The organism is Streptomyces altiplanensis, assembly GCF_053591575.1.
This window is the reverse complement of sequence record NZ_JBSFUB010000008.1, coordinates 55488-152353: the sequence shown is the minus strand read 5'-3', so window position 1 is coordinate 152353 and position 96866 is coordinate 55488. Positions and strand designations below refer to the sequence as shown.

At 71.4% G+C, this 96866-nt stretch carries 89 protein-coding genes (1 of these 89 only partly in view); 57 read left to right on the top strand and 32 right to left on the bottom strand.

Going from position 1 to position 96866, the window contains the following annotated elements:
• Window positions 1-140: 140 nt before the first annotated feature.
• The 4 genes from ACWD0Y_RS06280 to ACWD0Y_RS06265 form a co-directional block, all read right to left on the bottom strand.
• The gene (locus ACWD0Y_RS06280; protein ID WP_450259276.1) at window positions 141-1751 is read right to left on the bottom strand and encodes an FAD-dependent oxidoreductase; all 1611 of its coding nucleotides are present in this window, start codon (window positions 1749-1751) and stop codon (window positions 141-143) included.
• A 16-nt stretch (window positions 1752-1767) separates the two neighbouring features.
• Complete coding sequence (gene glpK, locus ACWD0Y_RS06275; RefSeq protein ID WP_093803649.1) at window positions 1768-3294, bottom strand: glycerol kinase GlpK; 1527 nt, start codon at window positions 3292-3294, stop codon at window positions 1768-1770.
• Window positions 3295-3348: 54 nt separating this feature from the next.
• Window positions 3349-4140 carry an MIP/aquaporin family protein gene (locus ACWD0Y_RS06270; protein WP_450259275.1) on the bottom strand — a complete coding sequence of 264 codons (792 nt, stop codon included), beginning with the start codon at window positions 4138-4140 and terminating at the stop codon, window positions 3349-3351.
• A gap of 242 nt (window positions 4141-4382) precedes the next feature.
• Window positions 4383-5147 (bottom strand): IclR family transcriptional regulator, encoded by a 765-nt coding sequence (locus tag ACWD0Y_RS06265; RefSeq protein ID WP_450259274.1) that lies wholly within the window; start codon window positions 5145-5147, stop codon window positions 4383-4385.
• Between the two features lie 229 nt (window positions 5148-5376).
• Between ACWD0Y_RS06265 and metH the strand changes: the two genes are divergently transcribed.
• From metH to ACWD0Y_RS06245, 4 genes are all read left to right on the top strand, one after another.
• Entirely contained in the window at window positions 5377-8892 is a 3516-nt protein-coding gene (gene metH, locus ACWD0Y_RS06260; protein WP_450259273.1) for a methionine synthase, read from the top strand.
• Window positions 8893-8992: 100 nt separating this feature from the next.
• A complete protein-coding gene (locus ACWD0Y_RS06255; protein ID WP_450259272.1) occupies window positions 8993-9694 on the top strand; it encodes an HAD family hydrolase in 702 nt (233 codons plus the stop codon).
• 499 nt (window positions 9695-10193) lie between these two features.
• Window positions 10194-11795, top strand: coding sequence for an ABC transporter substrate-binding protein (locus tag ACWD0Y_RS06250; protein WP_450259271.1), 1602 nt, complete (start codon window positions 10194-10196; stop codon window positions 11793-11795).
• Between the two features lie 71 nt (window positions 11796-11866).
• Entirely contained in the window at window positions 11867-13456 is a 1590-nt protein-coding gene (locus tag ACWD0Y_RS06245) for an ABC transporter substrate-binding protein (protein WP_450259270.1), read from the top strand.
• A gap of 68 nt (window positions 13457-13524) precedes the next feature.
• On the opposite strand, the gene ACWD0Y_RS06240 is transcribed toward ACWD0Y_RS06245, so the two are convergent.
• On the bottom strand, window positions 13525-14196 hold the full coding sequence (locus ACWD0Y_RS06240; RefSeq protein WP_093801637.1) for a response regulator: 672 nt from the start codon (window positions 14194-14196) through the stop codon (window positions 13525-13527).
• A gap of 13 nt (window positions 14197-14209) precedes the next feature.
• The gene (locus ACWD0Y_RS06235; RefSeq protein ID WP_450259269.1) at window positions 14210-15103 is read right to left on the bottom strand and encodes a RecB family exonuclease; all 894 of its coding nucleotides are present in this window, start codon (window positions 15101-15103) and stop codon (window positions 14210-14212) included.
• Window positions 15104-15229: 126 nt separating this feature from the next.
• Here ACWD0Y_RS06235 and ACWD0Y_RS06230 point away from each other — a divergent pair, with 126 nt between their 5' ends.
• The 3 genes from ACWD0Y_RS06230 (at window position 15230) to ACWD0Y_RS06220 (ending at window position 18157) form a co-directional block, all read left to right on the top strand.
• Window positions 15230-16453 (top strand): site-2 protease family protein, encoded by a 1224-nt coding sequence (locus ACWD0Y_RS06230; protein WP_093801639.1) that lies wholly within the window; start codon window positions 15230-15232, stop codon window positions 16451-16453.
• A 68-nt stretch (window positions 16454-16521) separates the two neighbouring features.
• Window positions 16522-17430, top strand: a complete 909-nt coding sequence (locus ACWD0Y_RS06225) for a tRNA (adenine-N1)-methyltransferase (protein WP_093801640.1) — start codon at window positions 16522-16524, stop codon at window positions 17428-17430.
• Window positions 17431-17590: 160 nt separating this feature from the next.
• Complete coding sequence (locus ACWD0Y_RS06220; protein ID WP_450259268.1) at window positions 17591-18157, top strand: hypothetical protein; 567 nt, start codon at window positions 17591-17593, stop codon at window positions 18155-18157.
• Window positions 18158-18161: 4 nt separating this feature from the next.
• On the opposite strand, the gene ACWD0Y_RS06215 is transcribed toward ACWD0Y_RS06220, so the two are convergent.
• Complete coding sequence (locus ACWD0Y_RS06215; RefSeq protein ID WP_093801642.1) at window positions 18162-18482, bottom strand: ferredoxin; 321 nt, start codon at window positions 18480-18482, stop codon at window positions 18162-18164.
• A 241-nt stretch (window positions 18483-18723) separates the two neighbouring features.
• Between ACWD0Y_RS06215 and arc the strand changes: the two genes are divergently transcribed.
• The 5 genes from arc to prcA all read left to right on the top strand — a co-directional run bounded on the left by arc (window position 18724) and on the right by prcA (window position 24423).
• Window positions 18724-20490: a proteasome ATPase gene (arc, locus tag ACWD0Y_RS06210; protein ID WP_093801643.1), complete on the top strand. Its 1767-nt coding sequence runs from the start codon at window positions 18724-18726 to the stop codon at window positions 20488-20490.
• 260 nt (window positions 20491-20750) lie between these two features.
• Window positions 20751-22262 (top strand): depupylase/deamidase Dop, encoded by a 1512-nt coding sequence (gene dop / locus ACWD0Y_RS06205; protein WP_450259267.1) that lies wholly within the window; start codon window positions 20751-20753, stop codon window positions 22260-22262.
• Between the two features lie 125 nt (window positions 22263-22387).
• On the top strand, window positions 22388-22606 hold the full coding sequence (locus tag ACWD0Y_RS06200) for a ubiquitin-like protein Pup (RefSeq protein ID WP_093801645.1): 219 nt from the start codon (window positions 22388-22390) through the stop codon (window positions 22604-22606).
• Between the two features lie 153 nt (window positions 22607-22759).
• Window positions 22760-23605 (top strand): proteasome subunit beta, encoded by an 846-nt coding sequence (gene prcB / locus ACWD0Y_RS06195; RefSeq protein ID WP_093801646.1) that lies wholly within the window; start codon window positions 22760-22762, stop codon window positions 23603-23605.
• Window positions 23606-23658: 53 nt separating this feature from the next.
• Window positions 23659-24423: a proteasome subunit alpha gene (prcA, locus tag ACWD0Y_RS06190; protein ID WP_450259266.1), complete on the top strand. Its 765-nt coding sequence runs from the start codon at window positions 23659-23661 to the stop codon at window positions 24421-24423.
• Between the two features lie 69 nt (window positions 24424-24492).
• On the opposite strand, the gene ACWD0Y_RS06185 is transcribed toward prcA, so the two are convergent.
• Window positions 24493-25536: a LacI family DNA-binding transcriptional regulator gene (locus ACWD0Y_RS06185; RefSeq protein ID WP_450259265.1), complete on the bottom strand. Its 1044-nt coding sequence runs from the start codon at window positions 25534-25536 to the stop codon at window positions 24493-24495.
• A 121-nt stretch (window positions 25537-25657) separates the two neighbouring features.
• Here ACWD0Y_RS06185 and ACWD0Y_RS06180 point away from each other — a divergent pair, with 121 nt between their 5' ends.
• The 12 genes from ACWD0Y_RS06180 to ACWD0Y_RS06125 all read left to right on the top strand — a co-directional run bounded on the left by ACWD0Y_RS06180 (window position 25658) and on the right by ACWD0Y_RS06125 (window position 38390).
• Window positions 25658-26929, top strand: a complete 1272-nt coding sequence (locus ACWD0Y_RS06180; protein WP_450259264.1) for an MFS transporter — start codon at window positions 25658-25660, stop codon at window positions 26927-26929.
• A 9-nt stretch (window positions 26930-26938) separates the two neighbouring features.
• The gene (gene pafA, locus ACWD0Y_RS06175; RefSeq protein ID WP_069929580.1) at window positions 26939-28300 is read left to right on the top strand and encodes a Pup--protein ligase; all 1362 of its coding nucleotides are present in this window, start codon (window positions 26939-26941) and stop codon (window positions 28298-28300) included.
• A gap of 117 nt (window positions 28301-28417) precedes the next feature.
• Complete coding sequence (locus ACWD0Y_RS06170) at window positions 28418-29371, top strand: FKBP-type peptidyl-prolyl cis-trans isomerase (RefSeq protein ID WP_450259263.1); 954 nt, start codon at window positions 28418-28420, stop codon at window positions 29369-29371.
• A gap of 44 nt (window positions 29372-29415) precedes the next feature.
• Window positions 29416-29787 carry an FKBP-type peptidyl-prolyl cis-trans isomerase gene (locus ACWD0Y_RS06165; protein WP_093801651.1) on the top strand — a complete coding sequence of 124 codons (372 nt, stop codon included), beginning with the start codon at window positions 29416-29418 and terminating at the stop codon, window positions 29785-29787.
• Between the two features lie 118 nt (window positions 29788-29905).
• Entirely contained in the window at window positions 29906-30862 is a 957-nt protein-coding gene (locus ACWD0Y_RS06160; protein WP_450259262.1) for a helix-turn-helix transcriptional regulator, read from the top strand.
• A 14-nt stretch (window positions 30863-30876) separates the two neighbouring features.
• Window positions 30877-31839: a helix-turn-helix transcriptional regulator gene (locus ACWD0Y_RS06155; protein ID WP_450259261.1), complete on the top strand. Its 963-nt coding sequence runs from the start codon at window positions 30877-30879 to the stop codon at window positions 31837-31839.
• 14 nt (window positions 31840-31853) lie between these two features.
• Window positions 31854-32108 carry a hypothetical protein gene (locus ACWD0Y_RS06150; RefSeq protein WP_176710134.1) on the top strand — a complete coding sequence of 85 codons (255 nt, stop codon included), beginning with the start codon at window positions 31854-31856 and terminating at the stop codon, window positions 32106-32108.
• 17 nt (window positions 32109-32125) lie between these two features.
• Window positions 32126-32323: a hypothetical protein gene (locus tag ACWD0Y_RS06145; RefSeq protein WP_450259260.1), complete on the top strand. Its 198-nt coding sequence runs from the start codon at window positions 32126-32128 to the stop codon at window positions 32321-32323.
• A 209-nt stretch (window positions 32324-32532) separates the two neighbouring features.
• Window positions 32533-32829 carry a Sec-independent protein translocase subunit TatA gene (gene tatA / locus ACWD0Y_RS06140; RefSeq protein WP_450259259.1) on the top strand — a complete coding sequence of 99 codons (297 nt, stop codon included), beginning with the start codon at window positions 32533-32535 and terminating at the stop codon, window positions 32827-32829.
• A 110-nt stretch (window positions 32830-32939) separates the two neighbouring features.
• Window positions 32940-33842 carry a twin-arginine translocase subunit TatC gene (gene tatC / locus ACWD0Y_RS06135; protein ID WP_450259281.1) on the top strand — a complete coding sequence of 301 codons (903 nt, stop codon included), beginning with the start codon at window positions 32940-32942 and terminating at the stop codon, window positions 33840-33842.
• Between the two features lie 112 nt (window positions 33843-33954).
• The gene (locus ACWD0Y_RS06130; RefSeq protein ID WP_450259258.1) at window positions 33955-36774 is read left to right on the top strand and encodes a DEAD/DEAH box helicase; all 2820 of its coding nucleotides are present in this window, start codon (window positions 33955-33957) and stop codon (window positions 36772-36774) included.
• Window positions 36775-36980: 206 nt separating this feature from the next.
• A complete protein-coding gene (locus ACWD0Y_RS06125; RefSeq protein WP_450259257.1) occupies window positions 36981-38390 on the top strand; it encodes a cytochrome P450 in 1410 nt (469 codons plus the stop codon).
• Between the two features lie 171 nt (window positions 38391-38561).
• Here ACWD0Y_RS06125 and ACWD0Y_RS06120 read toward each other — a convergent pair whose 3' ends face one another.
• The 6 genes from ACWD0Y_RS06120 to ACWD0Y_RS06095 form a co-directional block, all read right to left on the bottom strand.
• Window positions 38562-39215 carry a fasciclin domain-containing protein gene (locus tag ACWD0Y_RS06120; protein ID WP_450259256.1) on the bottom strand — a complete coding sequence of 218 codons (654 nt, stop codon included), beginning with the start codon at window positions 39213-39215 and terminating at the stop codon, window positions 38562-38564.
• 260 nt (window positions 39216-39475) lie between these two features.
• Window positions 39476-40843: a cryptochrome/photolyase family protein gene (locus tag ACWD0Y_RS06115; protein ID WP_450259255.1), complete on the bottom strand. Its 1368-nt coding sequence runs from the start codon at window positions 40841-40843 to the stop codon at window positions 39476-39478.
• A gap of 91 nt (window positions 40844-40934) precedes the next feature.
• Window positions 40935-41696, bottom strand: coding sequence for an anti-sigma factor (locus ACWD0Y_RS06110; RefSeq protein ID WP_450259254.1), 762 nt, complete (start codon window positions 41694-41696; stop codon window positions 40935-40937).
• Complete coding sequence (locus tag ACWD0Y_RS06105; protein WP_450259253.1) at window positions 41693-42277, bottom strand: sigma-70 family RNA polymerase sigma factor; 585 nt, start codon at window positions 42275-42277, stop codon at window positions 41693-41695. The genes ACWD0Y_RS06110 and ACWD0Y_RS06105 overlap by 4 nt, the downstream gene beginning before the upstream one ends.
• Before the next feature lie 259 nt (window positions 42278-42536).
• Complete coding sequence (locus ACWD0Y_RS06100) at window positions 42537-43379, bottom strand: siderophore-interacting protein (RefSeq protein WP_450259252.1); 843 nt, start codon at window positions 43377-43379, stop codon at window positions 42537-42539.
• A gap of 47 nt (window positions 43380-43426) precedes the next feature.
• A complete protein-coding gene (locus ACWD0Y_RS06095) occupies window positions 43427-44332 on the bottom strand; it encodes a 5'-3' exonuclease (RefSeq protein WP_450259280.1) in 906 nt (301 codons plus the stop codon).
• Between the two features lie 230 nt (window positions 44333-44562).
• On the opposite strand from ACWD0Y_RS06095, the gene ACWD0Y_RS06090 reads away from it, so the two are divergent.
• The 4 genes from ACWD0Y_RS06090 to ACWD0Y_RS06075 all read left to right on the top strand — a co-directional run bounded on the left by ACWD0Y_RS06090 (window position 44563) and on the right by ACWD0Y_RS06075 (window position 49807).
• Window positions 44563-45708 (top strand): quaternary amine ABC transporter ATP-binding protein, encoded by a 1146-nt coding sequence (locus ACWD0Y_RS06090; RefSeq protein ID WP_450259251.1) that lies wholly within the window; start codon window positions 44563-44565, stop codon window positions 45706-45708.
• Window positions 45709-45715: 7 nt separating this feature from the next.
• On the top strand, window positions 45716-48331 hold the full coding sequence (locus ACWD0Y_RS06085) for an ABC transporter permease/substrate binding protein (RefSeq protein ID WP_450259279.1): 2616 nt from the start codon (window positions 45716-45718) through the stop codon (window positions 48329-48331).
• 170 nt (window positions 48332-48501) lie between these two features.
• The gene (locus ACWD0Y_RS06080) at window positions 48502-49080 is read left to right on the top strand and encodes a helix-turn-helix domain-containing protein (RefSeq protein WP_450259250.1); all 579 of its coding nucleotides are present in this window, start codon (window positions 48502-48504) and stop codon (window positions 49078-49080) included.
• Window positions 49081-49096: 16 nt separating this feature from the next.
• Window positions 49097-49807, top strand: a complete 711-nt coding sequence (locus ACWD0Y_RS06075; RefSeq protein WP_450259249.1) for a helical backbone metal receptor — start codon at window positions 49097-49099, stop codon at window positions 49805-49807.
• Here ACWD0Y_RS06075 and ACWD0Y_RS06070 read toward each other — a convergent pair.
• Complete coding sequence (locus tag ACWD0Y_RS06070; protein WP_450259248.1) at window positions 49746-50885, bottom strand: TDT family transporter; 1140 nt, start codon at window positions 50883-50885, stop codon at window positions 49746-49748. The genes ACWD0Y_RS06075 and ACWD0Y_RS06070 overlap by 62 nt on opposite strands.
• 70 nt (window positions 50886-50955) lie before the next feature.
• Between ACWD0Y_RS06070 and ACWD0Y_RS06065 the strand changes: the two genes are divergently transcribed.
• Both ACWD0Y_RS06065 and ACWD0Y_RS06060 read left to right on the top strand, forming a co-directional pair.
• Window positions 50956-51903, top strand: a complete 948-nt coding sequence (locus ACWD0Y_RS06065) for a LysR family transcriptional regulator (protein ID WP_450259247.1) — start codon at window positions 50956-50958, stop codon at window positions 51901-51903.
• A gap of 36 nt (window positions 51904-51939) precedes the next feature.
• Window positions 51940-52377: a hypothetical protein gene (locus tag ACWD0Y_RS06060; protein ID WP_450259246.1), complete on the top strand. Its 438-nt coding sequence runs from the start codon at window positions 51940-51942 to the stop codon at window positions 52375-52377.
• A 161-nt stretch (window positions 52378-52538) separates the two neighbouring features.
• Here ACWD0Y_RS06060 and ACWD0Y_RS06055 read toward each other — a convergent pair whose 3' ends face one another.
• The 3 genes from ACWD0Y_RS06055 to ACWD0Y_RS06045 form a co-directional block, all read right to left on the bottom strand.
• Window positions 52539-53255, bottom strand: coding sequence for a gamma-glutamyl-gamma-aminobutyrate hydrolase family protein (locus ACWD0Y_RS06055; protein WP_450259245.1), 717 nt, complete (start codon window positions 53253-53255; stop codon window positions 52539-52541).
• 69 nt (window positions 53256-53324) lie between these two features.
• Window positions 53325-54794: an ethanolamine permease gene (gene eat, locus ACWD0Y_RS06050; RefSeq protein WP_450259244.1), complete on the bottom strand. Its 1470-nt coding sequence runs from the start codon at window positions 54792-54794 to the stop codon at window positions 53325-53327.
• Between the two features lie 111 nt (window positions 54795-54905).
• Window positions 54906-55634 carry a FadR/GntR family transcriptional regulator gene (locus ACWD0Y_RS06045; RefSeq protein ID WP_450259243.1) on the bottom strand — a complete coding sequence of 243 codons (729 nt, stop codon included), beginning with the start codon at window positions 55632-55634 and terminating at the stop codon, window positions 54906-54908.
• Window positions 55635-55711: 77 nt separating this feature from the next.
• On the opposite strand from ACWD0Y_RS06045, the gene ACWD0Y_RS06040 reads away from it, so the two are divergent.
• From ACWD0Y_RS06040 to ACWD0Y_RS06030, 3 genes are read left to right on the top strand one after another with little or no spacing between them, the layout of a single operon-like run.
• On the top strand, window positions 55712-57079 hold the full coding sequence (locus tag ACWD0Y_RS06040; RefSeq protein WP_450259242.1) for a glutamine synthetase family protein: 1368 nt from the start codon (window positions 55712-55714) through the stop codon (window positions 57077-57079).
• Window positions 57080-57105: 26 nt separating this feature from the next.
• Window positions 57106-58479 (top strand): aldehyde dehydrogenase family protein, encoded by a 1374-nt coding sequence (locus tag ACWD0Y_RS06035; protein ID WP_450259241.1) that lies wholly within the window; start codon window positions 57106-57108, stop codon window positions 58477-58479.
• Between the two features lie 4 nt (window positions 58480-58483).
• Window positions 58484-59302 (top strand): 3-oxoacyl-ACP reductase, encoded by an 819-nt coding sequence (locus ACWD0Y_RS06030; protein WP_450259240.1) that lies wholly within the window; start codon window positions 58484-58486, stop codon window positions 59300-59302.
• A gap of 56 nt (window positions 59303-59358) precedes the next feature.
• Here ACWD0Y_RS06030 and ACWD0Y_RS06025 read toward each other — a convergent pair whose 3' ends face one another.
• Entirely contained in the window at window positions 59359-60561 is a 1203-nt protein-coding gene (locus tag ACWD0Y_RS06025) for an amino acid deaminase/aldolase (RefSeq protein ID WP_450259239.1), read from the bottom strand.
• A gap of 648 nt (window positions 60562-61209) precedes the next feature.
• On the opposite strand from ACWD0Y_RS06025, the gene ACWD0Y_RS06020 reads away from it, so the two are divergent.
• Both ACWD0Y_RS06020 and mycP read left to right on the top strand, forming a co-directional pair.
• Window positions 61210-62175 (top strand): hypothetical protein, encoded by a 966-nt coding sequence (locus tag ACWD0Y_RS06020; RefSeq protein ID WP_450259238.1) that lies wholly within the window; start codon window positions 61210-61212, stop codon window positions 62173-62175.
• Window positions 62172-63374: a type VII secretion-associated serine protease mycosin gene (gene mycP, locus ACWD0Y_RS06015; protein ID WP_450259237.1), complete on the top strand. Its 1203-nt coding sequence runs from the start codon at window positions 62172-62174 to the stop codon at window positions 63372-63374. The genes ACWD0Y_RS06020 and mycP overlap by 4 nt, the downstream gene beginning before the upstream one ends.
• On the opposite strand, the gene ACWD0Y_RS06010 is transcribed toward mycP, so the two are convergent.
• On the bottom strand, window positions 63349-64017 hold the full coding sequence (locus tag ACWD0Y_RS06010) for a serine hydrolase (protein ID WP_450259236.1): 669 nt from the start codon (window positions 64015-64017) through the stop codon (window positions 63349-63351). The two genes, mycP and ACWD0Y_RS06010, sit on opposite strands and share 26 nt — an antisense overlap.
• 64 nt (window positions 64018-64081) lie before the next feature.
• Here ACWD0Y_RS06010 and ACWD0Y_RS06005 point away from each other — a divergent pair, with 64 nt between their 5' ends.
• Window positions 64082-64810: an SseB family protein gene (locus tag ACWD0Y_RS06005; protein WP_450259235.1), complete on the top strand. Its 729-nt coding sequence runs from the start codon at window positions 64082-64084 to the stop codon at window positions 64808-64810.
• 77 nt (window positions 64811-64887) lie between these two features.
• On the opposite strand, the gene ACWD0Y_RS06000 is transcribed toward ACWD0Y_RS06005, so the two are convergent.
• The gene (locus tag ACWD0Y_RS06000; RefSeq protein WP_093801675.1) at window positions 64888-65250 is read right to left on the bottom strand and encodes a DUF1844 domain-containing protein; all 363 of its coding nucleotides are present in this window, start codon (window positions 65248-65250) and stop codon (window positions 64888-64890) included.
• Between the two features lie 383 nt (window positions 65251-65633).
• Between ACWD0Y_RS06000 and infC the strand changes: the two genes are divergently transcribed.
• The 10 genes from infC (at window position 65634) to ACWD0Y_RS05950 (ending at window position 76661) form a co-directional block, all read left to right on the top strand.
• Window positions 65634-66278, top strand: a complete 645-nt coding sequence (gene infC / locus ACWD0Y_RS05995; RefSeq protein WP_255306457.1) for a translation initiation factor IF-3 — start codon at window positions 65634-65636, stop codon at window positions 66276-66278.
• Window positions 66279-66401: 123 nt separating this feature from the next.
• A complete protein-coding gene (gene rpmI, locus ACWD0Y_RS05990; protein WP_093801676.1) occupies window positions 66402-66596 on the top strand; it encodes a 50S ribosomal protein L35 in 195 nt (64 codons plus the stop codon).
• Between the two features lie 104 nt (window positions 66597-66700).
• Window positions 66701-67087: a 50S ribosomal protein L20 gene (gene rplT / locus ACWD0Y_RS05985; RefSeq protein ID WP_028815427.1), complete on the top strand. Its 387-nt coding sequence runs from the start codon at window positions 66701-66703 to the stop codon at window positions 67085-67087.
• 154 nt (window positions 67088-67241) lie between these two features.
• Window positions 67242-68099, top strand: a complete 858-nt coding sequence (locus tag ACWD0Y_RS05980) for a TrmH family RNA methyltransferase (protein ID WP_450259234.1) — start codon at window positions 67242-67244, stop codon at window positions 68097-68099.
• 132 nt (window positions 68100-68231) lie between these two features.
• The gene (locus ACWD0Y_RS05975; RefSeq protein WP_450259233.1) at window positions 68232-69362 is read left to right on the top strand and encodes an ATP-binding protein; all 1131 of its coding nucleotides are present in this window, start codon (window positions 68232-68234) and stop codon (window positions 69360-69362) included.
• Window positions 69363-69531: 169 nt separating this feature from the next.
• The gene (gene pheS / locus ACWD0Y_RS05970; protein WP_450259232.1) at window positions 69532-70659 is read left to right on the top strand and encodes a phenylalanine--tRNA ligase subunit alpha; all 1128 of its coding nucleotides are present in this window, start codon (window positions 69532-69534) and stop codon (window positions 70657-70659) included.
• On the top strand, window positions 70659-73187 hold the full coding sequence (pheT, locus tag ACWD0Y_RS05965; RefSeq protein ID WP_450259231.1) for a phenylalanine--tRNA ligase subunit beta: 2529 nt from the start codon (window positions 70659-70661) through the stop codon (window positions 73185-73187). The genes pheS and pheT overlap by 1 nt, the downstream gene beginning before the upstream one ends.
• A 170-nt stretch (window positions 73188-73357) precedes the next feature.
• Window positions 73358-74443, top strand: coding sequence for a PP2C family protein-serine/threonine phosphatase (locus ACWD0Y_RS05960; protein WP_450259230.1), 1086 nt, complete (start codon window positions 73358-73360; stop codon window positions 74441-74443).
• A 292-nt stretch (window positions 74444-74735) separates the two neighbouring features.
• Complete coding sequence (locus ACWD0Y_RS05955) at window positions 74736-76079, top strand: tetratricopeptide repeat protein (RefSeq protein ID WP_450259229.1); 1344 nt, start codon at window positions 74736-74738, stop codon at window positions 76077-76079.
• Window positions 76080-76130: 51 nt separating this feature from the next.
• Window positions 76131-76661, top strand: a complete 531-nt coding sequence (locus ACWD0Y_RS05950) for an NUDIX hydrolase (RefSeq protein ID WP_344496372.1) — start codon at window positions 76131-76133, stop codon at window positions 76659-76661.
• A gap of 31 nt (window positions 76662-76692) precedes the next feature.
• Here ACWD0Y_RS05950 and ACWD0Y_RS05945 read toward each other — a convergent pair whose 3' ends face one another.
• Both ACWD0Y_RS05945 and ACWD0Y_RS05940 read right to left on the bottom strand, forming a co-directional pair.
• Entirely contained in the window at window positions 76693-76950 is a 258-nt protein-coding gene (locus ACWD0Y_RS05945) for a hypothetical protein (RefSeq protein ID WP_093801684.1), read from the bottom strand.
• Between the two features lie 154 nt (window positions 76951-77104).
• The gene (locus ACWD0Y_RS05940; protein WP_450259228.1) at window positions 77105-77965 is read right to left on the bottom strand and encodes a 3-hydroxybutyryl-CoA dehydrogenase; all 861 of its coding nucleotides are present in this window, start codon (window positions 77963-77965) and stop codon (window positions 77105-77107) included.
• A gap of 179 nt (window positions 77966-78144) precedes the next feature.
• Here ACWD0Y_RS05940 and ACWD0Y_RS05935 point away from each other — a divergent pair, with 179 nt between their 5' ends.
• On the top strand, window positions 78145-79395 hold the full coding sequence (locus ACWD0Y_RS05935; protein WP_450259227.1) for a glycoside hydrolase family 10 protein: 1251 nt from the start codon (window positions 78145-78147) through the stop codon (window positions 79393-79395).
• 88 nt (window positions 79396-79483) lie between these two features.
• On the opposite strand, the gene ACWD0Y_RS05930 is transcribed toward ACWD0Y_RS05935, so the two are convergent.
• Window positions 79484-79684, bottom strand: a complete 201-nt coding sequence (locus tag ACWD0Y_RS05930; protein WP_093801779.1) for a DUF1918 domain-containing protein — start codon at window positions 79682-79684, stop codon at window positions 79484-79486.
• Window positions 79685-79767: 83 nt separating this feature from the next.
• Window positions 79768-80721: a DMT family transporter gene (locus ACWD0Y_RS05925; RefSeq protein WP_450259226.1), complete on the bottom strand. Its 954-nt coding sequence runs from the start codon at window positions 80719-80721 to the stop codon at window positions 79768-79770.
• Between ACWD0Y_RS05925 and ACWD0Y_RS05920 the strand changes: the two genes are divergently transcribed.
• A complete protein-coding gene (locus ACWD0Y_RS05920) occupies window positions 80720-82162 on the top strand; it encodes an aminotransferase-like domain-containing protein (protein WP_450259225.1) in 1443 nt (480 codons plus the stop codon). The two genes, ACWD0Y_RS05925 and ACWD0Y_RS05920, sit on opposite strands and share 2 nt — an antisense overlap.
• A gap of 37 nt (window positions 82163-82199) precedes the next feature.
• Here the strand turns inward: ACWD0Y_RS05920 and ACWD0Y_RS05915 are convergent, their stop codons facing one another.
• The 4 genes from ACWD0Y_RS05915 to ACWD0Y_RS05900 form a co-directional block, all read right to left on the bottom strand.
• Entirely contained in the window at window positions 82200-83357 is a 1158-nt protein-coding gene (locus tag ACWD0Y_RS05915; protein WP_450259224.1) for a methyltransferase, read from the bottom strand.
• 58 nt (window positions 83358-83415) lie between these two features.
• Window positions 83416-84198: a VOC family protein gene (locus ACWD0Y_RS05910; RefSeq protein ID WP_450259223.1), complete on the bottom strand. Its 783-nt coding sequence runs from the start codon at window positions 84196-84198 to the stop codon at window positions 83416-83418.
• A 103-nt stretch (window positions 84199-84301) separates the two neighbouring features.
• A complete protein-coding gene (locus tag ACWD0Y_RS05905; protein ID WP_450259222.1) occupies window positions 84302-84454 on the bottom strand; it encodes a hypothetical protein in 153 nt (50 codons plus the stop codon).
• Window positions 84455-84719: 265 nt separating this feature from the next.
• On the bottom strand, window positions 84720-85568 hold the full coding sequence (locus tag ACWD0Y_RS05900) for an alpha/beta fold hydrolase (RefSeq protein WP_450259221.1): 849 nt from the start codon (window positions 85566-85568) through the stop codon (window positions 84720-84722).
• Window positions 85569-85625: 57 nt separating this feature from the next.
• Here ACWD0Y_RS05900 and ACWD0Y_RS05895 point away from each other — a divergent pair, with 57 nt between their 5' ends.
• Window positions 85626-86111: a MarR family winged helix-turn-helix transcriptional regulator gene (locus ACWD0Y_RS05895; protein WP_450259220.1), complete on the top strand. Its 486-nt coding sequence runs from the start codon at window positions 85626-85628 to the stop codon at window positions 86109-86111.
• Between the two features lie 302 nt (window positions 86112-86413).
• Here ACWD0Y_RS05895 and ACWD0Y_RS05890 read toward each other — a convergent pair whose 3' ends face one another.
• Window positions 86414-86914, bottom strand: coding sequence for a hypothetical protein (locus ACWD0Y_RS05890; protein WP_450259219.1), 501 nt, complete (start codon window positions 86912-86914; stop codon window positions 86414-86416).
• Window positions 86915-87036: 122 nt separating this feature from the next.
• On the opposite strand from ACWD0Y_RS05890, the gene argC reads away from it, so the two are divergent.
• The 5 genes from argC to ACWD0Y_RS05865 are packed head-to-tail and all read left to right on the top strand — an operon-like array spanning window position 87037 to window position 91862.
• The gene (gene argC, locus ACWD0Y_RS05885; RefSeq protein ID WP_450259218.1) at window positions 87037-88065 is read left to right on the top strand and encodes an N-acetyl-gamma-glutamyl-phosphate reductase; all 1029 of its coding nucleotides are present in this window, start codon (window positions 87037-87039) and stop codon (window positions 88063-88065) included.
• Window positions 88062-89216, top strand: coding sequence for a bifunctional glutamate N-acetyltransferase/amino-acid acetyltransferase ArgJ (argJ, locus tag ACWD0Y_RS05880; RefSeq protein ID WP_450259217.1), 1155 nt, complete (start codon window positions 88062-88064; stop codon window positions 89214-89216). Before argC ends, argJ begins: the two co-directional genes overlap by 4 nt.
• A complete protein-coding gene (gene argB, locus ACWD0Y_RS05875; protein WP_093801790.1) occupies window positions 89213-90118 on the top strand; it encodes an acetylglutamate kinase in 906 nt (301 codons plus the stop codon). The genes argJ and argB overlap by 4 nt, the downstream gene beginning before the upstream one ends.
• A 38-nt stretch (window positions 90119-90156) precedes the next feature.
• The gene (locus ACWD0Y_RS05870; RefSeq protein ID WP_450259278.1) at window positions 90157-91314 is read left to right on the top strand and encodes an acetylornithine transaminase; all 1158 of its coding nucleotides are present in this window, start codon (window positions 90157-90159) and stop codon (window positions 91312-91314) included.
• A gap of 5 nt (window positions 91315-91319) precedes the next feature.
• Window positions 91320-91862: an arginine repressor gene (locus tag ACWD0Y_RS05865; RefSeq protein ID WP_069929634.1), complete on the top strand. Its 543-nt coding sequence runs from the start codon at window positions 91320-91322 to the stop codon at window positions 91860-91862.
• Between the two features lie 17 nt (window positions 91863-91879).
• On the opposite strand, the gene ACWD0Y_RS05860 is transcribed toward ACWD0Y_RS05865, so the two are convergent.
• Window positions 91880-92461, bottom strand: a complete 582-nt coding sequence (locus ACWD0Y_RS05860; protein ID WP_450259216.1) for a pyridoxamine 5'-phosphate oxidase family protein — start codon at window positions 92459-92461, stop codon at window positions 91880-91882.
• A 59-nt stretch (window positions 92462-92520) separates the two neighbouring features.
• Entirely contained in the window at window positions 92521-93879 is a 1359-nt protein-coding gene (locus ACWD0Y_RS05855; RefSeq protein ID WP_450259215.1) for an NAD(P)/FAD-dependent oxidoreductase, read from the bottom strand.
• Window positions 93880-94355: 476 nt separating this feature from the next.
• On the opposite strand from ACWD0Y_RS05855, the gene argH reads away from it, so the two are divergent.
• The 3 genes from argH to ACWD0Y_RS05840 form a co-directional block, all read left to right on the top strand.
• Window positions 94356-95783, top strand: coding sequence for an argininosuccinate lyase (argH, locus tag ACWD0Y_RS05850; protein ID WP_450259214.1), 1428 nt, complete (start codon window positions 94356-94358; stop codon window positions 95781-95783).
• Between the two features lie 162 nt (window positions 95784-95945).
• Complete coding sequence (locus tag ACWD0Y_RS05845; protein ID WP_450259213.1) at window positions 95946-96497, top strand: TetR/AcrR family transcriptional regulator; 552 nt, start codon at window positions 95946-95948, stop codon at window positions 96495-96497.
• Window positions 96494-96866 carry the 5' portion of an MFS transporter gene (locus ACWD0Y_RS05840; RefSeq protein ID WP_450259212.1) on the top strand. The gene runs 1178 nt beyond the window's last position, so the window shows 373 of its 1551 coding nt (coding positions 1-373); its start codon is at window positions 96494-96496; the stop codon falls past the right edge of the window. The genes ACWD0Y_RS05845 and ACWD0Y_RS05840 overlap by 4 nt, the downstream gene beginning before the upstream one ends.

Below are 96866 nucleotides of genomic sequence, written 5' to 3'. Positions count from 1 at the left end.
ACGACAAGCGCACGATCGGGATGCACTGGCAGATCCACAAGGACAGCCGGAACCACTACCAGGTGGCGGCCCGGCGGGGCGAGCGGCTGCCGCCGTCCATGACGGCCGCCCCTCGCCGCCCATCGCGGAAGAGAGCGCGGTCAGGCCTTCTTGCCCAGCACGTCCTCGACCTTGGCGCGGACCTCGTCCGTGGCCAGGCCGCGGATCGTCAGCGTCGTACGGCGGCGCAGCACGTCGTCCGCCGTCTCGGCCCACTCGTGGTCGCGGGCGTACACGACCTGCGCCCAGATCTCCGGCGCGTCCGGGTGGATGCGCTCGGCCAGCGCCTTGTCCTCGTTGGCCAGGCGCGCGATGTCGAAGGACAGCGAGCCGTAGTGGGTGGCCAGGTGACGGGCGGTGTCGGCGGACATCCGGGGGCCCGGCGTACCGCCGTCGACGAGCAGCCGGTGGGCGACCGCGTTCGGGTTGGAGATGCCCGGCAGCGGCAGCTTCCTGGGCAGGCGCGAGACCGGCTCCATGTCCTCGCCCAGCGGGTGGCCGGGCAGGGCGGCGAGCTTGTTCATGACGGTGCGGCCTATGTGGCGGAACGTCGTCCACTTGCCGCCCGCCACCGACAGCATGCCGCCGCGGCCCTCGGTGACGACCGTCTCGCGCTTGGCCTTGGAGGTGTCGCCGGGACCGCCGGGCAGGACCCGCAGGCCCGCGAAGGAGTACGTGATGAGGTCGCGGGAGAGCTGCTGGTCGCGGATCGAGAAGGCGGCCTCGTCCAGGATCTGGGCGATGTCCTTCTCGTTGACGGAGACGTCCCCGGGGTCGCCCTCGTACTCCTCGTCGGTCGTGCCGAGCAGGAGCTGGTCCTCCCACGGCAGCGCGAAGGTGATGCGGTACTTGTCGATCGGAGTGGCCAGCGCCGCCCGCCAGGGGGCGGTGCGCTTGAGGACCAGGTGAGCGCCCTTGGAGAGCCGGATGGAGGGGGCCGCATCCGGGTTCTCCAGCTTGCGCAGGTGATCGACCCACGGACCGGTGGCGTTGAGCACCAGGCGGGCGTCGACGCCGAACTCCGAACCGTCCAGCCGGTCCTTGAGCTCGGCGCCCGTGACGCGGCCCCGGGTGAAGCGCAGGCCGGTGACCTCGGCGTGGTTGAGGACGGTCGCGCCCGACTGGGCGGCGGCGCGGACCGTCATCAGCGCCATGCGCGAGTCGTTCATCTGGTCGTCGCCGTACACGGCGACGGCCTTGAGGTTGTCCGTACGGAGTTCCGGAACGTCACGCGCCGCCCTCGACGGGCTGATGACGTGACCGACCCCGTCCCCGAAGGCGGACAGCGCCGAGTAGGCGAAGACGCCCGCGCCGAGCTTGGCCGCGCCGTGCGGACCGCCCTTGTAGACGGGGAGGTAGAAGGTCAGCGGATTGGCCAGGTGCGGCGCCACGTCGCGCGAGACGGCCCGGCGCTCGAAGTGGTTCTCCGCGACCAGCCTGACCGCGCCCGTCTGGAGGTAGCGCAGTCCGCCGTGGAGCAGCTTGGAGGAGGCGGAGGAGGTGGCGCCGGCGAAGTCGCCGGCGTCCACCAGGGCCACCCGCAGCCCGGACTGCGCGGCGTGCCAGGCGGTGGAGATGCCCAGGATGCCGCCGCCGATCACCAGGAGGTCGTACGCCGCCTTGGAAAGCTGGTCCCGGGTCTCGGCGCGGCTCGCCGTGGAACCGTCGGCCGGGTGCGTCCCGAGGGCCGGAACGCTCTGCAGGATGGTCATGGTGGGTAACTCCTCGTCAGCTCTCGTCGTCGAGCCAGCCCATGGACCGCTCCACGGCCTTGAGCCAGTTCTTGTACTCGCGGTCCCGCGTGGCCGCGTCCATGCGGGGGGTCCACTCGGCGGCCCGGCGCCAGTTGGCGCGCAGCTCGTCGGTGCTGGACCAGAAGCCGACGGCCAGGCCGGCGGCGTAGGCGGCGCCGAGGCAGGTGGTCTCGGCGACCATCGGGCGCACGACCGGTGCGTCCAGGAAGTCGGAGAGCGTCTGCATCAGCAGGTTGTTGGAGGTCATGCCGCCGTCGACCTTGAGGGCGGTCAGCTCGACGCCGGAGTCCTTGGTCATGGCGTCGCTGATCTCGCGGGTCTGCCAGGCGGTGGCCTCCAGGACGGCACGGGCGATGTGCGCCTTGGTGACGTACCGGGTGAGGCCGGCGATCACACCGCGGGCGTCGGGGCGCCAGTACGGGGCGAACAGGCCGGAGAAGGCCGGCACGAAGTACGCGCCGCCGTTGTCCTCGACCGAGGAGGCCAGCGTCTCGATCTCGGCGGCCGACTTGATCAGGCCCATCTGGTCGCGCATCCACTGGACGAGCGCGCCGGTGACGGCGATCGAGCCTTCGAGGGCGTAGACGGGCTTCTGCTCGCCGATCTGGTAACCGACGGTCGTCAGCAGGCCGTTGTAGGAGTTGACGGGCTTGTCACCGGTGTTCAGCAGCATGAAGGTGCCGGTGCCGTACGTCGACTTGGCCTCGCCCTCGGAGAAGCACGTCTGGCCGAACAGCGCCGCCTGCTGGTCGCCGAGCGCGGAGGCGACGGGCACACCCGCCAGCGGCCCCGCCTTGGCGACGCCGTACACCTCGGCGGAGGAACGGATCTCCGGCAGCACGGCGGCCGGGATCTCCATCGACTGGAGGATCTTCTCGTCCCACCGCATCTCGTGCAGGTTCATGAGCAGGGTGCGCGACGCGTTCGTGACGTCGGTGACGTGTACGCCGCCGTCGGTGCCGCCCGTCAGGTTCCAGATGACCCAGGAGTCCATGGTGCCGAAGAGGATGTCACCGGCCTCGGCGCGCTCGCGCAGGCCCTCGACGTTGTCGAGCAGCCAGCGCACCTTGGGGCCCGCGAAGTACGACGCGAGGGGCAGGCCGGTCTGGCGGCGGAAGCGGTCCTGGCCGACGTTGCGGCCGAGCTCCTTGCAGAGCGCGTCGGTGCGGGTGTCCTGCCACACGATGGCGTTGTGGACGGGCTCACCGGTGTTCTTGTCCCACAGCAGCGTGGTCTCGCGCTGGTTGGTGATGCCGATCGCCTTGACGTCGGCGGGCGTGATGCCCGCCTTCTCGATGGCGCCGGCGACGACCTCCTGGACGTTGGTCCAGATCTCGGCCGCGTCGTGCTCGACCCAGCCCGGCTTCGGGAAGATCTGCTCGTGCTCCTTCTGGTCGACCGAGACGATCCGGCCGTCCTTGTCGAAGACGATGCAGCGGCTGGACGTGGTGCCCTGGTCGATGGCCGCGATGAAGGGGCCGGTGGTGTGTGCGTCGGTCACGGTGTGCTCCATGAGGTCTGTACGGCTCGGTACGGGCTCTGTCCGGCAGGGGGCTCAGGCGAAGGCGATCCGGTAGATGCCGCCGGCGACGGCGCCGCCGATCAGCGGACCCACGATCGGGACCCACGCGTAGCCCCAGTCCGAACCGCCCTTGTTGGGCAGCGGAAGCAGAGCGTGCACGATCCGGGGGCCGAGGTCACGCACCGGGTTGATCGCGTAACCGGTCGGGCCGCCGAGCGAGAGGCCGATTCCGACCACGAGGAGGGCGGTGACCAGCGCGCCCAGCGTGCCGAGGCCGTTGCCCTCGTTGTTGAGGCCCTGCGTGAGGATCGCCAGGACCAGTACGACGGTCGCGATGACCTCGGTCATGACGTTCTGCACGGCGTTGCGGATCTCGGGGCCCGTGGAGAAGATCCCGAGCACGGGGCCGGCCTTGGGCGCGGTCTTCTGGTCGACCAGGCCCTCCTCCACGGGCTGCGCCGCGATGACCTCGGGGTCGGTGAGGTGGGCATGGAACTGGCCGTAGTACGTCAGCCAGACGAGCACCGCGCCGATCATGGCGCCGAACAGCTGGGAGGCGAAGTAGAGCGGTACGTCGCTCCACTCGGTCCCGCCCTCGATCGCGAGGCCGACGGTGACCGCGGGGTTGAGGTGCGCGCCGGAGACGCCGCCGGCCAGGTAGGCGCCGGTCAGCACGGCGAAACCCCACCCGAAGGTGATGGCGAGCCAGCCCGCGTTCTGGGCCTTCGAGCGCTTCAGCGTGACGGCGGCGCAGACGCCGCCACCCAGCAGGATGAGCACGGCGGTACCGATGGTCTCGCCGATGAAGATGTCGGAGCTGGACACCCGCGACTCCTTTGTCCTTCGTCCAGGGGAAAGGCGAACTCCGGGTCCCTCCGGTGGTTCGCGCCCTCATCGAGGGCCTAGCCGGTCCCTTGGCGTTGCCACACTCTAACGCGTATTGCCGGTAGGTGTTCGACAATGCCGACCGATGAACGGCAGTTTTGTCCCCGGCATCACACACGTCAAGGGTTCTGCGGCCGGTATCGCGATCGTTACCGGCGTGACAGGAGGAGGTGGTACGCGCCTCAGAAGCGCCCGGCGCCCAGATCCCGGGACACCGCGCGCGCGCAGTCCCGTACGGCGGCCACGAGGTCGGGGCGGAGCTCTCCGCCCGCGCAGATCCGCTCGACGGCGCCGGTGACACCGACCGCGCCGACGGGCATCCGCCGCCGGTCGTGGATGGGGGCGGCGATCGAGGCCACTCCGTCCCAGGTCTCCTCCACGTCGGCGGCCCAGCCGCGCGCCCGGGTCAGGTCGAGCACCGCCTCGAAGCCCTCCGGGTCCGTGGTCGTGCGCGGGGTGAAGGCCTCGCGCTCGTTCTCGAGGGCCTCGTTGTGGGCCACCGGGTCGTACGCCGAGAGGACCTTGCCCAGGGCGGCGGAGTGCAGCGGCTGCATCGCGCCCACCTCCAGCACCTGCCGGCTGTCGTCCGGGCGGAAGACGTGGTGGACGATCAGTACGCCCTTGTGGTGCAGGACGCCGAGGTAGACGCTCTCTCCGCTGGAGCGGGCCAGGTCGTCGGTCCACACCAGCGCGCGGGCGCGCAGCTCGTGCACGTCCAGATAGGTGCTGCCGAGGCGCAGCAGTTCGGCGCCCAGCTGGTAACGGCCGGAGGCGGGGTCCTGCTCGACGAAACCCTCCGCCTGGAGGGTGCGCAGGATGCCGTGCGCCGTACCCTTGGCGAGGCCGAGGGACGAGGCCACTTCGGTCAGTCCGAGCCTGCGCTCGCCACCGGCGAGCAGGCGCAGCATCGCCGCCGCCCGCTCGAGCGACTGGATGTTCTTCGCCACGATCGGGCACCTCCACCTCGGTTCGACAATGCTGAACACTATCGGCTCATGTCGACCTGACGTCACCGTCCGCGGCCGCCCCCGTGGCCGGGAGCCATCAGAACACGGCGCCCGTCCGCCCCGTGGGACGCCTTCACACCGCGGGCGGGGGCACGGTTAGGCTGGCCGCGTGCCCCTTCCGCCGGGAAGGGGCAAAGCCGACAGCCGTCGCACCCCAGGGAGCAGACCCATGGCCTCGTTGCCGACCCCCACGCCTGCCAGCCGCAGCAGCCGCGCAGACGCCCTCCGCGAAGCGCTCGCCAGCCGAGTCGTCGTCGCCGACGGAGCGATGGGCACCATGCTCCAGGCGCAGGACCCCAGCCTCGAGGACTTCGAGAACCTCGAAGGCTGCAACGAGATCCTCAACATCACCCGCCCGGACATCGTGCGCTCCGTCCACGAGGAGTACTTCGCGGTCGGCGTGGACTGCGTCGAGACCAACACCTTCGGCGCGAACCACTCGGCGGCGAACGAGTACGAGATCGCCGACCGGATCTTCGAGCTGTCCGAGTCGGGTGCGCGCATCGCGCGTGAGGTCGCCGACGAGTTCGCCGCCAAGGACGGCCGCCAGCGCTGGGTGCTGGGATCGATCGGCCCCGGCACCAAGCTGCCCTCGCTCGGCCACATCGGGTACGACGTGCTGCGGGACGGCTACCAGCAGAACGCCGAAGGGCTGCTCGCCGGCGGTGCGGACGCCCTGATCGTGGAGACCACCCAGGACCTGCTCCAGACCAAGTCGAGCCTGATCGGCGCGCGCCGCGCGATGGACGCCCTGGGCACCGAGGTGCCGCTGATCTGTTCACTCGCCTTCGAGACGACCGGCGTCATGCTGCTCGGCTCGGAGATCGGCGCCGCGCTGACGGCCCTGGAGCCGCTGGGCATCGACCTGATCGGCCTGAACTGCTCGACGGGCCCGGACGAGATGAGCGAGCACCTGCGCTATCTGGCCCGTCATTCCCGTACGCCGCTGATGTGCATGCCCAACGCGGGCCTTCCCGTGCTCACCAAGGACGGTGCGCACTTCCCGCTCGGCCCCGACGGCCTGGCCGATGCCCAGGAGACGTTCGTACGCGACTACGGGCTGTCCCTGATCGGTGGCTGCTGCGGTACGACGCCGGAGCACCTGCGCGCCGTCGTCGAGCGGGCCCGCGGGCTTGCCCCGGCGCCGCGCGAGCCGCGCCCCGAGCCGGGCGCGGCCTCCCTCTACCAGTCGGTTCCCTTCCGTCAGGACACCGCCTACCTGGCGATCGGCGAGCGCACGAACGCCAACGGGTCGAAGAAGTTCCGCGAGGCGATGCTGGAGGCCCGCTGGGACGACTGTGTGGAGATGGCGCGCGACCAGATCCGTGAGGGCGCGCACATGCTCGACCTGTGTGTCGACTACGTGGGCCGGGACGGCGTGGCCGACATGGCGGAACTGGCCGGCCGGTTCGCCACCGCATCCACCCTGCCCATCGTGCTGGACTCCACCGAACTGCCCGTCATCCGGGCGGGCCTGGAGAAGCTCGGCGGGCGGGCGGTCATCAACTCGGTCAACTACGAGGACGGCGACGGGCCGGAGTCGCGTTTCGCCCAGGTGACCGCGCTCGCCAAGGAGCACGGCGCCGCGCTGATCGCGCTGACCATCGACGAGGAGGGCCAGGCCCGCTCGGTCGAGCACAAGGTCGCCGTGGCCGAGCGGCTGATCGCCGATCTGACCGGGAACTGGGGCATCGAGGAGTCGGACATCCTCATCGACTGCCTCACCTTCACCATCTGCACCGGGCAGGAGGAGTCCCGCAAGGACGGCATCGCCACGATCGAGGCGATCCGTGAGCTCAAGCGCCGCCACCCGGACGTCCAGACCACCCTGGGCCTGTCGAACATCTCCTTCGGCCTGAACCCGGCCGCCCGCGTGGTGCTGAACTCCGTCTTCCTCGACGAGTGCGTCAAGGCCGGACTGGACTCGGCGATCGTGCACGCGAGCAAGATCCTGCCCATCGCTCGTCTGGAAGAGGAGCAGGTCAAGGTCGCCCTCGACCTGATCTACGACCGCCGCGCCGAGGGCTACGACCCGCTCCAGAAGCTGATGGCCCTCTTCGAGGGCGTCAACATGAAGTCGATGAAGGCCGGCCGCGCCGAGGAGCTGATGGCCCTGCCGCTCGACGAGCGGCTGCAGCGCCGCATCATCGACGGGGAGAAGAACGGCCTGGAGGCCGACCTCGACGAGGCCCTTCAGTCCCGTCCGGCCCTGGACATCGTCAACGACACGCTGCTGGAGGGCATGAAGGTCGTCGGTGAGCTGTTCGGCTCCGGGCAGATGCAGCTGCCGTTCGTACTCCAGTCGGCCGAGGTGATGAAGACCGCGGTGGCGCATCTGGAACCGCACATGGAGAAGACCGACGACGAGGGCAAGGGCACGATCGTGCTGGCCACCGTCCGCGGGGACGTGCACGACATCGGCAAGAACCTCGTCGACATCATCCTGTCCAACAACGGCTACACGGTCGTCAACCTCGGTATCAAGCAGCCGGTCTCCGCGATCCTGGAGGCGGCCGAGGAGCACAGGGCCGACGTCATCGGCATGTCGGGCCTGCTGGTGAAGTCCACGGTGATCATGAAGGAGAACCTCCAGGAGCTCAACCAGCGCAAGATGGCCGCGGACTTCCCGGTCATCCTCGGCGGCGCCGCCCTGACCCGGGCCTACGTCGAGCAGGACCTGCACGAGATCTACGAGGGCGAAGTCCGCTACGCCCGCGACGCCTTCGAGGGACTGCGCCTGATGGACGCCCTGATCGGCGTCAAGCGCGGCGTTCCCGGCGCCAAACTCCCCGAACTCAAGCAGCGCCGCGTGGCCAGGCGGGACACCCCCCTCCTCGAGGTCCAGGAGCCCGAGGGCCCGTCCCGCTCCGACGTCTCCACCACCAACCCGGTCCCCGAGCCGCCGTTCTGGGGCACCCGCGTGGTCAAGGGCATCGGCCTCAAGGAGTACGCCTCCTGGCTGGACGAGGGCGCGCTGTTCAAGGGCCAGTGGGGCCTCAAGCAGGCCAGGGCCGGCGACGGGCCGACGTACGAGGAGCTCGTCGAGACCGAGGGACGTCCCCGGCTGCGCGGCTGGCTGGAGCAGCTCCACACCAAGAACATGCTGGAAGCCGCCGTCGTCTACGGCTACTTCCCCTGCGTGTCCAAGGGCGACGACCTGATCCTCCTGGGCGAGGACGGCAGCGAGCGCACCCGCTTCACCTTCCCGCGCCAGCGCCGCGGCCGCCGCCTGTGCCTGGCCGACTTCTTCCGCCCCGAGGAGTCCGGCGAGACGGACGTGGTCGGCCTCCAGGTCGTCACCGTCGGATCGAAGATCGGCGAGGCCACGGCCGAGCTGTTCGAATCGAACTCCTACCGCGACTACCTCGAACTCCACGGCCTCTCCGTCCAGCTGGCCGAGGCGCTCGCCGAGTACTGGCACGCCCGGGTCCGTTCCGAGCTCGGCTTCGCGGCCGAGGACCCGGCCGACGTCGAGGACATGTTCGCCCTCAAGTACCGCGGCGCGCGCTTCTCGCTCGGCTACGGCGCCTGCCCGGACCTGGAGGACCGCGCGAAGATCGCCGACCTGCTCCAGCCCGAGCGGATCGGGGTGCACCTCTCCGAGGAGTTCCAGCTCCACCCGGAGCAGTCCACCGACGCGATCGTCATCCACCACCCCGAGGCGAAGTACTTCAACGCGCGCTAGAGAGCCCGACGGGTCGTACACTGGTCGGTCCAGTGCAGGCCGGTCGCCTTCCCCCTGGGGAGGCGGCCGGCCTTCTCGTCCCTCCAGGAGGTGTGCCCGGATGACCAGTACCGTCCCCGCGCCCAGTACCCGTACGGCCGAAGGCTCCGCCCTGCAGGCCGTTTTCCTCGACATGGACGGCACCCTGGTGGACACCGAAGGGTTCTGGTGGGACGTCGAGGCGGAGGTCTTCGCGGACCTCGGGCATGTGCTGGACGAGGCGTGGCGCGACGTGGTGGTCGGCGGGCCCATGACACGCAGTGCCGGCTACCTCATCGAGGTGACCGGCGCGGACATCACCCTGCCCGAGCTCACGGTGCTGCTCAACGACCGCTTCGAGAAGCGCATCGGGCGCGGCGTGCCGCTGATGCCGGGCGCGGCGCGGCTGCTCGCCGAACTGGCGGCGCACGAGGTGCCCACCGCCCTGGTCTCCGCCTCGCACCGGCGCATCATCGACCGGGTGCTGGAGACGCTCGGCCCGGAGAAGTTCACGCTCACGGTCGCGGGCGACGAGGTGGCCCGTACGAAGCCGCACCCCGACCCGTACCTGCTCGCGGCGGCCCGGCTCGGCGCCGACCCCCTGAGATGCGCGGTCGTCGAGGACACGGCGACCGGTGTGGCGGCCGCCGAGGCGGCAGGCTGCCGGGTGGTGGCCGTGCCGTCCGTCGCGCCGATCGCGCCCGCGCGCGGCCGGGTCGTCGTGGGATCGCTCGAAGAAGTCGATCTCGCCTTTCTCCGGACCTTGATCACGCGAATGAACTGATCCGTGCACCGAGCGTACTTTCGCTAATGGCTGGAAACTCTCGGCATTGGGCCGTGCATTTTCCGTGACGCGCGGAACGGAAAATGCGCAGTCGATCAAATGGTTCGAACGGGTGACGTTTGTCACCACCCGGGCCGTCGCGGGGGTCGTCCGGGAGTGCCAAAGCGCCTCCGAGGGACTGTATTTGACGCCCTTGTGTCCGCATTGGTGGGGTGGTGTACGAATCATTCCCACCCCGCGGTGCCGAGGCTCCGGGTTTCATGATCACCGGCCGATAACGGGCCGGCATGCCTCCGGTCCAGGATTCCCGGCGTTTCCCACTAATCTCAACGCGAGAACTTCGCCGCATCATCACGTGCCTCAGCGCCCAACCAGTTGCTGGGACCACGTACCCGATCGCTCTGATCCCGGCCCGATCGCTCCGCCCCGACCGGGCGGCCGCGGCGGAGTGTCCAGTACACCGCTGAAACTCAGTGCCGGATGAGGGAGAACGTCCAGGATGAACCGCAAGACTTTGGTGCTGCCGGCCATGATTGGCCTGCTCGCGCCCGTGCTCGCCGCGTGCGGCGGGTCGGACGGCGGCGGCAAGGGCGGTGAGGCCATAGTCGTGGGCACCACGGACCAGTTCGTTGCCACGAAGGAGGCCCCCGCGCCCTTCGACCCGGCGTTCGCCTACGACGCGGGCGCCTGGAACGTCCTCCGGCAGACCCTCCAGACGCTGATGCACGTCCCGCGCGGCGGCGGCGAGCCGGTGCCGGACGCGGCCTCCAAGTGCGGCTTCACGGACACCCAGAACGAGAGCTACCGCTGCACCCTGCGCAGCGGGCTGAAGTTCTCCGACGGCGACGCGATCACCGCCGAGGACGTCAAGTTCTCGATCGAGCGCGTGCTGAGGATCAACGACGACAACGGTCCGGTCGCACTGCTGTCGAACATCGACACGATCGAGACCAACGGCGACAGCGGAGTCGTCTTCCACCTCAAGGCGCCGGACGCCACGTTCCCGTACAAGCTCGCGACGCCCGCCGCGGCCATCGTCGACCCCGACGCGTACAAGGCGGACAAGCTCCGGGCCGGAGTCGACGCCGACGGATCGGGCCCGTACACGCTGGAGACCGAGACCGAGGGCGACCGGGTCGTCAAGGCGGTCTTCAGCAGGAACCCCGAGTACAAGGGCGACCTGAACCTCCAGAACGACAAGGTCGAACTGCGGTCCTTCAAGGACACAGCGTCCATGGAGAAGGCGCTCAGGGACGGCGACATCAGCATGATGACGCGCACCCTGCAGCCCGGCCAGATCAAGGACCTGCTGGAGAACCCGCCCGAGGGCATCGACCTCGTCGAGATGCCCGGCCTGGAGATCCGCTACCTCGGCTTCGACATCGAGGACTCCACCGTGAAGAGCAAGGCGGTGCGCCAGGCCCTGGCCTCCGTCGTCGACCGCGGGCAGCTCGCGAGCACGGTCTACCCGGCCACGGCCGAACCGCTCTACTCGCTCATTCCGAACACCATCCCCGGGCACCAGAACGCGTTCTTCAACAAGTACGGCGAGCCGAACGCGCGCAAGGCGGCCGGAATCCTGAGCGCGGCGGGCATCAGCACACCGGTGAAGCTGACGCTGAACTACACGACCGACCACTACGGCTCGGCGACGAAGAAGGAGTTCGAGGTGCTCCAGGAGCAGCTCAACGCCACGAAACTCTTCGACGTCGGCATCAAGGGCACCGAGTGGTCGAAGTTCCGTGACAACCAGAAGCGCGGCGAGTACGCCGTCTACGGCATGGGCTGGTTCCCCGACTTCCCGGACGCCGACAACTACGTCGCGCCGTTCCTGGGCAAGGACAACTTCCTCAACACCCCGTACGCGAACAGCGAGATCAGGAACAAGCTCATCCCCGAGTCGCGCCGTGCCGCCGACCGGAGCGTGGCCGCGGAGACGTTCGAGCGGATCCAGGAGATCGTCGCCAACGACGTGCCGGTGCTGCCGCTGTGGCAGGGCAAGCAGTACGTCGCCGCGCGCGACGACATCACCGGCGTCGAATGGGCCATCAACTCCTCGGCGGACCTGCAGCTGTGGGAGTTGGGCCGCGGCGTCTCCTGACGCCGGCAGTACCCGGCCGCGAAGACCGCGTCGCCGGTGGTTAATTCATCGAATCTGTGAGGCAAGGATCCGTGAAAAGGCGTAACCAGTGGCTGACGGCCCCGCTCGCGGCGGGACTCGCGGCGGGTCTGCTCAGTGGTTGTGGCACCGAGGAGGGCGGCTCGGGGGGCACGGGTGACGCGGTGGTCATGGGTATGTCGGACGAGGTGCTGGCCACCGATCCGGCGTCGGGCTACGACCCGGGCTCCTGGCTGCTGTTCAACAACGTCTTCCAGTCGCTGCTGGCCTTCCCGAAGGGCAGCTCGGTGCCGGAGCCCGAGGCCGCGAAGGAGTGCGGCTTCGACGACGGCGCCAGCAAGGTCTTCCGCTGCACGCTGCGCGACGGCCTGAAGTTCAGCAATGGCAACAGCCTGACCTCCAAGGACGTCAAGTACTCCTTCGAGCGCTCGCTGAAGATCAACGACAAGGCCGGCCCGGCGGCGGTCATGCTCTCCTCCATCGACACGATCGAGACGCCGGACGACCAGAGCGTCGTCTTCCGCCTCAAGGTCCCGGACGCCACCTTCCCGAGCAAGATCGCCTCGGGCGCCGGCTCCATCGTCGACCACCGCGAGTACGCCTTCGACAAGCTCCGCACCGACCAGCAGGCGGTCGGCTCGGGGCCGTACAAGCTGGAATCCTTCGACCAGGACGAAGCGGTCTTCTCCGTCAACGGCGAGTACAAGGGCACCGCCGAGGTGAAGAACTCCGGCGTCACCGTGAAGTTCTTCCACGGCGACCAGAAGGCGCTGGCCGAGTCCCTCAAGGCGCGCGACGTGGACATCGCCTACCGCGGCCTCACGATCGGCGACATCACCGAGCTGGAGAACGCGACGGACGGCGGCACCGACGGCGTCGAGGTCGTCGAGGGCTCCAGCGCCGAGGTCCAGCACCTGGTCTTCAACATGAAGGACCCGGTCGCCGGCAAGCCCGGCGTCCGCAAGGCCATGGCGTACCTCATCGACCGCGACGCCCTGGTGCGGGACATCTACCAGTCCACCGCGACCCCGCTGTACTCGATCGTCCCGGCTGGTATCGGCGCCCACAACACGGCGTTCTTCGACACCTACGGGGGCAGCCCGCAGCCCGGCAAGGCCGAGGCGGCCCTGCGCGACGCGGGCATCACCGGCAAGGTGAAGCTGACCCTCTGGGCCACGCCCAGCCGCTACGGACCCGCCACGGTCCAGGAGTTCGAGGCGATAGCCGAGCAGCTCAACAAGAGCGGCCTCTTCGAGGCCAAGGTCAAGTCCGTCGAGATCGAGCAGTACGAGAAGGACATCGCGGCCGGCAAGTACGGCGTGTACGTGAAGGGCTGGGTCCCCGACTACCCGGACCCGGACAACTTCACCCAGCCGTTCTTCGGCAAGGACAACGTCCTGGGCAACAACTACGAGAACAGCCAGATCACCGGCCGGATCATCCCGGACACCGCCGCCTCGGCCGACCGCACCAAGGTCGACAAGGACTTCGGCAAGCTCCAGGACATCGTCGCCGACGAGCTGCCGGTCATTCCGCTGTGGCAGGGCAAGCAGTACGCCGTCGCCCACGACGACATCTCGGGCCTGGAGTGGACCCTGGACGCGTCGACCGTCTTCCGTTTCTGGGAGATCGGCAAGGGCTGAGGGCTGAGGGCCGAAGGCGGGGGCCGGCCGGTGACGGCCGATCCCCGCCGGGCCGGGTCCGGCGTCCGCTACTGGGCGCCGGGCCTGACCAGGCCGCTCTCGTACGCGTACACCGCGGCCTGCACGCGGTCGCGCAGCCCGAGCTTCGTCAGCACGTGCCCCACATGCGTCTTCACCGTCGTCTCGCTCACGAAGAGGTCGGCGGCGATCTCCGCGTTGGACAGCCCCCGGGCCACCAGCTTCAGCACCTCGACCTCGCGCTCGGTCAGCGTGTGCAGCGTGTCCGGAACCTGCTCCTCGCCGGACGGCAGGTGATCCGCGTACTTGTCGAGCAGCCGGCGCGTGATGCTCGGCGCCAGCATCGCCTCGCCCGCCGCGACCACCCGGATCGCCTGCACGAGCTCGGTGGCGGGCGCGTCCTTCAGCAGGAAGCCGCTGGCCCCGGCGCGCAGCGCCTCCACGACGTACTCGTCGAGGTCGAACGTGGTCAGCACGAGCACCTTCGCCGGACCGTCCTTGCCGGGACCGGTGATCTGACGGGTCGCCTCCACGCCGTCCATCCGCGGCATCCGGATGTCCATCAGGACCACGTCGGGCTGCATCGCCCGGACCTGGTCGATCGCCTGCAGACCGTCTCCGGCCTCACCGACGACCGCGAGATCCTGCTCGGCCTCCAGAATCATCCGGAAGCCGGTGCGCAGCAGCGGCTGGTCGTCGACCAGTAGGACGCGGATAGCCACAGAGTCTCCTTCGCTAGACCGGGCCCATTCTGCCCTGGTCCTCCGGGGGCGGATCGGCCGGGCGCACGGTGAGGGCGACGGGCAGCGGGTACGCCGGGGGAGTGCCGCCGAATTCCGGACAGACCGCACGGTGGTCGCACCATCCGCAGAGCTTGGTCGGGCGCGGCCGCCAGTCACCCGTCTCGGTGGCTTCCTTGATCGCGTCCCACAGCGCGAGCAGCTTGCGCTCCACCCGCTCCAGATCCGCCTCGACCGGGTCGTACGTCAGCACGTCACCGCTGCCGAGGTACACCAGTTGCAGCCGGCGCGGAACGACGCCCTTCCACCGCCAGATCACCAGGGCGTAGAACTTCATCTGGAACAGCGCGCCCTCGGCGTACTCCGGCCGCGGTGCCTTGCCCGTCTTGTAGTCCACGATCCGCACGTCGCCGGACGGAGTCACGTCCACCCGGTCGATGATGCCGCGCAGCCGCAGGCCCGACTCCAGCTCCGTCTCGACGAAGAGCTCCCGCTCGGCGGGCTCGAGACGGGTCGGATCCTCCAGCGTGAACCACCGCTCGACCAGCTTCTCGGCCTCCGCCAGCCAGCGCGACAGCCGCTCACCCTCCGGGTCCTCGGCGAACAACTCCACGAGGTGGGGCTTCGACTCCAGGAGCCGCTCCCACTGGCCGGGCACCATCGCCCTGGCCCGCCCTGCGGTGCGCTCCGTCGCCGGATCGTCGAAGAGGCGCTCCAGCACCGCGTGCACCAGCGTGCCCCGGGTCGCCGCCTCGCTCGGCTTCTCGGGCAGCTTGTCGATCACCCGGAACCGGTAGAGCAGCGGACACTGCATGAAGTCGCTCGCCCGTGAGGGGGACAGCGACGTGGGGCGCTGGGCAGTGTCGTCCCGACCGGAACTCGTAGTCATGTCCAAGACCCTACGACCCGCCACTGACAGCTGTCCGCATACCATCGACGGCAGACCCTCTCGCGCTGCCCGGCCGGCGGACCGCCCGGTGCAGCGGCGAGTGACGCCTGCGGACGAAGGGCCCCTGTGAACGAGAGCGGCGAGCGCGACAAGCGCGGCGGGAGCGACGGGCACGGCGACAAGCCGCAGCGCCCGCGCGAGCCGGGCGGCGGCCTCCTCATGGGCCGCCCGTTCGGTGTGCCGGTCTACGTCGCCCCCAGCTGGTTCCTCGTCGCGGCGCTCATCACCTGGGTCTTCGGCGGCCAGCTCGACCGCGTACTCCCCGAGCTGGGCAACATCCGCTACCTGGTCTCGCTCTTCTTCGCCGTCGCCTTCTACGCCTCCGTACTGGTCCACGAACTGGCCCACACCGTGGCGGCGCTGCGCTTCAAGCTGCCGGTGCGCCGCATCCAGCTCCAGTTCTTCGGCGGCGTGTCCGAGATCGAGAAGGAGTCGGAGACACCGGGGCGCGAGTTCGTCCTCGCCTTCGTCGGCCCGCTGCTCTCGCTCGTACTGAGCGGCGTCTTCTACGCGGGCATGCGGGCCGTGGAGCCCGGCACCGTGCCCGGCGTCCTGCTGGCCGGTCTGATGATCTCCAACCTCATCGTGGCCGCCTTCAACCTCCTGCCCGGCCTGCCGCTGGACGGCGGCCGGATGCTCCGCGCCGTCGTCTGGAAGATCACCGGCAAGCCGATGAGCGGCACGATCGCCGCGGCCTGGGTCGGCCGGGCGCTCGCCGTCGCCGTCCTCATCGGCCTCCCGCTGCTCACCCACACCGGCGCCCTCGGCAACTCCACCGAGGACATCGGCGGCATGGAGACCGTCACCGACGCCCTGCTTGCCGCCATCCTCGCCGCGATCATCTGGACCGGCGCCGGCAACAGCCTCCGCATGGCCCGGCTGCGCGAGCACCTCCCCGGACTGCACGCCCGTACGCTCACCCGGCGCGCCGTCCCCGTCGAGCCGGAGACCCCGCTCTCCGAGGCCCTGCGACGCGCCAACGCGGCGGGCGCCCGCGCCCTGGTCGTCGTCGACGGGCAGGGGGAGCCCACCGGCGTCGTCCGCGAGGCGGCCATCGTCGCCGTACCGGAACACCGCAGGCCCTGGGTGGCGGTGAGCGGCCTCGCGCAGGACCTCACCGAGGACATGAAGATCGCGGCCGAGCTGGCGGGCGAGGCCCTGCTGGAGCACCTGCGGGCCGCCCCGGCCACGGAGTACCTGGTGCTCGAGGAGACGGGCGAGATCTACGGCGTCCTGTCCACCGCCGACGTGGAGCGCGCCTTCGTGTCGGCCATGGCCCGCCCGCAGTAGACGGCTTCGGTCCCTCCGTCGCCGTACCGCGGCGAGGCCGGCCCCGAAAAGACCGGTAGGCTGGTCACATGTCCGAACCGACCGGTGCCGCCCGCCGTCGCGGCCCCTTCCAGGTCGGGGACCAGGTCCAGCTCACCGACCCCAAGGGACGCCACTACACGTTCACGCTCGAGGCCGGGAAGAATTTCCACACCCACAAGGGTTCCTTCCCCCACGACGAGCTGATCGGTGCTCCCGAGGGCAGTGTTGTCCGTACCACGGGAAACGTCGCCTACCTCGCGCTGCGCCCCCTGCTCCCCGACTATGTCCTGTCCATGCCCCGCGGTGCCGCCGTGGTCTACCCCAAGGACGCGGGGCAGATCCTGGCCTTCGCCGACATCTTCGCCGGCGCCCGCGTCGTCGAGGCGGGGGTCGGCTCCGGCTCGCTGAGCAGTTTCCTGCTGCGCGCCATCGGCGACCAGGGCATGCTGCACTCCTACGAGCGCCGCGAGGACTTCGCCGAGATCGCCACGCAGAACGTGGAGCGCTACTTCGGCGGTCCGCACCCCGCCTGGCAGCTCACCGTCGGCGACCTTCAGGACAACCTGAACGACACCGACGTCGACCGCGTGATCCTCGACATGCTCGCCCCGTGGGAGTGCCTGGACGTCGTCCGCAAGGCGCTCGTCCCCGGCGGCATCCTCTGCTGCTACGTGGCCACCACCACGCAGCTCGCGCGCACCGTCGAGTCCATCCGCGAGATCGGCTGCTTCGCGGAGCCGACCGCCTGGGAGTCGATGATCCGCAACTGGCACGTCGAGGGCCTGGCCGTCCGCCCCGACCACCGGATGATCGGCCACACCGGCTTCCTGCTCACCGCCCGCCGCCTCGCGGACGGCGTGGAGCCCCCGCTGCGCCGCCGCCGCCCCGCCAAGGGCGCGTACGGCGAGGACTACACGGGTCCCGGAAGCGAGAGCGGGTCCGCCTCCCGAGGCTGACCCGGCAACGAGCGGGCGCCGCCGTCGAGTTCCCCGACCGACCGGGGAACTCGACGGCGGCGCTTTTCCGTTCCCGGCACGGACCCCGGCGTTCCGCTGGGCTGTGACGTGTGGCACGATGCTCGCCACCCCACCGGCACAGCCCCAGGAGACACCCCGCGTGCAGACCTCCGCCCTGGACCTCGCGCACACCCGCCCCCGCCCGGTGCACTGGCTCGCCACCGCCGCCGCCATGGCCGCGGTCGTGGCCGGGGCGGCCCTGCTCCAGCCGGAAGCCGCCACCGCCACCCAGTCCGCCCCCGGTGCCGGACCCGCCGCGCCCGCCGCCAGGACCGCCGCCGCGCCCGACGCGTCGAGCGCGGTGTACCCCCTGGAGTGCCGTGGCGGGAAGCCCTCCGTGGTCGAGAAGGGCTCCGACGACCTCGACGGCGACGGCCGGCCCGAGACCGTGGCGGTCGTACGCTGCGCGTCGGGAATCGGCACCCCGCCCAGTGGCGTCTTCGTGCTCACCGGCCCCTCCCGCGTCGTGGCGACCCTGGTGGACCCGGCGGACGGGATGGGCGTCAGCGATTTCGCGGTACGGACCGGCGCCGTCTCGGCGACCCTGCTCGGCTACTCGTCGCCGGACGTGGCCCGCTGCTGCCCGGACGTGACGGAGAAGGTCAAGTGGCGGTGGCGGGGCGGCAAATTCGCCCGGACCGCCCTGCCGGACGCGCGCGGTATGTGATCCGTCACTCCGCGTCAGGCCCGTAGACCTCGACCCTGTCCGAAACCCGACGTACGTGAATGCAGTCGCCCGGGCACTCCTTCGCGGAGTCGACGACGTCCCGGAGAAGCGGCAGCGGTACGGGCGTTGTGGCCCCCGGGCTCTGCAGCAGTTCGTCGTCGGAGCTCTTCACGTACGCCAGGCCGTCGATGTCGAGCTCGAAGACCTCGGGGGCGTACTGCACGCAGATGCCGTCGCCGGTGCAGAGGTCCTGGTCGATCCACACCTCGAGCGGGTCGCCCGTCTGCGCACCGTCGGCGGTGGGAGCCTTCTCCTGCACGGTCATATCTCCTGCCGTTTCCTGCGCGGTTGTAGCAATTGAAGCCAGCCCTGACGGGTGTTGAACGCTTCGACGATACAACCGCCCGCTTTCCGATGTTGATGGGTGGGTATTCCCCTGGTGTGAGGGAGTACGCAAGGGTGAAGATCGGACACACCCCGCAGTCTTTGTGATCTAGGGGTTTCAACCCGCACCCGCCCAGGTAGGGTCAGGAAGCGTCCAGCTCCCCTTGGAGGAGGTGAGGACCGTGGCAGCCCACGACGACGACATCAACCGCGGCATCCGGCCGGGGCGAGGGTCTGAGGACCCCGCCGGCCAGGTTGCCTATCTCGAGCAGGAAATCGCCGTCCTGCGCCGCAAGCTCGCCGACTCTCCGCGTCATACGAGGATTCTCGAAGAGCGGATCGTCGAGCTGCAGACCAACTTGGCAGGCGTGTCCGCGCAGAACGAGCGGCTCGCCAATACGCTCCGTGAGGCCCGCGATCAGATCGTGGCCCTCAAGGAAGAAGTCGACCGGCTCGCGCAGCCGCCGGCCGGCTTCGGTGTCTTCCTCATGGCGAACGAGGACGGCACGGCCGACATCTTCACCGGTGGCCGCAAGCTACGGGTGAACGTCAGCCCCAGCGTGGAGCTCGAAGAGCTCAGGCGCGGCCAGGAAGTCATGCTCAACGAAGCGCTCAACGTGGTCGAGGCCATGGAATTCGAGCGCGCCGGGGAAATCGTCACCCTCAAGGAGATCCTCGAGGACGGCGAGCGCGCCCTGGTGCTCGGGCACACCGACGAGGAGCGGGTGGTGCGGCTCGCCGAGCCGCTGATGGACGTGACCATCCGCCCCGGCGACGCCCTGCTGCTGGAACCCAGGTCCGGCTACGTCTACGAAGTCATTCCCAAGAGCGAGGTCGAGGAGCTCGTCCTCGAAGAGGTCCCGGACGTCGACTACGACAAGATCGGCGGCCTGGGCAACCAGATCGAGCTGATCCGCGACGCGGTCGAGCTTCCGTACCTCTACCCCGACCTCTTCAAGGAGCACGAACTGCGGCCGCCGAAGGGCATCCTGCTCTACGGCCCGCCCGGCTGCGGCAAGACGCTGATCGCGAAAGCCGTCGCCAATTCCCTCGCCAAGAAGGTCGCCGAGGTGACCGGCCAGCCCGCGGGGAAGAGCTACTTCCTCAACATCAAGGGCCCCGAGCTCCTCAACAAGTACGTCGGTGAGACCGAGCGGCACATCCGCCTCGTCTTCCAGCGTGCCCGGGAGAAGGCGAGCGAGGGCACCCCCGTCATCGTCTTCTTCGACGAGATGGAATCGCTCTTCCGCACCCGTGGCTCGGGTGTCAGCTCGGACGTGGAGAACACCATCGTTCCGCAGCTGCTCGCCGAGATCGACGGCGTGGAGGGCCTGGAGAACGTCATCGTCATCGGCGCCTCCAACCGCGAAGACATGATCGACCCCGCGATCCTGCGGCCCGGCCGGCTCGACGTCAAGATCAAGATCGAGCGTCCGGACGCCGAAGCGGCGAAGGACATCTTCGCGAAGTACCTCCGGTCCACGCTGCCGCTGCACGCGGACGACCTGGCCGAGCACACCGGCTCCAAAGAAGCCGCGGTGCACGGCATGATCCAGTCGGTCGTCGAGCAGATGTACGCCGAGTCCGAGGAGAACCGATTCCTCGAGGTCACGTACGCGAACGGCGACAAGGAAGTCCTGTACTTCAAGGACTTCAACTCCGGCGCGATGATCCAGAACATCGTCGACCGGGCCAAAAAGATGGCCATCAAGGCATTCCTCGACCACAACCAGAAAGGCCTTCGGGTCTCCCACCTCCTCCAGGCCTGCGTGGACGAGTTCAAGGAGAACGAGGACCTGCCGAACACTACGAACCCGGACGACTGGGCCCGTATCTCCGGAAAGAAGGGCGAGCGGATTGTATTCATCCGCACGCTCGTCACCGGAAAGCAGGGCGCGGACACCGGACGCTCCATCGATACGGTGGCGAACACCGGTCAGTACCTGTAGACAGCGGACTGGCTGCGGGTGCCCGCGCGGGCATCCGCAGCCGGTTGCTTTCTCCACCGCGGCCGCCGCCGCGACGGCCGTCACTTCGACCACACCAGAGCAATGACGGAATTGATCTCCCCACCAGCGCAGAGGCGTTCTAGGCTCTTCGGTACCGCCGAGTCGCGCAGTGCGGGATCGGGCACCGCACACGCACCGGAGAACCAGCGGTACTTGAGTGCCGCCCCCGTCCGGGGGCGACGCCGGGCAAGGAGGGCCGCATGACCGTACGGCGAGTAATGGGCATCGAGACGGAGTACGGCATCTCCGTCCCCGGCCATCCCAACGCCAATGCCATGCTCACCTCGTCCCAGATCGTCAACGCCTACGCGGCGGCGATGCACCGGGCGCGGCGGGCCCGCTGGGACTTCGAGGAGGAGAACCCGCTGCGGGACGCGCGAGGCTTCGACCTCGCGAGGGAAGCAGCCGACAACAGCCAGCTCACCGACGAGGACATCGGCCTGGCCAATGTCATCCTCACCAACGGCGCGCGGCTGTACGTGGACCACGCGCACCCCGAGTACAGCTCGCCGGAGATCACCAACCCGCTGGACGCGGTGCTCTGGGACAAGGCCGGCGAGCGGATCATGGCGGAGGCGGCGCTCCGCGCCGCCCAGCTGCCGGGCGCCCAGCCGATCCACCTCTACAAGAACAACACCGACAACAAGGGCGCGTCGTACGGCACGCACGAGAACTACCTGATGAAGCGGGAAACCCCCTTCTCGGACATCGTGCGCCACCTGACGCCGTTCTTCGTGTCCCGGCAGGTCGTCACCGGCGCCGGCCGCGTCGGCATCGGCCAGGACGGCCACGAGCACGGTTTCCAGATCAGTCAGCGTGCCGACTACTTCGAGGTCGAGGTCGGCCTGGAGACGACTCTCAAGCGCCCCATCATCAACACCCGCGACGAGCCGCACTCCGACGCCGAGAAGTACCGCAGGCTGCACGTGATCATCGGCGACGCGAACCTCTCCGAGATCTCGACGTACCTGAAGCTGGGTACGACGGCCCTGGTGCTTTCGATGATCGAGGACGGCTTCATCAACGTGGACCTGGCCGTCGACCAGCCGGTGCGCACCCTGCACCAGGTCTCGCACGACCCGGCGCTCCAGCGGCTGATCACGCTGCGCAGCGGCCGGACACTGACCGCTGTCCAGCTTCAGATGGAGTACTTCGAGCTGGCGCGCAAGTACGTCGAGGAGCGGTTCGGCGCCGACGCGGACGAGCAGACCAAGGACGTCCTGGGGCGCTGGGAGGACGTGCTGAACCGGCTGGAGAACGACCCGATGAGCCTGTCGGGCGAGCTGGACTGGATCGCCAAGCGGGAGCTCCTGGAGGGCTACCGCAGGCGTGACAGCCTGGACTGGGACGCTCCCAGGCTCCACCTGGTCGACCTCCAGTACGCCGACGTGCGCCCCGAGAAGGGCCTGTACAACCGTCTGGCGGCCCGCGGCAAGATGAAGCGGCTCCTGGACGAGACCGCGGTGCAGCAGGCCCGCACGCAGCCTCCTGAGGACACGCGCGCGTACTTCCGCGGCCGCTGCCTGGAGCAGTACGCGGACGACGTAGCGGCGGCCTCCTGGGACTCGGTCATCTTCGACCTGCCGGGCCGGGACTCGCTCCAGCGGGTCCCCACGCTGGAACCGTTGCGCGGTACACGCAACCATGTCAAGGAGCTCCTGGACCGCTGCCGCACGGCGGAGGAGCTGGTCCGGGTGCTTTCCGGGGGCTGAAAGGGGCGGCGGGTGGGAATCATCGAGGTGATCCCCATGCGTTGTGAAAGTACGGCGCGGATGTCAGACCCCGCTTGTAGGGTCTGATCAAGGACATCGAACCGAGCGAGCGGGGTGAGGCAGAGATGGCGACCAAGGACACCGACGGCGGACAGCAGAAGGCCACGCGTTCCACCGAGGGGACCGAGGAGACGGCGCAGGAAGCGCAGGGATCCGAGGACCTCAAGGAGCGGCAGGAGAAACTGTCCGACGACGTCGACTCCGTACTCGACGAAATCGACGACGTGCTCGAGGAGAACGCAGAGGACTTCGTGCGCTCCTTCGTCCAAAAGGGCGGGGAGTAGCGCCCGTTGCCCTCGTCGTCCGCCCCGGCGCCGTGATCCAGATCCGGCACACCGGGGCGGGTGACCGGCGACCGCACGGGTATGGTCCCTGCACAGTTCGAAAGATCGGCCCGGCCCCCAGGGGCGGGCCGCCGCCTATCCGGAAGGAAACGCGTGGAAGCCAACCCTCGTAGCACCGGGCGTCTGCCGGCAGCCTTCCTGACGCCGGGCTCGTCGTCGTTCATGGACTTCCTGGGCGACCACGCCCCCGAGATGCTGCCGGGAAGGCGTGTCCTGCCGCCCACACAGGGTGTCGTGGAGGCGCCGCACGGCACGACGATCGTCGCTGCCGCGTTCCCCGGCGGTGTGGTGCTCGCCGGTGACCGGCGGGCCACCATGGGCAACATGATCGCGCAGCGCGACATCGAGAAGGTCTTCCCGGCCGACGAGTACTCGGCGGTGGGCATCGCCGGCACCGCCGGTCTGGCCGTGGAGATGGTCAAGCTCTTCCAGCTGGAGCTCGAGCACTTCGAGAAGGTCGAGGGCGCCCAGCTCTCTCTGGAGGGCAAGGCGAACCGGCTCTCCACCATGATCCGCAGCAATCTGGGCATGGCGATGCAGGGGCTGGCCGTCGTCCCGCTCTTCGCGGGCTGGGACGTCGACCGCGACAAGGGCCGCATCTTCTCGTACGACGTGACGGGCGGCCGCTCCGAGGAGCACGGCTTCGCGGCCACGGGCTCCGGGTCCATCTTCGCCCGCGGGTCGATGAAAAAGCTCTACCGCGACGACCTGACGGAGCAGCAGACGACCACCCTGGTCGTCCAGGCGCTGTACGACGCAGCCGACGACGACTCGGCGACCGGCGGCCCGGACATGGCCCGCCGTATCTACCCGATCGTCACCGTGATCACCGAAGAGGGGTTCCGGCGGCTCAACGAGGCGGAGTCCTCCGAGCTCGCCCGCTCGATCCTCGAGCGGCGGATGGAACAGCCCGACGGTCCCCGGGCCGCGCTCCTCTGACGGCCCCTGTCTTCCGAACCCACGTGCCACTGACAGAAAGGGACGGATAACCGGTGTCGACGCCGTTCTATGTCTCACCCCAGCAGGCCATGGCCGACCGGGCGGAATACGCCCGGAAGGGCATCGCCCGCGGTCGCAGCCTTGTCGTGCTGCAGTACGCCGACGGCATCGTATTCGTCGGCGAGAACCCGTCCCGTGCGCTGCACAAGTTCAGCGAGATCTACGACCGGATCGGTTTCGCGGCCGCCGGCAAGTACAACGAGTACGAGAACCTCAGAATCGGCGGCGTCCGGTACGCCGATCTGCGCGGATACACCTACGACCGTGAAGATGTGACGGCCCGTGGCCTCGCCAACGTCTACGCGCAGACGCTGGGCACGATCTTCTCCAGCAACGGGGAGAAGCCGTACGAGGTGGAGCTGGTCGTCGCCGAGGTCGGCGCCCGGCCCGAGGGCGACCAGATCTACCGGCTGCCGCACGACGGGTCGATCGTGGACGAGCACGGCTCGGTCGCGGTCGGCGGCAACGCGGAGCAGATCAGCAGCTTCCTCGACCAGCGCCACCGGGACGGGATGACGCTGGCGGAGGCGCTCAAGCTCGCCGTGCAGGCGCTCTCGCGGGACACCAACGGAAGCGAGCGGGAGATCCCCGCCGAGCGGCTCGAGGTCGCGGTCCTGGACCGTACGCGACCGCAGAAGCGGAAGTTCAAGCGCATCGTCGGCCGTCAGCTGGCCCGCCTGCTGGAGGCGGACGGCGACGCGGCCGCGCCCACCGACACCCCTTCGGACACCGAGGACACCGAGGGCGCCGGGGAGTAACCGCTCCGGCTGTCCCGCCTGTGCCCCGGACCGCCCAGCGGCCCGGGGCACAGGCGTGCCGGAGACCTGTCAGGCGCGTGCGGTGGAGCCGCGGACCATCAGTTCCACCGGGAGGTCGCCGCCCTCGGGCCTGCGGCCGTCCAGGACGGCCAGCAGCGCGGCCATGCCCCGCTCCCCGACCTGCTCGGCGGGCAGCCGCACGGTGGTGAGCTCGGGCTCCACGGCGGTCGCGAGGGCCAGGTCGTCGAAACCGGTGACCGAGACGTCCTCGGGCACCCGCAGTCCCAGCCGCCGCAGTGCCTTGCAGGCGCCCGCCGCGAGGATGTCGTCGTCGCAGACGAGCGCCGTCGGCCGGGGCCCGGGGCCGGTGAGCGCCAGCTCGGCGGCGCGCCGGGCGCCGTGTACGTCCAGGGGCGCCGGCACCGTGCGTACGACGGCGTCGGGGGCCCGGCGCAGCGCGTCGTGGAGCGCTCCGCGACGCACGTCGAAGGTCCAGGAGTCCACGGCCGACGCGAGGTGGACGAACCGGCGGTGGCCGAGGGCGAGCAGATGCTCTGTCACCTGGCGCATCCCGTCGGCGATGTCGAGGTTCACGTGCGCGGCGGCGCCGGGGTCCGCCGGATCGCTGTCGAGCATCACGAGCGGCAGCCCCGCGCCCCGGATCGCCCCCAGGGCGCCGGTCGCCATGGAGGACGCGATGACGCCGTCCAGCGCGGCCCGAGCCGAGGCGAAGGGGTCGCGGGCGGGCCCCGTCCCGTCGGGGGAGGGGTAGAGGACGACGCCGAAGTCGTGCTCGGCGGCCATGCGGGCGGCGCCCGCGTAGACCCGGGCGAAGAACTCGTTGGTGAGCGCGGGCACGACGAGCAGGGCGGTCCTGGTCCTGCCGAGCCGCAGGTTCCGGGCGGCGAGGTTGGGCCGGTACCCGAGCTCCCGCGCCGCCTCGCGCACCAGGCCCGCGGTGCGCTCCGAGACCCGCCCGCGCCATTTGTCGCCGAGCACGAGCGACACGGTGGCCTGCGAGACCCCGGCGGCGCGGGCGACGTCCCTGCTGGTCGGCGTCGTGGCGGGCGCCGCCGGGCGGGCGTCGTCGTGGGTGTCGTCCGGGCTGGTCACTCGTGCCTCCGCAGCAACGGCTTTCCGCCGCGAGGTGGACCCGCGGCCTGGCTCATGGTACGTATGACACAGGACGTTATACGTAAAACTTCGGTGTGTGCCGGAGCGGAGAGGGGCAGACATGGCCGCGGGATACGCGGAACTTCTCAGGACGCGGCACGCCGCGCGCCTGCTGGCGGGCACCCTGGTGGGCCGGCTCCCCAACGCCACCGCGCCCATCGCGATCGTGCTCTTCACCCGCGCCGAGGGCGGCAGCTACTCGCTGGCCGGCGGTCTCGCCGCGGTGTACGGGCTCGGCAACGCCGTCGGGCAGCCGCTGCTCGGCCGCGCCGTGGACCTCCACGGGCAGCCGCGTGTGCAGCTCCCCGCCGCCGTCCTGTCGGCCCTCGGCATGGTCCTGCTCACCTTCGCCGGCATCGACCCGCTGCCGCTCGCGTACGCCGCCGTGGCGTTCGCCGGGCTCCTCACCCCGCCCCTCGAAGGGGGCCTGCGGGCCCTGTGGCCGAACGTGCTCGGCCGTGAGGACCGGGTGCACCGGGCGTACGCCATGGACGCGGTGGCGCAGGAGATCATGTTCACCGTCGGTCCCCTGCTCGTCACGCTGCTCGTGGCGCTCCGGTCGCCGGCGGCCGCACTCCTGGTCATCAACGCGGTGGGCGTGCTGGGCGCGCTCTCGGTCGTCCTCTCCGAGCCTTCGCGTGCCTGGCGTTCGGCGCCCCGCGAGGCCCACTGGCTGGGCGCCCTGCGCTCGCCGGGCCTGCTGGCCCTCCTCGGTTCGTTCTTCTTCGTCGGTCTCGCGCTCGGCTCGATCACCGTCGCGGGTGTCGCGTACGCCGACGACCACGGCCGGGAGGCGGTGTACGGCTGGCTGATGGCGGCGCTCGGCCTCGGCGCGCTCGCGGGCGGCATGGTGTACGGCGCCCGGCAGTGGACCGGAGCCCCCGAGCGGCGGCTGCGGTTCCTCGTCGCGCTGCTGGCGGCCGGTTACCTGCCGCTGATGCTCACCCCCGGCATTCCCGTGATGGTCGTACTGGCCGCGGTCTCCGGAGTCTTCCTCGCACCCGCGCTCGCCTGTGCCTTCATCGTCGTCGACCGGCACGCCCCCCGCGGCACCGTCACCGAGGCTTTCTCCTGGCTGGTCACCACCTTCGGCGTAGGCGCGGCGGTCGGAACCGGCGCCGCGGGACCGGCCGTCGAGCACGGCGGCACCGCCGCGAGCTTCGCCGTCGCGGCGGCCGGCGGAGTCGCCGCGCTGCTGGTCCTGCTGGCCACCCGGCGGGTTCTCACGATTACCCCTGCCGGGCCTCTTCCCACGGACTCCGTCGTAATGCCTTCCGAAAATGATCGAATCGGTGCGGCCGAACCCGGTTTCAGGACAGGCCATCAGGCGTAATGTTCAGTCATGGACCGCCGCATTTTCGGGCTGGAGAACGAGTACGGCGTCACGTGCACGTTCAGGGGACAGCGCCGACTGTCTCCTGACGAAGTGGCGCGCTACCTCTTCCGCCGTGTTGTGTCATGGGGCCGCAGCAGCAATGTCTTCCTGCGGAACGGCGCCCGCCTCTACCTCGACGTGGGATCGCATCCGGAATACGCAACTCCCGAATGCGACAACGTGACCGAACTCGTCACCCACGACAAGGCCGGCGAGCGCATTCTCGAAGGTCTGCTCGTCGACGCCGAACGCCGCCTGCACGAGGAGGGAATCGCGGGCGACGTCTATCTCTTCAAGAACAACACCGACTCTGCGGGAAACTCCTACGGCTGCCACGAGAATTACCTGGTGGCACGCCATGGAGAGTTCTCCAGGCTCGCGGACATCCTCATCCCGTTCCTCGTCACCCGGCAGCTGATCTGCGGAGCCGGCAAGGTGCTGCAGACCCCGCGTGGCGCGGTCTTCTGCGTCAGCCAGCGTGCCGAGCACATCTGGGAGGGCGTCAGCTCCGCGACGACCCGCTCCCGACCGATCATCAACACCCGCGACGAGCCGCACGCGGACGCCGAGCGCTACCGCAGGCTCCACGTCATCGTCGGCGACTCGAACATGTCCGAGACGACCATGCTGCTCAAGGTCGGTGCCACCGACCTCGTCCTGCGCATGATCGAGGCGGGCACGGTGATGCGCGACCTCACCCTGGAGAACCCGATCCGGGCCATCCGCGAGGTCAGCCACGACACCACCGGACAGCGCAAGGTGCGTCTGGCGAGCGGACGTGAGGCGTCCGCCATAGAGGTGCAGCGCGAGTACTACGAGAAGGCCGTGGACTTCGTGGACCGCCGCGGCATCCGCACGGGCACGGTCGAGCAGGTCCTCGAACTGTGGGGCCGCGCGCTCGACGCGATCGAGGCGGAGGACCTCGACCGGATCGGCACCGAGATCGACTGGGTCATGAAGTACAAGCTCATCGAGCGCTACCGGGCCAAGCACAACATGACCATGTCTCATCCCAGGGTCGCCCAGATAGATCTCGCGTACCACGACATCCACCGTCGGCGCGGGCTCTACTACCTGCTGGAGAAGAAGGGGCAAGCCGCCCGCATCTGCAACGACTTGAAGATCTTCGAAGGCAAGTCGGTGCCTCCGCAGACCACCAGGGCGCGGCTGCGCGGCGACTTCATCCGCAGGGCCCAGGAGCAGCGGCGGGACTTCACCGTCGACTGGGTGCACCTCAAGCTCAACGACCAGGCGCAGCGCACCGTGCTGTGCAAGGACCCCTTCCGGTCGGTGGACGACCGGGTGGAGAAACTCATCGCCGGCATGTGATCCGGCCGTCGCGAACCCGGTGGGAACGCAACCCGGGCCCCGCACGTTCCTCGTGCGGGGCCCGGCCACGCCTTAGAGTGGCGGGCACTACTGTGCCGTCTGAGATCTGAGGAACACGTGCGCCGACTTGCCGGCCTACTTGTCGTCCCCCTGCTGCTGCTCTCGACAGCGGCGTGCGGCAGCGACGACGACAAGGGCTCCGACTCCACCTCGTCGAAGAACGGAGTGCCGGCGATCACCGCGGGCGCCAAGTTCGGCGAGAAGCCGACCCTCGCCAAGGGGGAGGGCGACCCGCCCAAGGAACTCAATACCGAGGTCCTCAGCAAGGGCAAGGACGATGCTGCGACCCTCAAGAAGGGTGACGCCATCGAGGTGAACTACCTCGGCCAGCAGTGGGACTCCACGAAGCCCTTCGACAACAGCTTCGACCGCAAGCAGCCGTTCCCGCTGACCCTCGGCGCGGGCATGGTCATCCCCGGCTGGGACAAGGGCCTGGAGGGCCAGAAGGTCGGCAGCCGCGTCCAGCTCGTCATCCCGCCGGAGGACGGTTACGGCGCGCAGGGCCAGCCCCCCACGATCAAGCCCAACGCCACCCTGGTCTTCGTCGTGGACATCCTGAAGGCCAAGTCCATCCCCACGTCCGCCAAGGGCAGCGAGGTGGCGCAGGACAACATCGACCTGCCCAAGATCGGCACCAACACCGACGGCAAGGCGCCGAAGGTCACCGTGCCGAAGAAGTCCGACCCGCCGAAGAAGCTGGTCTCCAGCTACGTGCTGGAGAGCGACGGCGCGAAGGTCAAGGCCACCGACACGGTGTCCGTCGCCTACCAGGGGCTGATCTGGAAGGACGGCAAGCTCTTCGACAGCACCTACGCCCAGGGCAAGACCCAGCAGTTCGCGCTCCCGCAGGTCACCCTGAAGGGCCTCAAGGACGGCCTGGTCGGCAAGAAGGCCGGCAGCCGTGTGCTCCTCGTCATCCCGCCGGACCAGGCCTTCGGCGACAAGAAGCAGGACGCCATCCCCGCGAACTCGACGCTGGTCTTCCAGGTGGACATTCTCGCGGTGATGTAAGACTGTCCAGGTTGCCCAGTTCGTAGTACAGAGGAGCATTTTCCGTGAGCATCGAAAAGCCCGAGGTCGACTTCCCGGGTGGCGAGCCGCCGAAGGACCTGCAGATCAGGGACATCTGGGAGGGCGACGGCGCGGTGGCTCAGGCGGGCCAGAACGTCAAGGTCCACTACGTGGGCGTGTCCTTCTCCACCGGTGAGGAGTTCGACTCCAGCTGGAACCGCGGCACGCCGCTGCAGTTCCCGCTCGGTGCCGGCCGCGTCATCGCCGGCTGGGACCAGGGCGTGCAGGGCATGAAGGTCGGCGGTCGCCGCGAGCTGATCATTCCCCCGCACCTCGCGTACGGCGACCAGGGCGCCGGCGGCGCCATCAAGCCGGGCGAGACGCTGATCTTCGTCTGCGACCTCGTCGCGGTCTGATCAGGTACGAGCGGTACGAGGTACGAGGGTCCATGCCGTCCGGCATGGACCCTCGGCTTTTGCCGGGACACCCCGGAGCGGTACGGTCGAGGGTCGTAGAGCAAGAGAGAGGGTGCCGATGGCGATTGCCAAGGCCGAACGGTTGATGAATCTGGCGTTGTGCCTGCTGGGGACCCGGCGCCCGCTCAGCAAGCGGGAACTGCGGGGGTCCATCGAGGCCTACCTGGAGGCCGGCACCGACGATTCCTTCAACCGGATGTTCGAGCGCGACAAGGACGATCTGCGCGAACTCGGTCTGGTCATCGAGACCGTCGAGAACCTCGACGGCGACGTCGGCTACCTGGCCCGCCGCGACAGCAACCGGCTCCCTCCCATCACCCTCGACGCCGAGGAGGCCGCCGCCCTCGGCCTCGCGGCCAAGGTCTGGCAGCAGGCCCGCCTCGCCGGCGCCGCCAGCGGCGCGCTGCAGAAGCTGCGCGCAGCGGGCATGCCGGAGGCGGAGGACCCGTACGAAGGCCACCACAGCGCCCTCGAACCGCGGATTCCGGTGCACGAGACGGCCTTCGAACCGCTGATGCTGGCCTGCCGCGACCGGCGCCCCGTCGTCTTCGACTACCGCAAGGCGAACGCCGCCCGCGCCGAGACCCGGCACGTGGAACCGTGGACGCTGGAATGCTGGCGCGGCCACTGGTACCTCGCGGGGTGGGACCGCGAGCGCGGCGCCGAGCGCGTCTTCCGGCTCTCCCGGATCACCGGCAAGGTCCGCTCCCGCGCGGGGTCCTTCACCGCCGAGGTGCCGGACGTCGTGACTGTGCGCGAGACCGTCGAGAGCTGGGCGGGCGAGACCGCCACCCGCACGGCCCGGATCAGGCTGCGCTCGGGCTCCGGCTATCCGCTGCGGTCCAGGGCCACGGCCGTGCGGGACCTGGGCGACGGCTGGGACGAGCTGGAGATTCCGTACGGCCACGGGCTCGACGCGGGGCTCGTCGAGCTCGGCCCCGAGGTCGTCGTACTGGCCCCCGCTGACCTGCGGGCGGACGTCGTGGACCGGCTGCGCGCCGTGGCCAAGGACTGAGAGGACCACGACTCATGGTCACGAACGCGATCGACCAGACCCGGCGGATGCTCTCCCTGGTGACGTACCTGCGCGAGCGCCCCGGCGCGCACGTCAGTGATGTCGCCCGCGCCTTCGGGATCACCGAGGACGAGCTGATCTCCGACCTCGACGTCCTGCCCATGTGCGGAACGAGCTTCCGGGGCGGCGACCTGCTCGACATCGACACCGACGGCGACCGGATCTGGTGGCACAACCCCGACGACGTCGCCGAGCCGCTGCGGCTCGCCGCCGACGAGGCCACCGCCCTGCTCGTCGCCGCCCGTGCCGTCTCCACCCTTCCCGGCCTGCGCGAGGGCGACCGGCAGGCGCTGCTGCGTGCCACGGCGAAGCTGGAGGCCGCCGCGGGCGAGGCGGCGGGCGCCAGCTCCAGGCTGTCGGTGACCTTCGAGTCCGAGGGGGGCGTCTTCGCCGAGGTCGACCGGGCGATCTCGGAGCGCCGCCGGCTGTGGCTGCGCTACTACTCTCCGGCGCGCGACGAGCTCACCGAGCGCGAGGTGGACCCGATCCGGCTCTTCGCCGTGGGCCACACGTACATGGAGGCCTGGTGCAGGCACTCCGAGGCGCGGCGTACGTTCCGGCTCGACCGGGTCGCCGAGATCAGACTGCTCGACGAGCCGTCCGTACCGCCGGAGATCGAGCTGCGGGACCTGTCGGAGGGGCTGGTCCAGCCTTCGGCTGACGACCCCGAGGTCGTGGTGGAGGTCGGGCCCGGTGGCCGCTGGGTCGCCGAGTACTACCCGCACGACAGCGCGGAAGAGCTGCCCGACGGCGGTCTGCGGATCACCCTGCGCACACCGGAACCGGCCTCGCTGCGACGGCTGGCGCTGCGCCTCGGCGGGGACGGGCACATCGTGTCGCCCCCGGAGCTTGCGGCCAGCGCGCGGGAGGCGGCCCGTGAGGCGCTCGCGGCGTACGAGGGCTCCGGCCAGGCGTAAGGAGATTGGTGGACATGTCGCTACTGCCCGGTATCCCCACCCAGGTGGGTCCGGTCCTCTTCAAGGCCGGCTGCCCCGACTGCGGCGCCCGCTTCGAACTGTCCGCGGGTTCACTGCGCCTCGCGATCGGCGCCAGCCGCCGTACGACCTTCTACTCCTTCACCTGCCCCGAGTGCGAGGCGGCGGTCCGCAAGCCGGCGGGTGAGCGGATCGTCGAGCTCCTCACCGGTGGCGGCGTGCGGACGCTGCGACTCCACTCCACCGTCTGACCGTCTAGGCTCTGCGCATGCTCTGGCCCATGCTCGCAATCGCTCTTGGTTTCTGTGGTCTCGCCGTACTCGGCGTCCTGGCGATCAGGGTGTTCCTGGAGGTCCAGCGCCTGGGCCGCCAGGTCGCCGTCACCTCGGCGGAGATCAACGCAGCCGCGGAAAACCTGGAGCGCGCGGCCGGGAACCTGGCGCGCAGTGGCGAATCCTGGCGGTAGGAAGCGCGGTCTCCACCGGTGATCGGCCGGGGCGTACGCTGGTGGAGCGGCTCCATGAGCGAGGCGCGGGCCGCAATTCGAAGTACGCATGGGCATTGCCCTGCGTTTACTCCTACGGGTTACGATCGCAGCCAGCGCGGCGACCGGACAAGCGTCCGGCCGGTCGGGCATCAGACTCCCTGTCGCCTCGGTGAAGAAGGTAAAAAGCTATGGGTAGGCTCGGCCCCACCGAGATCATTCTCATCCTCGTCGTCATCATCCTGCTGTTCGGTGCCAAGAAGCTCCCGGACATGGCCCGCTCGCTGGGCAAGTCGGCCCGCATTCTCAAGAGCGAGGCCAAGGCGATGAAGAAGGACGACGACCAGAGCGCCCCGGCCGACCCGCCGCCGCACGCGACGGGCACCGCCCAGGACCAGACCGCGCCCGCGCCTCGTACGATCAAGGCCGCGCCGGGCGACGTGACGAGCCGCCCCGTGGCCGAGCCGACCGACACGACCAAGCGCTGACACCTGGGCCGCCGCAGGCGCCGCGAAGAGCGGGGACCGCCTGCCGCACGAGATGAGGACGTGGGTTGCTCAAGTCTGCCCCCAAACTGGAGAAGGACCCCGAGGGGCGCATGCCTCTCGTGGAGCACCTGCGTGAGCTCCGCAACCGGCTCGCCAAGGGCCTGCTCGCGATCATGGTGGTCACGATTGTGGCCCTCGTGTACAGCGAAGAGCTCATGTCGTTCCTGACGCAGTCGGTGCCGAAGTGCCCGCCGAACGTCACCAGCGACGGCGGCAACTGCGCGATCGTCTCCTTCAACACGCTGATGGCTCCTTTCAGCGTGACCATTCAGGTGAGTCTCACCGCCGGCCTCGTCCTCGCGAGCCCGGTATGGCTGTACCAGCTCTGGGCGTTCGTGGCGCCGGGGCTGCACAAGAACGAGAAGAAGTACACGTACGCGTTCGTCGGCGCCGCTGTGCCGCTGTTCTCGGCCGGCGCGTACCTCGCGTACCTCATCCTCCCCGTCAGCGTGAAGGTGCTCATCAGCCTGACGCCGGAGGGCTCCGCGAACATCCTGTCCCTGGGGGACGTGCTCGACTTCACCCTGCGGATGGTGCTCGTCTTCGGCCTCGCCTTCGAGCTGCCGCTGGTGCTGGTGATGCTCAACCTCACGGGCGTACTCACCGGCCGTCGCATGCTCAGGTGGTGGCGCGGCGTGATCATGGGTGTCTTCCTCTTCGGCGCCGTGATCACACCGACGACCGACCCGATCGGCATGCTCGCCCTGGCCGGACCGATCACCGTCTTCTACTTCATGGCGGTCGGATTCTCGCTGCTGAACGACAAGCGACGGGCCCGCAGGAACCCCGACGCCGAGTTGGATGACGACGAGGCATCGGAGCTCGACCTCACTCCGGAGGCGGTCGGCGCGGTCGAAACCGTCCCCGCCGCGCGTGCCCTGCCCGAGCAGGCGGGCGCCGAGAGCGTCGGATCCGGGGCGAAGCAGCTGAACGGCTACGACGACGTCACCTGACCTCGTGGGGTCCGCCGGGAGAACCGGCGCGGCCCGGGCGTTTGGTGGGTCTGCGGTTGTCGATTAAAGATCCGGCTGACTGTCATACGTGGCGGGTAGGCTCGAAGACAAGATGACAGAGGACCTTTCCCCAGCTGAGCGATACGCCGCTGCCCGGATCCGCGCCGCCGAGCAGGCCACCGCGCTTGCGCCCTTCCGTGAGCTGTACGACTTCGAGCTGGATCCGTTCCAGATCGAGGCATGCAAAGCCCTTGAGGCCGGCAAGGGCGTGCTCGTGGCCGCCCCGACCGGCTCGGGCAAGACCATCGTCGGCGAGTTCGCCGTGCACCTGGCCCTCGCCGAGCGCCGCAAGTGCTTCTACACGACGCCCATCAAGGCGCTGTCCAACCAGAAGTACCAGGACCTGGTCAGGCGCTACGGCGCCGACAAGGTCGGGCTGCTGACCGGCGACAACAGCGTCAACGCCGACGCCCCGGTGATCGTCATGACCACCGAGGTCCTGCGGAACATGCTGTACGCGGGCTCGCAGGCGCTGCGCGGGCTCGCCTATGTGGTGATGGACGAGGTGCACTACCTCTCCGACCGCTTCCGCGGCGCCGTCTGGGAAGAGGTGATCATCCACCTCCCCGATTCGGTGACGCTGGTGTCGCTGTCGGCGACCGTCTCCAACGCGGAGGAGTTCGGCGACTGGCTGGACACCGTCCGCGGTGACACCGAGGTGATCGTCTCCGAGCACCGGCCCGTGCCGCTGTGGCAGCACGTGCTCGCCGGGCGCAAGATGTACGACCTCTTCGAGGAGTCCGACGACGGCAGGGGCGGCAGGCGCGAGGTCAACCCCGACCTGGTGCGCCTGGCGCGGATGGAGAACAGCAGCCCGTTCGCGCGCGGCCGCGGCCGCGGGAACATGCGGGAGGCGGACCGGGAGCGGGAGCGCAGGCAGCGCAGCCGCATCTGGACGCCCGCCAGGCCCGAGGTCATCGAGCGGCTCGACAGCGCGGGGCTGCTGCCCGCGATCACGTTCATCTTCAGCCGGGCCGGCTGCGAGGCCGCCGTACAGCAGTGTCTGTACGCGGGCCTGCGCCTCAACGACCAGGACGAGCGCCAGCTGGTGCGCGAGATCGTCGAGGAGCGGACGGCGTCCATCCCGGGCGAGGACCTGAACGTCCTCGGGTACTACGAATGGCTCGAAGGCCTGGAGCGGGGCATCGCCGCGCACCACGCCGGCATGCTGCCGACCTTCAAGGAGGTCGTCGAAGAGCTGTTCGTGCGAGGGCTGGTCAAGGCGGTCTTCGCGACCGAGACGCTGGCGCTCGGCATCAACATGCCGGCCCGCTCGGTGGTGCTGGAGAAGCTCGTCAAGTGGAACGGCGAACAGCACGCCGACATCACCCCCGGTGAGTACACCCAGCTGACCGGCCGGGCCGGGCGGCGCGGCATCGACGTCGAGGGACACGCGGTCGTCCTGTGGCAGCGCGGCATGGACCCGGGCGCGCTCGCGGGCCTGGCCGGGACGCGGACGTACCCGCTGCGTTCCAGCTTCAAGCCGTCGTACAACATGGCGGTCAACCTGGTGCAGCAGTTCGGGCGGCACCGCTCGCGCGAGCTGCTGGAGACCTCCTTCGCGCAGTTCCAGGCCGACAAGTCGGTCGTCGGGATCTCGAAGCAGGTCCAGCGGAACGAAGAGGGCATCCAGGGCTACCGGGAGGGCATGACCTGCCACCTCGGAGACTTCGAGGAGTACGCGCGGCTGCGCCGTGAACTCAAGGACCGCGAGACCGAGCTGGCCAAGCAGGGCGCCACGCAGCGGCGGGCCGCGGCGGCCGCGTCGCTGGAGAAGCTCAAGCCCGGCGATGTCATCCATGTGCCCACCGGCAAGTTCGCGGGGCTGGCGCTGGTGCTGGATCCGGGGCTGCCCGCCGGGCGCGCCAACGGGCACCGCGGATTCGATCAGCACGACGGGCCGCGGCCCCTGGTGCTGACCGCCGAGCGGCAGGTCAAGCGGCTCGCGTCGATCGACTTCCCGGTGCCGGTGGAGGCGCTGGAGCGGATGCGGATTCCGAAGTCCTTCAACGCGCGCAGTCCGCAGTCGCGCCGTGACCTGGCTTCCGCGCTGCGGACCAAGGCCGGGCACATCGCGCCGGAGCGGCACCGCAAGCAGCGCGCGGTGGCGGCCGACGACCGTGAGATCGCGCGACTGCGCGCCGCGCTGCGCGCGCACCCGTGCCACGGCTGCGACGAGCGCGAGGACCACGCCCGCTGGGCCGAGCGCTACTACCGGCTCCAGCGCGACACCAAGCAGCTGGAGCGGCGCATCGAGGGACGGACGAACACCATCGCCCGTACCTTCGACCGGATCTACGCGCTGCTGACCGAGCTCGACTACCTGCGCGGCGACGCGGCCACCGAGCACGGCAAGCGGCTCGCCCGGCTCTACGGCGAGCTCGACCTGCTGGCGTCCGAGTGCCTGCGCGAGGGCGTGTGGGAAGGACTGAATCCGGCCGAACTGGCCGCCTGCGTCTCGGCGCTGGTCTTCGAGGCGCGTCAGGCGGACGACGCGGTCGCGCCGAAGGTGCCCAGTGGGGCGGCGAAGAACGCGCTGGGCGAGATGGTCCGCATCTGGGGCAGGCTCGACGCCCTGGAGGAGGACTTCAAGATCAATCAGGCGGAGGGGGTCGGGCAGCGCGAGCCCGATCTCGGCTTCGCCTGGGCGGTGTTCATGTGGGCCTCCGGCAAGGGACTCGACGAGGTGCTGCGCGAGGCGGAGATGCCTGCGGGCGACTTCGTCCGCTGGTGCAAGCAGGTCATCGACGTCCTGGGGCAGATCGCGGCGGCCGCGCCGTCCTCGGCCGAAGGCAGTACGGTCACGAAGAACGCGCGCAAGGCGGTGGACGCCGTGCTGCGGGGCGTTGTCGCGTACTCGTCGGTGGGCTGACGGCCCCGTCCGGTCCGCCTGTCTCCGCCATGGTGCGCCGCCCCCTCGAGGGGGCGGCGCATTCGTGCGTATGGGGCCAACGAGGCTTGTGAGGCGTGTGGTTGGGAGTTATCCACAGGGGTGGTGCGGTGTCGGACCCGTGCGCTTCCATGGGGTCATGCACAGCGCACGACACGACGCGCGCCGTCCGAACAGGGGAGACCGTCATGACCACGGGCACGGGTGCGGCCGCCGACGCGCGGGCGCAGGGGCAGGGGCCGGCCCAGAGGCGGGGACCGGGGCGGGAGAAGGCCGTGACGACCGTGGAGGGGCCGCGCGGGGTGCCGGTCCTCGGCAATCTGCCGCAGTTCGGGAAGGATCCGCTCGCCTTCTTCGAAAAGCTGCGGGCGCGTGGCGACATGGTGCGCTGGCGGTTCGGGCCCAAGCCGTCACTGTTCCTGGCCGATCCGCGGCACATCGGCGAGCTGATGACGGAGACGGAGCGGACCTTCGACCAGCCGGACCTCGGGATCGCGTTCCGTACCGTCATGGGCAACGGGGTGGTGGTGGCCCGGGGGCCGGACTGGCGGCGGAAGAGGTCGCTGGTGCAGCCGTCGGTGCGCCCCAAGCAGGTGCGGTCGTACGCCTCCACGATGGCGGGGTGCGCGGTGGAGCTCGCCGACCGGTGGTCGGACGGTGAACGGGTCGACATCAAGCGGGAGATGGCGGCTCTCACGCAGCGGATCGCGGTCCGCACCATCTTCGGCGCGGACACCGACGCCGACGCCGGGGCGATCGGGCGGGCGAGGGATGTCGCGCAGCGGGAGATAGGCGCGGAGTTCAGCGGCATCGGGGCGCTGCTGCCGGACTGGGTGCCGACGCGCGGGCGGTCCCGGATCAGGCGGGCCGCCGCGGTCATCGACGCGGAGGTCGCCCGGGTCGTCGCGGAACACCGGCAGGGCGACGGGGAACGCCCCGATCTGCTGAGCAGGCTGCTCGCCGCGCGGGACGAGACCGGGGCGCGCCTTTCGGACGAGGAGATACGCGACGAGACGGTCACCCTGTACATCGGCGGGCACGAGACGACCAGCAGCACGCTGGTGTGGGCGTGGTACCTGCTCGCGCGCAGCCCCGGGGTGCGGGAAGCTCTCGCCGGCGAACTGGACCGGGTGCTCGGTGACCGCGAGCCGGGCTTCGACGACTACGCGCGACTGACCTACGCGCAAGCGGTGGTGAAGGAGACGCTGCGGCTCTACCCGACGATCTGGCTGCTCACCGGGGTCGCCAAGGAGGGTGCGCGGATCGGCGGGCTGCCGCTGCCTCCGGGGACGCGGGTGTGGAGCAGCCAGTGGGCCACTCACCGGGACGCCCGGTGGTTCCCGGAACCGGAGGAGTTCCGGCCCGGGCGGTGGGACCCCGATGGCGGCGACGGGATACCGGAGTACGCGTGGTTCCCGTTCGGGGGCGGGCCCCGGGCGTGCCTCGGGGCGCGGTTCGCCATGGTCGAGGCCGTGCTGGTACTGGCCGTGCTGGCGCGGCGCTTCGACCTGGATGTCGACCCCGGCGAGATACGCCCGGTGCCGGCGCTCACGCTTCAGCCGGACCGGGAGGTGCTGGCCACGGTCCGGGCCCGGTAGGCGCGCGGACCGCTGTCCCGTACCACCTCGTGCCGCGGTGCGGCGGCCTGCCGGCGGCGGACGAGCGGCAGGACCCGTATCCGGGTCCTGCCGGGTGGAAGGAACCGGATACGGGTCCGGGGTGTCCGGCCGTCCGGCCGGCGTGAGGTGCCCAGGCCCTCCTTCAGCCGGTTACTTGGGCATCAGGACGGTGTCGATGATGTAGACGGTGGCGTTGGCGGTGGGAACGTTGCCGCAGACGACGTTCGAGGTGCCGTTGACCTTGTACGACTCACCGGAGCCGGAAGTGGTCAGCTCGCTCTTCTGGAGCGTCTCGTAGGAGCCGTTCCCGAGCTGCTTCGGCGTGAGCTTCTCGCCCACGACGTGGTAGGTCAGGATCTTGGTGAGGGTCTCCTTGTCGTTGAGGACCTTGTCGAGGTCGGCCTTGGGGATCTTCGCGAAGGCGTCGTTGGTGGGGGCGAACACCGTGATGTTCTCGGCGTTGTTGAGCGTGTCGACCAGGCCGGCCTTCTTCACCGCGCTGACCAGGGTGGACAGCTCCGGGTTGTTCGACGCGGCCGTCGCCACCGGGTCCTTGGCCATGCCCTCGAAGCTGCCCGCGCCGTCCTTCGGGACCGTCGCACAGGCGGGGCCGAACGGCTGCTCCATGGCCGACGCGTTGCTGCCCGACGCGGCGTCCGACGCGTCGGAGGTCTGCTCCACGGCCGGCGAGGCGGCGGCGTCACTGTCCTTGCCGTCGTCGCTGGAGCACGCGGTCAGCGAAAGGGGCAGCAGCGCGGCGCCCGCGACGACGACGGCGACACGCTGGAAACGGGTGGTGTTCATGGTGTTCTCCTTCAAGGGACACGTGCATACGCGCAGAGAGGTGCCGGGATACCGGCGGAAGCACCCGTTCGCCGACGGTCCGGGGGCCTGTACGGCGCAGTCCTCGGCAGCCGGGGGAGTGCGGTCGGTGACCGCGCTCCCGTTGCTGCCTGATCTCTGCTCACACCCGGTATTCGGTGCCGCGGGGGCTGCGGATTGGTCGTCCGTCCGATCTGGTCAATTCCCGTACGGGCAAGCGGTTCGCGAGGGCGCGGCGCGGGTCAGTCCAGGCCGCGTGCCCGCTCGAAGCGGGCGCGGCCCTCAGCGAGGTCCACGACCGGCTCCGGGTAGTCGATGCGGGCCCGCTCCGGTCCCGTCACCGTCCACGGCCGGTGGACGGCCGCCCCCGCGATGCCGGCGAGTTCGGGCACCCAGCGCCGCACGTAGTCGCCCTTGGCGTCGAAGCGGGCGGCCTGTGCCAGTGGGTTGAGCAGCCGGTTGGGGCGTGTGTCGGTCCCGGTGCCGGCCACCCACTGCCAGTTGAGCTGGTTGTTGGCGACGTCTCCGTCCACCAGCAGGTCCAGGAAGTGCCGGGCGCCCACACGCCAGTCGACGTACAGCGTCTTGGCCAGGAAGCTCGCCACCAGCAGCCGGCCGCGGTTGTGCATCCACCCCTCGTGCAGCAACTGGCGCATGGCCGCGTCCACCACGGGATATCCGGTGCGGCCCTCCCGCCAGGCGGCGATCTCCTGCTGGTCCGTGCGCCAGCGGTCACCGCGCGTGCGGTAGTCGGTCCACGACGCGGCGGGACGGGCCGCGAGGACCTGGTAGTGGAAGTCCCGCCAGGCCAGTTGGCGTACGAACGCGTCCCCGCCCGGACCGCCCTTGCGCCGTGCGCGGCGGATCAGTTCGGTCGCGGAGAGAGAGCCGAAGTGCAGATGTGCGGAGAGCCGTGAAGTGGCGTCCCCCGACAGGTCGTCCTGGCGTTCCCCGTACGTTTCGATGCCGTCCGCCAGCCAGGCACGCAGCCGTTCACGGCCCTCCTTCTCACCACCCTTGGCGAGGCCGGGCGACGTTCCCGTGACAGTCCGGCGCGACGGCAGCGGATCGCCGGTGACCGCGTCCGGAACCCGCACCGACCGGGGCGCCGCCATCACATCGCGCACACCGGCCGCTTCCCACTTGCGCAAGTACGGCGTGAAGACAGCGAAGTGGTCCTTGCCGGCCGGTGTGACGTGCCCGGGGGGAACCGCCGTGACCACGGCGTCGTGGACGTGCAGTGCGCAGCGCACGCTCCCGAGAGCGGCGCGCAGCCGTTCCTCCCTGCGTGCCGCGTAATGGCTCGCGCCACCCGCCAGGTGCACCTCCCGGGCCCCGGACCGGGCCACCACCCGGCCGACCTCTTCCACCACGTCGCCGGTACGGACCACCAGGCGTCCGCCCCGCTCCCGCAGTCCGGCGTCCAGGTCGGCCAGGCAGTCGGCCAGGAACGCGCGGCGGTTGGGCGCGTCGAAGCCGGCCCGGGCCACGCCCCGGTCCAGGACGAACAGGGGCACCACCTCGTCGGCCCGGCGCAGCGCCGCGCGGAGTACCGGCTGGTCGTACAGCCGCAGGTCCGAGGTGAACAGCACGACGGCAACAGCACTCATGCGGGTGTTCCCTGTCCTTGTCCTGTGCGTCTTTGTGTCCTTGTATCCCTGCATGTTCTTGCATGTCCCTGTACGTCCTCGGGCGGCGCTCTTACGCGGTCCGGAAGTTCATCAGGGCCAGAGGAGCCGTGGTGGGCTGCGCCGAGCCGCCCGCCGGTTCGACGGTGATGCCCATCCCGCGGGCCGTGCCGACCGGGCCGTCCATCAGTACCGCCGTCGCGGACCCCGAGAGCGCGGACCGGTCCATGAGCCCGGCGGACCGCATCGCGCCGTCGTCGAACCACAGCTGGTAGACCTTGCCGCGCGGCGGCTCCGGCATCCCGGAGGCGAGGAACACCGCCTTGTCGCGCTCACGCGAGACGACCACCGTGCCGGTCACGCCGTCCGCGATCCTTCCCGTGGTGACCTTGGCGTCGGGCGCGGCGAGCACCGCGGCAAGTGCCTCGGACCGCTGCTGCGCCCGCTGTGCCTGCTCCTGGGCGTCCTGCGCCTCCTGGTGCTGCCACGCCGCGACCCCGCCGAAGGCGGCGGCCGCGGCCAGGCAGGCGGCGAGCACGAGGCGCGGCAGGGCGCGGCCCCGGCGCCCGGGGGACGGCACCCGGGTGGACAGGGGAACCTCGGGCGGGTCCTGGCGTTCGGAGGTGATCCGCCGCATCACCTCCTCCTTGAGGACGGCGGGCGGTGTCACGGTCATCGCGAGCCCCAGCCGCGCCGCGGTGGCGGTGAGTTCACGCACCTCCTGCGCGCAGGACGGGCAGTCCTTGAGGTGCCGTTCGAACTCGGCGCGTTCCTCGGGCGTCAGGGCGTGCAGCGCGTACGCCCCGGTCAGCGTGTGCAGCTCCGCGGTGCTCATGCGCCGACCCCCAGGCAGTCGCGCAGCCGGATCAGTCCGTCGCGCAGGCGTGTCTTGACCGTGCCGAGCGGTACGGCCAGCAGTTCGGCCACCTCGCGGTAGGCCAGTCCCCGGTAGTAGGCGAGCGTCACCGACTGCCGCTGCAGTTCGGTGAGGGTGCGCAGACAGCGCCGTACCTGCTCGCGTTCGAGCCGGCTCTCCACCTCCTCGGTCACCTCGTCGAAGGCGGGTGTGTGCTCCAGCAGCGCCGCCTTCCGTTCGCGGTCCGACGATGCCTGGGCGGACCGTACCCGGTCCACCGCCCGCCGGTGCGCCAGGGTGAGGACCCACGTCATGGCCGAGCCGCGGGACGGCTGGAAGCGCGCGGCGCCCCGCCAGAGCTCGATCAGCACCTCCTGGGTGACCTCCTCCGACTGGGCCGGGTCGCGGAGCACCGCGCGCACCAGGCCCAGTACGGGGCCGCAGACCGCGTCGTAGACCTGGCCGAAGGCCTCCCGGTCGCCGCGGGCCACCCTTCCCAGCAACTCCTGGAGGTCGGGTGGCGCCGGGGTGATTCCCCCGATGTGCACGACTTCGTTCACGCGGTTTCCTCCACGGTGCGGACCGGGCCGGGCCCGGGACGGGCCTCACCGCACATTCGGAGCCGTGGTCCCGCCGGATTGGTCCGGTGCGCAGGCCGTTCCCTCCCTCATGGTCGCCTCGGTCCCCACCGTCCGCAGGACAAGGAGAACCGGCAAGGCCCCCTGCCGACCGGTGTCGGCAGGGGGCCGGGGCGCGGCGGTCCGTACGGACCGGGGAATCCGTCCGTACGGACCGGCGGGCCGGGGGAAGGCGGTGGGGTCAGGCGGCGGACTCCTGCTCGCGCTCCACCTGCTCGTTCCACTCGCGCTTGACCGCGCGCCAGGCGTCGTCGTCCTGGCCGAGCCGCCAGTAGCCCGAGACGGAGAGCCGCTCGCGCGCGATCCCGCGGTCCATGCGCAGGTGGCGGCGGAGGTCCTTCACGAAACCCGCCTCGCCGTGGACGAAGGCGTGGACGTCGCCCGCGGGGAAGTCGAGGCCGCGCACGGCGGCGATCAGGGCCTCGCCCACCGGGTTGCCGCCGCGGTGCAGCCAGGTCACCGCCACCCCGTCGGGCGCGGCGATCTTCTGCTCCTCCTCGGGGCCCGCCACCTCGACGAAGGCGTGCACGACGGCGCCCTCCGGCATCCGCTCCAGAGAGGCGGCGATCGCGGGAAGCGCGCTTTCGTCACCCACCAGCAGATGCCAGTCGGCCGCCGGGTCCGGCGCGTAGCCGCCACCGGGACCGAGGAAACGCACCGTCTCCCCGGGCCGCACCCGCGCCGCCCACGGCCCGGCCAGGCCCTCGTCGCCGTGCACCACGAAGTCGACGGTCAGCTCGCGCTGCACGGCGTCCCAGGCGCGCACCGTGTACGTCCGGGTGACCGGCCACTGCGCGGCCGGGAACTCCTCCCGGATGCGGGCCATGTCGAACGGCTCCGGGTACGTCACGCCCGCCGCGGGGAACAGCACCTTGATGTAGTGGTCGGTGAACTCGTCGGCCGCGAAACCGGCCAGCCCGTCGCCGCCCAGGACGACGCGCACCATGTGCGGCGTGATCCGCTCGGTGCGCACCACCCGCGCCTCGCGGGCCTGCGGTGTCTTACGGACCGGTCGTTCCGCCACGGCGCTCTCCCTGACTGTCGATGCTTAGGCTTACCTAAGTTAACACCCTAGCGAGGGAGGGCGCCGAGCAGCCGCTGCAACGAGCCGCCCAGCCCCCACCGCGCCGCCAGCTCGTCGAGCGTCGCCGGATCCCGCGGCTCGGACGGCAGCGCCGGGTCGAAGTCCGGCAGCGGTACGTCGGTGGCGACGCGCACCACCTTCGGCGCCACGGCGATGTAGTCCCGCGCCTCGTCCAGCCGCTTGCGCTGCGAGGGCGTCAGCTTCGACGCCGGGTCGTCGACGGCGGCCATGATCCCGGCCAGGTCGCCGTACGCGTCGAGGAGTTTGGCGGCCGTCTTCTCGCCGATCCCGGGAACGCCCGGCAGCCCGTCGCTGGGGTCGCCGCGCAGGAGCGCCAGATCGACGTACCCGGGGCCGTCCACGGCGTACTTCCCGCGGAGCCACGCCTCGTCGGTGACCTGGAGCGAACCGACGCCCTTGAGCGGGTACAGCACCCGCACCCCACGGGCGTCGTCGACCAGCTGGTACAGGTCGCGGTCACCGGTGACGACGTCGACGGGCCCGGTGGCGAGGCCGGCGAGCGTCCCGATCACGTCGTCGGCCTCGTACGGGTCGACGCCCACCCGGGCGATGCCGACCGCGTCGAGCACGTCCTCGATGACCGGCACCTGGGGCGCGAGCGTGTCCGGGGTCTCCTCCGCGTCGGGTCCGGCGGCGGACTCCTGTGCGACGCGGTGCGCCTTGTAGGAGGGGATCAGCTCGACCCGCCAGTGCGGCCGCCAGTCGGCGTCCATGCAGGCGACGAGGTCGTCGGGCCGGTGGTCCTGGACCAGCCGTGCGACGAAGTCGAGCAGGCCGCGTACGGCGTTGACCGGCGTACCGTCCGGGGCGCGGACGGAATCCGGGACTCCGAAGTAGGCGCGGTAGTAGAGGGAAGCGGTGTCGAGGAGCATCAGGCGTCGCGTCACACCCCGATCATGCCGCACGCCGCGAAAGTGGCCGGAAAGTGAACTGGATCACTCTTGTGTTTGCTTTGTGCAAGTAGGGGCAGGTGCCGCCTCGGAGCGGACCCCATTTCGAATTCAACTTCTTGATGGGTGAAACGGACCGAATCCGTACCGCTCCACGGCTCGCCTGCGGGGGGGTGGGGTGAGCCGTTTTCGGTTCAACGCGTGAGGTGTATGTGTCCAGGCTGCAAGCCGATCACTTGTACAAAGTGTTCGGCACACGACCCGAAGAGGCGGTACGCAAGCTCGAAGGCGGGGCCGGCCGTGACGAGCTGCGCGCCGACGGGACGACGGCCGCCGTGATCGACGCCTCGTTCACCGTCGAACCGGGACAGATCTTCGTGGTCATGGGACTGTCCGGATCGGGCAAGTCCACGCTGCTGCGGATGCTCAACGGGCTGCTGGAGCCGACGGCGGGCAAGGTCCTCTTCGACGGCCAGGACCTCACCGCACTGAGCCCCGCCGCCCTGCGCGCGGTGCGCTCCTCGAAGATCAGCATGGTGTTCCAGCACTTCGCGCTCTTCCCGCACCGGAGCGTTCTCGAGAACGCCGGATACGGCCTCGAAGTACAGGGAGTCCCGCGCGCCGAGCGCGAGAAGCGCGCCACCGAGGCCCTGGAGCTCGCCGGCCTGAAGGGCTGGGAGAAGTCCTGGCCCGACGAGCTGTCCGGCGGCATGCAGCAGCGCGTCGGCCTGGCCCGCGCGCTCGCCACCGACGCCGACCTCCTGCTGATGGACGAGTCGTTCAGCGCCCTCGACCCGCTGATCCGCCGCGACATGCAGGACCAGCTCCTCGAACTCCAGAAGCGGCTGAAGAAGACCATCGTCTTCATCACCCACGACCTCAACGAAGCCATGCGCCTCGGCGACCGCATCGCCGTCATGCGCGACGGACGCATAGTGCAGCTGGGCACCGCCGAGGACATCCTCGTCACCCCGGCCAACGACTACGTCGCCTCCTTCACCCAGGACGTGGACCGCTCCCGGGTGCTCACCGCGGGCGCCGTCATGGACGCCCCCGAGACCGTCTTCGGTACGGAGACGGCCGACGGCCGGCAGCTGCGCGACGCGCAGGACGTGCTGGACGCCGCCCCCGCGGCCGTCTCCGAGGACACTCCGGTCATCGAACTCTTCACCCCCTGCTCCACCAGCGGTGCGCCCGTCGCCGTGACCGGCGCCGACGGGAAGCTCGTCGGCGTCGTACCGCCCGCCCGGCTGCTCGCGGTGCTCGGTGAGCCCATGACGTCGGCGGAAACCCCCTGGGACACAGTGCCCGGCGACTCCACGAGCGACTCCACGAACAAGGTGGCCACCGGTGCCTAGGATTCCCATGGGCGAGTGGGTCAACAACGCCGTCGACTGGCTCCAGACCCACCTCTCCCCGGTCTTCGACGCGGCCAGCACCGTCATCAGCGGCATGCAGGACGGCATCTACTCCGTCCTCGCCGCCCCCGAACCGCTGCTGCTCGCCGGCATCCTCGCCGTCGTCGCGTGCTGGCTGCGCGGCCTGACCGCCGGCGTCCTCGCCTTCGCCGGCTTCGCGCTGATCGACTCGATCGAGATGTGGGACGACGCCATGTCGACCCTGTCGCTCGTGCTCGTCGCGACCATCATCACGCTCGTGATCGCCGTCCCCCTGGGCATCTGGTCCGCGCGCTCCAAGACGGTCAGCGCCGTGACGCGTCCCGTCATGGACTTCATGCAGACCATGCCGGCGATGGTCTACCTGATCCCCGGCGTGCTCTTCTTCGGCGTCGGCGCGGTCCCCGGCATCATCGCGACGATCATCTTCGCGCTGCCTCCGGGCGTCCGTATGACCGAGCTCGGCATCCGCCAGGTCGACGGCGAGCTCGTCGAGGCCGCCGAGGCGTTCGGCACGAGCCCGCGCAACACCCTGCTGCGCGTGCAGCTCCCGCTCGCGCTGCCGACGATCATGGCCGGCGTCAACCAGGTCATCATGCTGGGCCTGTCCATGGTGGTCATCGCCGGCATGGTCGGCGCGGGCGGCCTGGGCGGCGCGGTCTACCGCGCGCTCGGCAACATCGACGTCGGTCTCGGCTTCGAGGCCGGTCTGTCCATCGTCGTCCTGGCCATGTACCTCGACCGGATGACCGGCGCCCTGGGCCACCAGGTCTCCCCGCTCGGCCGCCGTGCGCTCGCCAAGGCCATGGCCGTGAAGGGCGGGCTGAAGATCTGGAACTACCGCCCGCAGCCGGTCGTCGCGATCACCGGCGTCGTCGTCCTCGCCCTCGTCGCGGGCGGCCTGAGCATGTTCGGCGGGACCTCGTCCGCCACCGCCGACGACGACCCCATGAACGTCGGCAAGGGCAAGAAGATCTCCATGGGCTACATCCCGTGGGACGAGGGCATCGCCTCCACCTTCCTCTGGAAGGAACTGCTGGAGCGGCGCGGCTACGAGGTCGACGCCAAGCAGTACGAGGCGGGCTCGCTCTACACCGGCCAGTCCACCGGCCAGATCGACATCCAGACCGACGCCTGGCTGCCGGTCACCCACGAGAAGTACTGGGCGAAGTACCAGGACAAGCTGGAGGACATGGGCTCCTGGTACGGCCCGACCTCCCTGGAGCTGTCCGTCCCCTCGTACGTGAAGGGCGTCGACTCCCTCGAGGACCTCAAGGGCAAGGGCGAGAAGTTCAAGGGCCGCATCATCGGCATCGAGCCCAGCGCCGGAATGATGGGCCTCCTCAAGGACAAGGTCCTGGGGGAGTACGGCCTGGAGGACGAGTACGAGGTCGTCGACGGCTCCACGCCCGGCATGCTCGCCGAGCTGAAGCGCGCGTACGCCAAGAAGGAGCCCGTCGTCACCACGCTGTGGTCCCCGCACTGGGCGTACAGCACCTACGACCTGAAGAAGCTCAAGGACCCGAAGGGGGCCTGGGGCAAGGGCGACGGCGTGCACACGCTGACCCGCAAGGGCTTCTCCGACGAGAACCCGGCCGTCGGCAAGTGGCTCAAGAACTTCAGGATGACCGAGAAGCAGCTCACGGACCTCGAGGCGAAGATCCAGGCGGGCGGCAAGGGCAAGGAGCAGGACGCCGTCCGCGCCTGGCTCGGGGAGAACCCGGGCCTCGCCGACAAGTGGGCGCCCGTCGCCAAGACCTCCAAGGCCGCCAACGGCAAGGACGAGCGCGACCGCGCGATCGAGATGGCCTGGTTCCCGTGGGAGGAGGACATCGCCGCCACGTACCTGTGGAAGGAAGTCCTCGAAGAGCGCGGCTACACGGTCAACCTCAAGCAGTTCGAGGTCGGCCCGATGTACGCCGCGATGGCCCGCGGCCAGGTCGACGTGCAGCTCGACGGCTGGCTGCCGTACACGCAGAAGAACTACTGGGACAAGTACGGCGACAAGCTGACCGACATCGGTTCCTGGTACGGGCCGACGTCGATCGAGGTCGCGGTCCCCTCGTACGTCAAGGACGTCAGGACCCTCGAGGACCTCAAGGGCAAGGGCGAGAAGTTCAAGGGCCGCATCATCGGCATCGAGCCGGGCACGGCGACGATGGAGAACCTCAAGGAGAACGTCCTCCCCGGCTACGGCCTGGACGAGGAGTACGAGGTCGTCGACGGCTCCACGCCCGGCATGCTCGCCGAGCTGAAGCGCGCGTACGCCAAGAAGGAGCCCGTCGCGGTCCTCCTGTGGACCCCGCACTGGGCGTACAGCGAGTACCCGATGACCAAGCTGAAGGACTCGAAGAAGCTCTTCGGCGAGGGCGACCGGCTGCACATCATCGGCAGCGGGGAGTTCCCGGCGAACTACCCGCGGCTGACCAAGTGGTTCAAGAACTTCAAGCTGACCGAGAAGCAGCTCGGCGGCCTGGAGAACGAGATCCAGAAGCGCGGCACGGGACATGAGGAAGAAGCCGTGAAGGCCTGGATGAAGGAGAACCCGGGCATCGCGCAGAAGATGGCGCCGACCGCGGGCTGATCCGCGGCAGCCATACCATCGAGGGGTGGGCATCGCCTTGTGGCGAAGCCCACCCCTTGGTGCTGTCCTGGACAGAGAGCCTTGTCTGACGTATGTACGAAACCGGCGAGTGAAGCTGCGTAGGCTGCACTCAGTGTCGACAGCCACGAGACAGGGAGGGAGCCGGAGCGATGGACGACAAGGAAACTCTTCGGGTCGGTACGGCCGTCCGGAGGCGTCGCAAGTCGCTGGCCCTCACCCTGGCCACGGTCGCGGCCCGCAGCGGACTCTCGGTGCCGTTCCTGAGCCAGATCGAGAACGAGCGTGCCAGACCCAGCACCCGCTCCCTGGAGCGGGTGGCCGAGGCGCTGGAGACCACGGCGGCAGAGCTGACGGCCGCCGCCGACCTGGGGCGTACGGTCGATGTCGTACGGGCCGGGGAGGACGACGGCGGCGGTGCGGGCGTGCGGTGCGTGGTGCGCGGCAGGCACCAGCTGCGCGCCACCGAGTACACCGGGGAGCAGGACACCGGGCGCGAGTACCAGCACCACGGCGACGAGCTGATGTACATCGCGGAGGGCGCCGCCGAGGTGGAGGCGGAAGGCCGGGCGTACCGGCTGGAGCGCGGTGACACGCTGTTCCTGTCCGGTGGCGTACCGCACCGGTGGCGGGCGACCGAGCCGGGCACCCGGATCCTCGTCGTCGCGGCGGCCGGCACCGTCGGACACGAGGGCGAAGGCCCCGACGGCCGGTCCGGCCACGACGGCTGACGGAGGGCGGCACCCCATGCGCGTCGTCTCCCTCGTGCCGTCCCTCACGGAAGCCGTGGCCGTCAGCGCGCCCGGCCTGCTCGTCGGGGCGACCGACTGGTGCAGCCACCCGGCGGACCTCGACGTCGTACGGATCGGCGGCACCAAGAACCCGGACGTCGACGCGATCCTGCGGCTGCGTCCCGACCTCGTCGTCGCCAACGAGGAGGAGAACCGCGAGCCCGACCTCGCCGCCCTGCGGCAGGCCGGGATCACCGTCATGGTCACCGTGGTCCGGGACCTGCCCGGGGCCTTCGCCGAGCTGGAGCGCGTGCTGGCCGACGGCTGCGGACTGAGTGCCCGCCCCGCCTGGCTCGACGCGGCACAGGAGGCATGGGACGCGGTCCGGCCCGGGGCCCCGCGCCTGAAGGCGGTCGTGCCCGTCTGGCGCCGGCCGTGGATGGTCCTCGGCCGCGACACCTTCGCCGGAGACCTGCTGGCCCGGCTCGGCGTCGACCACCTCCACGCCGGCCACCCCGAGCGCTATCCACGCATCCCCCTCGGCGAACTGCGCGCGGCCGGGGCCGACGTGGTCGTCCTGCCGGACGAGCCCTACCGCTTCACGGCCGACGACGGGCCCGAGGCGTTTCCCGGGCTGCCCGCCGCGCTCGTCAGCGGGCGCCATCTCACGTGGTACGGGCCGTCGTTGGCCGAGGCGCCCCGGGTGCTGCGAGCAGCGCTCCGCTGACCAGGCCGCGCAGCGTACGGAGTCCGGCCACCGCCCAGGCGACGACGAGCGCCGCGTACAGGCCGGCCGCCAGCCAGCCGAGGGCGTCGAGCCCGGTGTGGCGGGCGAGTCCGGCGGCGCCCGTCACGCACGTACCGACGGGGAAGGTGAACGCCCACCACGTCATGGTGAACGGCATGCCGCCGCGGGCCGCCCTGACCACCATCGCCGCCGCGAGCGCCAGCCACAGCAGGGCGAAGCCCATGACGGGCACGCCGTAGAGCACGGCGAAGGCGCCGAGCGCGCGTGCGTACGGCGCTCCGATCGCGCCCGGGGCCACGTCCGCGAGCGAGTTGACCGCCGTGGTGGACTGGCCGAGCGGCCCGAGGACGAGGAACAGCGTCGGCGTCAGCGCGAGCGGCAGCGGGCCGTGATGGAGGAGGCGGGCGAGGACCAGCGGCAGCATCAGCAGTGTGGCGAGCAGGCTGAGCCCGAACATCGCGTAGCAGGCGAGCAGCATCGCCTCCCGCCACTGGCCCTCGGGCAGATGCGGTACCAGCTGCGGGCCGAGCGCCGCCGAGACCATCGGCGCCACCACCGGCAGCAGCCACACGGGGGAGGCGCCGCCGGGCTCGACCCGGTGGCGTACGACCATCAGGTACGGGACCACGACCGCGGCCGCCAGACCGACGGCCGTCCCCACGCACCACAGCGCCGCTCCGGTGGACAGGGCGGCTCCGGCGCCGACGACGTCCCCGCCGACCGTCACGGTGGCGCCGCCGACCGCGAGCAGCGCCATGGACAGACAGCCGTAGAAGGGAGCGACGGCGGGGTCGAGGAGATGCGCCTCCGCCTGGTCGCGGTGGTACGCCCAGTGACCGGCGCGCGCGGCGAGCAGCGCACCGAGCAGCACTGCGGACAGCCCCCAGACGAGGGCGCAGGCCGTGCGCAGACCGGGGGCGGAGAGGGGGAGGGCGGCGCCGGCGCTGGCGACGACGGCGGTGCCCATCACCGTGGCGTACCAGTTGGGACCGAGGTGGCGCAGCGCGGGCAGGCGCGGGGCGGCGAGGAGAGGGCGCGGCTGCGCACAGGTGGCCATACGCCCACCCTGACCGTAAGGAGCGGCCCCCACCAGGGACGACAATCCTATGAGGCCATAAGCTGAGGTTATGAGCGCTCACGCCCCCGCCTCCGGCGACAGACCACCGCTCGCCCACCGGGTGCCCGATCTCGGGGCCATGGAGCTGCTGCTCGCCGTCGCCCGGCTCGGCAGCCTGGGGCGCGCGGCGCGGGAGCTCGGTATCAGCCAGCCCGCCGCGAGCAGCCGTATCCGCTCCATGGAACGGCAGCTCGGGGTCGCCCTCGTCGACCGCTCGCCGCGAGGCTCGCGCCTCACCGAAGCGGGCACGCTCGTCACCGACTGGGCGCGCCGGGTCGTGGAGGCGGCCGAGGCCTTCGACGCGGGTGCGCAGGCGCTGCGCGGCCGACGGGACTCGCGGCTGCGGGTCGCGGCCAGCATGACGATCGCCGAGTACCTGCTGCCGGGCTGGCTGATCGCGCTGCGCGGACAGCGCCCCGGTACGGCGGTCTCGCTGCTCGCCGGCAACTCCGCCGCCGTCGCGCAGCGGCTGCTCACCGGTGAGGCCGACCTGGGCTTCGTGGAGGGCCTGGCGGTGCCGGACGGGCTCGACGGCGTCGTCATCGGCCACGACCGGCTCATCGTGGTCACGGCCCCGGCCCACCCCTGGGCACGCAGGCGCCGTGCGGTGGGCGCGCGGGAACTGGCCGAGGCCCCCCTCATCCTGCGCGAGCAGGGCTCCGGCACCCGGCAGGTCCTGGACGCGGCGCTCGCCGGGTACGGCGGTCTCGCCGTACCCCTCCTCGAACTCGCCTCCACCACGGCGGTGAAGGCGGCGGCCGTCAGCGGCGCGGGCCCCAGCGTGCTCAGTGAGCTGGCCGTGGGCGAGGAGCTGGCCTCCCGCCGCCTCGTCGAGGTCCCGGTCGAGGGCGTCCCGATGCGCCGGGATCTGCGCGCGGTCTGGCCGACGGGCCCCCGGCCCACGGGGCCCGCGCGGGACCTGCTGGCGCTGGCGCGTCCCGCTCCGGGCAAGGGCTGACTGTTTGTCACGGCTGTGAGCGGATACCCGAAAGCCATGACTGAACAGGACAAGAACGCGAAGACCAAGACGACCACGGCCCGTACGGCCAACGGCGCCACCGGAAAGGCCGCGGACGCCGCCGGTTCCGCCAAGGCAGCCGCCACCGGCGCCGCCGGCAAGACGGCGGACGCCGCGGGCACCGCGAAGGCGGGCGCCGGCGACGTCACGGGAAAGGCCGCCCAGGTGGCCGGTTCCGCGAAGGCGGCCGGCGTCAAGGGAGTCGAAGTGAGCCGCCAGGCTCTGGAGTCCACGGCCGGCAAGGTCGCGTCGACCGCGTCCACCGCGTGGGTGCTGCTCAACGCGCGCAAGGCCGTCATCGCGGGTGCCGGCGCGGGTGCGGTGGCCATCGGCGCCGCCTCGTTCGTGGCGGGCCGCAAGGTCGAACAGCGCACTCTGGGCCCGATCAGCCGCATGCTGGCCGGCCGCATCTGATCCCGGCCGGGGAACTCATCCACAGGGCGGGGCCACTCGGGCCGCCGGGCCGGGAGAAACACCGGGCAACGGCCCCCGAAGGCCCCGCCCCCACGCCCTGGGCGCCAACGGCCCCGCCCCGCCGCCCGCTTCGTGCGCGCCCCCGCGAAGACCCGCCGCCGTCAGACCCGGAGCTGCGGCTCACGGAGTGACGACGGCCGGCCGGCGGCGGCCGCCACCAGTGCCTCCATCACCCGGAGGTCGTCGCCCATCTCCGGATGCCACTGGACGCCGAGCACCCACGCTCCACCGGGCAGTTCGACGGCCTCCGGCGTCCCGTCGGCGGCGTACGCCGACACGACCAGGCCGTCGCCGAGCCGGTCGACTGCCTGGTGGTGGTACGTCGGCACACCGTTCTCCTCCGGTACGACCGACGCGTAGCGCGTGCCGGGCACCGGCTTCACCGCGTGCTCGCCGAGGACTCCGGGCCCCGCGGTGTGGCCGTCCAGGTGCTGGACGAGCGTGCCGCCGAGTGCGACGTTCAGCAGCTGCATGCCCCGGCAGATGCCGAGCAGCGGCGTACCGGACGCCAGAGCGGCCTCGATCAGGGCGAGTTCCCACGCGTCCCGCTCCCGGGCCGGCGGCCCCGTGCGAGGATCCGGCTCGGCCCCGTACCGTACGGGCTCGACATCGGCGCCGCCCGCGACGACCAGACCGTCGATGCGGGCCACCACACCGGCGGCGTACGACGGCGAGTCGGGCGGCACCATCGCCGCGAGGCCGCCCGCCGCCTGCACGAGGCGCGGATAGGCGGCCGGGAGCAGCGCGGCGGGCATGTCCCAGACACCCCACCGGGCGGGCTGCAGGTAGGTGCTGATGCCGATGAGCGGCTTGGACACAGATCCTCCGGTCGGTGGTGCTCAGGGTCGGTCGTCCTCAGAGCCGGCCGTACTCAGGAACGGTCGTACTCAGGAACGGTCGCGCTCGAGTTCGGCCTCGGCCTCGGCGAGCGCGGCGAACTCCTCCTCGGGAGCCGCGGCGACCAGCCGGTGCCGACTGTAGAACGCGAAGTAGGCGAGAGCGACGGCGTACACCCCCAGCGCGATGAACGCCGCGTCCTTGTCCACCAGGAACGTCGCCACCAGCGCGGACAGCGCCAGCACGAAGGCCGCGGACGAGGTGAGGACGCCGCCCGGCGTGCGGTAGGGACGGTGGAGTCCGGGCTCGCGGCGGCGCAGCACGATGTGGGAGAGCGCCATCAGGGCGTACGAGATGGTGGCGCCGAAGACCGCGATGTTCAGCATCCGGGCGCCGTCGCCGGTCCCCGCCGCCAGCGCGAAGCCGATCGCGCCGGGGATGAGCAGCCCGAGGTACGGGGCCTTGCGGCGGCTCGTCAGTGACAGGAAGCGGGGCAGGTAACCGGCGCGTGAGAGGGCGAAGAGCTGGCGCGACCCGGCGTAGATGAGCGAGAAGAAGGACGCGACGAGCCCGGCCAGGCCCGCGTAGTTGACGAAGCGGCTGAGCGGCGTCGGGCCGCCGTCGCCCTGGAGTGCCACGACCAGCGGATTGCCCGCGTCCTGGACGGCGGCCGAGCCGCGCGCGCCGGTGGCGGCGAAGAAGGTGACCAGGGCGAGGAGCGCGAGGACGGCCATGGAGATGGCCAGGGCGCGCGGCATGGAGCGCACGGGGTCCTTGGCCTCCTCGGCGGCCAGCGGCACCCCCTCGACGCCGAGGAAGAACCACATGCCGAAGGGGAAGGCGGCCCAGATGCCCAGCAGTCCGAACGGCAGCCAGGAGTTCGCGCCGAACGCGTCCTTGTCGACCGGGATGTCGTTGAGCCCGTCCGCGCCGAACTCGGTGAACGCGCCCACTGCGAAGATCAGCAGCGCCGCCACCGCTATGGCCGTCACCACCAGGCTGAAGCGCAGCGCCTCGCCGACGCCCCACAGGTGGATGCCGATGAAGACGGCGAAGCAGGCCAGGTAGACCGGCCAGCCCGCGGTGAGCCCGAAGAGGCCCAGCGACTCGACGTAGTCGCCGATGAAGATGGAGATCGCGGCAGGCGCCAGGATGTACTCGATGAGGATCGCGGTGCCGGTCAGGAAGCCGCCCCAGGTGCCGAGCGCGCGCCGGGCGAAGCCGTAGCCGCCGCCCGCCGTGGGCAGGATGGCGGACAGCTCGGCGAGGGCGAAGACCAGGCAGGCGTACATCACGCCCATCAGCAGGGTGGCGATCGCGAGCCCGCCGAAGCCGCCCTCGGACAGGCCGATGTTCCAGCCGGAGAAATCGCCGGAGACGACGTACGCGACGCCGAGTCCGGTGAGCAGCAGCCAGCCGGCGCTGCCGCGGCGCAGCGTCCGCCGTTGCAGATAGCCGGCCTCGGCGGACGGGGGCGCGGGCGCGGGCGGTGGGGTGCGCGAGTCGGTGCTGTCGGCCATGAGCCGCTCCTGCCTCGGGTCAATGGTGGGATGCCATACCTTTGTGGTGCGGCCGGTCCCGGCGCAAGACCTGTGCGTAAAGCCGGTGTTACGGATCTCCCGCCCCCGGCGTCACATGAGGAAGCCGCGCAGCAGGGCGGCCGTGCCCGAGCAGTGCTCGCGCATCACCTCGCGGGCCCCGTCCGCGTCGCCGTCGAGCACCGCCTCGACCAGCGCGGTGTGCTGCTGCTGCGAGTGCTCCAGGTTCCGTACGAGCAGCGGGATGCAGTCGAGCAGGCCGTTGACCGTGGCCCGTACGGCGGCGTACTGCGCGGTCAGGGACGGCGACCCGGACAGTTCGGCGAGCGTGAGATGCAGCAGGGTGTCCCGCCTGCGGTAGTCGGCCAGCGGCGCGTCGTGCGTCGCGGCGAGCGCCGCCCGCAGCCGCCGCGCGCCGTCCTCGGCCAGCCCGTGTGCCGCGCACAGCCCGGCCGCGCCCACCTCCAGCACCTCGCGGAAGCGCAGCGCGTCCTCGACGTCGACCGACTCGACGCGCCGGCGCAGTTCGCCCTCCCCGGACGCGTCCGGGTGCGGCAGTACGAACGTGCCGCCGTACCTGCCCCGCCTGCTCTCGACGAGGCCCTGGTCCTGGAGGACCTTCAGGACCTCGCGCAGGGTGACCCGGCTGATCCGCAGGCGGTCGGCGAGCTCGCGCTCGGCGGGCAGCCGCTCCCCGACGGGAACCAGCCCCAGGCGCAGCACCTGGAGGATCTGTTCCAGCGCCTCCTCGAATCCGTTCCCCGCCCGCACCGGCCGCAGGACGGGCGTCAGGCGGTCCACCGAACCGATTTCATCCGCCACCTCGCGGTTCCCCCTTCCCAATCAATGGTCTTCAGCAATACCTTATGGCTTCCGGCTGACCGAAGGAGGAAATTTCCGTGGCAGACCGCACACCCCCGCTCTCCCCCGAGGAGCTCCGCGCCCTCGTGGCGAGCGGTGAGATCGACACAGTCGTCCTGGCCTTCCCCGACATGCAGGGGCGTCTCCAGGGCAAGCGGTTCGCCGCCCGGTTCTTCCTCGACGACGTCCTGGAGCACGGCACCGAAGGCTGCAACTACCTCCTCGCCGTCGACACCGAGATGAACACCGCCGACGGATACGAGATGGCCTCCTGGGACCGCGGCTACGGCGACTTCGCCCTGCACGCCGACCTCTCCACGCTGCGCCGCGTCCCCTGGAACGACGGAACGGCCCTGCTCATCGCCGACCTGGCCTGGAACGACGGTTCCCCCGTCGTCGCCGCGCCCCGTCAGATCCTGCGCCGCCAGCTGGAGCGCCTCGCCGAGCTCGGCTACACCGCCCACGTCGGCACCGAGCTCGAATTCATCGTCTTCAAGGACAGTTACGAACAGGCCTGGGACCGCGGCTACAAGGACCTCGTGCCCGCGAACCAGTACAACATCGACTACTCGGTCCTCGGCACCGGCCGCATCGAACCCCTCCTGCGCCGCATCCGCAACGAGATGACCGCGGCGGGCCTGACCGTCGAGTCCGCCAAGGGCGAGTGCAACCCGGGTCAGCACGAGATCGTCTTCAAGTACGACGAAGCCCTTGTCACCTGCGACCAGCACGCCGTCTACAAGACGGGCGCCAAGGAGATCGCCGCCCAGGAGGGCGTCTCGCTCACCTTCATGGCGAAGTACAACGAGCGCGAAGGCAACTCCTGCCACATCCACCTCTCCCTGCAGGACGCCGAGGGCCGCAACGTCATGGCGGACGGCGGCACCCCCGACGGAATGTCCTCCGTCATGCGGCACTTCCTTGCCGGGCAACTGGCCGCCCTCCGCGACTTCTCACTCCTCTACGCCCCCAACATCAACTCCTACAAGCGCTTCCAGCCCGGCTCCTTCGCCCCGACCGCCGTCGCCTGGGGCCACGACAACCGCACCTGCTCGCTGCGCGTGGTCGGCCACGGCCGCTCGATGCGCTTCGAGAACCGGCTGCCCGGCGGCGACGTCAACCCGCACCTCGCGGTCGCCGGTCTGGTGGCGGCGGGTCTGTACGGCATCGAGCACAAGCTCGAACTCCCCGCTCCCTGTACGGGCAACGCCTACACCGGTGACCACGAACACGTGCCCACGTCGCTGCGCGAGGCCGCCGGACTGTGGGAGAACAGCCCCATCGCCAGGGCCGCCTTCGGCGACGAAGTCGTCGCGCACTACCGCAACATGGCGCGGGTCGAACTCGAAGCGTTCGACTCCGCGGTGACCGACTGGGAGCTCCGCCGCTCCTTCGAACGCCTGTGAGGCCCTCCTTGTCCTCCTCGTCCCCCTTGTCTCCCTCCCCCCTCCAGCACCAGATCCTGAACCCGGCCACCGAAGAGGTCGTCGCCACCGTCGAGGCCTCCACCGCCGCCGACGTCGACGCGGCGGTCGTACGGGCCGCCGCGGCGCAGCGCGCCTGGTCGGCCGCAGCCCCCGCCGACCGTGCCCGCCTCCTGCGCCGCTTCGCCGCCACCGTCGACGAACACGTCGAGGAACTCGCCCGGCTGGAGGTCCGCGAGGCCGGCCACACCCTCGGCAACGCCCGCTGGGAGGCGGCCAACGTACGCGACCTGCTCGACTTCGCCGCCGGGGGAGTGGAACGCCTCAGCGGCCGCCAGATCCCGGTCGCGGGCGGCCTGGACATCACCCTCCTCGAACCGCTCGGTGTGATCGGGGTCATCGCGCCCTGGAACTTCCCCATGCCGATCGCGGCCTGGGGCACCGCCCCCGCGCTCGCCGCCGGCAACGCCGTCGTCCTCAAACCCGCCGAGACCACGCCGCTGACCGCCCTGCGCCTCGCCGGGCTCGCCCTCGAAGCCGGGCTCCCCGAGAACCTCTTCCAGGTCCTGCCGGGAGCGGGCGACGTGGCGGGCGACGCCCTGGTCGGACACCCCGGCGTGGCGAAGATCGTCTTCACCGGCTCCACCCGCGTCGGCAAGCAGATCATGGCCAAGTGCGCCGACCGCGTGAAGCGCGTGACCCTCGAACTCGGCGGCAAGAGCCCCAACATCGTCTTCGCCGACGCCGACATCGAGGCCGCCGTCGCCGCCACCCCCATGTCCTTCCTGGACAACTCCGGCCAGGACTGCTGCGCCCGTACCCGCATCCTCGTCCAGCGCACGGCGTACGACCGCTTCCTGGAGCTGCTCGCACCCGCCATCGAGAGCGTGGTGGTCGGCGACCCGTCGGACGACAAGACGCAGATGGGCCCGCTGATCTCCAAGGCCCAGCTGGAGCGCGTGCGTTCGTACGTCCCCGAGGGCGCGGAGGCGATTCGCGGCAGCGCCCCCGAGGGCCCCGGCTTCTGGTTCCCGCCGACCGTCCTCACCGGCGCGGGGCCGGACTCGGCCGCCGCGACGGAAGAGGTCTTCGGTCCGGTCGCCGTCGTCCTCCCCTTCGACGACGAGGCCGACGCGGTCCGCCTCGCCAACGCCACCGACTACGGCCTGTCCGGTTCCATCTGGACCCGTGACGTGGGCCGCGCCCTGCGCGTCTCCCAGGCGGTCAGGGCGGGCAACCTGTCCGTCAACTCCCACAGCAGCGTCCGCTACTCGACCCCCTTCGGCGGCTACAAGCAGTCGGGGCTCGGCCGTGAACTGGGACCCGACGCCCTCACCGCTTTCACCGAAACCAAGAACGTCTTCATCAGCACGGAGGCCTGAGACCATGACCGACACCGAGACCGCCGGGGCCGAATCGGCCGGGACCGAATCCGCCGTCTGCCGCCGCCTGGTGGGACGCACCGCCGTCATCACCGGCGCCGGCAGCGGCATCGGCCTCGCCGCCGCGCGCCGTCTGGCCTCCGAGGGCGCGCGGGTCGTCTGCGGCGACATCGACGAGAGCGCGGGCAAGGCCGCGGCCGACGAGGTGGGCGGCACGTTCGTACGGGTCGACGTCACCGACGCCGAGCAGGTCGAGGCGCTGTTCAAGGCGGCGTACGACACCTACGGCTCGGTCGACATCGCCTTCAACAACGCCGGCATCTCGCCGCCCGAGGACGACTCGATCCTGACGACGGGCCTGGAGGCGTGGAAGCGCGTCCAGGACGTCAACCTCACCTCCGTCTACCTCTGCTGCAAGGCCGCCATCCCCTACATGCAGCGCCAGGGCCGCGGTTCCATCATCAACACCGCGTCGTTCGTCGCGATCATGGGCGCGGCCACCTCCCAGATCTCGTACACGGCGTCCAAGGGCGGCGTTCTCGCCATGTCGCGCGAGCTGGGCGTGCAGTTCGCCCGCGAGGGCATCCGCGTGAACGCGCTCTGCCCGGGGCCGGTCAACACCCCGCTCCTCCAGGAGCTGTTCGCCAGCGACCCGGAGCGGGCCGCGCGCCGGCTCGTCCACATCCCGGCCGGCCGCTTCGCGGAGGCGGACGAGATCGCGGCAGCGGTGGCCTTCCTGGCCAGTGACGACTCGTCGTTCGTCAATGCCACCGACTTCCTGGTCGACGGAGGCATCGCGGGCGCGTACGTGACCCCTCTGTAGACCGGTGACCCGGGGCCGGGCCGGCGACCTCGTCCCGGCCTTCCGGTCCAGAAGGCCTACAAGAACGTGCGGCCCTCGCCCCGGTACGTCGGTACGGTCGCCGTCACCGCGTCGCCCTCGATCAGATGAAGCGCGTCGAACCGCTCGCACATCTCGCCCGCCTTCGCGTGCCGGAACCACACCTTGTCGCCGATCAGCAGGTCGTCGGCGGGCGAGCCGAGCAGCGGTGTCTGCACCTCACCGGCCCCCTCCCGGGGGTCGTACCGCAGCCCCTCCGGGAGGTACGGGACGGGCACCCGGTCGGGGCCCGCGGCCCCCGAAGCGGGGTAGCCGCCACCGAGCACCGTCACCACGCCCACGCCCGGCCTGCGCACGACGGGCTGCGCGAAGAGCGCGGCCGGCCGGCCGGTGAACGAGGTGTAGTTGTCGAAGAGACGCGGCACGTACAGCCCGGAACCCGCCGCGATCTCGGTCACCGCGCGCTCGGCGGCGGTGTGCTGGACGCTGCCGGTGCCGCCGCCGTTGACGAACTCCAGGTCCGGGGCCACGGCCCGTACCGCCCGCACGACGGCCGCCCGACGGGCCGCCAGCTCCCTGCGCGCCGCCCCCTGCATCACCCTGATGGCCCGGGAACGCACCGGCCGCCCCGCGACCGCGTCCCCGACCCCGGCCACATGCCCCTCGTACGCCATGACGCCCACCAGCCGGAAGCCGGGCCGGCGGACCACCGACCGGGCCAGCTCGGCCAGTTGGGCGGGCTCGCGCAGCGGCGACCGCAGCGCCCCTATCCGGACGCGGCCCCCGAGCAGCCGCAACGACGTGTCCAGCTCCAGGCAGACCCGGATCTCCTCCCGGCCGCCCTCCCTGGCCCGGTCGATCAGCTCCAGCTGCGCCGGATCGTCGACCGTCACGGTCACGGCGGCGGCCAGCTTCGCGTCCCCGGCCAGCTCGGCGAACGCCGCGCGGTCCGCCGACGGATAAGCGAGCAGCACGTCCTCGAACCCCGACCGCGCGAGCCACAGCGACTCGGCCAGCGTGAACGACATGAGCCCCGCGAACCCGTCCCGCGCCAGTACCCGTTCCAGCAGCGCCCGGCAGCGTACGGACTTGCTCGCCACCCGGACCGGTTTGCCCGCCGCCCGGCGGACCAGGTCGGCCGCGTTGGCGTCGAACGCCTCCAGGTCGACGACGGCGACGGGAGCGTCGAGGTGGGCGGTGGCCCGGTCGTACCGGGCCCGGTCGGCAGCGCGCGGTGTCATGGCCAGAGCTTGCCAGAGCGGATTACCGCTGGGTAGAGGAATCATCATCCGGTCAGATCCCCACGAGTCCCTACGAGTCCCCACGCGTCCGGGGACTGATTGCCACCCGGCCCGCGCCAGCCCGTAGAGTGACGCCCACGCGGTGAGGACACGAACGGACCTGCCCCGAAAGGCGATCGTGCATCGCGGGGTGACAGGCCGGGTGAAGCACGAACAGGGGGGCGGATGAGCACCGAGGCACACCGTGCCCCTCTTCCCCCCCGCCCCACCACGCCACCCCTCCCGGCCACCTGGCACACCCCGCCGCCCCCGGCCGCGCCGGAACCCGCCGCCCCGGCTTCTCCCCCCGCGCCGAGCACCCCTGCCCCCGCTCCCGGCACAGCCGGCCGGACCGCCCCCGCGCCGCGTCCTCCCGCCTCCGCGCCGGCGTCTTCGCCCGGTGCCGCCGGCCGGGCCGCTCCCGTCCCCGCGCCGCGTCGCCCCGCTCAGGCGCCCGCTCCCGGCACGGGCGGTCACCCCGCCCCGGCGCAGGCCCCCGGTGCGGGCAGCCAGGCCGGGCCCGCTGCGGCGACCGCACCGCCCCGCCCCGTCTCCGCACCGGGCGGAGGCGACGCGAGGCCGGCCGAGACCACCGCGCGGCTGCGGCCCGTGCCCGCCGCCCCGCCGGGAGCCCTGCCGCCCGAGGTCCACCCGCCCGCGGCCCCGCCCACCGACGCCGCACGGCACGGTGCCGTGGGTGCCGTCGGCGCGCACCCCGGGCCCGGCGCGCCCCGCCCCGCCCGGTTCGCGGCGCCCCGGCACTGGGAGGCGCCGGAGGCCCCGGCCGAGACCACCACCCGGCTGCGCCCCGTCCGTACCCGCCGCCCCGCCCGCGTCGTGGCCGCCGTGGCCTGCCTCGTACTCGGGCTCGGGCTCATCGGCGGTGCCGTCACCGGGAGCTGGCTCACCGGCGGCGCGGACGCCGAGGACGGCACCCCCTCCGGGTACGCCGAGGCGCGGGACCTCTGGCACAGCGTGCCCGTCGACACGCTCTTCCCGCGCACCCTCGACGGCAACGGCGCGGGCCCCGGCGGCGCCGACCGGGTCTGGACGCGCGTCGCCGTCGCCCCCGAGAGCGGCTGCGCGAAAGCCCTCGACCCGCTGCTGCTCAAGGCGGTCCGGCCGGTCGGCTGCCTGCGCCTCCTGCGCGCCACCTACACCGACGCCACCACCAGCAGTGTCACCACGGTCGGCATGGTCTTCACCGAGGCGGACGCACCGGCGATGAAGGCCCTGCGCGCCCGTTTCACCCACGAGGGCCTCGCCGACCGCACCGACCTGATGCCCCGTACCTACCCCGCCGAAGGCACCGTCGCCGAGGGATTCGGCGACCGGCAGCGCGCGAGCTGGACGGTGAGCGTGCTCACCGACGTCCCCGCCATCGTGTACGCCGTGTCCGGTTTCGCCGACGGCCGCACCGTTCCCGACCCGCAGCCCGCCCGCCGGGCCACCGCGAGCGGTGCGACGACCGCCCCCGCCCAGGCGGGCCTGGGCCACGAGGCGAAGGGCGTCGCCGACCGCGTCGAACGCGGCCTCCGCAAGACCGCACGACCGGCCCCGGAGCCCCCCCGATGAACCGCCCGAACCGCCCGTCTCGCACAGTCCGCCGCGCCCTCGCCGCCACCCTCGCGGCCACCGCCCTCGCCCTGCTGCCCCCCGCCCCCGCCCACGCCGACACCATCCGGGCCCAGCAGTGGGCGCTCGACGCGATGCGCACCGACCAGGCCTGGCGCACGACCAAGGGCAAGGGCGTCACCGTCGCCGTACTGGACACCGGCGTGGACGGCAGCCACCCCGACCTCGAAGGCCGGGTCCTGGAGGGCAAGGACCTCATAGGCTTCGGGGCCCGCAAGGGCGACCGCGCCTGGGCCCGCCACGGCACCGCCATGGCCGGGATCATCGCCGGCCACGGAAACGGCCCCGGCCGCGCCGACGGCGTGGTCGGCATCGCGCCCGAGGCGAAGATCCTCCCGGTCCGCGTGATCCTCGAAGGCGCGGACCCCGCCCGCAAGAGGTCCCGGTCCACCCGTGGCCACGCCCTCGCCGAGGGCATCCGCTGGGCGGCCGACCACGGCGCCGACGTCATCAACCTCTCCCTCGGCGACGACAGCAAGTCCGCCCACCCCGAAGCCGCCGAGGACGCCGCCGTCCAGTACGCGCTCGCCAAGGGCGCCGTCGTCGTCGCCTCCGCCGGCAACAGCGGCGAGGAGGGCGACCACATCTCGTACCCCGCCGCCTATCCCGGCGTGATCGCGGTGGCCGCCGTGGACAGCTCCGGCACGCACGCCCCCTTCTCCACCCGCCGCTGGTACGCGACCGTCAGCGCCCCCGGCGTCGACGTGATCATCGCCGACCCCGACCGCCGTTACTACGAGGGCTGGGGCACCAGCGCCGCCGCCGCCTTCGTCTCCGGCGCGGCCGCCCTCGTACGCTCCGCATACCCGGAACTGACCCCCGCCCAGGTCAAGAAGCTCCTCGCCGACACCGCCCGCGACGCGCCCGAGGGCGGCCGCGACGACGCCCGCGGCTACGGCTTCGTCGATCCGGCCGCCGCGCTCGAGGCCGCCGCCGAGCTGCGCCCCGCGGACCTCCGTCCGGCCTCCGCCCCGTACGGCAGGAAGTTCTTCGGCACGGGCCCCGACCCGGACCCCGAGGACGACGGACCGGCCGGCTGGCTCGCCCCCGCCGCAGGCGGCGCCGGCGTGCTGCTGCTGGCCGCGGCGGTCGTCCTGTGGCGCGCCGGCCGCGTCACGGGCGCCCGCCGGTTCTCCTGACGGCCGCCCCGACGGCCGCCCGCGCCACCTCCTCCACCACCGCGATCCCCGCCTCCCTGGTGGCGTGTCCCTCCGACAGAACGGCGACCAGCACACCCCGCCCGTCCACCTCCACCCGCCCGATGCTGTGCACGGCCCACAGCCCGGTGGCGTCCCGCGGCATCCACCCGTTCTTGAGCGCGGCGCCGGAACCGGCCGCGGACACCCCCCAGTCCTGACCGGCGGCGACCTGCCCCATCAAGGCCCCGATGTACGTACGGGCCCCCTCGTCCAGCGCACCGGGCCCGGCCCCGAAGACCGCCCGCAGCAGCGCCACCTGATCCCTCGCGGTGGTCCGCGTGCGCCCCCACGCCCGGTCCGCCACCGTCTGAGTGAGCCCGAGCCGCGCCTGCGCCGCGTCCAGCCCCGCCGCACCGCCGATCACCGCCCACAGCGCCGACGCCGCGTCGTTGTCACTGCGCCGGATCATGGCCTCGGCGTACCGCCGCTCCTCCCGCGCCAGAGCCCGCCCCTCGTCCCGGGCCCGGAGCAGCAGCGCCGCGAGGATGCCCACCTTGACGACGCTCGCGGCGGGAAAGCGGCCCTCCCCGTACACGGCGCACCGCCCGCTCCCCGGCCCGGACACGGCGAAGGACACCTCCATGGCAGGAGCGGTGCCCGCGGGCCCCGTGGGAAAACCCCTGCCGGCCGGCGGCTAGGCTCGGGGCGTGGCGCTCAAGAACATTCCGGACCCCGGTTTCTCCGAAGACGACGGCACCGCCGACCCGCGGCTGACCGCGGCGCTCGCCGCCTGGGCCGAGGATCCGGCGGCGGAGCCGCAGGTCCTCGAAGCGCTGGCCGGCGCCCGCCTCCTGGTTCCCGTCGTCGCCGTACTCGGCGAGGTGGAGACGGACGAGAACGGCCTGCGCCGCGAGAAGACCAGCGACATGGCCGTGCCGACCCTCCAGGCCGGCGAGCGCCGCGCCCTGCCCGCCTTCACCTCCACCGAGGCCCTGGCCCGCTGGAACCCCGAGGCGCGCCCCGTCGCCGTGCCCCTGGGCCAGGCGCTCCAGGCCCTCGCCCACGAACGGGCCGACACGCTGGTCCTCGACCTGGCCGGACCCGTCCCGTACCAGCTCACCGGTTCCGCGCTGCTCGCCGCCGCCGAGGGCCGCAGCAGCGCGGCGCCGCTCGACGACCCGGCCGTCACCGAGGCGGTACGCGCCGCTGTGGCCGCGGAGCCCGCCGTACTGCGCGCCCACCTCGGCCCGGGCAGCGCGGACGGCACCCTGGCCCTGGTCCTCGACCCCGGTGCCGAACCGGCCGGGGCGGCCCGCCGCGTCGCCGGGGCGCTGGCCGCCGACGAGACGCTGAGGGCCCGTCTGGTGCGCGGCCTCGACCTGGCCCTGCTGCCGCCCGGCGCGGTCCCGCCGGGCGAGCCCCTCTTCACGCGCTGAGGCCGTACGCGCCGAGGCCCCGGCCCCCACGAGCGGGGGACCGGGGCCTGGGTGTTCTGTCCGCAGGCGTCCGCGGGTCAGCCGTAGACCGGACCGGTGTACTTCTCGCCGGGCCCCTGGCCGACCTCGTCCGGCACGGCCGACGCCTCGCGGAAGGCCAGTTGCAGGGACTTCAGCCCGTCCCGCAGCGGCGCCGCGTGGAAGGAGCTGATCTCGGTCGCGCTCGCGTCCAGCAGACCGGCCAGCGCGTGCACCAGCTTGCGGGCCTCGTCGAGGTCCTTGTGGGCGTCGCCGTCCTCGGTGAGGCCGAGCTTCACGGCGGCGGCGCTCATCAGGTTGACCGCCACCGTCACGATCACCTCGACTGCCGGGACTTCCGCGATGTCGCGCGTCATGGCGTCGAAGTCGGGGGATTCATTGGGGGAGGTCGCGTCACTCATGACGCACACGATATGCCCCGGTCGGCAGCGTCCCGGCTCCGGTCCGGCCGGGTTCGCCCGTTCCGCAGAGAGCTGCTAACCTTGTGTAATGACCGGCCGGACACCTGTGTGCCCGGCCCACAAGTGGAGGCTCCGATCTCCCACCCGACTGTCCTCGCGGACTGCGGGTCACCGGTCAGGCGGCCCCCATCGTTCCGTACGGACGATGGAGCCGCTCGATGCGCCCCGTGGTGGTAGATGCACGGTGGTGTTCCGGTATTTCCAGGAGCCCCGCCTGTGTTCCCGTCCGGGGCATTTTTCATGGCTCCCTTCGGTTGGTCTCACGAAACAGACGTTGCGCGGCTGTCTGCCAGACAGTCGTGTGGTGCTACTGAGGAGGATCCATCAGCGCTGAGCCCCGCATTAACGACCGGATTCGCGTTCCCGAGGTGCGACTCGTCGGACCCAGCGGCGAGCAGGTCGGCATTGTGCCCCTTGCGAAGGCCCTGGAGCTTGCGCAGGAGTACGACCTCGACCTGGTCGAGGTCGCGGCGACCGCCCGTCCGCCCGTGTGCAAGCTCATGGACTACGGGAAGTTCAAGTACGAGTCGGCCATGAAGGCCCGTGAGGCGCGCAAGAACCAGGCGCACACGGTCATCAAGGAAATGAAGCTCCGGCCGAAGATCGACCCGCACGACTATGACACCAAGAAGGGTCATGTCGTCCGGTTCCTCAAGCAGGGCGACAAGGTCAAGATCACGATCATGTTCCGTGGTCGTGAGCAGTCCCGCCCCGAACTTGGTTTCCGACTGCTTCAGCGTCTGGCTTCGGACGTCGAGGACCTTGGCTTCATTGAGTCGAGCCCCAAGCAGGACGGCCGAAACATGATCATGGTTCTCGGCCCGCACAAGAAGAAGACCGAGGCCATGGCCGAGGCTCGCGAGGCCCAGGCGGCCCGCAAGGCCGAACGCCAGGGCGGTGCCACCGACGAGGCCGAGCAGGCCGAGCCGGCGGACGAGGTCCAGCCCGAAACCCCTTCCGAAGCGTGATTCACGGGGCTGCCATCCAGGCGGCCCCGGGTTCCGCCCGGAAGCCCACACCAACGATCTGACGCTCCCGCTGTCCGGCCGTACGCGCCGGGGGAACGCCACTGACGAGGAGAGAACGGCGCCATGCCGAAGAACAAGACGCACAGCGGTGCCAGCAAGCGCTTCAAGCTCACCGGCTCCGGCAAGGTCATGCGCGAGAAGGCCGGCAAGCGCCACCTCCTGGAGCACAAGTCCTCCAAGAAGACCCGCTCGCTGACCGGCGCCACCGTGGTGTCCCCGGCGGACGCCCCGAAGATCAAGAAGCTTCTCGGCAAGTGATGTCGCGGCTCCGGGTGACCGGAGCGCGACGTCAGGGCGACCGAGACCAATTCGTTTCCGGGCCGTGTGAGTTCCACCGCGGCCCCGCTACAAGGAGTTAACAAGTGGCACGCGTCAAGCGGGCAGTCAACGCCCACAAGAAGCGCCGGGCAATCCTCGAGGCGGCCAAGGGCTACCGCGGTCAGCGTTCGCGCCTGTACCGCAAGGCCAAGGAGCAGGTCACCCACTCCCTGGTCTACAACTACAACGACCGCAAGAAGCGCAAGGGCGACTTCCGTCAGCTGTGGATCCAGCGCATCAACGCCGCTGCCCGCCAGAACGGCATGACGTACAACCGCCTCATCCAGGGTCTGAAGGCCGCCAACATCGAGGTGGACCGCAAGATCCTGGCCGAGCTCGCGGTCAACGACGCCAACGCGTTCGCCGCGCTCGTCGAGGTCGCCCAGAAGGCGCTCCCGAGCGACGTCAACGCCCCGAAGACCGCCGCCTGATCTCAGGCAGCACCTCTTCGTCCACCGGACCCGCAGGCGTTCGCCGCCTGCGGGTCCGGTGCGTTGTACCCCACGTGCACGACCCCTTTCGTACGCAGAGACCCGTACGCAGAGACCCGTACGCAGAGATACGCAGAGAAGTGAGCCGCCGACCATGGGCACCCCCGAGCTGATCTCCCCGCGATCCCCGCGCGTCGCCGCCGCCAAGCGGCTGGCCAGGCGGAGCTTCCGCGGCAAGGAGCGCCGGTTCATCGCCGAGGGGCCGCAGGCCGTGCGCGAGGCCGTCGAACACCGCGGCGACAGCGGCGAGGCGACCCTGATCGAGCTCTTCACCACCGTCGAGGCCGCCGAGCGGTACGCCGGGATCGTCGACGCCGCCCGCGCCGCCGGCGCCCGCGTGCACCTGGCCCCCGACGAGGTGCTCGCCGAGGTCTCGCAGACCGTCACCCCGCAGGGCATCGTCGGCGTCTGCCGCTTCCTGGACTCGCCCTTCGAGGAGATCCTCGCGGCGAAGCCCCGGCTGGTCGCCGTCCTGGCGCACGTCCGCGACCCCGGGAACGCCGGTACGGTGCTGCGCTGCGCGGACGCCGCCGGCGCCGACGCGGTCGTCCTCACCGACGCCTCCGTCGACCTCTACAACCCCAAGTCCGTGCGCGCCTCGGTCGGTTCGCTCTTCCACCTGCCGGTCGCCGTCGGTGTCCCCGTCGAGCAGGCCGTCAGCGGGCTGAAGAGCGCGGGCGTACGCATCCTGGCGGCCGACGGCGCGGGCGACGACGACCTCGACGACGAACTCGACGCGGGCACCATGGGCGGGCCCTCCGCCTGGGTCTTCGGCAACGAGGCGTGGGGTCTGCCGGAGGAGACCCGCGCTCTCGCGGACGCCGTGGTGCGCGTCCCGATCCACGGCAGGGCCGAGAGCCTCAACCTCGCCACGGCCGCCGCCGTGTGCCTCTACGCCTCCGCGCGTGCGCAGCGTGCTTCCGGAGGGTGCCGCAGCGTCACCTCCAGCTAGTAGGGTGGCGGGCTCGGGGACCCTCCCCCGAGCTCTCGGCCTCCCCCCGGACTCTCGGCTTCGTCCGAGCACGGAGGGGCCCCTGAGCAGGGAGGTATCTCCTCCGCCATTCGGAAGAGGTGGGATACGGGGATGGCTGTCGGCACGAGCGGTCCGTCGAAGGCGAGCGGTTCCTTGCCGCGTCCGTCCGCGGGGACGGACGGTCACGGGATCGATCCCGACGACCTCCCCGACGGCCTCGCCGTCGCCGACGAGAGCGGCCGCGTCATCTGCTTCAACGCCGCCGCGTCGCGGATCACCGCCATCCCGAAGGACGCCGCGCTCGGCAGGCCCCTGGAGACCGCGCTGCCCCTCGAAGACCTCGAAGGCCGCCGCTGGTGGAGCCTGACCGATCCGTACGGCGGACTCGCGATCCGGGCCGGGCAGCCCGAGCGCAACCTGCTGCTGCCCGGCGGCCGCGAGGTCCTGGTCTCCGCCCGGTACGTACGCCACGAGCCCACCGGACCCGTCCGGCGGGTCGTCGTCTGTCTGCGCGGTACGGAGGCAAGGCGCCGCACCGAGCGCAGCCACGCCGAGCTGATCGCCACCGTCGCCCACGAGCTGCGCTCCCCGCTGACCTCGGTCAAGGGGTTCACGGCGACGCTGCTCGCCAAGTGGGAACGCTTCACCGACGACCAGAAGAAGCTGATGCTGGAGACCGTCGACGCCGACGCGAGCCGGATCACCCGGCTGATCGCCGAGCTGCTCGACATCTCCCGCATCGACTCCGGACGCCTTGAGGTCCGCCGGCAGCCCGTGGACATCCCGACGGCGGTCGGCCGCCACATCCAGGCGCACATCTCCAACGGCCAGCCGCCGGACCGTTTCCTCGTCCGTGTCCGGCAGCCGCTGCCCGATCTCTGGGCAGACCCGGACAAGATCGACCAGGTGCTGGGCAACCTGCTGGAAAATGCGGTGCGGCACGGGGCGGGAACGGTCACCATCGAGGTGGGAACAGCCCTGATGAAGACCGGCGACAATCCGACGAAGGGAACAGCCGTGACCGTGAGCGACGAAGGCACCGGCATTCCCGAGGAGTCGATGGGCCGCGTCTTCACCCGGTTCTGGCGGGGCAGCAAGCGCGGTGGCACCGGTCTCGGCCTGTACATCGTCAAGGGCATCGTCGAGGCGCACGGCGGTTCGATCACCGTCGGCCGCGGCCCCGGCGGCGGCGCCGAGTTCCGATTTATCCTGCCCGTCGGCGCCCCGGCCTACCTGAAATAAGCAAGTTTGCGAAGCAATCAGGCAGACCGGTGGCGGGCGACGGGCGGGGCCTGAGCAGCCCACGGGTTTCTTCACCCTTCACGGCCTTTAGACTCGACCTTTGGCACCTTTGCGTCCTCAGTCGTCGAGCGGGGGCCACGCCACCAGCCAATCGGAAGTACGGGAAGAGATGTCCGCACCCAATAAGTCGTACGACCCTGTTGAGGTCGAGGCGCTGAAACCGGAAGAGATCGAGCGCATGCGGGACGAGGCGCTCGCCGCCTTCGACGCCGCGGCGGATCTCGACGCGCTCGCCCACGCGAAGACCGCGCACACCGGCCCCGCCTCGCCGCTCTCGCTCGCCAACCGTGAGATCGGCGCGCTGCCGCCGGCCGCCAAGGCCGAGGCCGGCAAGCGCGTCGGGATGGCCCGAGGCGCCGTGAACAAGGCCCTCGCCGCCCGCCTCGCCGCCCTGGAGGAGGAGCGCGACGCGCGCGTGCTGGTCGAGGAGGCGGTGGATGTCACGCTGCCGTACGACCGCGTCCCGGCCGGCGCCCGGCACCCGCTGACCACGCTGATGGAGCGCGTCGCGGACGTCTTCGTGGCCATGGGCTACGAGGTCGCCGAAGGCCCCGAGGTCGAGGCGGAGTGGTTCAACTTCGACGCCCTCAACTTCGTGCCCGACCACCCGGCGCGCCAGATGCAGGACACCTTCTTCGTGCAGGGCGCCGACGGTGCCAGGAACGACGAGTCCGGTGTCGTGCTGCGCACGCACACCTCCCCGGTCCAGGCCCGCGCGCTGCTCGACCGTGAGCCGCCCGTGTACGTCGTCTGCCCCGGCCGCGTCTACCGCACCGACGAGCTCGACGCCACGCACACCCCGGTCTTCCACCAGATCGAGCTCCTCGCCGTCGACGAGGGCCTCACCATGGCCGACCTCAAGGGCACCCTCGACCACATGGTCCAGGCGCTCTTCGGCGAGGGCATGAAGACCCGGCTGCGCCCGAACTACTTCCCGTTCACCGAGCCGTCCGCCGAGATGGACATGGTCTGCTATGTCTGCCGCGGCGAGTCCGTCGGCAACCCGGACCGTCCCTGCCGCACCTGCGGCAGCGAGGGCTGGATCGAGCTGGGCGGCTGCGGCATGGTCAACCCGAAGGTGCTCACCGCCTGCGGCGTCGACCCGGCGAAGTACAGCGGATTCGCCTTCGGGTTCGGCATCGAGCGGATGCTCATGTTCCGCCACAACGTAGAAGACATGCGAGACATGGTCGAGGGTGACGTCCGGTTCACCCGGCCCTTCGGGATGGAGATCTGATGCGGGTCCCGCTTTCCTGGCTGCGGGAGTACGTCGATCTCCCCGCCACCGAGACCGGCCGTGACGTGCAGGCCAAGCTCGTGTCCGCCGGCCTGGAGGTCGAGAGGGTCGAGCAGCTCGGCGCCGGCCTCAAGGGCCCCCTGGTCGTCGGCAAGGTCCTCACCATCGAGGAACTGACGGAGTTCAAGAAGCCCATCCGCTTCTGCACCGTCGACGTCGGCACGGCCAACGGCACCGGCGAGCCGCAGGAGATCGTCTGCGGCGCCCGCAACTTCGCCGTCGGCGACAAGGTCGTCGTGGTCCTGCCCGGCGCGGTCCTGCCCGGCGACTTCGCGATCGCCGCGCGCAAGACGTACGGCAAGACCTCGCACGGCATGATCTGCTCCGGCGACGAGCTGGGCATGGGTGACGACGGCAGCAACGGCATCATCGTGCTGCCGCCCGAGTACGAGCCGGGCACCGACGCCATCGAGCTGCTCGAACTCGTCGACGAGGTCCTCGACATCGCCGTCACGCCCGACCGCGGCTACTGCCTGTCGATGCGCGGCGTCGCCCGCGAGGTCGCCACCGCGTACGGGCTGCCGCTGCGCGACCCGGCGCTGCTCGACGTGCCGGCCCCCAACTCGTACGGCTACCTCGTGAAGGTCGGCGACCCGCGGGGCTGCGACCGCTTCACCGCCCGTACGGTCGTCGGTCTCCAGCCCGAGGCCCGCTCCCCGATCTGGCTGCGGCGCCGTCTGCAGAAGGCCGGGATGCGTCCGATCTCGCTCGCGGTCGACGTCACCAACTACGTGATGCTGGAGCTCGGCCAGCCGCTGCACGCCTACGACCGGTCCCGCATCGACGGGCCGATCGGGGTGCGCCGCGCCGAGCAGGGCGAGAAGTTCACGACGCTCGACGGCACGAAGCGTGTCCTCGACGCCGAGGACCTGGTGATCACCGACAACCGCGGCCCCATCGGCCTCGCGGGTGTCATGGGCGGCGCCAACACCGAGATCGCCGACTCCGAGACCGACCCCGAGACCAGCGCCGTCAAGGGCACCACCGAGGTCGTCATCGAGGCCGCGCACTTCGACGCGCTCTCCGTCGCCCGTACGGCACGGCGGCACAAGCTGTCGTCCGAGGCGTCCCGGCGCTTCGAGCGGGGCACCGACCCCGAGGCCGCCTCCGCCGCCGCCCAGCGGACCGTCGACCTCCTCGTGCTGCTCGCGGGCGGCACCGCCGAGGCCGGCGTCACCGAGGTCATCGCGCCCTCCGCGCCCCGCACGGTCTCGATGCCCGCGAACCACCCCGACCGGGTGGCGGGTGTCGACTACGGCCGCGAGACCGTCGTACGCCGCCTCCAGGAGGTCGGCTGCGACGTGTACGGGCAGGACGAACTGGTCGTGACCGTGCCGTCCTGGCGCCCCGACCTGGCCTTCCCGAACGACCTGGCCGAAGAGGTCATCCGGCTGGAGGGTTACGAGAACCTCCCGTCGACCCTGCCGACGCCGCCCTCGGGCCGCGGACTCACCGAGCGGCAGCGGCTGCACCGCCGCATCGGCCGTGCGCTGGCCGGCGCGGGTTACGTCGAGGCGCTGAACTACCCGTTCGTCGGCGAGACCGTGCTCGACCAGCTGGGCCTGGACGCCGACGACGCCCGCCGCCGTACGGTCAAGCTGGTCAACCCGATCTCCGACGAGGAGCCGGCGCTGCGCACCACGCTGCTGCCGGGCCTCCTCGGCGCGCTGCGCCGCAACGACGGCCGCGGCTCGCACGACCTGGCGCTCTTCGAGGCCGGTCTCGTCTTCCGGCCGACCGGGGAAGAGCACAAGGCCGCGCGGCTGCCCGTCGACCGCCGGCCGACCGACGAGGAGATCGCCGGTCTCAACGCCACGCTGCCGCGTCAGCCGCACCACGCCGCCGTCGTCCTCGCGGGCGCCCGCGAGCAGGCCGGCTGGTGGGGCAAGGGCCGCCCGGGCACCTGGGCGGACGCCGTCGAGGCGGCTCGTCTGCTCGCCCGCGAGGCCGGTGCCGAGCTGATCGTGCGCGCCGGCCGGCACGCGCCGTGGCACCCCGGCCGCTGCGCCGCGCTGTACGTCACGGTGAACGGCGAGGAGGTCCTCGCCGGACACGCCGGTGAGCTGCACCCGCGCGTCATCAAGGCGCTCCACCTGCCGGAGCGCACCTGCGCCATGGAGGTCGAGACCGGCGTGCTGGAGCAGGCCGGCGCCGGAGCCCTCCGGGCGCCCCGGATCTCCACCTTCCCGGTGGCGACCCAGGACGTCGCACTGGTCGTCTCCGCCGACGTGCCCTCGGCGGACGTCGAGGCCGCGCTGCGCGAAGGAGCCGGTGAACTCCTCGAATCGCTGCGGCTGTTCGACGTGTTCACGGGTGAACAGCTCGGCGCCGGCAGGAAGTCGCTCGCGTACGCGCTGCGCTTCCGCGCCGCCGACCGCACGCTGACCGTCGAGGAGGCCTCGGCCGCCCGCGACGCCGCCGTCGCGCTCGCCGGCGAGCGCACGGGCGCGGTGCTGCGCGGGGCGTAACACCTGGTGAAGCGGTACTGAGGGGCGTGTCCGGGGTTACGGATGCGCCCCTCACTCATTTGGGTGAGAAGTGTGGGCAGGGTGCGCAAACCGGTACGGAGGGTCGGCACAATCATTCCGGCTGCGAGGGCCGCGCGTCGTACAGGGCCAGGGCCTAGGGGGCCGTCGGGATGATCCGTACCAAGACCTGGCGGGGCGCGTGTACGGGGGTGCTCTCCGTGCGGGGCGTCCTCGTCTTCGGACTCCCCGCCGTCTGGCTCGTCGCCGCGACCGTCTGGGAACTGGCCTGCCCGTTCGCCTCCCACGGGGGGATGGCGCCCCGCTTCGTGACGTGCGCCGCCTTCCTGGCGCTGGCCGCCTGTCTGCTGACGAGCGTGAGGCTCGGCCCGGTCCGGGAGCTGCGCCGGGTCCGCGAGGTCGCGCGCGCCGCCCAGCAGGTGCTGCTGCGCCCGCTGCCGCCCCGGCTCGACGGGCTCGCCGTCGCCGCGGGACAGCTCTCCGTGAGCCGTGGCGCGACGGTCGGGGGCGATCTGTACGAGGCCGTGGCCACCGCCGGGGGTGTGCGGGTCGTCATCGGTGACGTACGGGGCCACGGGCTGGCCGCGATCGGGGCGGTCGCCGCGCTGCTCGGCAGCTTCCGGGAGGCGGCGCACGACGAGGCCGACCTCGCGGGCGTCATGCGCAGGCTGGAGCGGGCGCTGCAGCGGCACCTGCGGGAGCGGTCGCGCTCCGAGCACCCGTCGGTGAGCAGCACCGCCCCGGACAGCCCGCTGGCCGAGGAGTTCGTCACCGTACTCCTGCTGGAGATCCACGAGGACGGCGAGGTACTGGCGCTCAACTGCGGCCACCCGTGGCCCTACCGGCTGCGCGAGTCCGCCGAACCGCTCGCGGGCGGGGACCCGCTGCCGCCGCTCGGTCCGTTCCCGCTGCCCGACGGTCTGTCCGCACACCGCTGCACGCGACTGCTTCCCGGCGACACGCTGGTCCTGCACACCGACGGCGCCGAGGACGCCCGCAGCGCCGACGGGACGTTCTTCTGCCTGCGGACGGCGCTCACCGAGGCCGCCGCCGCGGGCTCGCCGGTCCCACCCGCCGTGGTGGTGCGGCGCGTGCACACGGCGCTGCTGCGGCACACGGGCGGGCGGCTCACCGACGACGTCGCCCTGCTCGTCCTGCGCAAGGACCGCAGCCGGTCGCCCGCGGCCCCCGGGGACCAGGAGCCGCGCCGCTTACACGCCGAGCCCTCCCACCGCTGACCCACCGCTGACCGGCCGTCGCTCCGTAGCCCGGGGACCCGCTCCGTCCGCCCTGCCGTGGAGTGTCGGGCAGACCAGCAGGACGGACGGAGCGGGATCGGGCCGCCGCACTGTGATGAGGGGGGAGCCGGCGGCCCGGCCGCCTCGTGAAGAGGCGCTTGAAGTCAAGCGGTCGCGGCGTGTGCGCGGGAGAGCACGCGGGGCACGAACGCGGGCATTCGGTTCACACCCCGTGTGAAAGCAGCTCCACTACGCTGGCGTATTGCGCCCGCACCGAGCCACCGGAGAGGCCATGCAGCCCAATACCCTGCTCGACGCCCTGCTCGACGAGGCGGGCATCTCCCACGCAGGCCTCGCCGCCCATGTGAACCAGGCGGGCAGCGCGAGAGGCCTGGCGCTGAGGTACGAACACACCGCCGTGGCGCGGTGGTTGAAGGGCCAGCGCCCGCGCGGCCAGGTGCCCGACCTGATCTGCGAGGTCCTCGCGGCCCGGCTGCACCGGCCGATAACGCTGGACGACATCGGGTTCGGCTCGCCGGGCGAAACGGGCATGCCGCACGGCTCCCCGCTGACGGGCTTCGTGGAGCGCGCCACCGCGCTGTGGCGCTCCGACGAACAGCAGCGGCCCCACATCATCGGCGCGCCCGCGGTGACCGGGACACCGGCCGTGATGCCCGTGTGGGAGTGGGAGAACCCGCCGGAGGACGCGGACGTCTCGCGCAAGGGACAGACGCGCGTCAGCGTCGCCGACATACAGATGCTGCGCGCGGCCCGGGCGCACTACGAGCTGATGTACCGCAAGGCGGGCGGCATCGCGACGCGCTCGCGCATCGTCGGCTTCCTCAACGCGGAGACCGCCCCTCTGCTGCGCGGCAGTTACTCCAACGCCGTGGGGCGTCACCTGCACCGGGCGACGGGCGGTCTGGTGGCGGTGGCCGGCATCTGCGCGTACGACTCGGACGCCCAGGGGCTCGCCCAGCGCTACTTCCACCAGGCCCTGCGGCTCGCCAAGGCCAGCGGGGACCGGGGGCTCGGCGCGTACATCATCGCGCTGCTCGTCAACCAGTCGCTGTTCATGGCCGAATACCGGCAGGCGGTGGCCTTCGCGGAGGCGGCGCTGCGCACGGCGGGCACGCAGATCACCCCGGCGCTGGCCGCCGATCTGCACGCGATGCAGGCCAAGGCGTACGCCCACCTCGGCGACGGCAAGGGGGCCCTGTCCTGCATCCGGCGCGCGGAGAGCGAGGCCGAGTGCATCAGACCGGGCAGCGAACCGGACGAGACGGGGTACGTCCAGCCGGGCCTGGTGAACGTCCAGGTGGCCGAGGCCCTGTTCAGCCTGGGTGATCTGCCCGCCGCACGGGAGCACGCGACGGCGGCGGTCGGCTCTCCCGCGACGCACGACCGGGGGCGGGTGCACCGGCTCGCCATGCTCACCCACATCGAGCTGCGCCAGGGCAGGGCGGACCGGGCCGTGGAGATCGCGACGGAGATGGCCGAACGGGCGCAGGGAATGGAGTCGCAGCGGCTGCGCGACCGGTTGCGTGCGGTGCGCGAGCACCTGGTGGGAAGCGGATGCGCAGGCGCCGACGAGGCGGCCGAACTGATCGACGGGGCTCTGCGCGTTCCGCTGTGACCGTGCTCCTGCTGCGATGTTGTCACCTACTTGTCGAAAGGTGGCACAACAGTGCAGTGGACGAACTTAAGCGAACAGAACGTCTACAAGAACCGCTGGTTCCGGGTCAACCTCGCGGATGTCGAACTCCCCGACGGCCGGCACCTCGACCACTTCGTCATACGGCTGCGCCCGGTGGCCGTGGCGACGGTGGTCAACGAGGCCAACGAGGTGCTGATGCTCTGGAGGCACCGCTTCATCACCGACAGCTGGGGCTGGGAACTCGCCGCGGGAGTCGTCGAGGACGGCGAGGACATCGAGGCCGCCGCGGCGCGTGAGATGGAGGAGGAGACCGGCTGGCGGCCCGGGCCGCTGCGCCCCCTCCTCACCGTCGAGCCGTCCAACGGCCTCACCGACGCCCGGCACCACCTCTACTGGGCCGAGGAGGCGACGTACACCGGCCACCCCGAGGACGACTTCGAGTCCTCACGGCGCGAGTGGGTCCCGCTCAAGCTGGTCCCCGGCATGGTGGCCCGCGGTGAAGTCCCGGCCGCCAACATGGCGGCCGGGCTGCTGATGCTGCACCACCTGCGTCTGGGCTAGAACCGCGGGCCCGGGCTCACGGCCGGAGGCTCTAGCGGCCGACGGCCTGCCAGACGGTCACCGCGAGCGCTCCGGCCGCGGTGAGTGCCGAGACGGTGGGCAGCGGCCAGCGGTTGTGCTCCAGGGCCGTCACCCGCGCGGCCAGGTCGGCCAGGTCACTGCCGGCCTGGTCGCCCCGGTGGGCCAGCAGCGCCAGATGTCCGTCGATCCTGGTGAGCCCCACGTCGAGGCAGCGACGTAACTCGGCGTACTCCTCTGCGACCACGGTCTGGTCGGGGTCGATACTCACGGTCCGCTCCTTCTTCCGACAGGGCCGTCCGACGGCCCGTGCATGTGACACAGAGCCAACTCGCCCTGTGCCCATGGCGGGAGCGTGTGTGCGGGGCATATGCGGGTACGCCCCGCACACTCCGTGCGAATCGCGGATCGCGGACCAGGAGGGCTCAGGCGTACGGGTAGAAGCCGGATCCCGTCTTACGTCCCAGCCTGCCCGCGTCCACCATGCGCTGGAGCAGCGGGGGAGCGGCGTACAGAGGCTCCTTGTACTCGGCGTACATCGAGTCGGCGACCGAGGCGACCGTGTCGAGGCCGATGAGGTCCGCGAGCTTGAGCGGGCCCATCGGGTGGGCGCAGCCCAGCTCCATGCCGTTGTCGATGTCCTCACGGCTGGCGATGCCCGACTCGAACATCCGGATCGCCGAGAGCAGGTACGGGATGAGGAGCGCGTTGACCACGAAGCCCGAGCGGTCCTGGGCGCGGATCGGGTGCTTGCCCAGCACGTTCTGCACCACGGCCTCGGCGCGCTTGACCGTCTCTTCGGACGTGGTCAGCGCGGGGATCAGCTCGACGAGCTTCTGCACCGGGGCCGGGTTGAAGAAGTGGATGCCGATGACCTGGTCCGGCCGGGAGGTGGCGACGGCCAGCTTCACCAGCGGGATCGAGGAGGTGTTGGAGGCGAGGATCGCGTCGGGACGGGTCACCACCTGGTCGAGGACCTGGAAGATCTCGGTCTTGATCGACTCGTTCTCGACGACGGCTTCGATCACGAGGTCGCGGTCGGCGAACTCGCCGAGGTCGGTGGTGAAGCTGAGACGGGCGAGCGTCTCGTCGCGCTCCTCCTCGGTGATCTTGCCGCGCTCGGCGGCCTTCGAGAGGGAGTTGTAGAGCCGGGTGCGGCCGATCTCCAGGGCCTCGCCCGTGGTCTCGGCAACCTTCACCTCGAGGCCGCTGCGGGCACACACCTCGGCAATGCCTGCGCCCATCTGGCCGCAGCCCACTACTCCGACGCGCTGCACATCCGCCATGGAGTCCGTCACATCGTGCCTTTCGCTGATCAACAGTTCGGCAGGCTCCCGGCCGTTGCCGGTGCCCGCCTCGGCCCCCGACGTTACTCCCGACCCACGTGTACGCGACGGGCCGGGGCGGGCATGCTCTGCGGACACGACAGGACGTACGCGCGTCACCACGGAACAGGGGTCGACATATGGGTCAGATCGGTCGAAGAGGGTTGTTGGCGGGAGTGGCCGGGGCGCTGTCCGCGCTGGCGGTCTCCGGGGACGCCGCCGCGGCCGGCAGGCGGCGGCGCCGCGCCCCGGAGCGCGAGCTGCGGGGGATGTGGCTGGCGAGCGTCGCCAACCGTGACTGGCCGTCCAGGGCGGGTCTGACCGCCGACCAGCAGAAGGCCGAGCTCCTGGCCCATCTGGACACGGCGGTGCGGCGCAGGCTGAACACGGTGGTGTTCCAGGTGCGGCCGACCGCCGACGCGCTGTGGCCCTCGCCGCACGAGCCGTGGTCGCAGTACCTCACCGGCGTACAGGGCAAGGACCCGGGCTGGGACCCGCTGGGAACCGCGGTGGAGGAGGCGCACCGGCGGGATCTCGAGCTGCACGCCTGGTTCAACCCGTACCGGGTGGCCAATCACACCGACCCGTCCCGGCTGGTGGCGACGCATCCGGCGCGCGTGCACCCGGAGTGGGTGCTGCCGTACGGCGGGAAGCTCTACTACAACCCGGGGCTGCCGGAGGTCAGGCGCTTCGTGCAGGACGCGATGATGGACGCCGTGGAGCGGTACGACGTCGACGCCGTGCACTGGGACGACTACTTCTACCCGTACCCGGTGGCGGGGCAGGAGTTCGCCGACGACGAGGCGTTCGCGCGCCACGGCGCCGGATTCCCGGACCGGGCCGCCTGGCGGCGCGACAACACCGACCGGCTGGTGCGGGAGATGTCCGACCGGATCAAGGCGGCCGGGAAGAAGGACGGCAAGAAGGTCCGCTTCGGGATCAGCCCCTTCGGAGTGTGGCGCAACGCCGCCACCGACCCGCTGGGCTCGCCGACGCGGGCCGGGGTGCAGACGTACGACGATCTGCACGCCGACACCCGCAGGTGGGTGAAGGAGGGCTGGATCGACCACATCGTGCCCCAGCTCTACTGGAACATCGGCTTCGAGGCCGCCGACTACGCCAAGCTGCTGCCCTGGTGGGCGGAGACCGTGCGCGGCACGGGCGTCGACCTGTACGTCGGCGAGGCGCTCTACAAGGCCGGGGACCCGGCCCAGCCCGCGGCCTGGCAGGACCCGGCCGAACTCTCCCGCCACCTGACCCTCGCCAAGGACTTCGCCGAGGCGCGCGGCCATGTCTTCTTCTCGGCGAAGGAGGTGGCGGCCGATCGCGTCGGGGCGATGGACCGGGTGGTGGCGGACCACTACCCGGCCCGGGTACGGACGCCCCGCTGACGGTCCCTGCTGGGCCGGGGCGTACCGGCTCGGCTCCTCGGGAGCCGGGACCGGGACCAGGGCTGGGGTTGCTCAGGGCTGCTTCGGGCTATTGCGCCGGGTTCGTGTCCGTGTGCCGTACGACGGAGTCCGGGCCCGGCGACATCAGCGCCTCGTGCCCGTCGTCGAAGCGGACGCGGTACGGAGGAGTGCCTTCGGATCCCAGGACCTCGACGATCTCGGCGACCCGGTCCTCGTGCCCGACGGTCCTGCCGTGCATCAGCAGCCGGTCGCCCACGCTTGCTTGCATCGGGAGTGACCTCCTTGAGGCTGGTGTCGTGTACGGCCAGTCTACGGCCGGGGGCGGCGGTCGACCCGTTCTCGCGCTCGCGCTCAGGTCCGCGCGCGCTGGGTGACCGCGATGCAGACCAGTACGCCGACGGCCGCGAGCGGGGCCGCGGGGGAGAGGTGCTCGCCGAGCAGGGCGACCGACCAGACCAGGGTCAGCAGGGGCTGGGCGAGCTGGAGCTGACTGGCCTTGGACACGCCGATCTCGGCCATGCCGCGGTACCAGACGACCAGGCCCAGGAACTGCGAGCCGACCGCGACCCAGAGGAGCCCCGCGACGCTGTGCGCCGTGAGGTGCACCGGTTCGAAGGCGAGCGCCACGGCGGCCGCCGGAACGGCGAACGGGAGGCAGAGGATCAGGGCCCAGCCGATGACCTGCCAGCCGGGCATCACGCGCGCGAGCCTGCCGCCCTCGGTGTAGCCCGCGGCGCAGACCAGCAGCGCGCCGAAGAGGTACAAGTCGCCGGTGGACAGGGCGCCGCCGCTCTGCTGCACCGTGAAGGCGATCACCACGGCGGCGCCGGCGAGGGCCGCGAGCCAGAACGCCCGGGAGGGGCGGGCCCCGGTGCGCAGCGCGGAGAGGGCGGCGGTGGTCAGCGGCAGGAGACCGACCACCACGGCGGCGTGCGAAGTGGTGGAGGTCTGGAGGGCGAGCGTGGTGAGCATCGGGAAGCCGAGGACCACGCCGCCGCCGACCACGGCGAGCCCCGCCCAGTGGGCGCGGGCGGGCAGGGGTATCCGCAGGGCGAGCAGCGCGGCGCCCGCGACGAGCGCCGCGAGGACGCTGCGTACGGCGACGAGCGACCAGGGGCCGAAGCCTTCGAGACCCCAGGCGGTGGCCGGGAACGTGAGCGAGAAGGCGATGACACCGAGCGCGGCGAGGAGCGTTCCGCTGCGGGCGGTGCCGGCGCCGGCCCTCGGTCCGGCCCCTTGCGTCCCGTTCGAACCACTGCTGACTGCTACTGCCGTATCGCGAGTAGCGCTATTCTGTGCTGTCATGCATGAGCGTAGCAGCGTCGCCGAACTGGCCGAATCCCTTAAGCGGGAGCTCAACCACTACTCGCCTGGTGGAAAGCTCCCGTCGAGCCGGGTGCTGGTGGAGCGCTACCGGGTGAGCCCGGTGACGGTCTCGCGGGCTCTTGCCCAGCTCGCCGCCGAGGGCCTGGTCGTCACCCGGCCCGGCGCGGGCGCCTTCCGGACGCAGCCCCGTACGGACACGGCGGCGCCGGGCGACACCTCCTGGCAGGAGGTCGCGCTCAGCGCCGACGGAGCCACCGAACTCGTGCCGCGCTCGGTCGACGCCTCCGGGGTCCTGGTCACCCTCGCCGCCCCGTCGCCCGGCGTCATCGAGTTCAACAGCGGTTACCTCCACGCCTCCCTCCGTCCCGAGCGGGCCATGGCGGCCGCCCTCGCGCGGGCCGGGCGGCGCCCCGGCGCCTGGGGCCGCCCCCCGACCGACGGCATCCCCGAACTGCGCGAATGGTTCGCCCGGGGGATCGGCGGCGCCATCACGGCCGCCGAAGTCCTGATCGCCGCCGGCGGCCAGAGCGCGCTGACGACGGCCCTGCGCGCCCTCGCCCCGCCCGGCGCGCCGGTACTGGTCGAGTCGCCGACGTACCCCGGCATGCTGGCGATCGCCCGCGCGGCGGGAATGCGACCGGTACCGGTACCGGTCGACTCGGACGGGGTGCGCCCCGAACTCCTCGCCGCGGCCTTCAAGGCCACCGGCGCCCGCGTCTTCGTCTGCCAGCCGCTCTTCCAGAACCCGACCGGCGCGGTGCTCTCGGCCGAGCGCCGGCCCGAGGTGCTGCGGATCGCCCGCGAGGCCGGGGCCTTCGTCGTCGAGGACGACTTCGTACGGCGCCTCGTGCACGACGACGCGGGGCCACTGCCCCGGCCGCTCGCCACCGACGACCACGACGGCGTCGTCGTGCACGTCGGCTCGCTCACCAAGGCGACCTCGCCCAGCTTCCGGGTGTGCGCGCTGGCGGCGCGCGGCCCGGTGCTGGAGAGGCTGCGCGCCATTCAGGTCGTCGAGAGCTTCTTCGTGCCCCGGCCCCTCCAGGAGGCCGCCGTGGAGCTCGTCGGCTCCCCGGCCTGGCCGCGCCATCTGCGCACCGTGGCGGCGGAGTTGAGGGGGCGCCGTGACACCATGGCCGCCGCCCTGCGGCTCGGCCTTCCCGCATTCGCCCTGCCGCACATCCCGGCGGGCGGCTACCACCTGTGGCTGCGCCTGCCTGACGGCGCGGACGAGAACGCGGTGGTCTCGGCGGCGCTCCGGGCGGGCGTCGCCATCGCGCCCGGCCGCCCGTACTTCAGCGCGGAGCCGACCGCGGGGCACATCCGGCTGAGCTTCGCGGGGGTGGCGGGGCCGGCCGAGATCACCGAGGGCGTACGGCGGCTGCGGGGCGCGTGCCAGGGGCTGCCGGGCGGTGCGTAGGCCCGGCGGGGGCCCTGCGCCGCCGCCGCACCCGGTGCTACCGCTTCACCGCCCGCAGGACCACGAACTTCGGGTCGCTCGCGACCAGTTCGCTGTTGCCGAAGATCCGGCGCAGCGCCACGTGGTAGCCGAGGTGCCGGTTGCCGATGACCCACAGTTCGCCGCCGGGGCGCAGCGCGTCGCGCGCACCGGCGAACATGCGCCGGGCCGTCGCGTCCGTCGTCGCCTGGTGGCTGTGGAACGGCGGGTTGTTCAGTACGAGGTCCACCGTCCCCTCCGGTACGCCCGACAGGCCGTCGCCCACCAGGAACTCCGCCTTGCTGCCGGCCCCGGCGTTCGCCCGGAACGTGGCCTGTGCCGACGCCACCGCCTGGAACGACTCGTCGACGAACAGCACCTCGGCCTCCGGATTGGCCAGCGCGGCCGCCGTACCCACCACACCGTTGCCGCAGCCCAGGTCCACGACGCGCTCGGGGCCGCGGCGCCCGGGGAGGTGACGCAGGAAGAACCTCGTGCCGATGTCGAGGCGCTCGGCGCAGAAGATGCCCGCGTGGTTGGTGACGGTGAGGCCGGACACCACCCCGACGTCGGAGGGCAGCGCATAGCTGTACGGCCACGGGTCGTTGCCCCGGGCGAGGCCGGGGTCCGGCGTGCAGAAGATGAGGCGCGCCTTCTTCACCGCCAGCGACGTCCGCGTCGTACCGAGGATCCGCTCGAAGAGCCTGAGCGTCGAGGTGTGGATCTCCTTGACCATTCCCGTGCCGACGACGACGGTGCCCGCGTGGACGTGCGGAGCGAGCCGGTGCAGCTGGTGCTCCAGGAGCGCGAGGCTCTTGGGCACGCGGATCAGCAGTACGTCGATGCGCTCCGGCGGGGGCTCCTGGGTGGAGAGGAGCCGTACCCCCGACGCGTCGGCCCCGTTGCGCTCCAGGTTCACCCGCGTCGCCTGCTGGGTGAGGAACGAGTCGGTGATCTGCACGGGACGGCAGCCGGAGAGGGCCGTGGCCAGGGCGCCCCAGCGGTCGCCCACCACGACGACGGTGCCGGACAGGTCCACGGGAGGAGCGTCGCCGGTTCCCTCGAGATGCCGCAGCAGGTACTCGTCGGCCGCGTCCCAGGCGCGGAGCCTGTCGCGGGGGTCCTCGGGGAAGCGGACGAGGTCGTATTCGCCCAGTGACGTCGTCAAATGGTTCATTGTGCCCTCAGGCTAACGGAGTCCCCGCTCCTTCCCCTTCCGTCCGTCCCGCCCCGTCTCACCCCCGCTGGGCCGGGGGCCTGGCGATCACGTGGAAGACGGTGCCGAACGGGTCGGTGATCTCCGCCGTCCGGCCGTACGGAAAGTCCTCGGGAGCGCCGGCCGTGCCTCCGGCCGCGACGGCGCGCTCCGCCACCGCGTCGGTGTCCGCGACCTCGAAGGTGGTCTGCCAGACGGAGGCGGTGGCGGTCGGGTCGCCGAAGATCCCGCCGATCTCATGGCCGTCGGGCCGGCGCAGGAAGGTGAAGTCGAAGCCGGGGAGATCCGGGTTGCCGTCCAGGGTGAAGCCGAAGAGCGCCGTGTAGAAGTCCCGCGCGGGGCCCGGCTCGGGCGTACTCAGGTCATTGCGGACCAGGGAGCCCGGTTCGTTCACGATCCGGCAGCCGGGGTGTGTGCCGCCCTGCCAGAGCCCGAACCGGGCGCCGACGGAGTCCGAAGCGAGAGCCGTGCGCCCCCGGTCTCCGACGTCCAGCGGACCCTGCGTCAGGGCGCCGCCCGCGTCGACGACGCGCTGGGCGGTGGCGTCGCAGTCCCGCGTGGCGAAGTACATGCGCCAGGAGCCGGGGGCGTAACCGGGCGCGGAGGCGGGCCGGAACGCGGCGACCGCCAGGCCGCGCAGCAGACACGTGGTGGAGCCGTCGGACTCCGCGGTGGCGGCGGTGGTCTCGAAGGTCCAGCCGAACAGCGCGCCGTAGAACTCCTTCGCGCGTTCGAGGTCGGGAACGTCGAGGTCGATCCAGGTGGGGGTGGAATCCGGCTGGTTGCCGTCGACGAGGCTCATCCGCTGCTCCTGTGCCGTTTCGGGGCTGGTACGTCGAGGCTAGAGCCGATCCAGGACAGATCGCGTCCTACTTTCCCCGGTTCTCCCCGGTTCTCCCCGCTTCTCACCGGGGCGGCGCCAGGCCCGTCTCGTACGCGATGATCACGACCCGGGCCCGCCACCCCGGGCGGGGCCCGGCGGTGAAGCGGCCGCGCAGGCGCAGGAGGCCGACGCGCTCGCGCACGCCGGCGAGACCCCGGCCGGAGCCGCTGCCCACGGCGCCGCCGCCCGGGCGGTCCTCCGGTCGTCGGCGTCCGTCCGTGCGCCGTGGCCGGCTGCGAGCACCGCATCCAGGAGGACTGGAGGAGCGGACGGCCGCAGATGTGCCTCGCCGCAAGGATCCGTCCACTGGAGAACGAGCCCGGCGCACAGGCCCGGCGGTCCGGCCCGGGTGCACCGGACGGCATCGAGCGGCTCGGGCGCCGGGCCCTCTGCCGGGGCCGGTGATCTTGTCGCACCGGGGGCGATGCCGCACCGCTGCTTCAGGCGGTCGACGCGCCGTTCCCGCTGACGGCCTCCAGGAACGAGGCCAGCTCGGCGTTGAAGCGGGCCGGGTTCTCCATGTTCGGGTAGTGCGCGGTGTCCGGGAGGGTGACGGTGCGGCCGTCGGGGACAAGCCTCATCAGGCGGTCGGCCATGGCGAGGTTGTCCGGGGCGTCCACGGCGCCGTTGATCGCGCATACGGGGACGGCGATGCCGGCCGCGCGCTCCCAGGTGGCCGTGACCGGCACCCGGTGGTCGGGCTCATCGGGCGTGTGCTTGCCGAGAGTGCCGAGCGCCATCTCCCGTACCCGGCGCACCACATCGGGATCGACGGCGGCCGGACCGCGGTGCGGGCCGAAGGTGAAACGCATGAACGCGTCGACCCAGCCGGTCGCGTCACCTGTGGCAAGCGCCTGCTCCTGGGCGGCAAACACGTCCAGGGTCCAGGGATCCCCGAAGGCGGGCTCGCTGGTGCCAACGCCGCTGACGACGACCGCGCGGACCAGTTCCGGATGTTCCAGCACGCAGTCGACCGCGGTGGCCCCGCCCATCGACACGCCGACGAGCACGGCCGGGGCCGCATCCAGTCCCCGCAGCAGCGCGGCGACGTCGTCGGCGTGCCGGAAGGGACCGGCCGCGTTGTCCGAGCCGCCGTGTCCACGGGCGTCGAACGCGATGACCCGGTAGTGCGGAGCGAAGGCCCGGATCTGTTCCTCCCACATGCGGTGGTCGAGGAAGCCGCCGTGCAGGAACACCAGGGGCGGCCCGGACCCCGCCTCACGGTAGGCGAGACGGCCGTCGGCGGTCTGGAGTAAACGGGTCGGGGTGGAGGCGGGTTCGGTATTCATGACAACCAAGGTGTCATCTCTGTCGAGAGTTGGCAACCAAGGTGTCATCCTGGTGGCATGACGGACGAACACACCGAAGCCCCCGCCACGTCCTCTCCGGACGAGCTGGCCGAACGCCTCACCGAGGTATTCGACCTGGTCGGCCCGCTTTACCGGCGGGTCCACCGCAAGGTGGAGCAGGCGGCACCGATCGAGGGCCTGTCGGTCGGGGTGCGCGCGGTACTCGATCTCCTGCGCACCCGGGGGCCGATGACGGTGCCGCAGATGGGGCGGGCGCAAGCGCTCAGCCGGCAGTTCGTACAGCGCATGGTCAACGACGCGGCGCGGCACGGTCTGGTGGAGAGTGCCGCCAACCCCGTGCACCGCCGGTCGCCGCTCATCCGGCTCACCGATCGGGGCCGGGCCGCGATCGGCGCGGTGCGGGCCCGCGAACACGCACTGCTGCGTCGTGTGAACGGTGATCTGACCACGGCGGACATCGACGCGTGCCTCCGCGTGCTGGGCGCGATGCACGCGCTGCTCGACGACGTGGACGTGGAGTGAGCCACGGCACGCTTCGGCATCGCTCCGGGCACCCGTCCGAAGGCCGCATGGCCGGGCCGGGCGGCCCCGGCCGGACAGCTGGCCCATTGGCGGGCAGGTGGACCGGGGGTGAAGCCGCTCTTCGGTTCGGCCCGGGCGCCGCGCCGGCGGACAGGTGCGGCGATCGCGGTGTTCTGCTCGCTGAGGCCGGGGCGGCCGGCGCCGCCCGGGGCCGAATGGCGCAGGCGGCGCCCCGCGGAGAACGCCGCCACCGCCTCCGGCGGCGCCGTCGTCGGCGAGGCGGACCGAAGGAGGGGGCCGGCTCAGGCTCTGCGGCCATCCCGGCGGATCGCCGCCGCGGCCCACCGGGCGAAGCCCGCCACGTTGTGCGGGCAGCGCCAGCGGGGCCCCGCCTCGTGCTGCTGGTCCTTCCGGCCGAGGTCTCCCCATGCGTACTCCGAGTCCCCGGCCGGCAGTGACAGAACCATCTCGAAGGACTCCAGCTGCCCGTCGGGGTCGCCGTCGCACGGATGGGCCCCGGGGGCGCACGCGTGGTTCACGACGGCCGGATCCGAGGCGGCGTCCAGCAGCGCCACCTCGGCCTCGTCCGCCGCCCCGGGCTCCGCCTCGCCCGCCGCATGGCCGTACATCCACACCAGGCCCAGCGTGAAGAACGCCGTCTCGTCCGGGTCCCGGGGCACCGAAGCCCGCGCCCGGCGGAGCTGCTCCACGCACTCCAGCAGGGTCTCGTCGTGCTCTCCCGGGAAGTACCCCTGGCGGATCGACTCCCAGTCGTCGGTCAGCTCTTCCGCGTTCGCAATCATGACCGGTACGACATCGGACGCGGGGTGCCGGTTCCTGGTGAGGGGCTCACGGGGCGAGACGGAAAATCTTTGCATAAAACTGCGTAGGTGCGTATAGTCATGCCATCGACTAGGAGGGCTCGATGGCGGTACGTGCAGCAGTGGCAGGGGCGAGTGGATACGCGGGCGGGGAACTGCTCCGTCTGCTCCTCGCCCACCCCGGGGTGGAGATCGGCGCCCTGACCGGCCATTCCAACGCGGGACAGCGGCTCGGCTCGCTCCAGCCGCATCTGCTGCCGCTGGCCGGCCGCGTGCTGGAGCCCACCACCCCGGAAGTGCTCGCCGGGCACGACGTCGTCTTTCTGGCGCTCCCGCACGGCCAGTCCGCCGCCGTCGCCGAGCAGCTCGGTGACGACGTGCTCGTGGTCGACATGGGCGCCGACTTCCGGCTCCGGGACGCCGCCGACTGGGAGGCGTTCTACGGTTCGCCGCACGCCGGGACCTGGCCGTACGGTCTCCCCGAGCTCCCCGGTGCCCGCGCCGCGCTCGCCGGCTCCAAGCGCGTCGCCGTTCCCGGCTGCTACCCGACCGCCGTCTCGCTCGCGCTCTTCCCGGCGTACGCTGCGCAGCTCGCCGAGTCCGACGCCGTGATCGTCGCCGCCACCGGCACCTCCGGCGCGGGCAAGGCGCTCAAGCCGCATCTGCTCGGCAGCGAGGTGATGGGCTCCATGACGCCGTACGGCGTCGGCGGCGGCCACCGCCACACCCCCGAGATGATCCAGAACCTCAGCGCCGCCGCGGGGGAGCGGGTCACCGTCTCCTTCACGCCGACGCTCGCGCCCATGTCCCGAGGCATCCTCGCCACGTGCAGCGCGAAGGCGAAGCCCGGGGCGACCGCCGAGAGCGTACGGGCGGCGTACGAGAAGGCGTACGCCGACGAGCCGTTCGTGCACCTCCTCCCCGAGGGGCAGTGGCCCGCGACCGCCTCCGTGTACGGCTCCAACGCCGTCCAGATCCAGGTCGCGTACGACGGCGCCGTCGGCCGCGTCATCGCGATCAGCGCCATCGACAACCTCGCCAAAGGCACCGCCGGCGGCGCGGTGCAGAGCATGAACATCGCCCTCGGGCTCCCCGAGGACACCGGTCTTTCCACGACAGGAGTGGCACCGTGAGCGTCACGGCAGCAAAGGGATTCACCGCGGCGGGCATCGCCGCGGGGATCAAGGACAGCGGCAACCCCGACCTGGCCCTCGTGGTCAACAACGGGCCCCGCCTCGCCGCCGCGGGCGTCTTCACCTCCAACCGCGTGAAGGCCGCGCCGGTCCTGTGGTCCGAGCAGGTCGTCAAGGGCGGCCGGGTCTCCGCCGTCGTCCTCAACTCCGGCGGCGCCAACGCCTGTACGGGCCCGAAGGGCTTCCAGGACGCCCACGCCACCGCCGAGAAGGCCGCGCAGGTGCTGACGGGCCACAGCGCCGGTGAGATCGCCATCGCCTCCACGGGCCTCATCGGCATCACCCTCCCCATGGACAAGCTCCTGCCCGGCGTCGAGAAGGCCGCCACCGAGCTCTCCGCGCACGGCGGCGAGAAGGCCGCCATCGCCATCAAGACCACCGACACCGTCCACAAGACGGCCGTCGCGGGCGGCGAGGACTGGACCGTCGGCGGCATGGCCAAGGGCGCGGGCATGCTCGCACCCGGCCTCGCCACCATGCTGGTCGTGCTCACCACCGACGCCGACCTCGAAGCGGACGCCCTCGACCGGGCGCTGCGCGACGCCACCCGCCAGACCTTCGACCGCGTCGACTCCGACGGCTGCATGTCGACGAACGACACGGTGCTGCTGCTCGCCTCCGGCGCGTCCGGGGTGACGCCGGAGTACGACGCGTTCGCCACCGCCGTACGCACCGTCTGCGACGACCTCGCCCGCCAGCTCATCGGCGACGCGGAGGGGGCCAGCAAGGACATCCGGATCGAGGTCGTGGGCGCCGCGACCGAGGCCGACGCCGTCGAGGTGGGCCGCTCGATCGCCCGCAACAACCTCCTCAAGTGCGCCATCCACGGCGAGGACCCCAACTGGGGCCGTGTCCTGTCCGCCATCGGCACCACGCGCGCCGCCTTCGACCCCGACCGGCTCAACGTCGCCATCAACGACGTCTGGGTCTGCAGGAACGGCTCGGTCGGCGACGACCGCGACCTCGTCGACATGCGCTACCGCGAGGTGAAGATCACCGCGGACCTGGCGGCGGGCACCGAGTCGGCGGTCATCTGGACCAACGACCTCACCGCCGACTACGTCCACGAGAACAGCGCGTACAGCTCATGAGCGCCCGCAAGCACACCGCCCTGCCCAAGGCCCAGATTCTCGTCGAGGCGCTGCCCTGGCTCACCCGCCACCACGGCCGGACCGTCGTCATCAAGTTCGGCGGCAACGCCATGATCGACGAGGACCTGAAGGCCGCCTTCGCCCAGGACGTCGTCTTCCTGCGGCACGCCGGCCTCAAGCCGGTCGTCGTGCACGGCGGCGGCCCGCAGATCAGCGCGCAGCTCGACCGGCACGGCCTGGTGAGCGAGTTCAAGGCCGGGCTGCGGGTCACCACGCCCGAGGCCATGGACGTCGTACGCATGGTCCTGGCCGGGCAGGTGCAGCGCGAGCTCGTCGGGCTGCTCAACCAGCACGGCCCGCTCGCCGTCGGCATGACCGGCGAGGACGCCCACACCATCACCGCCACCCAGCACTTCCCGCAGATCGACGGCGAGTCCGTCGACATCGGGCGGGTCGGAGAGATCACCGCCATCGACACCGGCGCCATCCAGGCCCTGCTCGACGACGGCCGTATCCCGGTCGTCTCGTCCATCGCCCGCAGCGCCGACGACCACCACGTGTTCAACGTCAACGCCGACACCGCCGCGGCCGCGCTCGCCGCCGCGCTGGGCGCCGAGACGCTGATGGTCCTCACCGACGTCGAGGGGCTCTACGAGGACTGGCCGAACAGCGACGAAGTGATCAGCCGGCTCACCGCCAAGGAACTGGAGAAGCTGCTGCCGGAGCTCTCCAGCGGCATGGTCCCCAAGATGGAAGGGTGCCTGCACGCCGTACGCAACGGGGTCAACACCGCCCGCGTGATCGACGGCCGCGTGCAGCACTCGATCCTGCTGGAGATCTTCACCGACGAGGGCATCGGCACGATGGTCGTGCCCGACGAGCACGAAGGGGGAGTCAGGTGACCGCGAACCAGGAGCTGACACAGCGCTGGCAGGGCGTCATGACGGACAACTACGGCACGCCCGGGCTGTCGCTCGTACGCGGCCGGGGCGCGAAGGTCTGGGACGCCGACGGCAAGGAGTACGCCGACTTCGTCGGAGGCATCGCCGTGAACGCGCTGGGCCACGCCCACCCCGCGATCGTCGAAGCCGTCTCCCGTCAGATCGCCTCCCTCGGCCATGTCTCGAACCTGTTCGTCGCCGAGCCGCCCGTGGCCCTCGCCGAGCGGCTGATCCAGATCTCCGGCCGCCCCGGCCGGGTGTTCTTCTCCAACTCCGGCGCCGAGGCCAACGAGGCCGCCTTCAAGATCGGGCGCCTCACCGGCCGTACGCACATGGTCGCCACCGAGGGCGGCTTCCACGGCCGCACCATGGGAGCCCTCGCGCTCACCGGCCAGCCCGGCAAGCGCGAGCCCTTCCTGCCGCTCCCCGGCGACGTGACGCACGTACCGTTCGGAGACGCCGAGGCGCTGCGCGCCGCCGTCACCTCCGACACCGCGCTGCTGGTCATCGAGCCGATCCAGGGCGAGCTCGGCGTCGTCGTCCCGCCCGAGGACTACCTGCGGGCCGCCCGCGAGATCACCCGCGCCACCGGCACCCTGCTCGTCCTCGACGAGGTCCAGACGGGCATCGGGCGCACGGGCCGCTGGTTCGAGTACCAGGGCCACGACGGCGTCGATCCCGACATCGTCACCCTCGCCAAGGGACTCGGCGGCGGGCTCCCGATCGGCGCGACCCTCGCCTTCGGCGAGGCGGCGGACCTCCTCAGGCCCGGCCAGCACGGCACGACCTTCGGCGGGAACCCCGTCGCGTGCGCCGCCGGACTGGCCGTACTGGACACCATCGCGGCCGACGGGCTCCTCGACCACGTCAAGCGGATGGGGGAGAAGCTGCGGGACGGAATCGAGTCACTCGGGCACCCGCTCGTCTCCCACGTCCGTGGCGCCGGCCTGCTCCTGGGTATCGTGCTCACCGAGTCGCTCGCTCCCCAGGTGCAGCAGGCGGCTCAGGACGCCGGTCTCCTGGTGAACGCGCCCGCCCCCGATGTCGTACGGCTCATGCCGGCGTATGTCATCGGAGACGACGAGGTGGAAACGTTCCTCCAGGCCCTGCCCGGCGTTCTCGACACCGCACACGGGGACCGACGATCCGGAGAATGACACCGATGACCGAGGCGCAGGCGCAGGACAACGAGCACGGCGGCCAGGCCGTACCGCAGACCCGCACCGCCAGGCACCGCCGGATCGTGGACATCCTGAACCGGCAGCCGGTGCGGTCGCAGAGCCAGCTGGCGAAGCTCCTCGCCGACGACGGGCTGAGCGTCACCCAGGCGACGCTCTCCCGGGACCTGGACGAGCTGGGCGCGGTGAAGATCCGCAACACCGGCGGCGAGCTGATCTACGCCGTGCCGAGCGAGGGCGGCTTCCGCACCCCGCACGCGCCGCTCGGCGAGTCCGCCAAGGAAGAGCGCATGCGGCGCCTCTCCGGCGAACTGCTGATCTCCGCCGAGGCATCGGCCAACCTCGTCGTCCTGCGCACGCCGCCGGGCGCCGCCCAGTTCCTGGCCTCGGCCATCGACCAGGCCGAGCTGAACGCGATCCTCGGCACCATCGCGGGCGACGACACGCTGCTCCTGATCAGCCGCGACCCGGCGGGCGGCCAGGCGCTGGCCGACCACCTGCTGCGGCTGGCCCAGAACGACCGTTAGCGGGGCCGGCCCCCGGCTCAGTCCGCCCGCGCGGGCAGCGGCAGCGGCAGCGCGGGCAGGCCGTCCAGGCTCACGCCGATGTAGTCCTTCTTCTCGCAGTACGCCGCGAACTCCTCGTCCGTCTTGCGGGCGAAGTACTCGGCGTGCTGCGTCCGTTCCTCCCGGTACTCCATGAAGGGGACGGCGAAACCGCAGCTGTCGCTGATGCGCCGCGCGTGGACCACGACGATGGCGCGGGCGCTCGGCCCGTCGACGTCCTCGAACCGCGTGATGAGGCCGGCCCACCGCGGGTCGTCCCGGAACACGGCCTCGCCCTGCCCGTGCACCCGCAGCACCTTGGGCGGCCCGGTGAAGGCGCACCACATCAGGGTGACGCGCCCGTTCTCCCGTATGTGCGCGACGGTTTCCGCGGTGCTGCCGCCGAAGTCCAGGTACGCCAGGGTCGTCTCGTCCAGCACGACGAGCGTCCCGGCCCTCCCCTTGGGGGACAGGTTGACGTGTCCGTCGGCGGCCAGCGGGGCCGTGGCGGTGAAGAAGACCGGCTGGTCCTCGATGAAGGTGCGGATCCTGCCGTCTATGCGGTCGTAACGCTTTCCCATGCCACGGATTATGCGCTCCGACTGCCCGCCGGGGGCAGGATTTCACCTGGTGGAACGGTCTAGGACCTGGCCGCCAGCGGCCTGCTGTGTTCGCGGACCTGGTCCGGGGTGAGGTACACGGAGGTGTTCTCGAAGTCCTGGAGGGTGCCCGCCCGCCGGGACTGGAAGTCCGTACGGACGAAGTCGTCGCCCGCGACGGCGTTGAGCGTCCAGTTGGTCACGACCCGGGTCCTGGCGGTCATGGTGGGCAGGGCCAGCAGGTGGTAGCCGCGGGCCACCGCCTGGGCGGGAAGACCGTGCAGCTCCATGCCCAGGGGCTTGGAGACCGCGTCCCTGCCGCCGAGGTCCACGACCAGGCCGAGGTCCTTGTGGATGTACGGCTTCAGCGGCATGCCGCGCAGCCGGGCGACGATGTTCGACGCCAGGGCCTTGCCCTGGCGCTGGGCGTGCTGGGCGGTCGGCGGGCACACCGCGTCACCGCCCTTCGCGAGGTCGGGGACCGCTGCCGCGTCGCCCGCCGCGAACAGGCCGTCGAAGCCGGGGACGGTCAGCTGGGGCGTGGCGGCGAGACGGCCGCGTACGGTCTCCGCTCCCAGCGTGGCCACCAGGGGGCTCGCGGCGACTCCGGCGGTCCAGATCAGGGTGTGCGACGGCAGCGTACGGCCGTCGGTGAGCTTGACGCAGGTCGCGTCCACAGAGGCGACCGAGGTGCCGAGGGAGAACTCGATGCCCCGGTAACGCAGCATCGCCATGGCCTTCTCGCCCAGCTTCTCGCCGAGCTCCGGCAGCAGCCGCGGGGCCACGTCCACCAGGTGCCACTTGATCTGCGCGCGGTCCAGGCGCGGGTAGCGCCTGACGGCGGCGGAGGTGAGGCGCTGCAGGCAGGCGGCGGTCTCGGTGCCGGCGTAACCCCCGCCGACCACCACGAACTGCAGCCGCGCCGCGCGGTCGGCCTCGTCGGAGGTGGCGGCGGCGATGTCGAGCTGGGCGATGACGTGATCGCGCAGCCACGCCGCCTCGGCCAGGGACTTCATGCCGCGCGCGTGCTCTTTCAGGCCCGGGATGTCGAAGGTCCGGGTGGTGGATCCGGCGACGAGGACGAGCTGGTCGTACGGTTCGGCGACCACCTCGCCCGTGACCTTCCTGATCACGCACACCTTGGCCTTGGCGTCGATGCCGATGGCGCCGCCGGGGCAGATGCGGGTGCGGCGCAGCCGGCGGCGCAGCGACACCGCGACGGACTGCGGGGTGAGGACCCCGGCCGCCACATGCGGCAGCAGCGGAAGGTAGAGCTGGTAGTCCGACGGTGACACCAGCACCAGTTCGGCCTCGCCGGGAGACAGTTTCCGTTCCAGCCGCTGCAGGCACTCGACCCCGGCGAAACCCGCGCCGACCACGAGGATCTTCGGTCGCGTCATAGGTGTCCACTGCTCCTTACGGCTGCCGACGGCTGTTCCTCCTCCACCTTCGGCGTTCGAAGCGGCGGCCGCCCGTCGACCGGGTGCATTCGGGGGGCGGGACCCCGGAGCGTGCCGCGGGCCGGGACCCGGGGCGGCATTGACGAAACATACGGTGGAGTGCATACTTATGCCTATCGCTGCATGCATCGCAAGGAGAAGCCCGTGACCGAGCGCGTCGCACTCGCCTGCTCAGGCGGCCGGGGCACCTCCGTCGCCGTATCGGGGCCGGCGGGCACGCCACCGGCGACGTCCGGATGGCCCTGCACGGTGGCCGCGCCGTCGTCACCGGCCAAAAGCCCGGCGAGTCGCCGCACGGCGTGATCCGCAGGCACGACCTGACGTGACCCGGCACCACCAGAACTCGTTCGACAGTCGCCTCCCCGGCCCGCCGCGGCGGGGAGGCCGCACATCCCCACCCTTGAGGAGCAGTAGCTGTGAGCAGCAACAACGGTGACGTCAGGCTCTGGGGCGGCCGCTTCGCCGACGGGCCCGCCGAGGCCCTCGCCAAGCTGTCCGCCTCCGTCCACTTCGACTGGCGGCTGGCACCGTACGACATCGCCGGTTCGCGTGCCCACGCGCGCGTGCTCCACAAGGCGGGGCTGCTCACCGAGGACGAGCTGGACCGCATGCTGGCCGGTCTCGGCCGGCTGGAGGCCGACGTCGCGGACGGCTCCTTCACCGGCACCATCGCCGACGAGGACGTGCACACCGCCCTGGAGCGCGGGCTCCTGGAGCGGCTCGGCGCCGACCTCGGCGGCAAGCTGCGCGCCGGCCGGTCCCGCAACGACCAGGTCGCCACGCTCTTCCGGATGTACCTGCGCGACCACGCCCGCATCATCGGCGGCCTGATCGCCGACCTCCAGGACGCGCTCGTCGGTCTCGCCGAGGCGCACCCGGACGTCGCCATGCCGGGCCGTACGCACCTCCAGCACGCCCAGCCCGTCCTCTTCGCCCACCACGTCCTGGCCCACGTCCAGTCCCTGTCCCGGGACGCCGAGCGGCTGCGCCAGTGGGACGAGCGGACGGCCGTGTCGCCGTACGGATCGGGGGCCCTGGCGGGTTCGTCCCTCGGCCTGGACCCGGAGGCGGTCGCCGCCGACCTCGGCTTCGAGCACGGCTCCTCGGCCAACTCCATCGACGGCACGGCGTCGCGCGACTTCGTCGCCGAGTTCGCCTTCGTCACCGCGATGATCGGCGTCAACCTCTCCCGGATCGCGGAAGAGATCATCATCTGGAACACGAAGGAGTTCTCCTTCGTCACCCTCCACGACGCCTTCTCCACCGGCTCGTCGATCATGCCGCAGAAGAAGAACCCGGACATCGCCGAGCTCGCGCGCGGCAAGTCCGGCCGCCTCATCGGCAACCTCACCGGCCTCATGGCGACCCTGAAGGCCCTGCCGCTCGCGTACAACCGCGACCTCCAGGAGGACAAGGAGCCGGTCTTCGACTCCTGCGACACCCTCGAAGTCCTGCTGCCCGCCTTCACCGGCATGATGGCCACGCTCACCGTCAACCGCGAACGCATGGAGGAACTGGCCCCGGCCGGCTTCTCGCTCGCCACCGACATCGCCGAGTGGCTGGTCAGGCAGGGCGTGCCGTTCCGGGTCGCGCACGAGGTCGCCGGCGAGTGCGTCAAGGAGTGCGAGCGGCACGGCATCGAGCTCGACGAGCTCACCGACGAGCAGTTCGCCAAGATCTCCCCGCACCTGACCCCCGAGGTGCGTACCGTCCTGAACGTCGCGGGCGCCCTCGCCTCGCGCGACGGCCGCGGCGGCACCGCCCCCTCCGCGGTCGCGGTCCAGCTCGCCGAGGTGAAGGCCGACCTGGCCGCCCAGCACGCCTGGGCCACCGCCAAGAGCTGAGCCGTTCCGGACGCCGCCGGATGCCACTGGACGCCGCCGGGGGCACCCGGACGCCCCTCCCCGCGCGAGCCCGCCCGCGAACCGCTGGGCACCGCTTGCGCGGGGCGTGCGCGTCATGACCTTGCGAGACACTGATGTCTCATTCGGGGTTATGGTCGTCCCATGACTGTCGATCGCGAGCAGGTGCTCCGCACCGCGGCCGCCCTCCTCTCCCGCAGGGCGACCGCGACCATGGACGAGGTCGCCAGGGCGGCCGGCATCGGCCGGGCCACCCTGCACCGCCACTTCGCCGGGCGGGACGCCCTGGTCAAGGCGCTCGAAGTGCTCGGCATCCGCGAGTTCGAGGCGGCGCTCGACGCCGCCCGGCTCGACGAGGGGTCCGCCGAGGAAGGGCTGCGCCGCCTCATCGCGGAGATCGAGCCCGCCGCCGGCCTGCTCGCCTTCCTCGTCACCGAGAACCAGCTCTTCGAGGGCGCCCACGTCAACGAGGGATGGGGCCGTCTGGACGCGCGGGTCTCCGCGCATTTCCGGCGCGGACAGCAGCAGGGCGAGTTCCGGATCGACCTCACCCCGGCCTGGCTGACCGAGGCACTGTACGGGCTCATCGGCACCGGCGCGTGGGCCGTCCAGGACGGCCGGGTGGCCGCGAAGGACTTCCAGTACATGATCGTCGAGTTGCTGCTCGGCGGAGCACGTCGGAACGTAGAGCAATGACGAGTAGCGGCCGGCACCAGGTGGCGCGGAGCGCCGTCCACCATCCCGGCCGCTGGCTGGCGCTCGGCGTCCTCGTCCTCGCCGTGCTGCTGGTCGCCGTCGACGCGACCGTGCTCGGCCTCGCGACCCCCTTCCTCAGCGAGGACCTCCAGCCCTCCGGCACCCAGTTGCTGTGGATCGGCGACGTCTACTCGTTCGTCATCGCCGGCCTGCTCGTCTCCATGGGCAGCCTCGGCGACCGGATCGGCCGCAAGAAACTGCTGCTGACCGGCGCGGTCGCGTTCGGCGCGGTCTCCGTGCTCAACGCCTACGCCACCAGCCCGGAAATGATGATCCTCGCCCGCGCGCTGCTCGGCGTGGCCGGTGCGA

Excerpts from the sequence above, each read along its gene's own strand:
- ACWD0Y_RS06280 (WP_450259276.1), bottom strand. The coding sequence starts at position 1,751 with ATGACCATCCTGCAGAGCGTTCCGGCCCTCGGGACGCACCCGGCCGAC.
- metH (WP_450259273.1), top strand. The coding sequence starts at position 5,377 with ATGGCCTCGTTGCCGACCCCCACGCCTGCCAGCCGCAGCAGCCGCGCA.
- ACWD0Y_RS06255 (WP_450259272.1), top strand. The coding sequence starts at position 8,993 with ATGACCAGTACCGTCCCCGCGCCCAGTACCCGTACGGCCGAAGGCTCC.
- ACWD0Y_RS06250 (WP_450259271.1), top strand. The coding sequence starts at position 10,194 with ATGAACCGCAAGACTTTGGTGCTGCCGGCCATGATTGGCCTGCTCGCG.
- ACWD0Y_RS06235 (WP_450259269.1), bottom strand. The coding sequence starts at position 15,103 with ATGACTACGAGTTCCGGTCGGGACGACACTGCCCAGCGCCCCACGTCG.
- ACWD0Y_RS06225 (WP_093801640.1), top strand. The coding sequence starts at position 16,522 with ATGTCCGAACCGACCGGTGCCGCCCGCCGTCGCGGCCCCTTCCAGGTC.
- ACWD0Y_RS06215 (WP_093801642.1), bottom strand. The coding sequence starts at position 18,482 with ATGACCGTGCAGGAGAAGGCTCCCACCGCCGACGGTGCGCAGACGGGC.
- dop (WP_450259267.1), top strand. The coding sequence starts at position 20,751 with ATGACCGTACGGCGAGTAATGGGCATCGAGACGGAGTACGGCATCTCC.
- ACWD0Y_RS06200 (WP_093801645.1), top strand. The coding sequence starts at position 22,388 with ATGGCGACCAAGGACACCGACGGCGGACAGCAGAAGGCCACGCGTTCC.
- ACWD0Y_RS06180 (WP_450259264.1), top strand. The coding sequence starts at position 25,658 with ATGGCCGCGGGATACGCGGAACTTCTCAGGACGCGGCACGCCGCGCGC.
- pafA (WP_069929580.1), top strand. The coding sequence starts at position 26,939 with ATGGACCGCCGCATTTTCGGGCTGGAGAACGAGTACGGCGTCACGTGC.
- ACWD0Y_RS06160 (WP_450259262.1), top strand. The coding sequence starts at position 29,906 with ATGGCGATTGCCAAGGCCGAACGGTTGATGAATCTGGCGTTGTGCCTG.
- ACWD0Y_RS06155 (WP_450259261.1), top strand. The coding sequence starts at position 30,877 with ATGGTCACGAACGCGATCGACCAGACCCGGCGGATGCTCTCCCTGGTG.
- ACWD0Y_RS06150 (WP_176710134.1), top strand. The coding sequence starts at position 31,854 with ATGTCGCTACTGCCCGGTATCCCCACCCAGGTGGGTCCGGTCCTCTTC.
- ACWD0Y_RS06145 (WP_450259260.1), top strand. The coding sequence starts at position 32,126 with ATGCTCTGGCCCATGCTCGCAATCGCTCTTGGTTTCTGTGGTCTCGCC.
- tatA (WP_450259259.1), top strand. The coding sequence starts at position 32,533 with ATGGGTAGGCTCGGCCCCACCGAGATCATTCTCATCCTCGTCGTCATC.
- tatC (WP_450259281.1), top strand. The coding sequence starts at position 32,940 with ATGCCTCTCGTGGAGCACCTGCGTGAGCTCCGCAACCGGCTCGCCAAG.
- ACWD0Y_RS06130 (WP_450259258.1), top strand. The coding sequence starts at position 33,955 with ATGACAGAGGACCTTTCCCCAGCTGAGCGATACGCCGCTGCCCGGATC.
- ACWD0Y_RS06125 (WP_450259257.1), top strand. The coding sequence starts at position 36,981 with ATGACCACGGGCACGGGTGCGGCCGCCGACGCGCGGGCGCAGGGGCAG.
- ACWD0Y_RS06120 (WP_450259256.1), bottom strand. The coding sequence starts at position 39,215 with ATGAACACCACCCGTTTCCAGCGTGTCGCCGTCGTCGTCGCGGGCGCC.
- ACWD0Y_RS06115 (WP_450259255.1), bottom strand. The coding sequence starts at position 40,843 with ATGAGTGCTGTTGCCGTCGTGCTGTTCACCTCGGACCTGCGGCTGTAC.
- ACWD0Y_RS06110 (WP_450259254.1), bottom strand. The coding sequence starts at position 41,696 with ATGAGCACCGCGGAGCTGCACACGCTGACCGGGGCGTACGCGCTGCAC.
- ACWD0Y_RS06095 (WP_450259280.1), bottom strand. The coding sequence starts at position 44,332 with ATGCTCCTCGACACCGCTTCCCTCTACTACCGCGCCTACTTCGGAGTC.
- ACWD0Y_RS06085 (WP_450259279.1), top strand. The coding sequence starts at position 45,716 with ATGGGCGAGTGGGTCAACAACGCCGTCGACTGGCTCCAGACCCACCTC.
- ACWD0Y_RS06080 (WP_450259250.1), top strand. The coding sequence starts at position 48,502 with ATGGACGACAAGGAAACTCTTCGGGTCGGTACGGCCGTCCGGAGGCGT.
- ACWD0Y_RS06075 (WP_450259249.1), top strand. The coding sequence starts at position 49,097 with ATGCGCGTCGTCTCCCTCGTGCCGTCCCTCACGGAAGCCGTGGCCGTC.
- ACWD0Y_RS06070 (WP_450259248.1), bottom strand. The coding sequence starts at position 50,885 with ATGGCCACCTGTGCGCAGCCGCGCCCTCTCCTCGCCGCCCCGCGCCTG.
- ACWD0Y_RS06065 (WP_450259247.1), top strand. The coding sequence starts at position 50,956 with ATGAGCGCTCACGCCCCCGCCTCCGGCGACAGACCACCGCTCGCCCAC.
- ACWD0Y_RS06060 (WP_450259246.1), top strand. The coding sequence starts at position 51,940 with ATGACTGAACAGGACAAGAACGCGAAGACCAAGACGACCACGGCCCGT.
- eat (WP_450259244.1), bottom strand. The coding sequence starts at position 54,794 with ATGGCCGACAGCACCGACTCGCGCACCCCACCGCCCGCGCCCGCGCCC.
- ACWD0Y_RS06030 (WP_450259240.1), top strand. The coding sequence starts at position 58,484 with ATGACCGACACCGAGACCGCCGGGGCCGAATCGGCCGGGACCGAATCC.
- ACWD0Y_RS06025 (WP_450259239.1), bottom strand. The coding sequence starts at position 60,561 with ATGACACCGCGCGCTGCCGACCGGGCCCGGTACGACCGGGCCACCGCC.
- mycP (WP_450259237.1), top strand. The coding sequence starts at position 62,172 with ATGAACCGCCCGAACCGCCCGTCTCGCACAGTCCGCCGCGCCCTCGCC.
- ACWD0Y_RS06010 (WP_450259236.1), bottom strand. The coding sequence starts at position 64,017 with ATGGAGGTGTCCTTCGCCGTGTCCGGGCCGGGGAGCGGGCGGTGCGCC.
- ACWD0Y_RS06000 (WP_093801675.1), bottom strand. The coding sequence starts at position 65,250 with ATGAGTGACGCGACCTCCCCCAATGAATCCCCCGACTTCGACGCCATG.
- rpmI (WP_093801676.1), top strand. The coding sequence starts at position 66,402 with ATGCCGAAGAACAAGACGCACAGCGGTGCCAGCAAGCGCTTCAAGCTC.
- ACWD0Y_RS05980 (WP_450259234.1), top strand. The coding sequence starts at position 67,242 with ATGGGCACCCCCGAGCTGATCTCCCCGCGATCCCCGCGCGTCGCCGCC.
- ACWD0Y_RS05975 (WP_450259233.1), top strand. The coding sequence starts at position 68,232 with ATGGCTGTCGGCACGAGCGGTCCGTCGAAGGCGAGCGGTTCCTTGCCG.
- pheS (WP_450259232.1), top strand. The coding sequence starts at position 69,532 with ATGTCCGCACCCAATAAGTCGTACGACCCTGTTGAGGTCGAGGCGCTG.
- pheT (WP_450259231.1), top strand. The coding sequence starts at position 70,659 with ATGCGGGTCCCGCTTTCCTGGCTGCGGGAGTACGTCGATCTCCCCGCC.
- ACWD0Y_RS05960 (WP_450259230.1), top strand. The coding sequence starts at position 73,358 with ATGATCCGTACCAAGACCTGGCGGGGCGCGTGTACGGGGGTGCTCTCC.
- ACWD0Y_RS05955 (WP_450259229.1), top strand. The coding sequence starts at position 74,736 with ATGCAGCCCAATACCCTGCTCGACGCCCTGCTCGACGAGGCGGGCATC.
- ACWD0Y_RS05940 (WP_450259228.1), bottom strand. The coding sequence starts at position 77,965 with ATGGCGGATGTGCAGCGCGTCGGAGTAGTGGGCTGCGGCCAGATGGGC.
- ACWD0Y_RS05935 (WP_450259227.1), top strand. The coding sequence starts at position 78,145 with ATGGGTCAGATCGGTCGAAGAGGGTTGTTGGCGGGAGTGGCCGGGGCG.
- ACWD0Y_RS05930 (WP_093801779.1), bottom strand. The coding sequence starts at position 79,684 with ATGCAAGCAAGCGTGGGCGACCGGCTGCTGATGCACGGCAGGACCGTC.
- ACWD0Y_RS05920 (WP_450259225.1), top strand. The coding sequence starts at position 80,720 with ATGCATGAGCGTAGCAGCGTCGCCGAACTGGCCGAATCCCTTAAGCGG.
- ACWD0Y_RS05925 (WP_450259226.1), bottom strand. The coding sequence starts at position 80,721 with ATGACAGCACAGAATAGCGCTACTCGCGATACGGCAGTAGCAGTCAGC.
- ACWD0Y_RS05915 (WP_450259224.1), bottom strand. The coding sequence starts at position 83,357 with ATGAACCATTTGACGACGTCACTGGGCGAATACGACCTCGTCCGCTTC.
- ACWD0Y_RS05910 (WP_450259223.1), bottom strand. The coding sequence starts at position 84,198 with ATGAGCCTCGTCGACGGCAACCAGCCGGATTCCACCCCCACCTGGATC.
- ACWD0Y_RS05900 (WP_450259221.1), bottom strand. The coding sequence starts at position 85,568 with ATGAATACCGAACCCGCCTCCACCCCGACCCGTTTACTCCAGACCGCC.
- ACWD0Y_RS05895 (WP_450259220.1), top strand. The coding sequence starts at position 85,626 with ATGACGGACGAACACACCGAAGCCCCCGCCACGTCCTCTCCGGACGAG.
- ACWD0Y_RS05890 (WP_450259219.1), bottom strand. The coding sequence starts at position 86,914 with ATGATTGCGAACGCGGAAGAGCTGACCGACGACTGGGAGTCGATCCGC.
- argC (WP_450259218.1), top strand. The coding sequence starts at position 87,037 with ATGGCGGTACGTGCAGCAGTGGCAGGGGCGAGTGGATACGCGGGCGGG.
- argB (WP_093801790.1), top strand. The coding sequence starts at position 89,213 with ATGAGCGCCCGCAAGCACACCGCCCTGCCCAAGGCCCAGATTCTCGTC.
- ACWD0Y_RS05870 (WP_450259278.1), top strand. The coding sequence starts at position 90,157 with ATGACGGACAACTACGGCACGCCCGGGCTGTCGCTCGTACGCGGCCGG.
- ACWD0Y_RS05865 (WP_069929634.1), top strand. The coding sequence starts at position 91,320 with ATGACCGAGGCGCAGGCGCAGGACAACGAGCACGGCGGCCAGGCCGTA.
- ACWD0Y_RS05860 (WP_450259216.1), bottom strand. The coding sequence starts at position 92,461 with ATGGGAAAGCGTTACGACCGCATAGACGGCAGGATCCGCACCTTCATC.
- ACWD0Y_RS05855 (WP_450259215.1), bottom strand. The coding sequence starts at position 93,879 with ATGACGCGACCGAAGATCCTCGTGGTCGGCGCGGGTTTCGCCGGGGTC.
- ACWD0Y_RS05845 (WP_450259213.1), top strand. The coding sequence starts at position 95,946 with ATGACTGTCGATCGCGAGCAGGTGCTCCGCACCGCGGCCGCCCTCCTC.